This is a genomic window from Streptomyces sp. NPDC050564 (genome assembly GCF_044457265.1).
In the GTDB taxonomy this organism is placed as follows: Bacteria; Actinomycetota; Actinomycetes; order Streptomycetales; family Streptomycetaceae; genus Streptomyces.
In genome coordinates this window covers 111088-199822 of record NZ_JBITGS010000020.1, presented here as the reverse complement: position 1 = coordinate 199822, position 88735 = coordinate 111088, and the positions used below count along the sequence as shown (strand labels likewise).

Annotated in this window: 68 protein-coding genes, 1 tRNA gene and 11 pseudogenes (1 of these 80 cut by a window edge); 46 read left to right on the top strand and 34 right to left on the bottom strand. The window is 69.8% G+C overall.

Translation table 11 applies throughout. The features are described 5' to 3' along the window. Positions 1-396: 396 nt before the first annotated feature. Positions 397-552, bottom strand: a complete 156-nt coding sequence (locus ACIBK0_RS30145; protein ID WP_399086837.1) for a hypothetical protein — start codon at positions 550-552, stop codon at positions 397-399. Between the two features lie 59 nt (positions 553-611). Between ACIBK0_RS30145 and ACIBK0_RS30140 the strand changes: the two are divergent. The 4 genes and pseudogenes from ACIBK0_RS30140 to ACIBK0_RS30125 all read left to right on the top strand — a co-directional run. Then, positions 612-1028, top strand: a pseudogene (locus tag ACIBK0_RS30140) (CoA transferase); the annotation flags it as partial. Then, complete coding sequence (locus ACIBK0_RS30135; RefSeq protein ID WP_399086834.1) at positions 1015-1560, top strand: MaoC family dehydratase N-terminal domain-containing protein; 546 nt, start codon at positions 1015-1017, stop codon at positions 1558-1560. The pseudogene ACIBK0_RS30140 and the gene ACIBK0_RS30135, both read left to right, overlap by 14 nt. After that, positions 1560-2006 (top strand): MaoC/PaaZ C-terminal domain-containing protein, encoded by a 447-nt coding sequence (locus ACIBK0_RS30130; RefSeq protein ID WP_399086831.1) that lies wholly within the window; start codon positions 1560-1562, stop codon positions 2004-2006. Before ACIBK0_RS30135 ends, ACIBK0_RS30130 begins: the two co-directional genes overlap by 1 nt. After that, entirely contained in the window at positions 2003-3799 is a 1797-nt protein-coding gene (locus ACIBK0_RS30125) for an acyclic terpene utilization AtuA family protein (protein ID WP_399086828.1), read from the top strand. The genes ACIBK0_RS30130 and ACIBK0_RS30125 overlap by 4 nt, the downstream gene beginning before the upstream one ends. Positions 3800-3821: 22 nt before the next feature. Here ACIBK0_RS30125 and ACIBK0_RS30120 read toward each other — a convergent pair whose 3' ends face one another. The 4 genes and pseudogenes from ACIBK0_RS30120 to ACIBK0_RS30105 form a co-directional block, all read right to left on the bottom strand. Next, positions 3822-3971, bottom strand: a complete 150-nt coding sequence (locus tag ACIBK0_RS30120) for a hypothetical protein (RefSeq protein ID WP_399086825.1) — start codon at positions 3969-3971, stop codon at positions 3822-3824. A gap of 35 nt (positions 3972-4006) precedes the next feature. Further along, a pseudogene (locus ACIBK0_RS30115) lies at positions 4007-4367 on the bottom strand (hypothetical protein); the annotation flags it as partial. An 18-nt stretch (positions 4368-4385) separates the two neighbouring features. Further along, entirely contained in the window at positions 4386-6422 is a 2037-nt protein-coding gene (locus tag ACIBK0_RS30110) for a SpoIIE family protein phosphatase (protein WP_399086822.1), read from the bottom strand. A gap of 331 nt (positions 6423-6753) precedes the next feature. Then, on the bottom strand, positions 6754-7389 hold the full coding sequence (locus ACIBK0_RS30105) for a TetR/AcrR family transcriptional regulator (protein WP_399086819.1): 636 nt from the start codon (positions 7387-7389) through the stop codon (positions 6754-6756). Between the two features lie 137 nt (positions 7390-7526). On the opposite strand from ACIBK0_RS30105, the gene ACIBK0_RS30100 reads away from it, so the two are divergent. The 5 genes from ACIBK0_RS30100 (at position 7527) to ACIBK0_RS30080 (ending at position 14024) form a co-directional block, all read left to right on the top strand. Then, entirely contained in the window at positions 7527-8672 is a 1146-nt protein-coding gene (locus ACIBK0_RS30100; protein ID WP_399086816.1) for a VOC family protein, read from the top strand. Beyond that, positions 8669-9607, top strand: a complete 939-nt coding sequence (locus ACIBK0_RS30095; protein ID WP_399086813.1) for a fumarylacetoacetate hydrolase family protein — start codon at positions 8669-8671, stop codon at positions 9605-9607. Before ACIBK0_RS30100 ends, ACIBK0_RS30095 begins: the two co-directional genes overlap by 4 nt. Further along, the gene (locus ACIBK0_RS30090) at positions 9604-11244 is read left to right on the top strand and encodes a bifunctional 3-(3-hydroxy-phenyl)propionate/3-hydroxycinnamic acid hydroxylase (RefSeq protein WP_399086810.1); all 1641 of its coding nucleotides are present in this window, start codon (positions 9604-9606) and stop codon (positions 11242-11244) included. Before ACIBK0_RS30095 ends, ACIBK0_RS30090 begins: the two co-directional genes overlap by 4 nt. After that, positions 11241-13259: an acetoacetate--CoA ligase gene (locus ACIBK0_RS30085; RefSeq protein WP_399086807.1), complete on the top strand. Its 2019-nt coding sequence runs from the start codon at positions 11241-11243 to the stop codon at positions 13257-13259. The genes ACIBK0_RS30090 and ACIBK0_RS30085 overlap by 4 nt, the downstream gene beginning before the upstream one ends. Before the next feature lie 147 nt (positions 13260-13406). Further along, a complete protein-coding gene (locus ACIBK0_RS30080) occupies positions 13407-14024 on the top strand; it encodes a malonic semialdehyde reductase (RefSeq protein WP_399086804.1) in 618 nt (205 codons plus the stop codon). 201 nt (positions 14025-14225) lie between these two features. On the opposite strand, the pseudogene ACIBK0_RS30075 reads toward ACIBK0_RS30080, so the two are convergent. After that, a pseudogene (locus tag ACIBK0_RS30075) lies at positions 14226-15357 on the bottom strand (HoxN/HupN/NixA family nickel/cobalt transporter). A gap of 386 nt (positions 15358-15743) precedes the next feature. Further along, on the bottom strand, positions 15744-16208 hold the full coding sequence (locus tag ACIBK0_RS30070; RefSeq protein ID WP_399086802.1) for a hypothetical protein: 465 nt from the start codon (positions 16206-16208) through the stop codon (positions 15744-15746). A gap of 404 nt (positions 16209-16612) precedes the next feature. Here ACIBK0_RS30070 and ACIBK0_RS30065 point away from each other — a divergent pair, with 404 nt between their 5' ends. Beyond that, complete coding sequence (locus ACIBK0_RS30065) at positions 16613-17686, top strand: DUF4331 family protein (protein ID WP_399086798.1); 1074 nt, start codon at positions 16613-16615, stop codon at positions 17684-17686. Here ACIBK0_RS30065 and ACIBK0_RS30060 read toward each other — a convergent pair. Then, on the bottom strand, positions 17578-18771 hold the full coding sequence (locus tag ACIBK0_RS30060; RefSeq protein WP_399086795.1) for a hypothetical protein: 1194 nt from the start codon (positions 18769-18771) through the stop codon (positions 17578-17580). The two genes, ACIBK0_RS30065 and ACIBK0_RS30060, sit on opposite strands and share 109 nt — an antisense overlap. Before the next feature lie 199 nt (positions 18772-18970). Here ACIBK0_RS30060 and ACIBK0_RS30055 point away from each other — a divergent pair. From ACIBK0_RS30055 to ACIBK0_RS30035, 5 genes and pseudogenes are all read left to right on the top strand, one after another. Next, positions 18971-20011, top strand: a pseudogene (locus tag ACIBK0_RS30055) (zinc-binding dehydrogenase). A 94-nt stretch (positions 20012-20105) separates the two neighbouring features. Further along, complete coding sequence (gene ribA / locus ACIBK0_RS30050; protein WP_399086792.1) at positions 20106-20783, top strand: GTP cyclohydrolase II; 678 nt, start codon at positions 20106-20108, stop codon at positions 20781-20783. Positions 20784-21296: 513 nt separating this feature from the next. Continuing rightward, positions 21297-21572, top strand: coding sequence for a hypothetical protein (locus tag ACIBK0_RS30045; protein ID WP_399086786.1), 276 nt, complete (start codon positions 21297-21299; stop codon positions 21570-21572). Positions 21573-21727: 155 nt separating this feature from the next. After that, positions 21728-22150, top strand: a complete 423-nt coding sequence (locus ACIBK0_RS30040; protein ID WP_399086783.1) for an SsgA family sporulation/cell division regulator — start codon at positions 21728-21730, stop codon at positions 22148-22150. 112 nt (positions 22151-22262) lie between these two features. Next, the gene (locus tag ACIBK0_RS30035) at positions 22263-22955 is read left to right on the top strand and encodes a hypothetical protein (protein ID WP_399086780.1); all 693 of its coding nucleotides are present in this window, start codon (positions 22263-22265) and stop codon (positions 22953-22955) included. Between the two features lie 318 nt (positions 22956-23273). On the opposite strand, the pseudogene ACIBK0_RS30030 reads toward ACIBK0_RS30035, so the two are convergent. Further along, positions 23274-25491 (bottom strand): annotated as a pseudogene (locus ACIBK0_RS30030) (xanthine dehydrogenase family protein molybdopterin-binding subunit). Then, a pseudogene (locus tag ACIBK0_RS30025) lies at positions 25488-25619 on the bottom strand (xanthine dehydrogenase family protein subunit M); the annotation flags it as partial. The pseudogenes ACIBK0_RS30030 and ACIBK0_RS30025, both read right to left, overlap by 4 nt. 53 nt (positions 25620-25672) lie before the next feature. Between ACIBK0_RS30025 and ACIBK0_RS30020 the strand changes: the two are divergent. Together ACIBK0_RS30020 and ACIBK0_RS30015 are read left to right on the top strand one after the other, a co-directional pair. Continuing rightward, entirely contained in the window at positions 25673-25978 is a 306-nt protein-coding gene (locus ACIBK0_RS30020) for a nuclear transport factor 2 family protein (protein WP_399086777.1), read from the top strand. A 52-nt stretch (positions 25979-26030) separates the two neighbouring features. Then, on the top strand, positions 26031-26606 hold the full coding sequence (locus tag ACIBK0_RS30015; RefSeq protein WP_399086774.1) for an LUD domain-containing protein: 576 nt from the start codon (positions 26031-26033) through the stop codon (positions 26604-26606). A gap of 599 nt (positions 26607-27205) precedes the next feature. On the opposite strand, the gene ACIBK0_RS30010 is transcribed toward ACIBK0_RS30015, so the two are convergent. The 3 genes from ACIBK0_RS30010 to ACIBK0_RS30000 all read right to left on the bottom strand — a co-directional run bounded on the left by ACIBK0_RS30010 (position 27206) and on the right by ACIBK0_RS30000 (position 32018). Further along, the gene (locus tag ACIBK0_RS30010) at positions 27206-29434 is read right to left on the bottom strand and encodes an FUSC family protein (protein WP_399086771.1); all 2229 of its coding nucleotides are present in this window, start codon (positions 29432-29434) and stop codon (positions 27206-27208) included. Beyond that, on the bottom strand, positions 29431-30849 hold the full coding sequence (locus ACIBK0_RS30005; RefSeq protein ID WP_399086768.1) for an MFS transporter: 1419 nt from the start codon (positions 30847-30849) through the stop codon (positions 29431-29433). Before ACIBK0_RS30005 ends, ACIBK0_RS30010 begins: the two co-directional genes overlap by 4 nt. 278 nt (positions 30850-31127) lie before the next feature. Further along, complete coding sequence (locus ACIBK0_RS30000; RefSeq protein WP_399086765.1) at positions 31128-32018, bottom strand: hypothetical protein; 891 nt, start codon at positions 32016-32018, stop codon at positions 31128-31130. 2131 nt (positions 32019-34149) lie between these two features. Here ACIBK0_RS30000 and ACIBK0_RS29995 point away from each other — a divergent pair. From ACIBK0_RS29995 to ACIBK0_RS29985, 3 genes and pseudogenes are all read left to right on the top strand, one after another. Continuing rightward, positions 34150-35028 (top strand): annotated as a pseudogene (locus tag ACIBK0_RS29995) (RNA polymerase subunit sigma-70); the annotation flags it as partial. Between the two features lie 95 nt (positions 35029-35123). After that, complete coding sequence (locus ACIBK0_RS29990; RefSeq protein WP_399086762.1) at positions 35124-35891, top strand: SDR family NAD(P)-dependent oxidoreductase; 768 nt, start codon at positions 35124-35126, stop codon at positions 35889-35891. A gap of 302 nt (positions 35892-36193) precedes the next feature. After that, positions 36194-36901, top strand: coding sequence for a hypothetical protein (locus ACIBK0_RS29985; protein WP_399086759.1), 708 nt, complete (start codon positions 36194-36196; stop codon positions 36899-36901). On the opposite strand, the gene ACIBK0_RS29980 is transcribed toward ACIBK0_RS29985, so the two are convergent. After that, entirely contained in the window at positions 36867-37277 is a 411-nt protein-coding gene (locus ACIBK0_RS29980) for a Fur family transcriptional regulator (RefSeq protein ID WP_399086756.1), read from the bottom strand. The genes ACIBK0_RS29985 and ACIBK0_RS29980 overlap by 35 nt on opposite strands. Positions 37278-37621: 344 nt before the next feature. Here ACIBK0_RS29980 and katG point away from each other — a divergent pair, with 344 nt between their 5' ends. Continuing rightward, complete coding sequence (gene katG, locus ACIBK0_RS29975) at positions 37622-39838, top strand: catalase/peroxidase HPI (RefSeq protein ID WP_399086753.1); 2217 nt, start codon at positions 37622-37624, stop codon at positions 39836-39838. Between the two features lie 843 nt (positions 39839-40681). Here katG and ACIBK0_RS29970 read toward each other — a convergent pair. Together ACIBK0_RS29970 and ACIBK0_RS29965 are read right to left on the bottom strand one after the other, a co-directional pair. Then, a complete protein-coding gene (locus tag ACIBK0_RS29970; RefSeq protein WP_399086751.1) occupies positions 40682-42127 on the bottom strand; it encodes a glyceraldehyde-3-phosphate dehydrogenase in 1446 nt (481 codons plus the stop codon). Positions 42128-42271: 144 nt separating this feature from the next. Further along, positions 42272-43066 carry a hypothetical protein gene (locus ACIBK0_RS29965; protein ID WP_399086748.1) on the bottom strand — a complete coding sequence of 265 codons (795 nt, stop codon included), beginning with the start codon at positions 43064-43066 and terminating at the stop codon, positions 42272-42274. 448 nt (positions 43067-43514) lie between these two features. Between ACIBK0_RS29965 and ACIBK0_RS29960 the strand changes: the two genes are divergently transcribed. Then, positions 43515-44309 (top strand): RNA polymerase sigma factor SigF, encoded by a 795-nt coding sequence (locus ACIBK0_RS29960; RefSeq protein ID WP_399086745.1) that lies wholly within the window; start codon positions 43515-43517, stop codon positions 44307-44309. A 162-nt stretch (positions 44310-44471) separates the two neighbouring features. Here ACIBK0_RS29960 and ACIBK0_RS29955 read toward each other — a convergent pair whose 3' ends face one another. The 3 genes from ACIBK0_RS29955 to ACIBK0_RS29945 all read right to left on the bottom strand — a co-directional run bounded on the left by ACIBK0_RS29955 (position 44472) and on the right by ACIBK0_RS29945 (position 47015). Beyond that, a complete protein-coding gene (locus ACIBK0_RS29955) occupies positions 44472-44795 on the bottom strand; it encodes an ANTAR domain-containing protein (protein WP_399086742.1) in 324 nt (107 codons plus the stop codon). A 123-nt stretch (positions 44796-44918) separates the two neighbouring features. Beyond that, entirely contained in the window at positions 44919-46229 is a 1311-nt protein-coding gene (locus tag ACIBK0_RS29950) for an FtsX-like permease family protein (RefSeq protein ID WP_399086739.1), read from the bottom strand. Positions 46230-46232: 3 nt separating this feature from the next. Further along, positions 46233-47015 (bottom strand): ABC transporter ATP-binding protein, encoded by a 783-nt coding sequence (locus tag ACIBK0_RS29945; protein WP_399086736.1) that lies wholly within the window; start codon positions 47013-47015, stop codon positions 46233-46235. A 167-nt stretch (positions 47016-47182) separates the two neighbouring features. On the opposite strand from ACIBK0_RS29945, the gene ACIBK0_RS29940 reads away from it, so the two are divergent. The 3 genes from ACIBK0_RS29940 to ACIBK0_RS29930 are packed head-to-tail and all read left to right on the top strand — an operon-like array spanning position 47183 to position 49463. Beyond that, entirely contained in the window at positions 47183-47863 is a 681-nt protein-coding gene (locus tag ACIBK0_RS29940; RefSeq protein ID WP_399086733.1) for an ABC transporter permease, read from the top strand. Further along, a complete protein-coding gene (locus tag ACIBK0_RS29935) occupies positions 47860-48531 on the top strand; it encodes an ABC transporter permease (protein ID WP_399086730.1) in 672 nt (223 codons plus the stop codon). The genes ACIBK0_RS29940 and ACIBK0_RS29935 overlap by 4 nt, the downstream gene beginning before the upstream one ends. A gap of 23 nt (positions 48532-48554) precedes the next feature. Further along, positions 48555-49463: an ABC transporter substrate-binding protein gene (locus ACIBK0_RS29930; RefSeq protein ID WP_399086858.1), complete on the top strand. Its 909-nt coding sequence runs from the start codon at positions 48555-48557 to the stop codon at positions 49461-49463. 166 nt (positions 49464-49629) lie between these two features. Here the strand turns inward: ACIBK0_RS29930 and ACIBK0_RS29925 are convergent, their stop codons facing one another. Beyond that, complete coding sequence (locus ACIBK0_RS29925; protein ID WP_399086727.1) at positions 49630-50784, bottom strand: betaine/proline/choline family ABC transporter ATP-binding protein; 1155 nt, start codon at positions 50782-50784, stop codon at positions 49630-49632. 362 nt (positions 50785-51146) lie between these two features. Here ACIBK0_RS29925 and ACIBK0_RS29920 point away from each other — a divergent pair, with 362 nt between their 5' ends. Further along, entirely contained in the window at positions 51147-54212 is a 3066-nt protein-coding gene (locus tag ACIBK0_RS29920; protein ID WP_399086855.1) for a family 78 glycoside hydrolase catalytic domain, read from the top strand. Here ACIBK0_RS29920 and ACIBK0_RS29915 read toward each other — a convergent pair. The 6 genes from ACIBK0_RS29915 to rhaI form a co-directional block, all read right to left on the bottom strand. Then, a complete protein-coding gene (locus ACIBK0_RS29915) occupies positions 54185-54853 on the bottom strand; it encodes a lactate utilization protein C (protein ID WP_399086724.1) in 669 nt (222 codons plus the stop codon). The two genes, ACIBK0_RS29920 and ACIBK0_RS29915, sit on opposite strands and share 28 nt — an antisense overlap. Further along, entirely contained in the window at positions 54850-56331 is a 1482-nt protein-coding gene (locus ACIBK0_RS29910) for a LutB/LldF family L-lactate oxidation iron-sulfur protein (RefSeq protein ID WP_399086721.1), read from the bottom strand. The genes ACIBK0_RS29915 and ACIBK0_RS29910 overlap by 4 nt, the downstream gene beginning before the upstream one ends. Further along, on the bottom strand, positions 56328-57089 hold the full coding sequence (locus ACIBK0_RS29905) for a (Fe-S)-binding protein (protein ID WP_399086718.1): 762 nt from the start codon (positions 57087-57089) through the stop codon (positions 56328-56330). The genes ACIBK0_RS29910 and ACIBK0_RS29905 overlap by 4 nt, the downstream gene beginning before the upstream one ends. 114 nt (positions 57090-57203) lie before the next feature. Next, positions 57204-58640 (bottom strand): rhamnulokinase family protein, encoded by a 1437-nt coding sequence (locus ACIBK0_RS29900; RefSeq protein WP_399086852.1) that lies wholly within the window; start codon positions 58638-58640, stop codon positions 57204-57206. A 14-nt stretch (positions 58641-58654) separates the two neighbouring features. Then, positions 58655-60694, bottom strand: coding sequence for a bifunctional aldolase/short-chain dehydrogenase (locus ACIBK0_RS29895; RefSeq protein ID WP_399086715.1), 2040 nt, complete (start codon positions 60692-60694; stop codon positions 58655-58657). A 162-nt stretch (positions 60695-60856) separates the two neighbouring features. Then, positions 60857-62017, bottom strand: coding sequence for an L-rhamnose isomerase (gene rhaI, locus ACIBK0_RS29890; RefSeq protein ID WP_399086712.1), 1161 nt, complete (start codon positions 62015-62017; stop codon positions 60857-60859). Positions 62018-62289: 272 nt separating this feature from the next. On the opposite strand from rhaI, the gene ACIBK0_RS29885 reads away from it, so the two are divergent. From ACIBK0_RS29885 to sigJ, 10 genes are all read left to right on the top strand, one after another. Further along, on the top strand, positions 62290-63807 hold the full coding sequence (locus ACIBK0_RS29885; protein ID WP_399086709.1) for a sugar ABC transporter ATP-binding protein: 1518 nt from the start codon (positions 62290-62292) through the stop codon (positions 63805-63807). Positions 63808-63835: 28 nt separating this feature from the next. Next, positions 63836-64876 (top strand): ABC transporter permease, encoded by a 1041-nt coding sequence (locus ACIBK0_RS29880; RefSeq protein ID WP_399086706.1) that lies wholly within the window; start codon positions 63836-63838, stop codon positions 64874-64876. Further along, positions 64869-65861, top strand: a complete 993-nt coding sequence (locus tag ACIBK0_RS29875) for an ABC transporter permease (RefSeq protein ID WP_399086703.1) — start codon at positions 64869-64871, stop codon at positions 65859-65861. The genes ACIBK0_RS29880 and ACIBK0_RS29875 overlap by 8 nt, the downstream gene beginning before the upstream one ends. A gap of 59 nt (positions 65862-65920) precedes the next feature. Next, positions 65921-67003, top strand: coding sequence for a rhamnose ABC transporter substrate-binding protein (gene rhaS / locus ACIBK0_RS29870; protein ID WP_399086700.1), 1083 nt, complete (start codon positions 65921-65923; stop codon positions 67001-67003). Between the two features lie 47 nt (positions 67004-67050). Next, entirely contained in the window at positions 67051-67371 is a 321-nt protein-coding gene (locus ACIBK0_RS29865) for an L-rhamnose mutarotase (RefSeq protein WP_327433972.1), read from the top strand. A gap of 16 nt (positions 67372-67387) precedes the next feature. After that, positions 67388-68806, top strand: coding sequence for a BNR repeat-containing protein (locus ACIBK0_RS29860; RefSeq protein ID WP_399086696.1), 1419 nt, complete (start codon positions 67388-67390; stop codon positions 68804-68806). A gap of 76 nt (positions 68807-68882) precedes the next feature. Further along, positions 68883-69908, top strand: a complete 1026-nt coding sequence (locus ACIBK0_RS29855; protein WP_399086692.1) for a LacI family DNA-binding transcriptional regulator — start codon at positions 68883-68885, stop codon at positions 69906-69908. 170 nt (positions 69909-70078) lie between these two features. Next, positions 70079-71380: an alpha/beta fold hydrolase gene (locus ACIBK0_RS29850; protein WP_399086689.1), complete on the top strand. Its 1302-nt coding sequence runs from the start codon at positions 70079-70081 to the stop codon at positions 71378-71380. Between the two features lie 59 nt (positions 71381-71439). Further along, positions 71440-72273 carry an enoyl-CoA hydratase/isomerase family protein gene (locus ACIBK0_RS29845; RefSeq protein ID WP_399086686.1) on the top strand — a complete coding sequence of 278 codons (834 nt, stop codon included), beginning with the start codon at positions 71440-71442 and terminating at the stop codon, positions 72271-72273. 51 nt (positions 72274-72324) lie between these two features. Next, the gene (gene sigJ, locus ACIBK0_RS29840) at positions 72325-73215 is read left to right on the top strand and encodes an RNA polymerase sigma factor SigJ (RefSeq protein ID WP_399086683.1); all 891 of its coding nucleotides are present in this window, start codon (positions 72325-72327) and stop codon (positions 73213-73215) included. 3 nt (positions 73216-73218) lie between these two features. Here sigJ and ACIBK0_RS29835 read toward each other — a convergent pair whose 3' ends face one another. Next, positions 73219-74094, bottom strand: coding sequence for an SDR family oxidoreductase (locus ACIBK0_RS29835; RefSeq protein WP_399086680.1), 876 nt, complete (start codon positions 74092-74094; stop codon positions 73219-73221). Between the two features lie 264 nt (positions 74095-74358). Then, a tRNA-Asp gene (locus tag ACIBK0_RS29830) sits at positions 74359-74457 on the bottom strand. Between the two features lie 186 nt (positions 74458-74643). Here ACIBK0_RS29830 and ACIBK0_RS29825 point away from each other — a divergent pair. Next, positions 74644-75498 carry a pentapeptide repeat-containing protein gene (locus ACIBK0_RS29825; protein ID WP_399086678.1) on the top strand — a complete coding sequence of 285 codons (855 nt, stop codon included), beginning with the start codon at positions 74644-74646 and terminating at the stop codon, positions 75496-75498. On the opposite strand, the gene ACIBK0_RS29820 is transcribed toward ACIBK0_RS29825, so the two are convergent. Beyond that, positions 75460-76944, bottom strand: coding sequence for a cytochrome P450 (locus ACIBK0_RS29820; protein WP_399086675.1), 1485 nt, complete (start codon positions 76942-76944; stop codon positions 75460-75462). The two genes, ACIBK0_RS29825 and ACIBK0_RS29820, sit on opposite strands and share 39 nt — an antisense overlap. A gap of 108 nt (positions 76945-77052) precedes the next feature. Between ACIBK0_RS29820 and ACIBK0_RS29815 the strand changes: the two genes are divergently transcribed. Both ACIBK0_RS29815 and ACIBK0_RS29810 read left to right on the top strand, forming a co-directional pair. Next, complete coding sequence (locus ACIBK0_RS29815) at positions 77053-77661, top strand: TetR/AcrR family transcriptional regulator (protein ID WP_399086672.1); 609 nt, start codon at positions 77053-77055, stop codon at positions 77659-77661. 118 nt (positions 77662-77779) lie between these two features. After that, positions 77780-78505 (top strand): DUF2470 domain-containing protein, encoded by a 726-nt coding sequence (locus ACIBK0_RS29810; RefSeq protein ID WP_399086669.1) that lies wholly within the window; start codon positions 77780-77782, stop codon positions 78503-78505. On the opposite strand, the gene ACIBK0_RS29805 is transcribed toward ACIBK0_RS29810, so the two are convergent. The 3 genes from ACIBK0_RS29805 to ACIBK0_RS29795 form a co-directional block, all read right to left on the bottom strand. Beyond that, on the bottom strand, positions 78473-79705 hold the full coding sequence (locus tag ACIBK0_RS29805; RefSeq protein WP_399086666.1) for a lactonase family protein: 1233 nt from the start codon (positions 79703-79705) through the stop codon (positions 78473-78475). The genes ACIBK0_RS29810 and ACIBK0_RS29805 overlap by 33 nt on opposite strands. A 114-nt stretch (positions 79706-79819) precedes the next feature. Continuing rightward, positions 79820-80875, bottom strand: coding sequence for a hypothetical protein (locus tag ACIBK0_RS29800; protein ID WP_399086663.1), 1056 nt, complete (start codon positions 80873-80875; stop codon positions 79820-79822). A 92-nt stretch (positions 80876-80967) separates the two neighbouring features. Next, the gene (locus ACIBK0_RS29795; protein WP_399086661.1) at positions 80968-82242 is read right to left on the bottom strand and encodes an aromatic acid exporter family protein; all 1275 of its coding nucleotides are present in this window, start codon (positions 82240-82242) and stop codon (positions 80968-80970) included. A gap of 115 nt (positions 82243-82357) precedes the next feature. Here ACIBK0_RS29795 and ACIBK0_RS29790 point away from each other — a divergent pair, with 115 nt between their 5' ends. Next, positions 82358-82954: a TIGR03086 family metal-binding protein gene (locus ACIBK0_RS29790; RefSeq protein ID WP_399086658.1), complete on the top strand. Its 597-nt coding sequence runs from the start codon at positions 82358-82360 to the stop codon at positions 82952-82954. Positions 82955-83195: 241 nt separating this feature from the next. Continuing rightward, positions 83196-83586: pseudogene (locus ACIBK0_RS29785) on the top strand (maleylpyruvate isomerase N-terminal domain-containing protein); the annotation flags it as partial. A gap of 4 nt (positions 83587-83590) precedes the next feature. Here ACIBK0_RS29785 and ACIBK0_RS29780 read toward each other — a convergent pair. After that, positions 83591-83746: pseudogene (locus tag ACIBK0_RS29780) on the bottom strand (IS5/IS1182 family transposase); the annotation flags it as partial. A gap of 25 nt (positions 83747-83771) precedes the next feature. Here ACIBK0_RS29780 and tpg point away from each other — a divergent pair. Beyond that, positions 83772-84015, top strand: a pseudogene (gene tpg / locus ACIBK0_RS29775) (telomere-protecting terminal protein Tpg); the annotation flags it as partial. Between the two features lie 385 nt (positions 84016-84400). Next, the gene (locus ACIBK0_RS29770; RefSeq protein WP_399086656.1) at positions 84401-84655 is read left to right on the top strand and encodes a hypothetical protein; all 255 of its coding nucleotides are present in this window, start codon (positions 84401-84403) and stop codon (positions 84653-84655) included. A gap of 110 nt (positions 84656-84765) precedes the next feature. On the opposite strand, the pseudogene ACIBK0_RS29765 reads toward ACIBK0_RS29770, so the two are convergent. Continuing rightward, positions 84766-84882: pseudogene (locus tag ACIBK0_RS29765) on the bottom strand (DUF6233 domain-containing protein); the annotation flags it as partial. A gap of 433 nt (positions 84883-85315) precedes the next feature. On the opposite strand from ACIBK0_RS29765, the gene ACIBK0_RS29760 reads away from it, so the two are divergent. The 3 genes in view from ACIBK0_RS29760 to ACIBK0_RS29750 are tightly spaced (at most 4 nt apart) and all read left to right on the top strand, a layout consistent with a single transcriptional unit that may run on beyond the window. After that, positions 85316-86254 carry an ABC transporter ATP-binding protein gene (locus ACIBK0_RS29760; RefSeq protein ID WP_399086653.1) on the top strand — a complete coding sequence of 313 codons (939 nt, stop codon included), beginning with the start codon at positions 85316-85318 and terminating at the stop codon, positions 86252-86254. Next, complete coding sequence (locus ACIBK0_RS29755; RefSeq protein ID WP_399086650.1) at positions 86251-87606, top strand: ABC transporter permease; 1356 nt, start codon at positions 86251-86253, stop codon at positions 87604-87606. Before ACIBK0_RS29760 ends, ACIBK0_RS29755 begins: the two co-directional genes overlap by 4 nt. A 4-nt stretch (positions 87607-87610) precedes the next feature. Continuing rightward, positions 87611-88735 carry the 5' portion of an alkaline phosphatase family protein gene (locus ACIBK0_RS29750; protein ID WP_399086647.1) on the top strand. It continues 1632 nt past the right edge of the window, so only the first 1125 of its 2757 coding nucleotides appear in the window; the start codon lies at positions 87611-87613; the stop codon falls past the right edge of the window.

The window sequence follows — 88735 nt, the reverse complement described above, 5'->3', positions numbered from 1 at the left end:
CGGCCACATCGAGCGGGCCAACCGGCCCAGCCGGGACCATTTTTGCTGTCGTTGGTGCGGGCTCGCCGGCCCCGCTGACGTCGTCGCCGGGGTCAGCGTGCGCGACCGCGCACGCTCGGCGTGGGTGTTCGTCACCGCACCCGCACCCTCCCCCTAAACCAAAGGGGTTAAGGGTGGATGCGACCCGTGACCGTCCTGTCGTAGGGGACAGTCGGGAGCGCGACGAGGTGTGAACGACCGAGTACACAAGCTCGACCGTTCACGGCCGAGAAGGTGACAAGGGTCTTGGTGAGCCGTGTTGGCCGCGCGCATGAGGGTGCAGCGGGCGGCGGCGTTTGCCGCGATGGCTGGATATCACCGGCGGGCGACAGCCGGGTCGCCCGCCGACGCGGGGGATCAGGCGTGGTTGAGCCCGTACCGGGGGCCGAGAACGGCGACTGCCTTCTTGAGCTCCTCGCCGACGTCGTCGAGACGATCCGCTTCTGCGGGGTCGAGGGCCGCACTGATCGCCGCTATCGGCCTGCCGTCGGATGCCAACAGGGGCGTGGCCACGGCAAAGGCGTCCTTGAACGTGACTCCGCGGTTGAAGGCGAGTCGGCGTAGCGTCGCCGACGCTGCTCGACGACCCCAGGTTCCGCACGCAGAAGGACCGGGTCGCCCACATCGACGCGGTCGACGAGCAGGTCTCTTCCCTCACCAGGACGCGGACGCGGGCCGAGCTGGTGCGGGACCTGCAGGCCGCCGGTGTGCCCTGCGCGCCGGTCAAGTCGATCCGCGAGGTCGACTCCGACGAGCACCTGATCCAGCGCGGCATGATCCAGTACGTCGAGCACCCCGCCAGGGGCCGGGTGCCGGTTGCGGGATGCCCTCTGAGGCTCAGCGACTCGCCGGTGGGCCCGCTGCGGGCCGCCCCGCCGCTGGGCGAGTCGACGCGGGAGGTTCTCGCGGAGCTTGCCGGCCACGCGGATGCGGCCGGCGAAGCCGGCACCCAGATCAATGATGAGGATCCCAGGCATGTTCACACCTGAACCCGGTACTCCGCTGGCGGAGTACTACGACCAGACCCAGCCGCGGACCGGAGCCGTCCTCTCGCGCCGGAGCCTCGGCACGCTGGACGCAGTGAGCATCGGCCGCTACGCACTGACCATCGGCGCCGCGGACCCGGTCCACTACGACGCCGCGGTCGCACGTTCGGCCGGGTACGCGGATGTCGTGGCGCCACCGAACATGCTCGCCGCGATCGTGGAGTGGGGGATCGGCACCCCCGAGGCCCAGCTTCAGCCCGACGGAACCCCCCTCGGCGGTGACACACCCCTCGGTGACGGCGACCTCGGGCTGCGCGCCATGGGCGCCGGCGAAGAGATGGAGTTGGTCAACCCCGTGACCGCGGGCACGGAGGTCATGCTCGAAACCACCCTCGAGGCGGTCACTCCCAAGCAGACCCGCGGCGGCACCTGCGTGTTCGTCACCACCCTCCACACGTTCACGTCCGCCCAGGGTGCCGTCCTCAACCGCAACCGGCGCACCGTCGTACTGCGCAACCCCTTGCAGGAGTCGTAGTGTCCATCAACTACCAGGTCGGGGACACGCTCCCACGGCTCAAGCACACGGCTACGGCCTTTCAGCTGTTCCGCTACAGCGCGGTCACCTGGAACCCCCACCGCATCCACTTCGACGAGCCCTACGCACGCGAGGAGGGCCACGGCGGTCTCGTGGTGCACTCCCACCTGCGAGCGGCGCTTGCCCTGCGCTGTGTCACCGAGGCTCTCGGCCCCGACTGGCGCGTGACGAAGGTCGCCTACCGCCTGCGCAAGCCCGTCTGTGTGCCCGCCAACCTGGCCTATACCGCGCGGGTGACCCACATCGAGGGCGACCGCATGACCCTTGAGCTCGCCGAGGAACACCCCTCCGGCGAGGTGGGGTTCGAAGGGACGGTACTGGTCAGCAGGGCCGAGGGAGAGAACGTCGGCGGTCTTCGCTCCTCTGCACCGGAAGATTTGGCATGACGTCAGCATCAGAACGGGGTCGGCGCCCCCTCCGCGTCGGGAACTGCTCCGGCTTCTACGGCGACCGCGCCTCGGCCATGGCCGACATGGCCCGAGCGGGCGGCATCGACGTCCTCACCGGTGACTACCTCGCCGAGGTCACGATGCTGATCCTCGGGAAGGCGCGCGCCAAGGACAGCACGAAGGGCTTTGCGACCACCTTCCTGCAGCACCTCGACGTGGCGCTCGAGCACCTCGTCGACAACCGGATCAGGCTCGTCGTCAATGCCGGAGGACTCAACCCCGCCGGGCTGGCCGCCGCGACCCGCGAACTGATCGCACGCCAGGGTCACGACCTGCGGGTCTCCCATATCGAAGGCGACGACGTCTTCGGCAGCCTCGACGGTCTGCGGCAAGTGGGCCATTGCCTGCCGCACCTGACGAGTGGTCAGCCGCTGTCGGACTGGCCGCACCAGCCGCTGACGGCCAACGCCTACCTCGGCGGCTTCGGCATCGCGCGCGCCCTCCACGACGGCGCCGACATCGTCGTCACGGGCCGCGTCACCGACGCCTCCCGGGTCGTCGGTCCCGCCGCCTGGTGGTGGGGTTGGACGCCTGACGACCACGACGCCCTCGCCGGCGCGGTCGCCGCCGGACACGTCATCGAGTGCGGGCCTCAGGCGACCGGCGGCAACTTCTCCGGGTTCCGTTCCGTCCCCGACCTCGTGGAGCCGGGGTTCCCGATCGCCGAGATCGCCGCCGACGGCTCCTCGGTGATCACCAAGAACCCGGGCACCGGCGGCGTGGTCACCCAGGACACGGTCACCGCCCAACTGCTCTACGAGATCGGTGAACCCGCCTATCTCAACCCCGACGTGACCGCCCACCTGGACACCGCCACGCTGGCAGACGTCGGCGAGGACCGCGTCCGGATCAGCGGCGTGCGAGGCTCGGCGCCATCCAGGACGACCAAGGTCGCGATCACAGGGGTGGGAGGCTGGACGAACAGCGCGATCCTCGCGCTGACCGGCACGGACCTCGACGCGAAGGCCGCCCTCTTGGAGGGATTCGTCCACCGCTACGCCGAGGCCGCCCGCGGGCTCGACGCGGTCGCCGTCGAGCGCATCGGGCGGGCCCAGCCCGATCCTGACACACAGAACGCGGGAACCGAGCTGCTCAGGATCACTGTGCAGGGGACGCAGCAGGCCGCCGGGCGCGGCTTCTCGTCGCGCGTGGTCGAGCTGGCCCTGTCCAGCTATCCCGGGCTGTACTCCCTCGGCCCTCCGCAACCGGGGTCCGCGTTCGGTGTCTACTGGCCGGCACTGCTCGACCAGCGGATGCTCCAGCACACGGTCCACCACTACGACGGCACGACCGAGATCATCGTCCCCGGCAACCCGGACGGCGCCGGTGGCGAGGTGATGCCGCAGGCCGAGCAGGCGCTCGCGCCATCGGTGCCTGTGCCCCGGGCGGACGAACTCGTCGTCGCCCCACTCGGTGAGATCGTGCACGCCCGCTCCGGCGACAAGGGCGGCGACGCGAATCTCGGCGTCTGGGTACGCGACGGTGCGGCATGGGACTGGCTCAGGTCGACCCTCACCGTCGACGAACTGCGACGCCTTCTTCCCGAAACACGCGGACTGGAGATCTCGCGCCACGAACTCCCCAACCTGGGCGCGGTCAACTTCCTCGTCCGAGGACTGCTCGGGACCGGCGCCACCTCGACACTGCGGCTGGACTCGCAGGCCAAAGCACTCGGCGAATGGCTGCGCTCACGGAGCATCAAGGTGCCGCGATCTCTGGTGCGATCCTGACGACGCCGTGACCCGACAGACCTCACAGTTGGACGGGCAGGTGGCGCGGCCCGCGGAAGATGGGCGTTCTGCCGGTAGGGGGGTCAATCAGGCGTGCCGTGCCGAGGTGGGGGATCAGTGCGCCGAGCGCGGCGTAGGCGCCCAGCATGAGCCGGGTATCGGAGGCTCGCACGGTGACTGCTCCAGGGACGCCGCCGGGCCCGCCCGTCAGCCCAGCGCGTGGTCGAGGTTGAAGGCGGCGCTGATGAGGGGCGAGGTGGGTGAACGCTTGGATGAATTGCCCAGTTGCTCTCCGGTGTGGCTGATCTCCTCGGCGTACAGGCCGAAATGGTTGGCGTAGGTGAGCATCTTCTCGAAGGCAAGACGGGCTTCGTCCAACGCGTTGCCCGCCTGGCCGGCGCCGCGCCGATCATCGCCGTCGACCCGCTGCCCGACGCCCGGGAGCGTGCCCTCCGACGCGGGTGAGGGCTTCGACGTACCAGAAGGAGCAGATGGCGAAGGTGCCTTCGTTGGGTGCTGCATCGTCAGCCAGGCGAAGCCCCCGAGGAACCTCGCGATCGTCTCGGCGGGCCGGGCGAGATGGTGCTCATACGACCCCGGGAATACCCTCCACGTCCAGCGCTGCCGCGTCTGAGAAGAGCTCCGGCGCGGCCAGGGCGCACTCCGCCCAGACTGTCTTGCCACTTCGGGCATGGCGCGTTCCCCAGTGTTCGGAGAGTTGGGCGACGAGGAACAGACCTCGCCCGCCCTCGTCGAAGACACGGGCCCGGCGCAGGTGCGGAGTCGTGCTGCCGGCATCCGCGACCTCGCACATGAGGGTGCGATCGTGGATGAGACGCAGCTGGATGGGGGGCCGGCCGTAGCGGATGGCGTTGGTGACGAGTTCGCTGACGACCAGTTCGGTGGTGAAGTCGAGTTCCTCCAGTCCCCAGGTGGTCAGCTGCTCGGAGACGCTCGCTCTGGCCCGGGCGACCTCGGCCGGGTCGGCATCCACGTCCCAGGTGGCGACCTGACGGTCTCCGAGGGTGTGGGTGCGGGCCAGGAGGAGTGCCACGTCGTCGTGCGGTCGGTCTGCGGGCAACAGCGCTTCGAGGACGGTGTCGCAGGTCGCCTCCAGGGAGGCGGGGGAGTGCGCGAGGGCGTGGCACAGTCGGGTGAGGCCCGCCTCGACGTCGTGGTCGAGGGCCTCGATCAGGCCGTCGGGGTAGAGGGCGATGAGGCTGCCCTCGGGCAGGTCGATCTCCGCCGCCTCGAACGGCAGGCCGCCCAGGCCGAGTGGCGGGCCGGCGGGCAGCTCGAGGATGTCGGCGGTTCCGTCCCGGGTCATCACGACGGGCAGCACGTGGCCCGCGCGGGCGAGGGTGCAGCGGCCGGCGACGGGATCGTAGACGGCGTACAGGCAGGTGGCCCCGATGTCCCCCGCGGATTCGGTGTCCGTTTGGGCAGAGACTTCGGCGGCCAGGCGGATGACGACGTCGTCCAGGTGGGTGAGGAGTTCGTCGGGCGGCAGGTCGATGTCGGCGAGGGTGCGCACGGCGGTCCGCAGTCGGCCCATGGTGGCGGCGGCGTGGATGCCGTGGCCGACCACGTCGCCCACGACGAGGGCGACCCGGGCACCGGACAGCGGGATGACGTCGTACCAGTCGCCGCCCACGCCGAGTTGGGCGGCAGCAGGCAGGTAGCGGCAGGCGACCTCCACGGCGGACTGCGCGGGTGTACTGCGCGGGAGCAGACTGCGCTGGAGGGCGAGGGCGGTGGCACGTGCGTGCGTGTAGCGCGAGGCGTTGTCGATGGCCACCGCGGCCCTGGCCGCGATCTCCTGGGCGAGGAGCAGGTCCTCGTCCCCGTACGCGTCGAGCTTGTGGTGACGGAAGAACTGAGCGACACCCAGCGTGGTCCCACGGGCGCACAGCGGTACCAGCAGCATTGATGCGGACGGACCGAGGTGGTGCCGTGAGGGCCGGCCGGTGACCAGGGCGCGAGCCGGTGGTGATCCGTCCGGATACCTGTGGAGCTGCTGCGGCGGAACCGACGACTCCCCGGAGATCGCTTCCAGATAGGTCGTCTCGGGGTAACCGTCCATCACCGACCGCTGGGCGACCCGGCGGACCACGAGTGTGCCCTTCGCAGGAGGCTCTTCCCCGAAAGACGTGTCGAGGAGGTCGACGGTGACGGCGTCGGCGAAGTGGTCGGTGGCCAGGTCCGCCAACTCCTGGGCGGTGCGGGCGATGTCCAGGGTCGTCCCGACTCGTACGCTCGCCTCGTTCACCACCGACAGCCGCCACTGCACCCGGCGATCCCGCTCCTCTTGGAAGGCCAGGACGCCCGTCTCCGATATGCGGTCCATGTACTCGGTCGCCAGCGCGATCAGCTTGCGTGTCGCCGCGTTGATCGGCTCGGCATCGCTGCTGAGCCGGAGCAGTTCCTCGAGCAGCCGGTCGAGGACACGGCCCTGTGCGAGCCGGAAGGCGCGCAGCATCGCTGTGACCGGCTTCCCGCGCTGAGCCAGCCGACGCGCGCGCTCTGCGTCGGCGGCTGGCGGATCGATCCGCCTTGGCTCGATGCCGTGCTCGATGCCGAAAAGTAGTGCGACGACGTGCTCGGCGACATTCTCCCCCGTCATCTGTGCGATGTCTGGTTCGTCCCACAGGTCGGGGACCTCGCGCCGCAGGCATTCCTCTACGTCGTGGATCAGCTCGTCCGCTCGCGGGCTGAGTTCACGCGCAGCGCAAGAGGGAGACTGTCCGCGGTGAAGTCCACATTGACGACGTTACGCCGTCCTGGTGGACCGTGAAGCCTCAGCTGGCCGCATCTGGCTGCGCGGTGCCTGGGAGGAGCCCGGCCTCACGGCCTGGTCGTGGTCGAGGACGAGGGTCCGCGCGGCCACCGGCGGAGGGGGTGGCGCTCACGGCTTCCGGTGTCCACGGGGCCTGGCGCAGAGCCGGTGCTCCGGCTCAACCGAGGCCGGGCAGGGGGCGCCGGGTGACCTCATGGGCGTCGTCCGGCGGGACGCCCAGCATGCGCAGGACCATTTCGGCCAGGTCCGAGGCGGCCTCGTCCCCGTCGAGGTCGGGGCGGGCCAGCCGCAGCGCCACGAGGGACATCAGCGTGCCGCCCAAGGCGGACAGGGCGGTGGTCGCGTTGCGGGAGGTGAAGCGGCCCGAGGCGATGCCGTTCTCCAGGTCGCGCAGGGCTCGCGGGGCGAGTCCGCGCTCGGAGTGGATGTAGGCCAGACCGCGGTCACGCAGGATCCGCATGAGTTCAGGGTGCGAGTCGGCCATGCGGGCGGTGAGCCGGAAGCCCGCGGCGACGAGCTCGGCCGGGTCGTCGATTCCTTGTACGCGCTCGTCTATGACCTGCCCGAACTCGTCCAGGGCGTCTGTCACCGCGGCGTCGAACAGCTCCGTCTTGGACTCGAAGTGGTTGTAGAAGGAGCCGAAACCGACGTCCGCGCGCTCGGCGATCGCCTGGATGGTGGCGCTGGTGTCCCCGGTCTCCGCGAGGATCTGCCGGGCCGCACGGACGAGCGCCTGACGCGTCTCGGCACGGCGCCGTTCGAAGCGGTTCTTAGGCGGGGCTGACGTCGGCATACGGCGAGTGTAACAACCGCCGCGATGAGTCTGCCATTACTGATGAGATTATCAATTATTTGGGTCCACTCTATTGACGATGGGTAACGGCAAAGTTGATGATTTCCTCATTACAGCAGTGTTGCTTGGAGGACACCATGTCCCACACCCCCGTTAACAGGGCCGCTCCCCAGACGCCCCACCAAGACCTCCACAGTGAGCAGGGGGCCCTGCGCGGAGAGCACCCCGGACGTTCCCGGAATCCCGTGATCAAGGCGGCGGATCTGGCCTGGCTCGAGTTCGAGAAGCCGGACCTGGACCGGGCCGAGGTCTTCGCGCGTGACTTCGGGTTCGCGATCGCCGCCCGCACCGAGGGGGAGCTGTGGCTGCGCGGCACCTTCGCGGGCTCACCCTGCATGGTCATCCGGCGGGGGCGTGCGTCCCGGTTCATCGGGCCGGCGTTCCGCGCGACCGAGCGGGCCGACCTGGACCGGCTGGCCAGCGCCACCGGCAGTACCGTCCGGGACATCGGCGTACCGGGCGGCGGGCAGTCGGTCGCCCTGCTCGATCCCTCGGGCCTGCCGGTCCGGGTCGTGCACTGCGCCGAGCAGCTGCCCGCCCTGCCCGAGCAGGAGCCGCTGATCCTCAACTTCGGTACCGATCACCGTCGTACGAACGCCACCCAGCGTCCGCCCCGCGAGCCGTCCCGCATCCAGCGGCTGGGCCATGTGGTGCTGGAAACACGGGTGTTCGCCCGCACCCTGGACTGGTACCTGGACACCCTCGGGATGATCGTGTCCGACTTCCTGTTCCTGGACGGGCAGCGCGGGCGCGGGCCGACGATGGCGTTCATCCGGTGCGACCAGGGGAGCGTGGCCGTCGATCACCACACGCTGGCCCTGCACCTGGGGCCTGGCACCGGCTACGTCCACTCGGCCTACCAGGTCACCGACCTCGACACGATCGCCGCCGGTGGGGAGTACCTGGCCGAGCGGGGCTACAGGCGCAGCTGGGGCATCGGCCGGCACATCCAGGGCAGCCAGCTGTTCGACTACTGGCGCGACCCCGACCACTTCATGCTGGAGCACTTCGCCGACGGCGACCTCTTCTCCTGCGACCTGGACCCCGGCTGGGCCCCGATGTCGGCGAGCGGCCTGGCCCAGTGGGGCCCGCCGGTCACCCGCGACTTCCTGGGCGCCAGCCCGTCCCCCGCCAAGCTGCGCGAGGTCATGACGGCCCTGCGTGGCGACAACGAACTCGACCCCGCACGCCTGCTGGGCCTGATGAAAGCGATGAGCTCATGAGCACCAACGTTCTGCGCACCTCCGACGGCTGGTGGGTCGTCCGGGACGAGCGCGCCGTCCGCGTCGAGACCAAGGCCGTCACCACCGCCGAACTGCTGGCCGACCGGGAGGCTGTCCGCGAAGCCGCCGCCTCCGCCGAGAGCGGCACGCCCGTCGCCGACCTGGTGGCGCTGCCTCCGGTCACCACCCCGTGCCGGGTGGTCGCCCAGATGGTCAACTACCGCAGCCACGCCAAGGATTCGGGCTTCACCGGCGACATCCCGCCCACCTTCTTCCGCAAGGCGTCCGGCTCGGTCAGCGGCCCCCACGACCCGATCATCCGCCCCGCGCACGTGAAGTTCCTCGACTACGAGGTGGAACTCGGCCTCGTCATGGGCGCCACCCTGCCCGTGGGCACCGTCGTCGAGGAGCAGGACCTGCCGCGCTACGTCGCCGGCCTTGTCCTGACCAACGACGTCAGCGCCCGCGACGTCCAGCTGACCAAGACCCAGTTCTACGAGAGCAAGTCCTATCCGACCTTCACGCCGACGGGGCCGTACCTGGCCCTGCTGGAGCCCGAGGACTTCGCCCATCTGCTGAACCTGCGGCTGCGGCTGTCGGTCAACGGCGTGTCGCGCCAGGACCGCACCCTGGCCGACATGATCGTACGCCCCGCACAGGCGCTCACCCTGCTCGCCCGCTTCCAGACCCTGGACCCGGGCGACCTGCTGCTGACCGGCACTCCCGGCGGTACCGCCCTGAAGGCCCCGCCCAAGCCGGCCGAGAAGATCGCTGCGCTGCTGCCGCCCGCACTGAAGTGGAAGGCGTTCTTCAAGGGCCAGGCCAAGAACCCCCTCTACCTGCAGAACGGTGACCTCATCACCGCCACGATCGCCACCCCGGACGGGCGGATCGAACTCGGCGAGCAGCGGACCCCCGTTACGGACGCTCCATGAAGGCCGCATCCCAGAGGCCGGTGGTGATCATCGGAGCGGGACCCGTCGGGGTCACGGCCGCCCTGCTGCTCGCCCGGCACGGAGTGCGCAGCTTGCTCCTCGAACGCCACGGGGACATCTACCCCCTGCCGCGCGCGGTCGTCGTGGACGACGAGATCCGCCGGATCCTGCAGAGCGTCGGTGTCCACGAGGAGTTCGCCGCCATCGCCCGCCCGGCGCCCGGGCTGCGGCTGCTGGACGCCCGGCGCCGCGTGATCACCGAGTTCCCGCGGTCCCTGCACGGACACCACGGCTTCCCGCAGACCAGCATGTTCGACCAACCCGAGCTGGAACGCCTGCTGCGCGACGCCCTGAAGCGGCGCCCGGAATGCGAGCTGTGGAGCGGGGTGGAGGTGGTGTCCGTCACCCAGCCCGTCCCACGGGACACCGACGGACCGAATGATCCGACGGGTCCGGTCCGGGTCACCTTCCGGCGCGACGGCAACGACGAGGAGGAGCACCTGTGGGCCGATGCCGTCCTCGGCTGCGACGGTGCGGGCAGCCTCACCCGTGATGCCATCGGCGCCGTGTGGGAGGACCTGCACTTCGAGGAGAGCTGGCGGGTCATCGACGTGCGCACCAGCCGCCCGGTGCGTACCTGGGAAGGCGCCGAGCAGATCTGCTGCCCCACCCGGCCGGCCACCTTCATGCGCGTCGGCGAGGACCGCTACCGCTGGGAGTTCCGACTGGCCGACGACCAGAGTCTGGACGGCCCGGACGGATGGGAGCGACTGCGCGAGCTGGTCGCCCCCTGGGTGGACCTGCCGCCCGACGCCTCGCAGGGCGAGGACTTCGAGGTGATACGGCAGGCTCAGTACACCTTCCAGGCCCGTCTCGCCGACCGGTGGCGCAGGCGGCGTGTCTTCCTGCTGGGCGACGCCGCCCACCTCACCCCGCCCTTCGTCGGGCAGGGTCTATGCGCGGGCCTGCGCGACGCCCGCAACCTCACCTGGAAGCTCGCCCGCGTCCTCCAACAGGGCGCACACGACGGGCTGCTGGACACCTACGAACGCGAGCGCAAGCCGCACGCCCGTCATGTGATCCGCGTGGCGGTCGCCGTCGGCTGGGCCATGACCGGTGGACAGGACCGCGGTGCGGCGTTCCGCCGGGCCGTCGTGGGCACGGTCTGTCGCATCCCCGGCGTGACCGAGGCGGTGAGCCGTGACCTCAGCCCCGCCCTGACCGCCGGTCCACTCGTACGGCGCCGCCCCAGGCTGACCGGCCGCGTGCTGGCCGGCACCTTCTGCCCGCAGCCCTGGATACGACATGACGGCAGGCGAGTGCGCCTCGATGACGTCCTCGGGGACTCCTTCGCGGTTCTGACCGCTGTTCCGCCCACGGTGCAGATGGCGGCCGTGGCCGCGGCGCTGGGCGCCCCGACCATCCACGTCGACGACCTGGGCGACGACGGCACCCTGGCCGGCTGGCTGGCACGCGGCCGTGCCGACGCCGTCCTGCTGCGCCCCGACCGCGTCGTGATGGACATCGTCCCGTCCGGCACCGGTGACTTCACGGAGACCGTCGCCTGGGCCCCCCTGCTGCACACGGCCCGCCGCACCGCCGACGCCCGGCCCGTGACAAGGAGCACCACACCATGACCACCCCGCACCTGGCGCCGTATCCGGAACCCTTCTTCACTCCCGACCCGAAGTCGGCCGTGCGCAGCCGTATCGCGGACTTCGCCCGATGGGCGGCCCGGCACCGGGGCGCCGAAGGGATCCAGGACCCCACGGACTACCGGGCCCTGCATCATTGGTCCGTCACCGACCTCGAAGGGTTCTGGGCCGCGGTGTGGGAGTACTTCGACATCGCCGCGACGACTCCGTACGAGCGGGTGCTGGCCGAGGAGACCATGCCCGGCGCCCGCTGGTTCCCCGGCGCCACCCTCAACTACGCCCACCACGCGCTGCGCAACCTGCAGCCGGACGCTCCCGCGATCACCGCCCTGGACGAGACCGGAGCCGGCTACGAGATCACGGGCCGGGAGCTGCGCGCCCGGGTCGCCTCCGTCGCTGCCAGCCTGCGCGACCTGGGCGTCGGACAGGGCGACCGGGTGGTGGGCTATCTGCCCAACACCCCCCACGCCATCGTCGCCTTCCTCGCCACCGCAAGCCTGGGCGCGGTGTGGTCGGTGTGCGGCCAGGACTACGCACCCAAGGCCGCCGCCGACCGTTTTGCCCAGCTCGAACCCACGGTGCTCATCACCGCGGACGGCTACCTGTTCAACGGCACCACCCACGATCGCCGCGCCGCCTCGCTCGAACTCGCCGCCGCCCTGCCGACGCTGAAGGCCACGGTGCTCGTGGACCACGTGGGCCTTGCCTGGCCCGAGGGCGGGAACTCGGGGCTGACCGTGCCCTGGGAGGACGCGGCCACCCGCGCCGAGTACCTCACCATCGCCCCGGTGCCGTTCGACCACCCTCTGTGGGTCGTCTTCTCCTCCGGCACCACCGGCCTGCCCAAGGGCATCGTCCATGGGCACGGCGGGGTCCTGCTCGAACACCTCAAGATGCTCGGCCTGCACACCGATCTGGGCACCGGCGACCGCCTGCTGTGGTACACCACCACCCACTGGATGATGTGGAACCTGGTCGTCTCCACCCTGCTGACCGGTGCCACCACCTGCACCTACGACGGCAGCCCGGCACCGCAGGCGCGTCCGGATGTCCTGTGGGAGCTGGCGGCCCGTCACAGGGTCACCGTCTTCGGCACCAGCCCCCAGTACCTGCTGGCCATGGCCAAACTGGGCATCGAACCCTCCGCGCACGACCTGTCGGCCATCCGCGTCGTCGGCTGCACCGGCTCCGCTCTGCCCGCATCCGCCTACCCCTGGGTCCGCGACCACGTGGGCGCCGGCGTCCAGCTGGCCTCCACCAGCGGCGGCACGGACATCGTCTCCGGCTTCGCCGGCAGCGCCTCCACGACCCCCGTCTGGGCGGGGGAGCTGTCCGCCCCCAGCCTGGGCGTGGCGCTGGCCGCCTACGACGCGACGGGCACCCCTGTCCTCGATCAGGTCGGCGAACTGGTCGTCACTCGCCCCATGCCGTCCATGCCGCTGTACTTCTGGAACGACCCCGACGGCAGCCGCTACCGCGACGCCTACTTTGCCGCCTACCCCGGGGTGTGGCGGCACGGCGACTGGATCACGCTCACCTCGCACGGCTCGGTGATCGTCCACGGCCGCTCCGACGCCACCCTGAACCGCAACGGCGTGCGCCTGGGCAGTGCCGACATCCACGACGTCGTCGAACATCTCCCCGAGATCACCGAGGCCCTCGTCATCGGCGCGGAGGAACCTGACGGCGGCTACTGGATGCCGCTCTTCGTGGTCCTCGCCGACGGGGTCGGTCTGGACGACTCCCTGCGCGACCGGATCCGCGACGCGATCCGCGCCGGCGCCTCACCCCGTCACGTCCCCGACGAGATCATCGCTGTACCGGCTCTCCCGCACACGAAGACCGGCAAGAAGCTCGAGGTTCCCGTCAAGCGTCTGCTCCAGGGTGCCCCCGCCGAGCAGGTCCTGAACCCCGCGGCGGTCGACAACCCCGAACTGATCGCCTACTTCGCCCGGTTGGGCGCGGAGCGGAACAAGCGGTCAACTCACCACACATGAGTCGGCCAGGGGACCACAGGCCCACGTGACAGCACCAGGTCCTTGTGCCCCGCCCGGCTCCGCAAACCCCGTCCCCACGGGGTGGTGCCGGGGCGGTCAACCCGCCCCGGCACCACACACAACCGAAGTAAGAGAGAAATGATGAGCATGACCGACCGCGAACCGCAGGCCCTCGATGTCCTCGACGACGCCGGACGAAAGGTGCTGTTCACCGAGGCCCGCACCGCGAACACCTTCGCCGAGGTGGCCGTTGCCGACGACGAACTCGCCATGATCTGGGAACTCGCCCGCTGGTCGCCGAGCGCCGCCAACGGCCAGCCTCTGCGCGTGCTCTTCGTGCGCACCCGCGAGGGCAAGGAGCGACTGGTCCGGCATCTCGACGAGGGCAACAGGGCCAAGACGCTCAGTGCGCCGGCCGTGGCGATCCTGGCGTACGACGTCGACTTCCACGAGCAGATGCCGACAGTCTTCCCGGCTCGCGGCGACATGCTGCGAGCGGCGTTCGCCGACCAGATCGACGGGCGCGAGAGCCTTGCCGCCTACAACTCGGCACTGCAGACCGGGGTCTTCCTGCTCGCGGTCCGCGCGGCGGGGCTCGCGGCCGGTCCCATGGCGGGCTTCGACAAGGCCGGCGTGGACGGGGAGTTCTTCGCCGCTACCAGCTGGCGCTCGCATCTGGTGGTCAACATCGGTCACCCCGGTGCGGACCCGTGGTTCCCGCGGCTGCCTCGCGTGCCCGTCGAGGACGCCGTCGCCTGGGCCTGACGGCACTGCCGCCGCACGGCGGTGACAGGCCCCATGCCGTGGGCGCCGGTGCTCTTCCGAGTACCGGCGCCCATCCCTTCACCGAGGTGGCTGTGACGGATTTTCCGCAGAGGTGTCAGGACACGGGAACGGGACCAGGGCGCCGACGGGCCCCGTGACGACAACCGCGCCCTCCGGCCGGGCTCACGCTTCCCCCCGCTGTCAGTCGACCTGTTGCTCGGCGGGCCGCATCCCGGCGGTCCACTTCTCCTCGATACGGCCGAGCTTGCACACGGCCAGGGCAGCAGCCCATGTGGCGAAGAACAGGCCGACGATGACGAAGCCGACGGTGTTCAGGTCCAGGCCGCTGATCCAGTCCCAGAACGCGCCGTGCAGGCCGGCCTTGTCGACGAGCAGGCCCAGCAGCTCGGCAGTGCCGATGGGCGACGGCGACGGACAGGCCGGTGATGGTGAGGTTGTAGTAGACCTTCCGTACCGGCTTGGGAAAGGCCCAGGCGTAGGCGAAGTTCATGAAAGAACCGTCGATGGTGTCCAGCAGGCTCATGCCGGCCGCGAAAAGGACCGGCAGGCAGAGGATGGCGTACCAGGGCAGGCCGGAGGCGGCTCCGGAGCCGGCCAGCACCAGCAGGGCGACCTCGGTGGCGGTGTCGAAGCTGAGACCGAACAGCAGGCCGAGTGGATACATCTGCCACGGCTTGGTGATCGACTTCATCACACGTCCCAGCAGGCGGTTGATGAGGCCGCGGTTGTTGAGCTGCTGCTCCAGCGCGGCCTCGTCGAAGTGGCCGGACCGCATCTGCCGGAACACCTTCCCGATGCCGACAAGGATGACGATGTTGATGATGGCGATGAGGTAGAGGAACGTCCTGGAGACGGTCGTGCCGATCAGCTCGGTGACGTGGTGCAACTCGGAGTTGTCCTCGCGGACCGGTGTGGCAAGGGATTTGACGCCCAGGGAGAGCAGCAGGGCCAGCACGAACACGACGCTGGAGTGCCCCAAGAAGAACCAGAAGCCGACCGACAGGGGACGTCGGCCTTCGTCCATGAGCTTACGGGTGGTGTTGTCGATCGCGGCGATGTGGTCGGCGTCGAACGCGTGCCGTATGCCCAGGGTGTAGGCGCTCACCCCGATGCCGATCCCGAAGCCCTGGGTACCCAGGCTGTAGTGCTCGGGGGCCACGATCGCCACCAGCGTGAACCATCCGATGACATGGAGCGCGACGATGAAGGCGGCCATCCCGGCTGCGCGGCCCCACTCGGCGCGGCTCATCGAGCCGGAGATGCGTCGCCATCGGGAGCGGAGGCCGCCGGTGGCCGTGGGCGCGGCTGTCATGTGCGGTCTTCCCTCACTTCAAAGAACGTGATCAAGGTGAACGGATCTCGCCGCGCGGCAGCCGTTCTCACCTCGTTGCCGGCCGCGGCTCTCGTCGGTGCTGCTGCCCACTCCGACGAGCAGACCCGTGAGGCCCGCCCAGGGGGGCCTCACGGCCGAACGAAGCCGGCCCGGACGTTTCACGCGCTGTACGGTATCACCCGTTCCGTACGCTGTATGGAATGTCGGCGGAGGCAGGCAGGAGGGTGCCGCTCAGCCCCTCCTGCCTGCCTCCTGGGTGCGGTCAGGAGTCGCTGATCGCGAGATCAGCGTCCGCCTTCCCTGCCGCGGGCGGTTGTCACGGCGACGTGCACGGTCTGAGCCCACCCGTGCCGACGGCGCGTGTATTACCGGTTGTCGCCGCCTTGGTCATTGTCGGACCGGTTCGAGTCGCGGTCATACCGGTCCCAGTTGTGGTCGTACCGGTCCCAGTCGCGGTCGTACCGGTTCGAGTCGTGGTCGTGCCGGTCCCAGTCGTAGCGGTGGTTGCGGTCGTGCTTCCAGCAGCGGTCCTCGTCGTCCCAGTAGTAGTAGAAGTGGCCGCGGCGGTCGTACCGGTCGGAGGTGGTGTAGTGGTCGCCGTACTGTCGCCCGCGGTGTCCGTCCCAGCGGTAGCCCTCCTCGGAGTTGTGCCGGTAGGTGACACCGCGGTCACCGCGGTAGTCGTCGGCCCTGACGCTGACGGCCGGGCGCTGCACGTGCGCAGACTCGGGAACCGCGGCCGATGCGGTGCCCCCGGCGCCGAGAACGGCGCCACCCGCGACCGCGGCGGAGGCGGCAGCGAGAGAAATGCGCTTCGTGAGCTTCCTCATGGTTATCTCCTTCGTATTGGCGTCGTCCGCAAACCCAGCGATTGCTGTGCAGGTGATGCGGTGCGCCCCATCTATGTCGAAGCCGTATCGGCGAGTTCACCCCTCGTGAGGGCACAGCCGACGACCGTCAGTCGAAATGGAGGCCGTCGATCCGGCGGCTCTCCGCTGAGTTCCATACGCTGTATGGAAGTACAGTGATATCAGAGAATGTCCGAAAATGTCGAATGCAAGGGTCCGCAGCGCTGAGGTTCAGCTCACCAGTTCTGGTCGCGGCCTGGGTGCGCCGGCCTGCTGAGCAGCCAAGACGTGGCTTGCGGCGGACCGAGACTCCGCTGCGCAATTCCGGGGGGTGGGGTGAGCGGGCCGTGGGTGCGGGAAGATCGTCTGCGCGGCCGGGGAACCTGGTGCTCGTCCTCAACGTGCTCCCTGCCTCGGCCCCTACGGCCCTGTTCTCCGACGTGATCACCCACCGTTTCCGCGTCCGGCCGATCACGTCCGTGAGCGAGGGCGCCGCTGCGGCGTTCAATGTCGGCGAGGACGAGTACGTCTTCGACTTCACCTTCGACGCCCCCCAGAAGGTCGGCTGGACGGGCAACCTGGTGCAGGCGGGCACGTGGCAGGCGCCCGGCGGCCGGAAAGTCTCCTTCCAGGTCGGCAACGAGGTGCCCACCGAGGCCGAGGGACTGAAGATCTTCGCCGGGTCGCGGCTCGACCCGTTCTTCATCGACTTCGTGGGCGTGATCGCCACCGAGGCGACGGGGAAGCTGGCCTTCAGGTCTGATGCCAGCAACGTTCTGGAAGGCCTGAACGCGCTGAGCATCGTGCTCGAAATCGACGCCGCGGTGCTCGGCCCGTCCGCCGGCTCGCTGGTGGCGGTCGTCGGCGAGACCCTGACTTCCGGTGGTGGACGCCCGGTCCGGCTGGAGCGCATGGGCCGGCCGGAGATCAAGAACGTGGTCATGTCGCCCAGGAAGTTCGACACCGTCAACAGCGATCTGGAGATCCGCGACCTCTTCAACGAAGAGGACGCCTTCAGTGTGCGGCGCGACTATGCGAGCACCTACCGCGCACGGCTCAATGCCAACCTGGCCTTCTACGACGGCCTGGACGACAAGACCGCCTGGCCGCTGGACGAGCAGGGTGCTCACCCGCTGACCGAACTGCTGCTGGCGGACTTCCTCGTAGTCGACCTGTCCAAGCCCTTCTCAGAGGGCGGCTGTTTCGAGATCGAGACCGCCCTGCTCGCCGGCCGCCCGCACACGACCTGCGGTGGCCGGTCGCTCAACGACGACATCGTGGACACCCTCTACACGCTGCTGGTGGGCGGCATCGACGGCGAGCGCATCAGTGACGGCGTCGACCAGCCCACTCAGCTGGCCACCGACACCTTCCCCCACCTGAACGCTCCCAACCCGGCGCCGCCGGACCTGGGTGCCCGCCTGGCCGCACAGATGCCTCCCCGCGAGGAAGCGGCATGACCGGGGCGTCTCCCCAGGAGTGGGAGCCGGTCACGACGAACGGCACCATCGCCGTAACGAATCTGCACGGGCAGATCGACGGCCTGGCCGTACGGCTCAGCCGTGCGGGTACCGGGGGGACGCCGGGGGCTCCGTTGGCGGTGGCGCAAGGGGCGGCCCTGATCGACCTCCTCAACCTCCGAGGCCACATCCTGGGCCGCGTCGCCGACTACGAGCAGGCCGCGGACCTCGCTGAGCGGCTGGTGCACGGCGCACCCGAGGACGGCACGGCCCTGCTCGCCCGCGCCAGGACGCGGGCGACCCTGCACCGCTTCGCCGAGGCCGTTGCCGACCTCGGCGCGGCGGGCCGGAACGGCGGGGACGAGGCCACAGTGGACGCGGAACGAGCCGTCGTCCTGCAGGCCCTCGGCTGCCACGCGGATGCCATGGCCCTGATCCGCAAAGCGGCGCAGCGGCAGAGCGACTTCACGACGCTCGGCGCGCTCGCCGTACTCCAGGCCGAACGCGGGGAGGTCACCGAGGCGGAGCGGCTGTTCGGCGAGGCGCGGCGCCACTATCAGGGGACGTCGCCGTTTCCGCTCGCCCAGTTGGATTTCCGACGCGGTGTGATGTGGCACCGCGAGGGCGATCTCGATGCGGCCCGCTCGTGCTACGAGGCCGCCCGGCGCCGGGTGCCCGACTACACGCCGGCACTGGGCCACCTGGCCGAGGTCGAGCTGTTGCGCGAAGACCCTCAGGCCGCCGTCGCCCTCCTGCGTCCCCTCACCTGGGCCAGCGACGACCCCGAGTACGCCGGCCACCTCGCGGCCGCGTTGCACGCATGCGACAGGTTCCAGGAGGCGAACCAGTGGCGCGAGCGCGCGGCAGCCGGCTACGACGAACTCGTGCTGCGTCACCCGGAGGCTTACGCCGACCACGCGGCCGACTTCTGGCTCACCGTGGGGGCCGATGCCGAGCGGGGGCTCCAACTGGCGCTGCAGAACCTCGCATTCCGCCAGACATCCCGAGCCCATGCCCTGTTCCAGCGCGCTGTCCTCGCGCAGAACCGCGTTGCCCAGGCTGCCCCCATAGCCGTCGAGCGGCAATGCCGGCGATATGGGGCACCGACGGGGTCGGCCGGACGGATCGGCATGCCGTTCGGCCGACCCCGCACCAGCCCGGCAGGGCAAACGTGGCCCGGCCTCTCACTGGCTGATGCCCCCGTCCCGCCCCCAGCTCTCTGTGGTCCCACGGACCGCTACAGCCCTCCGAACCCGCAACCACTACTCGAGAAAGATCACAACGATGGACACCATGCTGGCAGGACGCGTCCACCTGGACACGAAGAAGTTCGTCATGGAGGAGATCCCCGTACCCGGGCCGGCCGAAGTACTGATCGAAGTGAAGGCGGCGGGCGTGTGCCTCTCCGACCTCCACCTCATCGACGGAAGCATCACGCCGCTGCACCTGAACTCCAACGTGCTCACCCTCGGGCACGAGCTCTCCGGTGTCATCCATTCCCTGGGACCCGGCCTCAAGCGGGACCTGGCCATCGGCACACGGGTCGCCCTGCAGGCGGGACGGCCCTGCGGTGAGTGCGCCCGCTGTGTCAGCGGCGGCACGTGCGTATCGTTCCGCGGCCGCGGCGTCGACTACGACGGTGGCTGGTCCCAGTACACGATCGCCCGTGAGGACACCGTCGTCCCCATCCCCGACACACTTCCCTTCGACCAGGCGGCGATCATCCCGGACGCCGTTTCCACCTCGTAGGCCGCCCTGGTCGAGACCGTGCAGGTGCGTTCCGCCCAGGCCGTGGGCATCTGGGGAGTCGGCGGGGTGGGCGCCCATGCCGTCCGGCTGGCCTGCATGATGGGTGCCACACCGATCATCGCCGTCGACCCGCTGCCCAATGCGCGTGCGCGAGCCCTCGCGTTCGGCGCCGATATCGCGCTCGACCCGTCCGACCCCGGTTTCGTCGAAGCCGTGCTGCGGGCCACCGACGGCCGGGGCCTGGACTACGCCTTCGACTTCGCGGGCGTTCCCCGGGTCCGGGAGCAGGCGTCGCCTCTCCTCGGTGACCACGGTGCGCTCGTCCTGGTGGGTATCACCACCGAGCCGTTGAAGATCTCGGAGAAGATGACCTTCAACCTGATGAACAAGAAGGTGTTCGGACACTACGGATCCTCGTTCGATCACGTCTACGAGCTGATCCGGTTGGCCGGCAGCGGCCGTCTCGACCTGGCCCCGTCCATCACCGACCACATCTCCCTGGCCGACGCCCCCGAAGCGATCCACCGCCTGGAGAACAAGATCGGCGATCCGATCCGCCTCATCCTCGTTCCCTGATGAGTCGACCGAGCGCGATGGGCCGCCCCGGCGACGGAGTCGGCCCATAGCGCGACCAACACCCGCAACCGCCGCCCCGGAGAAGCAGACCGACATGCGCGACTTACGCAACGCCACCGCATCCAGTGACAGCAGCAATCCGACAGACCTGTCGGCAGCCACGGTGCGCACCCGCGTGACGGTCCCGCTGCGCTTCGGCGACGGCGATACGGTGACCGCCGACCTCGCCACCTTCCGCCACCTCGCCGACGGGCAGGGACACGTGGCCGTCATCCTCGGCGAACCCGCCGCCGGCCGGCCCCCGCTGGTGCGCCTGCACTCCGAGTGTCTGACCGGCGACGTCTTCGGCTCGGCCCGCTGCGACTGCGGCCCCCAGCCGCGCGAGGCGGTCGAGCGCATCGCCGACCGCGGAGGCGTCCTGCTCTACCTCCGCCAGGAGGGACGCGGCATCGGCCTCTACAACAAGCTCGACGCCTACGCCCTCCAGGACCAGGGCCTCGACACCTACGAGGCCAACGCGGCCCTCGGCCTCCCCGAGGACGCCCGCGACTACACCGCCGCCGCGCAGATGCTCGCCGCCCTCGGTGTCTTCGAGCTGGACCTGCTGTCCAACAACCCGGACAAGGCGGCCCAGCTGCGCACCCTGGGCCTTACGGTGACCCAGCACGTTCCCACGGGCGTCTTCACCACGGCCCACAACGTCCGCTACCTCCGAACCAAGGTGGTCCGCACCCAGCACACACTGCCGCTGACGGAACTGACGGCGGGCTGACGGCCGATGCCCATCGGCTCATGGCCCAGCCCTGTCGTCGACGCGATGCCGCGCGTGACCAGGCGGATGTGCCGCGTCGCCGAGCAGGAAGACGCGTCCCCGGCGCCAGCGGCCGATGCGAACCCGGAAGCTGTAGGAGCAAGCGATCGCCAAGTTCTCGACCTGCCGGTGACCACGTGATGGGCCGGGTATTTCGTAACGGCCGCCCTCGGGTTCCGGCGCCGCGTCGCCGTTATCACGAGTGACAGGTGAGCCTCTCCCTTACGAAAGCACCCTTCGACTTTCCGTACAACGTATGGTATCACTGAGGAAGAGTTCCGTACGACGTATGGAACCTCGGGATATCAACGCATCGGCACCTCTCTCGCGTCCGGTGACGCAGTGCAGAGCCGGCCGACGCGCAGGAAGCAGCGCGGCACGCGCTGCTTCATTGGAACCCTGCCCCCGCCAATTGCATCAGTGACCTGATCGCCCGCTGCACTGGCGGAGCGCTCTGAGCCGAAGGAAAAACCTGTGAGTAACCTCGCGAAGCGCATGTCTGTCGCCATCGCCTCCCTGGCGGTGGCCGGCGGAGCCGTTCTTGGTGCCGGGAGTACTGCGTCGGCTGCGACGGCGACGCCCGAACGCGCCCAGCTTCCCGCCGTCAGCGTCGGGACCAACGACCACCGCTGGGGCGGCGGCGACCGTAACGACCGCTGGGGCGCCGACCACGAGCACGGCCGGCGTCACGGCGGGGACCGTGACGAGGAAAGCCGGTACAGCGACGACGCCTACGGCACCAGTCGCTGACACGAAGGTCGCCTTCGTCCGGCAACTGATGTTGGTGGCATCCCGCACTGGTCGTCCTAGTACCGCTTCCGCTTCTCTGTCCGGGCCTCGCTTGTTCCGACGACAGAACTTTCCGATGGCCCTTCCCGTATGACTCGGCACCAAGAGTGAGAGCAATGAAGTCGTTGAAAACCTTGATTCGGGGGCTATCTGTACAGCTGGTCGTCTCGCATGAGATGTCCTTTCCCATGAGCATGAGGCTGCAGTACGAGCCCGGCGATCCCTATGCTGTCCGCGCCGCATTCGGCGTTGTCGGCAGCGACGAGACGGTGGAATGGATCATTGGGCGAGATCTTATGGCCGATGGTCTGGAGGGCCCCGCCGGCGAGGGGGATATACGCGTATGGCCCGCCGAGGAGCAGGACGTCAGCGACTTGTACATCCTTCTCAATCCGCCAGATGGCACGGCCTTGTTCAAAGCCCCGGCGCGGGAAATCAAGAAGTTCCTGCAGGAAACGGAGGCTCTGGTGCCCAAGGGAGCCGAGCCCGGGCGCATCGACTTGCTCGCTCTGCTGGCGCACCTCATCGCCGAAGGATGAAGGAACCCAGCTACTCCGCACCGAGTGGGTGGGCCGCTCGAGGGCCCCGCGTCACCGAGTTCTGTTCGCGTGCGCACCCCGGGGCTGGCACACTAAATTTGTGCTTCCGTTGATGGCCGCTGCAGTTCAGGATGGGTTTCCATCGATTCCTGGCGCCGGCGTTGTGTCGGTCTGCGCGTTGCTCTTCACTGTCGCATCCTTCTGGTGGATCAATGCCAGGCAAGGGCACCTGAAGTCCTGGGAGCCTCATTCCTTTGCCGCGATTGCCCACTGCTCCATGGCTCGCCTGAGGCTTCCGCTCGTCCTTCACAACACCGGTGCCAAGCCGATAGTCGTGCAAGATCTCAGGTTGAGCTTCCCTGATGAGCCCGCCTCCCATCTGCCATTCCTGTGGATGTCTTCACCGTCCCGTCTCCAACCCGGGCCCGAGGACGAGCCGAAGTTGCCGGCCGGATTCGCCGTGGCCGGCAGAGAAGCGCAGCAACTCCTCATCGAGTTCGAGGCGCCGTTTTCCGGATTCGTTCCGGAGCCCCGTAATTACAAAGTCCAGCTCCAGGCGAGGGTCGGCCACCGCAAGGGGTGGCGCACCCTTCTGACGTTCACCTTGAGGGCCGCCAACATCATTGATCTCGACCGGTACGCCGTCTACAGCAACGCACCTCATGAACTGACGAGAGAGGAGAGGCAGAAGGCAGACGCCGCGCTCCTGGAGCTGCTGGATGAGCAAGAGAACCTCTCTGCTCCGGGCGAGAGGAAGCAGCGGGACTCTTCGAATGACGAGGGCGACACCGGCACGAATCGCTAGAGCGGGAAGACGGTCCCGGGCTTCGCCGTGGCGAGTGTGCCGACGCCCCGCCCGCTAGACCATGGTCCGGCCGTCACGGGAGCGTTCGGCGACCGCGGCGTGAGTGACCGCCCCAGGAGGCCCGCGCCCAGGAGCTCTGCCGCGGCCGCCCCGCTGCGACGGGGGTCCACCTTGGCCTGGCCCAGCCGACACCTGCTCCCGAGGGCGGGCCGCGCGGCACCAAGTGTGCAGCGTGTCCGCGATGTTCAGCATGGGCGGGATCTCCAGAAGGGACAGCCTGGGCAGCCGTGTGGTGTGCACCGCTGCCCGGGGCCCGGCTCAGAGTAGGGACTCGGCGGTGATGGGCAGGTCGCGCACCCCTCTGCCGGTCGCGTGGAAGACCGCGTTGGCGATGGCGGGTGCCACGCCGACCAGGACGACCTCGCCGAGGCCCTTGACGCCGAGCGGGTCGGCCTCGTCGTCCCGGCCGTCGACGTAGATCGCCTTCAGGTCGGGGACGTCGGCGTTGACCGGGATGAGGTAGTCGGCCAGGTTGGCGTTGACTATCCGGACGTCGCGATGGTCGGTGACCGTGTGTTCCAGCAGGGCCATGCCGATGCCGCCGGTCATGGCGCCGATGGCCTGGCTGTCCGCCAGCTTGGGGCTGATGATCCGGCCCGCGTCGACGACGCCGAGGATCCGCCGCACCCGGACCAGGCCCAGGCGGGCGTCCACGGCGACCTCGGCGAACACCGCGCCGTAGGCATACATCGAGGACGGGGACTGGCCAGGGGGTCCAGGAGCCCATCGCCTCCAGGTAATCCCGCTTGGTTGCGGGTCAGGAGCTGCCGGTACGTCTCCCCGCGCGCGGTGTTGTCCTTCACGTGCAGCCGGCCGCCCCGTACGACGATGTCCCCGGCGTCGACGCCGTACAGCGGCGAGTCCTCGTCCTCGACGGTGAGTTTGATCGCCTGCTGGCGCAGCTTGTCGCAGCCGTCCTGGACGGTGGAGCCGACGCTGGCCATGGTCAGGGAGCCGCCGTGGAGCGGGGCCGTGGGCATGTTCGTGTCGCCGAGCCGGAAGGTGACGCTGCGGACCGCGAGGCGCAGGGCGTCGGCGGCGACCTGGGTCATGGAGGTGTAGGTGCCGGGGCCCATATCGCTGGTCGAGGACTCGACCAGGGCGGTGCCGTCGGCGTCCAGCCGCACCGAGGCCTGGCCCGGGGCCCGCAGAGTGTCGTAGACGGCCGTCGCCATGCCGGTGCCGACCAGCCAGTCGCCGTCGCGGGTGGAGCGGGGCTTCGGGTTGCGGCGGCTCCAGCCGAACTCGCGGGCGCCGACCGTGTAGCACTCGCGCAGCCGCCGGGTGGAGAACGGCCGCCCGCTGGACTGGTCGTTCTCGGGTTCGTTGCGCAGCCGCAGCTCGATGGGGTCGATGCCGAGCTCGTGGGCGAGCTCGTCCATCGCGCTTTCGATGGGGAAGGCCGCGCTGGAATACCCCGGCCCGCGCATCGGGGTGGGGGTGTTCACGTCCAGCGGCACCGACCGGAGCGTCTGGGCGACGTTGGGGGTGGTGTAGAGCATCTGCCCCGGGGCGAGAACGCCGCGCTCCGCAAACGTCTCGTAGCGCGACGTCTCGGCGCGCAGGTCGTGGGTCATCCGCGCAGGTCGTGGGTCATCGCCGTCAGCCGTCCGCGCCGGTCACTGCCGAGGCGCACCTTGTACTCGTACGACGGCCGGTATCCCACCCCGAAGTAGTGCTGCCTGCGCGTCAGGACGAGCTTGACCGGACGGCCCGCCTCGCGGGCGGCGAGGGCCGCGATGGTGATGTGCGGCCAGGCCCTCGCGGCGTTGCCGAACGCGCCGGCGACGAACGGTGAGATGACGCGGATGTTCTCCGCCGGGATGCCGAAGTTGGCGGCGAGTTCGTCCCGCGGGCTCTGCACCCACTGGGTCTTGTCCCACAGCGTGAGCCGCTCGCCTTCCCAGCGGGCGACGGTGGCGTGGAGCTCCATCGCGTTGTGGTGATTGCGGGCCGGCCGGTACGCCATCTCCAGCCGTACGGCGGCGTTGCGCAGGGCCGCCTCCGCGTCGCCGCGGGCGTAGGTCACGGGGTCACCCGCCGCGGGGGCCTCGCTCAGGTCGATGGCGGGCCGTTCGGCGTCGTAGTCGATCTTCACCAGGCTCGCGGCGTGCTGGGCGGCCTCCAGGGTGGTGGCCACGACGACGGCGACAGGCTGGCCGTGGAAGCGGACCTGGTCGTCCTGGAAGACGCGCAGCCGCTCACCCGGAAGGTTGAGCGACCCGGCGTTCGGCCCGTAGGGCAGCTTCGGGGCGTTGCGGTGGTGGATCACCTTCAGGACGCCCGGCTGGGCCTCGGCGGCACGGGTGTCGATGCCGGTGATACGGCCCCGGCCGATGCTGCTGTCGACCACGACAGCGTGCACGACTGCCTTGGGTTCGTGATCGGCGGCATATTTCGCCTGACCAGTGACCTTCAGGCGCCCGTCCACCCGGGAGAGCGGTGCGCCGACGGCTGCCTGCGGCTGGGGGCTCATCGGCTTCCTCCTACGATGCGCAGCTGGCGTTCGACGGTGCGTTTGAGCAGCTCGACCCTGAACCGGTTGTGCTGAAGCGGGCGGGCGCCGGCCGTCGCGTGTTCTGCGGCCTCGGCCCAGAGCCGGCCGGGAGGAGATCCGTGCCGGGGGCGAACGGCTGCAGGCGCAGTGGGACTTCTTCGTGCAGAACACGCATCCGGGCATGATGCAGATCGACGGCGACACCGCGACCGGCCGCGCCCACATGCAGGAGATCGCGCGTACGCGGGACGGCCGCCAGGGACTCAACTACGCCATCTACCACGACCGCTACCGGCGTACCCCGGACGGCTGGAGGTTCACCGAGCGGGTCTACGAGGTCAGGTACCTCGACACCACCCCGCTGGCGGACTCGCCGCCGCGCGCGGAGGGTGCGCCTGACGACCCGCCGGCCGGGGACCTCCGCGCCCCGCGACCTGGCACACCCAACGCAGCCCAGGAGGCATGATGACCATCTCGGCTTCGGCGACACCGTTCACCGATCCGGCGCCCGGCACCGCTTGGAGCAGGCGGCCACCGCGCTGGCGGCACACAACTTCACCGTCGAGATCCTCGATGATGGCGCCGCCGCGCGTACCCGTGTCAAGGAACTGATACCGGAGAACGCCAGCGTGTTCACCGCGGCCAGCGAGACTCTCCGGCTGTCCGGCATCGACGACGACATCAACACCAGCGGCCGGTACCGGGCCGTCAAGCCCCGCGCGCTGGCCATGGACCGGGCCACCGAGGCCGACGACATCCGGCGGCTGGTCGCCGGCCCCGACGTCGTCGTGGGTAGCGTCGCTGCGCTCACCGAGACCGGCTCCCTCGTGGTCGCCTCGGCCGGCGGAAGCCAGTTGCCCGCGTACGCCGGCGGCGCCGGTCGCGCGATCTGGATCGTCGGGGCGCAGAAGGTGGTGCCCGACCTGAGCACCGCGCTGCGCCGCCTCGACGAACACGCCCTCCCGCTGGAATCCGGCCGCGCCCAGATGGCGTACGGGCAGCCCAGCGCCATCAACCAGCTCCTGGTCCTCAACGCGGAAACCCGTCTCGGCCAGGGCATCGTTCTGCTGCTCCGCGAGGCCATCGGGTTCTGAGCTTGACGTTTGACGTCGCGGGTCACTCGACCTGCCCGGGATCCGGGTGCATGCGACGCGGCCGTTCTCCACGCTTCGAGATGCTGAGTAACAAAGTGCGAGGAACGGCCGCCGCCTTCCGGAGACGCTCACCTGACGCAGGGTACGTACCGTCGAAGGCGGCCGCAGTCAGCTCCCACGACTTCGGGCGCCTCAGCTTCCAGCCGTGCAGTCGCCGGCGCCCGTCCTGTGCGGGTCGCAGTCGGGGCAGGCGAGGCTGTCGGCGGCATGCGGCCCCTGGGCGGACCCGGTGACGGTTGGAACGGCCGCGTCCTCGCATCACATACGTCTGCCGCGGTGTCCACTCCGTCGGTACTGCGGCGAACGTGGCCCCGTGGTCGAGGGCGTACAACAGCGCGGTGCCCCGCGGGCCGCGCGTCGCGGCCTCGAGCGGCGGTACGGCGATGAGCATGTAGCTCACCGGTTCGCGGCCCCTGACGATCACTTCGGCGAGCACGTCGATTGCCACCGCGATCAGCGGCAGCCACCACGCCCACCCCCGGCGCGGGGATGGGGGCCGCAGCTCGACACGAAGGCTTCCGCAGGACACGGCGCGCGCCCTAGCTTCCGTGCCCGCCGGGACCGGTTACGGAGCGGGCGGTGCCACCGCCCGAAGCGCCGCCCGTCGCCTCGGCCGCCGCGCGGCCGCCCGCGCCGGGCAGGCCGGCCTCGACGCGGGAGAGCTGGGCGGTCAGGCTGGCCAGCCACACCTCGAAGTCGACCAGCGTCGGCAGCGGCGGTGTGGGCGGCCGCGAGGGTTCTGGCCGCATTCCGTCCGGCGGCGGCCGCTCCCCGGTGCACAGGGCCGCGAGCCGATCGGTGGTTCCGGCCACCGCCCGGGCATCGGCCCGGGCCCGTTCCGCGGCGTCCGGAGACAGGGCACGCGTGGGCATGTCGAAGCGGGGCAGCCACTGGGCCCCGAGCAGGATCTGTCGGGCGGCGATGAGCAGGCCGTGCCAGTCGGCGCCGGTGGAGGCGCCAGTGGCCGGTTCACTGCGGAACTGGTCGTAGGCGGACTCGGCCAGGCGCAGCCGGTGCAGAGCGGGGAACGTCGGCGGGGCAGGTGCGGAGCCCGGCGGCACCGCCGTCAGCACCGCGGCGGTGCCCTTGATCAGCGGCCCGCACTCGCGCAGCAGCCCCGCCATGGTCCTGCGCACCTCCCGGCGGGCACCGGTCGGCCAGGCGAGCATCGCGCACAGCAGACCGATGGCGCTGCCGGTCACCACATCCACGATCCGCGCCTCGGCCAGCCGCCAGGTGGCCGGCGCGATCTGGGCGAACGCGGTGGCCACCACGAGCGTGAACAACCCTTGCGCCCAGGCGATGCCGAGCAGCGGCCCGAGCGCGAAGGCAACCAGCATGCCCGGTGCGAGGATCGCGGCGTAGGCGTCGGTGTGCTGTCCTACGCCGATGAGCAGGGCGCCCGCCGCGACGGCGCCCACGAGATTGCCGGCCACCGCTTGGCGAATGGCCGCCCAGGTCTCCCCGACGGTGGTCCTGCACAGCGTGAGCACCGCCAGCAACACCCAGAACCCGTGGGTGAGGTCGAGCGAACCGGCGACCAGCCGTGCCGCGCCGAGGGCCAGTGCGATCCGGACGGCGTTGTGGAACTGCACCGAGTGGAGCGTCATGTTGCCGACGATCCGGCGCAGCCACAGCTGGAACGTGCTCGCCTCCGTGTACCAGAACAGCTCGCGTGGCTCGATCGGCGGGGTGCGTCGCCCATCGAGGCCGACCCGTACGGAGATCTCCAGGATGCGCACCGATTCGGCGACGGCCAGCAGCGCGGCTTGGCGGCGCAGCACTGTCACCGACGCCGGTACCTCGCCGGCCGGCTCCGCCGCCTCCCGCACGCGCATTTCCTGGAAGGCGCCGATCGCCGCGTCCATGTGCTGCGGGCCCGTGGTGGCTCGGCCCGCCCGCAGGGCCGCGGCACTGTCGTCGCACAGGGACGTCACCTGCGGCAGCAGCCACTGGGATGCCGGGTCGGTAGCGGCGCCACCCCTTACGTCCGCCTGGCAGCCCTCCCGTATGTCGGCCCGGCCGCCGTTGCGGAGGAGGTCGCGCAGTTGTTCCGTCTCGGTCAGATGGGCCAGTTGCTCGAGCAGCCGGCGGGCCCCGGAACCCGCCTGGGAAAGACCGCGGGTCGCACGGCCAGGGCCCGCGGGGCGTTCCGCGGGCGGGATCTTGGACAGCCGCAGCTGCGCGCCCGCGGCGCGCAGGGCCTCGGGCGAGAGGCTGGTGCGGCCGGCGAGGGTGTCGCCCGCGGTCGCCACGGCCTGCGCGAGGCTCCAACGGTACGTCTCGCCCGCGGGCTGCGGCAGGAGGAACAGCTCGCACAGCGCCAGCAGCACCACGCCCACGGTGAGCCCGGCCAGCCGCGCCCCCAGGGTCTGCGGTGCGTAGGGCGGGAAGCAGGCCAGGATGTAGAAGAGCTGGAGTCCCGGCGCCGCCCCGGCCGGCCGAGGCCCCGCGATGGCCGCGAAGGCCAGGAGGAAGCCGACGACGAGCATCCCTAGCACTGCCGCCCAGGTCCGCACCGCCAGCACGGTCCCCAGTGCCACCAGCACCAGGCCCACCGGCAGCGCCTTCAGCATCATCGCGGCCCGTTGCCGCCCGGACCCCGGGATCGAGGACAGGAGCCCCAGAGCGATGGGCGAGAACAGCGCGTACAGCGCCAGCACGGGCTCGCCGAGCCCGTACAGGAAGGTGTAGAACCCCGCGGACGCCGCCAGTGTCACCCGCACCGAGCGGTGCAGGATCTCGGCCCGCTCGGCCCCACCCTTCACGGTGGGCCCCCGTCGTGAGTCGCGCGCGAGCCGAGCGGCGGGACCTGGCCCAGGACCACGAGCCGGTGTCGTACGGCCATGACGACGACGGAAGCCGCCAGGATCACTGCCCCGCCCGAGCGCAGGATCGCGTCGTACGCCGCCTCCGGCGTCCGTTCAGGCGTCATCGCCGTGATCGCGGCCGCGGCCGCCGCCAGCGCGACGCCGCCCAGCGTGACCAAGAACGTCAGCAGGACGCCCGACGCCTCGCCGGCCCGTTCGGGTGCCACGACCTGTTGTGTGGCGACGCTGGCAAAGGTCCAGCCCAGCCCCAGGCCCAGCCCGCACCAGGCGAACACCACAACGTACAGCCACCAGGCCGCCACGTGACTGAGCATGATCATGCCCGTGCCGGCGATGGACCCGGCGAGTGCCATCACCACCGTCGGCCGCATGTGCGTTGACAGTCTCGCGCCGAGCGGCCCGCTCAGGGCCACGAGCACGGCGGGCGCCAGGAACACCCCGCCCGCCTGAAGCGGTGACAGCCCCCGCACCTGCTGCAGATACAGCGTCGAGACGAAGACGGTGACGGCGTAGCCCATGTTGGTGATGGAGCCCGTGCCCGTCACCAGGACATAGGGGATGTTGCGAAAGAGCCGGGCATCGATGAGCGGATGCCGGGCCTTGCGCTCCCGCAGCACGAACAGCCCGCCCGCCACCACGGCGATGGCCAGCAGAGTGAGCGTGCGGGCATGGTCCCAGCCCCAGGCGCTGCCCCGCTCCACGGCCAGGGTGAGCGCCGCCAAGGTGCACACGAGGGTCAGACATCCGGCCAGATCGATTTGGCGGGGAGCCGAGGGATCCCGGGAGTCGGGGACGCACACGTACGCCACGGTCAGCGCCAGCACACTCAAAGGGGCAAGCAGCCAGAAGATCCAGCGCCAGCCGGGCCCTTCGGTGAATCCGCCGCCGACGAAGGGTCCGAGGGCGGTCCCCACGTTGGCGATCCCGAAGGCGGCCCCCAGAGCACGCGCCCGGGTCGTGTCCGGGAAGACGTTGGTGATCACGGACACCGAGACCGGGAAAACGAAGCCCGCACCGATGCCCTGCACGATCCGTGCCCCCACCAGCGGCCACAGCTCCGGCGCGAGTGCGCAGCCGACCGAGCCGGCCGCGAACAGCGATGTCCCGGCAAGCAGGGAGCGCCTACGTCCGAAGACGTCGCCCACCCTGCCGCCCACGATGAAACAGCAGCCGATGGCGAGCATGTACGCGGACAGCGTCCACTGGGCGGCCGAGGCGGTGACACCGAACTCCTCGGCGATCCCCGGGACGGCCAGGTTCAGCGCGAAGAAGTCGAGCTGGATGCAGAACAGGGCCAGGGCGACCGCGATGAAGGCCCCCGTCCGCGCGGCCCGCGAAGACTCAGCGCGCATGAGCACGTTCCTCTCGGGCCGACCTGGCCGAGGCGTCGTGGGGCTGTACACGCGCCCCGCCACCCCATTGTCGGCCGACCCCGTACACACCGCAGCCCGGCAACCCCGGAGGGCGGCGGCCTCCTTCCGGGGACGACGGCAGAAACCATGCGAGCACACGTACCCGAGCAATCGGGCGGGGCTTGGTTGAGTGGCTCGGAACTCGTACGGGCTCCGAACGTGTACTGGTTCCGAATGGCCCGGCAGTGGCCTTGGCTCCGCGGCGTGGGGATGTGGGGTCAGGAGTGCGGGGGTGGTGGCCTCCACGAGATGGGTGTGCGGATCGTCAGGCTCTCGATGCGTTCGGCTTTGACGTCGCAGAGTGTCGGAAGCAGCGTGAAGATGCCGGCCGCGAGCATGTTTTCGCCGTTTGAGAGGCAGGGGACCTGCTCGTGTGTGCGGGCTTTGAGGAGTACGCCCTCGATGATGGTGTCGAACAGCTTGGACATATCCAGCCAGCTGACACCGGGGCGGAGTTGGAGACCGTAAGCAGGGAAGACCGCCGCGTAGAGATCCGCCCACTCCTTCAAGGCGATAGTTTCGATGGTGTGAACGGCTTCTTGGATGCGAGGCTGACGCGGTAGTGCAGCCTGAATGAACGTCTGCAGGCCCACAGTCGGATTCTCGAGGGTTGACTGCAGTTCCGCCGCCGTTCCTTCCCTGATGAGCTCGCCCAGCGTCAGTGTGGGGGCTAGGGCGACCAGGGCGTGATGCACGTCCCGGACCCGGCGTAATACGACCCCGGGACGGAACAGGTACGCAATGAGGTCTTCGAGGAATGCCGCTTGGAAGCGCCAAGTGTCGAGCCACCGCTGCCGGTCCAGCTTCTCTGCCGCATCCGCATCGGGAATCATCCGGGACGCATGTCGCATCAAGTCCTCAGGCCCTAGATTCCTGAAGATTCTGAGTTCATCGCTCAGCGATGAGATCGAATGATTGGTGAGGTGGTGCTGGTAGAGAAGATGAAGGGCGAGATCACAAAATGCTTTCGTGCGCCAGTCCTTGGACCACTTCACCTGCGTGATCCGTCGGGTATGCACCTTGACTTTCGTCAATACCTCGGACAGGTCCTCGTCCGGATCACCTGCGAGCTGCTCGGTCCAGGCATCCCAGTCCCACGTTTCCTGCACGCGCTCACCCCGCTGCGTCGACCTAGCGCGAAACCCTCACCCAAGTCAATGGGCGTCGGCAGTAGCCAACCACTGCTGACGCCTTCCATGGTCGTAGATGCGAACCGCCGCCGGGAGCCATCCGAGAGATCCATCGCGATGTTCTGCCCGGCAACCCCAACCTGGATCCGCTCAATCCCAACCAGCCACCGGAGCGGAACCATGAACGCAGACCCGACCTGGCGTCACCACGCCAGCCGTGTCTTCACGATCGTCCGCACACCGCTCGCACACCTGGCCCACCTGGCCGGAACGGTCTGCAGCGCTCTGATGATGTGGAACCTTCTACTGTCCAACGCGCCTATGGCCTCGGCATGTTGGGCCGCATCCAGCGCCTGCTTTGCCGCTGCCAGGTCGCAGCGCACGGGGGCGCCTTCGTCTTGCGGCAGGGATGGCTGCACCCCACGGCAATGCCAACCACCGCAGCAACCCCCGGACGGAAGTTGAGCGATGGGCGGTAGGAGGCGAGAGCGCCGACGAAGACCGAGAGAGCCTACGAAGCGGAACCCACGCCCGACCCTCCGTGGACACAACGGAGCCCTCCCCCAACTGATCTGGCGATCAAGGGAAATGGGGCGCTACCGTAAAGCCGGGATGGTGAGGCGACGGCAACGGGGGCCGCTGAGGAACCCGCCAACCCAGCTGACTGCCCGGGGAGTTGCCCCGGGAGCCGAAGGCGCGGTTTTCGAGCGTCCCTTGGGGGGAGGGCGCCTCGGCGAAGATGAGTCCTGACGCTAGGTCTCAGCAGGCCATCGCAAGGTGGTCGAGCTGAGGCTGCCTGCCCCGCCGATGGTCGACCACCCTTACTGAAGGGTTCGACCAATGCGTTTCACCCCCTCAGCTACTCGGGCGCTGCTAGTGGTTCTGGCGTTCGTCTCATCAGTGCTCGCCGGTGTTGTGGCGGGCGTTCTCTCCTACGCGAACGGCGCCCTTGTGCCTGGTGCCGTGCTGTACGGCGGTGGAGCGCTCGTTGCCTGGATGACGTTGAGCCTCATGGTCATGGGTGCTCTTGGCTGGCTCGATGGCGGAGACTCCGGCACCTCGTCGGTCTCACGCCAGAACGTGGGTAGCTGAGGCGCGCAGATTGCGGCCGTTGCGCAGCGCGCCGCCACCAGAACAGGTGCGCAGGCTGAGCACGCCGACGGAGGTCAAGCGGTCGGCACCCTGGCGGAGTTCGTCCGAACGGATACCTCAAGGCCGGCGAACGGATCCATCCGTCGGGGCTGGTACAGATCGAGCCGGAACTCCGGCGGTGGAAGCCGTTCGCCAGGGGCGACGAGGTTGGCCTACATCCGCGCAACACGGCCGACCGCGGCTCCGTCTCCGTCGCCGATGGCGGCGACTGAGGGGACGGACCGCACCGTATGTGCCGCGGTCATCCGTGTGCTGATCCTGGGCGGCGCCGAGAGTATCCACGGCGAGGACGCCACACCTCACCGCGAAACCCGTGAGGCGGGGCGTGTGCGAGGAAGCGGTCGTCGATCGCTCGGCGGTATGTCTCGAGGCAGTAGGCCAGGTCCGTCATGCATTCAAGTCGAGTAGCGTGTGACGCATGACGGGGGAGTGTCTGGCCTGCGGACTCGCGTTGGAGGCAGTCAGCCGACCGGGGCGGGCGGCGTCGTACTGCTCTCAGGCCTGTCGGCAGCGCGCCTACCGAGAGCGGCAGCGGGCGGCGGGCGCGCCCGTCGCGGAGTTGCTCGCCGATATCAGGGACCGACTGCGGCGGCTGAGGCCGACTCCGCCACTTGCCTTCTACGCCGACGTCGAGGCCCTGTCCGCTCGGGTGGGGACGTTGCGGAGGTTGGCCCGTGAGGCGCGGGAAGATCCCGCAGCGTCGGCGTCAGCCGCCCAATCCGTCACGCCAGTTGTCACCGAGCCGGATAGCGTCACGCCGACGCGAGAAGATCCCGCAGCGTCGGCGTCAGCCGCCCAATCCGTCACGCAAGTCGTCACCGAGCCGGAAAGCGTCACGCCGAGTTGCGTGACGAATCTCGGTGACGACGCCTTCGCCGCCCTCACCGAGGAGCACCGGAGCGAGCTGCGGGTGCACTGCTACCGCCTGCTCGGCTCATACGACTAGGCCGAGGACCTCACGCAGGAGGCGTTCTTGAGGGCTTGGCGGGCGCGCGGGACGCTTGCCGGCGTCGACAACCCGCGGGCCTGGCTCTACAAGATCGCGACCAATGTATGTCTGGACTTCCTGCGCAAGCACCGCCGCCGCCCGATGGCGTACGAGCCGGTGGCGGGCGTGGACAGCGGTGACGGGCCACCGCCGCCGCGGATGCCCTGGCTGCAGCCGTTCCCCGACGACCAACTGCTCGAGCAGCCCGCTGTCCGGCAGGATCCCGACCAGCAGGCCGTGGCGAGCGAGACACTTGAACTGGTCTTCCTGACCGCGATCCAGCACCTGCCGCCCCGGCAGCGGGCGGCGGTGATCCTGCGCGACGTGGCCGGCTGGTCCGCCCGGGAAGCGGCCGATGTGCTGGGCGTGAGCGTGGCCTCGGCGAACAGCGCGGTGCAGCGTGGCAGGTCCGCGCTGCGAGGGGCACTGCCGCATCGGCGCGAGGACTGGGCGGCGAGGGAGCCGAGCGCAGAAGACCTGGGCCTGCTGCGGCGCTACATGGAGGCGGCCGCACGGGCCGACATCGATGCGATGGTCGAGCTCGTACGCGAGGACGCGGTGCTGACCATGCCGCCGAACCCGTTCTGGTTCACCACCCGCGACGCGTTGTTCGCCTTCGTGCGGGCGAACCTGGATCCCGCGTCGCCCACGTTCGCAGGGCACTGGAAACACCTGCCCGTGCGTGCCAACGGCCAGTTGGCGGTCGCCGGTTACCTCCAGCGGCCCGGCACCAGCGTCTTCCGTGCCCAAGTGCTCGACGTCATCCGCATCGAGGAGGGACGGATCGCCGAGATCATGTCCTTCGAGCCGCACCTGTTCGCTGCGTTCGGGCTGCCGATGACCCTGTGATCGGTGACCTCCCGACGATGAGTTTCTGCGGCAGCGACGTCATACGCAGTGTCGGGCGCACAGCGGCGCCCGCCAACTGCGAAGGGGCGAGAGCCATGCTGAACGACAAGGTCGCGGTCATCTACGGTGGAGCGGGTTCGCTGGGCGCGGGCATCGCGAAAGCGTATGCCCAAGCCGGGGCGCGGGTGTTCCTCGTCGGCCGCACGGAAGCCACCCTGAAGAACGTCGCCACCAAGATCGGCGCCGAATACGATGTGCTCGACGCCCGTGACGAGCAGGCCGTCGAGGCGCACGCTTCCTCAGTCGCCGAGCGGGCCGGTGGTATCGACGTCTCCTTCAACCTGGTGCCGCGCGGTGACCTCCAGGGCGTACCACTCACCGAGATGTCCGTCGAGGACTACACCCGTCCGGTCGTGCAGGGCCTCGCCTGCCAGTTCATCACCGCACGGGCCGCGGCCCGCCGCATGGTCGCGCAGGGCTCGGGCGTGATCCTCGCGCTCGACAGCGCATCGGCCAACGGCAGCCCGATGATGGGTGGCACCGGTGCGGCCGACGGGGCGATCGACGCGCTGGTCCGCCAACTCGCCCAGGAAACCGGGTCGGCCGGGGTGCGGGTATGCGGGATCTGGACCGCGGGCGTCGCCGACAGTCTGACGCCCCAAAAGCTCGTCGCCGCCGGCGGCCCGGTCATGGACGACGCATCCCTGCGGGGCGTCCTAAGCCACCTCGACAGCCTGCGTATGACGAAGCGCTCGCCGAGGATCGCAGACATCGCCGCACTGGCAACGTTCCTCGCCTCCGACGCTGGTGCCGCCATCACCGGCACCTGGGTCAACGCCACCGCGGGGATGTTCCCCAGCTGACACGACTGCCTGGCGACGGTGAGCTCGCGCCAACCCACACTTCGCTCGTTCAACAGCACCGACGTCCAAGACACACAGGCGAGTTGTGCGGACGCGCTCACGCAACGATGGCTTCCCCTTCCTCAGCCTTCGGGCCCCTCTGGGCGCGAAGCCGCGGCACCGCCGCCGAAGCCACTCGGGGACTGGCTGACACTGGTGAGGTCGCATGGTGAGGCGGCGCGTATTCGCGGCAGATGCCCGCAGCTCAAGGACGCCGAGTGAGCAGCGGGGGGCGGTCGATTGAGCTCTGAGATGATCGCGCGGTGAGTGATGCGAGGCTGCCGGCCGCGGAGGCCGTTGAGTCACATGTCCGGGCGTTCTTCGACGGGCATTGCGTGGAGGTCGTCGACTTCGACCTGGGGCCGGAACGGCGAGAGGTAGTAGTCGACGGCCTGTGCGTTCTCGTTGTGGGGCCTGGTCCCCGCAGCGACAGCTGGGCCTATGTGACCGCCGGGTGCTGGGCCGCGATGGAGAAGGACGGCCATGGACTCGAGTTCGTCATGACCGCCCACGTCCGCGACCAGCGGTTCGTCGAGCTCATGGCGATGATCGCCTACTACCACTGCGGGGGGCATCAGCTCGACCTCGAGCACAGCATGCCGATCGGCGAACCGTGGGTGCCGGGTTCGGCCTGCGACCACCTGCTGATCAGCCTGCCCTATCTCCACGGACCTGACCTTGAACACTGTCCGCTGCCCGGGGGATACGCCCGCATCCCGTGGACCCTGCCTGCTCGACCGGTTCCTCGGACTCCCGCACCGAGGATGTTCATGTACGGCGAACACAACAGCTCGCTGTCCTACCTCCCGGCGCTGGCCGAGGGCGATGGTGAACTCGTCGAGATGAGCCACTGCGCCCACTTCCCCACGGGCTCCAACGCCCCGGAGAGTGGGCGGCAAGGTCGAGCCGGTCAGTGGCTCTCGCCGCTGCGGATGCCTAGGCGCAGGACGGGCACAGGCCCCGATAGGTGACCTCGACCTCGGACACCGTGAAGCCGAAGCGTTCCTCCGCCGGTAGGTCGGCGAGTGGATTGCCGGCCGGATGGACATCGCGGATGGTGCCGCAGTGGGAGCACACCAGGTGCTGGTGCGGGTGGTGCGCGTTGGGGTCGTAGCGCTTGGCGCGGCCGTCGGTGGAGACCTCGGTGACCTCGCCGAGGGAGACCAGCTCGCCCAGGGCGTTGTAGACGGTTGCCCGGGAGATCTCGGGCAGCCGCAGTGCCGCACGGGCATGCACCTCGTCGGCCGTGAGATGCATATGGTCGCCGTCGAGGACCTCCGCAACGACACGCCGCTGGGAGGTCATCCGCCAGCCGCGCTCTCGCAGTCGCTCCAGCAGGTCACTCATATCTGTTCACCTATTCGGGCTCAGTTGGATACGCAAGATTTATCGGTGGACGTCCGGGTTCCGATTGGATGTGGGCTTGGCACGCTTCTTGACTTGGATTCTGTCCATCGTAGGATCGGTTCCGGCGATAGCCAAGGGACAAGAAGACTCCAGTACGGCGGGAGACAGAGTGAGGGACCACCTCGGCGTCGAGGCGATTGCCTCCGGGGTGCGCGATCACGCGCGCCACACCCCCGTTCACGTCGTGAGTGAGGCCCCTCCACGCACTCCGGGGCGTGCGCCCCGACTGTTCCACTGCCCGCAGTTCCTGAGCACCGAGATCCGCCCCGTCCGGAAGGATTCCCATGACTGAGAACCACGACGCGATCGTCACAGACCCCAAGCTGGAGGAGACGGGTGGCTGCCCGGTCGCGCACGGGCGCGCCGCGCACCCCACCCAGGGCGGCGGAAACCGCCAGTGGTGGCCGGAGCGGCTGAACCTGAAGATCCTTGCCAAGAACCCCGCCGTGGCCAACCCTCTCGGTGAGGAGTTCGACTATGCCGAGGCGTTCAAGGGCCTCGACCTCGCGGCCGTGAAACGGGACATCGGTGATGTCCTGACGGATTCGAAGGACTGGTGGCCGGCCGACTTCGGTCACTACGGCCCGTTCATGATCCGCATGGCCTGGCACAGCGCGGGCACCTACCGCATCAGCGACGGCCGTGGCGGCGCCGGTGCCGGTCAGCAGCGCTTCGCCCCGCTCAACAGCTGGCCGGACAACGGCAACCTCGACAAGGCCCGCCGTCTGCTGTGGCCGGTCAAGAAGAAGTACGGCAAGAGCCTGTCGTGGGCCGACCTCATGATTCTCGCCGGCAACGTCGCCCTGGAGTCGATGGGCTTCAAGACCTTCGGCTTCGGCGGTGGCCGTGAGGACGTCTGGGAGTCGGAGGAGGACGTCTACTGGGGTCCCGAGACCACCTGGCTCGACGACCAGCGCTACACCGGCGACCGTGAGCTGGAGAACCCGCTCGGCGCGGTCCAGATGGGCCTCATCTACGTCAACCCGGAGGGCCCGAACGGCAACCCGGACCCGATCGCCGCGGCCCGTGACATCCGCGAGACCTTCCGCCGCATGGCGATGAACGACGAGGAGACGGTCGCCCTGATCGCGGGCGGTCACACCTTCGGCAAGACCCACGGTGCGGGCCCGGCGGACCACGTCGGCGCCGACCCCGAGGCCGCCCCGATCGAGGCCCAGGGCCTCGGCTGGAAGAGCACGTACGGCACCGGCAAGGGCGGCGACGCGATCACCAGTGGCCTCGAGGTCACCTGGACGGCCACCCCGACCCAGTGGAGCAACGGGTTCTTCAAGAACCTCTTCGAGTACGAGTACGAGCTGTCGGCGAGCCCGGCCGGTGCCCACCAGTGGGTGGCGAAGAACGCCGAGGCGATCATCCCCGACGCGCACGACCCGTCGAAGAAGAAGCTCCCGACGATGCTCACCACGGACCTCTCGCTGAAGTTCGACCCGGTCTACGAGCAGATCTCGCGTCGCTTCTACGAGAACCCCGAGGAGTTCGCGGACGCCTTCGCCCGCGCCTGGTACAAGCTGACCCACCGTGACATGGGCCCGAAGTCGCTGTACCTCGGCGCTGAGGTCCCGGAGGAGACGCTGCTGTGGCAGGACCCGCTGCCGGAGGCCGAGGGTGAGCCCGTCGACGCCGCCGACGTCGCGGCCCTCAAGGTCAAGCTGCTCGACTCGGGCCTGACCGTCTCGCAGCTGGTGTCCACTGCGTGGGCCTCGGCCTCCACGTTCCGCACCAGCGACAAGCGCGGTGGTGCCAACGGCGCCCGCATCCGACTGCAGCCGCAGGCCGGGTGGGAGGTCAACGAGCCCGACGAGCTGGCGCAGGTGCTGCGTGTCCTCGAGGGCATCCAGGCGGAGTTCAACTCCGGCGCCAAGAAGGTCTCCCTCGCCGACCTGATCGTCCTCGGTGGTGCCGCCGCCGTGCAGAAGGCCGCCAAGGACGCCGGTTACGACGTCGAGGTGCCGTTCGCGCCGGGCCGTGTGGACGCCACGGAGGAGCACACCGACGCGGAGTCCTTCGCCGCGCTGGAGCCCACCGCCGACGGCTTCCGCAACTACCAGGGCAAGGGCAACCGCCTCCCGGCCGAGTACCTGCTGCTCGACAGGGCGAACCTGCTGAGCCTGAGCGCCCCCGAGCTGACCGTCCTGGTCGGTGGCCTGCGCGTCCTGGGTGCCAACCACCAGCAGACGTCGCTCGGTGTCCTCACCGGCACTCCGGGCAAGCTGACGAACGACTTCTTCGTCAACTTGCTCGACCTGGGCACGACGTGGAAGGCGACCTCGGAGGACCAGAACACTTTCGAGGGCCGCGACGACGCCACCGGCGAAGTCAAGTGGACCGGCACTCGTGCCGACCTCGTCTTCGGCTCGAACTCCGAGCTGCGCGCACTCGCGGAGGTCTACGCGAGCGACGACGCGAAGGAGAAGTTCGTGAAGGACTTCGTCGCTGCGTGGGACAAGGTCATGAACCTGGACCGGTTCGACCTCGTCTGATCACGACGTCCAGGCCGGCCCGCACGGGTCGGCCTGGACGCCCTCGGTCCGTGGGATCTCGACCTCGTCCGCCTTCGGCGCGACGTCGAGAGGATCGCGCGGGGTGGGGGAGGGGGCGCGTTCGGTTGTTTACGCGTCGTGCCGACGCGCTGACGCCCCTTCAACCGGCTTCCCACGGGCCAGTGTTCGTAAGCGTGCGCAATGGCGTCTCCCCATGCCGCACCGGGAGAGCGTGCCCGCCCCGTTTTCGTATCGGCGGCAGGACGAGCGACCGGCTTCCTCGCCGTGTGCCTCGCGGAGGGCACGGACCGTATGACGGACGCTGTGGCAGCCATGATCATGCGCCTGTGGTCAACCGCCGCATCCACGCCCGCCGTTGGGGGTGACAGCCGTGAAGGCTCCGCGGCTGTCGCCGACTTCGACTGCCCCGGCCTGTTCGCGGTCGGTCCGCGATGCGGCGTGAGCGGTGACCGGCTCCGCCCGTACGCCACCGTCGAGCACTTCAGCGACCGGGCCCTGCGCCTGGTCGTCTGCGGCGCGTGCGGCCGGCAGGACGCCTGCGATCCCTGGCTCCGGCGAACCGGAAGACCTCTCACTCCGGCGAACCGTAGCCCCCTGACTCCGGTGAACCGTAAGCCCCCTGACGACCCGAAAGCAGGCGATACGGGCCGGGGGCGTACGAACCGGCACCGTGCGACGGGTTCCGCCAGGCCGACGGGCTGGGCGTTCGGCGGGAGGGCAACCGGATGCCGATCGGGATCGGTCGCCCTCTCATCGCCCGCCTCGCACGCCCCGCCCGACCGGACACGGGACCGGTCGGTCCGCCGGGTTCAGACCGCCGGTTCAGACCGCCGGGCTCGGGTACGTCGGGTACTCCACCCCGGAGACGTGCTGGACGACGCGGATGACCTGGCAGGAGTAGCCGAACTCGTTGTCGTACCACAGGTACAGAATCGCGTTGTCCCCGTCGACCTTGGTGGCGCCGGCGTCGACGATCGAGGAGTGGCGCGAGCCGATGAAGTCGCTGGAGACCGCGTCGGGGGCGGTGGTGAAGTCGATCTGGCGCTTGAGCGGCGAGGTCAGCGACACGTCGCGGAGGTAGTCCAGGACCTCGTCGCGAGTGGTCTCGCGGCCGAGCCGCAGGCTGAGGATCGCGATCGAGACGTCCGGCACCGGGACGCGGATCGAGCTGCCGGTGATCGGTGCCTTGAGGTCCGGCAGCGCCTTGGCGACGGCGGAAGCGGCACCGGTCTCGGTGATGACCATGTTGAGCGGCGCCGAGCGGCCGCGGCGGTCGGCCTTGTGGTAATTGTCCAGCAGGTTCTGGTCGTTGGTGAACGAGTGGACGGTCTCCACGTGGCCACGCAGGACGCCGTACTCGTCCGCCATCGCCTTCAGCGGCGGGACGATCGCGTTGGTGGTGCAGGAGGCGCAGGAGAGGATCTGCTCGTCCGGCTTGATCGTGTCGTGGTTGACGCCGTGCACGATGTTCGGGACGTCACCCTTGCCCGGCGCGGTCAGGACGACCTTGTCGATGCCGGGACGCAGGTGCTGGGACAGGCCCTCGCGGTCGCGCCACTTGCCGGTGTTGTCGATGAGGATGGCGTTCTTGATGTCGTACGCCGTGTAGTCGACCTCCGACGGGTCGCCCGCGTAGATCACCTTGATCTCGTTGCCGTTGGCGATGATCGTGCTGTTCGCCTCGTCGACGGTGATCGTGCCCTGGAACTGGCCGTGGATCGAGTCGCGGCGCAGCAGTGAGGCGCGCTTGACGATGTCCTGCTCGCCCCCCTGGCGGACGACGATGGCGCGCAGCCGCAGGCCGTTGCCGGAGCCGGACTTCTCGATGAGCAGGCGGGCGACGAGACGACCGATGCGGCCGAACCCGTAGAGAACGACGTCGCGCGGCTCCCGGCACTCGATCTTGTTGGCGCCGGTGGCTCCGGCGACGGCCCCGGCGGTGAACTCCTCGACCGAGAGGCCGCGGTCGTCCGTCCGGTACGTCGCGGCGAGCATGCCGATGTCGATCTGGGAGGGGCCGAGATCGAGCGCGGTGAGAGCTTGCAGGAACGGCAGCGTCTCGGTGACCGAGAGCTCCTCACCGGCGATCTGCCGGGCGAATCGGTGCGTCTTGAGGATGCTGACCACCGACTTGTTCACCAGGGAGCGGCTGTGAAGCAGGATCGTGACGTCCCGTTCCCGGTGCAGCTTCCCGATGAGGGGGATCATCGACTCCGCGATCTCCTCGCGGTTCTTCCAGTTGGTGAACGAGTCGTCGTTGACAGTCACAAGTTTATCTTTCGAGCTAGGCGGTGCTCATATGCTAAACGGTCGCCGTTTTGATCTTGCATGGGGTGTCGTGATCGGGTCGCATGGCCTCGCCGGCTGGTCTGCGGGTCCGCACCGACCGTCCGTGCCGAAGTGAGCGTGCACCTACTGCGGGACGTCCTGGACATCGCCGCGTGACACGGCCAGATAACCGACGAACCCGACGATGGCGACGGTCCAGGAGAGGGTGACGGGCCCCAGTCCCAGGGCGAGGCCGCCGCGGGAGTGGCCGAGCGCCATCCAGTCGGCGACCGAGGCGCCGAGCGGGCGGGTGATGACATACGCGGACCAGAAGGCGGCGACCGCGTTGAGGGCGCGCCGGCGGTGCAGGACGGCCGGGACGGCGATGGCGACGGCGTACAGGACGGCCGAGCCCAGGTAGCCGAGGCCGATCGTGGCCGAGAGGTCCCCGGCGGCGGTGCCGAGCGCAAAGGTGGCCAGCACGGTGGCCCAGTAGAAGATCTCGCGGCGGCGGGTGCGGATGCTGTGGATGGACAGCGTCCGTTCGCTCGCGTACCAGACGGCGAACACGGCGGCGAGCGCGACCATGAAGAGCGGGGTCGAGATCGTGTACGGGACACCGAGACCCACGTGCAGGACGTCGGCGGCCATCGTGCCGAACACGCTGACCATGACGATCGCCGTCCAGTAGATCCAGGCGACGTAGCGGCGGACGGTGAGTTGGAGCGCCAGTGAGGCCGCGAGGGCCAGCCCGCCGAGACCGACGGCGGGGATGGGCCCGAGCCGCTGGGCCAGGAAATCGGAGGCCGTCTCACCCATGCCGGTGGTCAGCACCTTGATCACCCAGAAATAGACGGTGGCTTCCGGAACCTTGCTCGCCAGGGCAATTGCGGAGAGGCCGGTGACGCGGCGGTGACGGGTGAGGTGCTCTGTGCTCATGCCCCGCACGATGACATGACGAACTGGCATTGCCACAGGGGTCTTTGCCATCGCTTGGGGGCCTCTGGTGCAGGAGTTGCCAAGGGCGGCGGCAGGCCTGAACGCAACCTGAACACCTGAACGGATTGCCTGGTCAACGGCATGATCCCGGTGATACGAAGAGCGGTTGCCCTGCGGTCGGCACCATCATTCGATTGAGGGTGTCTTTCCTGATTCGAGTGCCAAAAGGAAATCCGTCACACTCCAGGACCGGTCGATTGCCGGGTGTCACATAATTCACGAATTTGTTTGCGTGCGTTGAATCGGGGAATTTGAATTCTAGTGCTTCGGACAGCAGGCACCTCCGTGGGAGTCGGTATGCCGGCTGCGGGTGTCTCGGAGCGGTCCGTGTGCGCGCACTCCCATGGTGACTGTCCACTCAACACCCCAAGAGGGAGTTGTGAGCACCATGCCCGCCACGGTCAGAACGAAGCAACATCCCCACGACGACGCCCCGGACACCGCGGCCGCCTTCGTCCGATTCCACGATCTGCCCGACGGACCCGAGCGGCAGACGCTGCGCGACGAGATCGTCCGCTCCTGGCTCCCCATGGCGGAACGCATCGCGGGCCGGTACCGCGGCAGGGGCGAATCCATCGAGGACCTGAACCAGGTGGCGGCCCTCGGCCTGGTCAAGGCCGTCGACCGGTACGACCCGGCCCTGGGCAACGCGTTCGAGAGCTACGCGATCCCGACGATCACGGGCGAGATCAAGCGTCACTTCCGTGACCACATGTGGATCCTGCACGTGCCGCGCCGCGTCCAGGACCTGCGCACCCGGGTGCGCGCCGCGCTGAAGGAACTGTCCCAGACGATCCAGGGCCGACAGCCCACCGTCGCCGAGATCGCCGAGTGCGCGAACCTCGGCGAGGACGACGTACGCATCGCCTTGGAAGCCTTGGACAGCTTCGCCGCCCTCTCGCTGGACGCCGAGCTGCCGGGCAGCGAGGACGGATATGCCCTGGCGGACGCTCTCGGCGAGCTCGACGTCGGCTTCGACCTGGTCGTCGACCGCGAGGCCGTGAAGCCCGCGCTGAGCGCGCTGCCCGAGCGCGAGCGCACCATCCTCTACCTGCGCTTCTTCGGCGGCATGACACAGAGCCTCATCGCTGAGGAGCTCGGCATCTCGCAGATGCACGTGTCCCGTCTGATCAGCAACTGCTGCGCCACGCTGCGCGAGCAGGTGCTCGCCGATGCGGCATGACTCCCGGAGCGGACGGCTACGGCTACCTGGCCGCCCGGTCGAGTCTCCTCGTGCCGGGCGGCCAGGCGGCGAGCTCACTGCCGAACCCTCCCGGGAATGGTTGGCCAGGTTCTCGCCTTTCTTCGGACTACCGGGGCGGACCCGATCCAAACACGTTTCGGGTCACGGAGTGGACGGAGGATCCGGGATCTGGGCGGGCCCGTATTTGTCGAGCGTATCCTCGAGGACCGCGCAGATATCGGGCGACAGATCTCCTTTCTGGCCCCAGACAATGATCATCTCCGCGATGGTGCGCAGCTTGATGTTCGTGTGCTGGGACACCTCCCGCAGAACGGCCCACCCTTGATCGGGTGTCACCCGCCCGAGGGCGACCATCATGCCGATCGCCTGGTCCACGACGGCGTGCGAAGTGACGGCTTCCTTCAACTGGTCTATTTCTTCCCGCAGCTCGACGATCCGGTCCGGTTCGTTGGCGTCGTGGTTCATCGTCCCCTCCGGGATCGGGCCGCGTCCTTCGAGTACATCGTCGCCACTCGACGGGGAGCGTGCCAACGCGTGGCGGAGGGGCACCCGCTCGGGCGGGCGCCCCTCCCCGGATCGAGCATCCGGTCACGCGGCGAGTGTCACCGCCGCCACCGCGGGCGTGCGCAGGGCGCGCCGGGCCGTGATCAGGCTGGTCCCCAGCGTCACCGCCGCCGCCACCGCGACGATGGCGATCCAGATGCCCAGGCCCTGGCCCGGCCATGTCGCGTCCGTACGGACCACGGTGAACGGGAGGATTCCCGCGAGCCCGGCCAGGGTGCCGAAGAAGACCCCTGTCACCGTCAGGATCACGCCTTCGGCGCCGATCATGGAGAGCACCTGGCCCGGTGTCGCACCGGCCAGCCGCTGCTGCCCGAACTCCCGGCCGCGGTAAGTCGTCGCCGCGTACAGGGAGTTGATCAGCATGATGCAGGAGAAGACCACGATGACGCCGACGACCACGAGGTTGAGGGTCTCCAGGTTCTTGGCGTCGACGGACTTCGGCACGCCCGAGGCATCGATCGCGTCGTTCTCCACCGCCTGCATGTACAGCGTCGCCGTCGCCATGCAGGTGAACAGGATCAGCGGCATCAGGACACCGGACAGTTCGTCGGCGCGCCGGCGCATGTTCCGTACGGCCAGATAGCCGCTCGGCCCCGACAGCGGGAGCCGGTCGAGCAGCCCCTTCAGCAGCCGCGGGGACAGTAGCGCGAAGCCCACCGAAAGCAGGATCGCGCCGTACGCGGGAGGCGCCATCAGGGCGGCGTCCCGCGCGGAGAAGGCGAACGTGGAGCAGACGGCCGCGACGCCCACGGCCAGGGCCGCGTACGCGAGGAACTTCCGTGCGCCGCCCCGGGGCCGACGACTCCGCGTCGCCCGCCGCACCGCCAGGAACGCCGCGCCCGCCGCGGCGAGCACTGTGATGTCGATGCCCGACAGGAGGGCGATGGGGCCGAAGGAGTAGTCCACGGACCGCCGCACCTGGCCGCTGTCCTGGAAGACGTCCAGCAGGGCCCGCCCGCCGAGCATCGCCGGACCGATCGCCAGCACCGCGCCCACCAGCGCGATCGCCACGGATTCGCCGACGACCATGCGCTTGATCTGCGCAGGAGTCGCCCCCGAGCAGCGCAACAGCTCGATCTCCGCACTCCGTTGACGGACATTCACCGTCAGCGTCGAGGCGACCGCGAAGAACACCAGCAGGGTGCCGTAACCGCCGACGACGCCCGCCGCGGTGGACAGCGACTCCGCACTCACCGAGTCGACGCCCGGCTGCCCGGCCGTGTCGTGCATCGAGTTGAACATCATGATGATCGCCGCGCCGAGGAACGCGGACAGCAGGGTCGCCGCGAAGCGCCCGGGGCGCTTGCGAATCGAGCGCAGGGCGAGAGCAAACATGACTCACGCCCCCATCAATGCGTCGTCGCCCAGGTGCGCCAGGCGCTCGGCCACGGCGTCCACCGTCGGCGCGTGCAACTCGCCCGCCAGCCGTCCGTCCGCGAGGAACACGACGGAGTCGGCGTACGAGGCGGCGACCGGGTCGTGCGTCACCATGACCACGGTCCTGCCGTGCACCCGTACCGCCTCCTGGAGCAGACGCAGCACATCCCGCGCACTGCGTGTGTCCAGCGCGCCGGTCGGCTCGTCCGCGAAGATCACCCGAGGCTCGGTGACCAGCGCACGGGCGATCGCCACGCGCTGCCGCTGTCCTCCGGAGAGCTGGTCGGGCAGATGGCCGAGCCGGTCGCCGAGACCGACGGCCGTCAGGATCTCCCCGGCTCGCGCACGGTCGACGCGCCGACGGGCGAGCCTGAGCGGCAGGACCGTGTTCTGGGCGACGGTCAGTGTCGGCAGCAGGTTGTACTGCTGGAACACGAAGCCGATCCGACTGCGCCGGAACTTCGTCAGCTCGGCCTCGCCACCGCCCGTCATCTCCGCGCCGTCCACCATCACGATGCCGCTGTCCGGCCGGTCCAGTCCCGCCGCGCACTGCAGCAGCGTGGACTTGCCGGACCCGGAGGGCCCCATCACCGCGGTGAACGTGCCCCGCGCCAGGCTGAGGGTCACCCCGTCCAGGGCGGTCACGGCACTCTCCTCGACCCCGAACGTCTTGCTCACCTTGACCAGCCGCAGAGCCTCCGGGGCGGGTCCCGATTCGTGCGTACGTCGCGCTCGGCGAAACATCGTCATCACTCTCCGTCCGGCACGCCCTGTGCCATGCCAACGAAGCTACGGAGACAGAGGCGGGACCACATGGGGCACAGAACCCGTATTCCGGGGTGTACTCAGCACCACCCCGTACGGGTCACCAGAACGCGCCGACCCCTGCCCGCCCCCGATGGAATGGACGCGTGACCGCGCCCCCGGACGACTGCCTCGCGCGCAACGAATGGATCTGCGGTGAGTATCTGAGCACCCGCCGCCAGATCCTCCTCGACGCGGTGGTCCAACACCTCGAGCTGACCGCGGTCTCCGTGCTCATCGGGCTCGTCCTCGCGGTGCCGCTCGCGGTACTCGCCCGCCGCTGGGGCTGGGCCGCGGGACCCGTCCTCGGCGTCACCACGATCCTGTACACCATCCCGTCGCTGGCGATGTTCTCGCTGCTCCTGCCCCTCTACGGACTGTCGGCCGCGCTGGTTGTCGCGGGCCTCGTCCTCTACTCGCTGACCCTCCTGGTACGGAACATCCTCGCGGGCCTGCGCGCCGTCCCCGAGGAGACCCGGCAGGCCGCGCGCGGTATGGGATACGGGCCCATCCGCCTCTTGCTCACCGTGGAACTGCCGCTCGCCGTGCCGGCTGCCATGGCCGGGCTGCGGATCGCCACCGTCTCGGCCGTGTCGCTGGTCACGGTCGGCGCGATCGTCGGCTTCGGAGGGCTCGGCAACCTCATCTACGCGGGCATGAACACCTACTTCAAGGCCCAGGTCCTCACCGCGTCCGTGCTGTGCGTCGTCATCGCCGTCGCCGCCGACGTCCTCCTGCTGGGTGTGCAGCGGCTCATCACCCCCTGGACCAGAGCGGCCCGCGGATGAACACCCTGACCGAGGCCTGGGACTGGCTCACCGACTCCGCGCACTGGTCGGGTGACGACGGCATCTGGCACCGCCTCGCCCAGCATCTCGTGCTGACCGTGGTCTGCCTGGTCATCAGCTGTCTGATCGCGCTGCCCGTCGCGCTTGTCCTGGGCCACCTCGGCAAGGGCGGCGCGCTGGCGGTCAACATCTCCAACGTCGGCCGGGCGGTACCCACCTTCGCCGTGCTGGTGCTTCTGCTGCTCACCCCGATCGGGAAGTGGGGCGAGGGACCGACCGTCGTCGCGCTCGTCCTGTTCGCCGTGCCGCCCCTGCTCACCAACGCCTACGTCGGGATGCGCGAGGTCGACCGCGATGTGGTGCGGGCGGCGCGCGGGATGGGGATGACCGGGCGACAGATGTTGTTTCACGCTGAATTGCCCCTTTCGCTCCCGATGGTCCTGAACGGGGTGCGGATCGCCGCCGTACAGCTCGTGGCGACCGCCACCATCGCCGCGCTCGCCGGCGGCGGAGGGCTCGGCCGGATCATCACGGCGGGCTTCAATCTGGCAAGTACGCCGCAGGTCGTCGCCGGTGCCGTCCTGGTCGCCGTGTTCGCGCTGATCGTCGAGGGGATCTTCGAGTTCGCCGAGCGGCTGGCGCCGCACTGGGCGAGGGGCTCGCGGTGAGGCGACGCATCACACTGGTGTCCTTGGTCCTCGTGAGCGCTTGCACCACCGGCCCCTCCCTGGAGACCCGGGGCGCGGTCACCGCGTCGCCCGGCGACAGCAAGCACCTGACCATCGGTTCGGCCGGCTTCACCGAGAGCGACCTGCTCGCCCAGATGTACGCGCTGCTGCTGAACCAGGCCGGCTACAAGACGTCCCTGCTCACCGTCGCCAACCGCGAACTGTACGAACCGGCCCTGGAATCCGGCCAGATCGATGTCGTCCCCGAGTACGCGGCCACCTTCGCGGACTGGCTGAACGCCAAGACCGACGGCCCCGACGCACCCCCCGCCGGCTCACCCGACCTGGACGCGACGATGGCCGCGCTGCGCAAGCTGGCCACGCCTCGCGGCCTCACCGTCCTCGCCCCCGGCAGTGCCGTCGACCAGAACGCCTTCGCCGTGACCGAGGCGTACGCGCGCCGGTATCACCTCAAGACGCTCAGCGACCTCGGCAGGTCCGGTCTGAAGGTGCGGCTCGCGGCGGGCGACGAATGTGTGCAACGGCCGTACTGCGAACCCGGGTTGAAGAAGACGTACGGCATCGACATCACCGCCGTCGACCCGAAGGGCGTCGGCACCACCCAGGCGAAGCGGGCCGTGCAGAACGGCCAGGACCAGATGGTGCTGACCACCACGACGGACGCGACGCTGGACGACTTCGGGCTCGTCCTGCTCGCCGACGACCGGCATCTGCAGAACGCCGACTACATCGTGCCGGTCGTCAACCGCTCCCGCGCCGGCAGCGAGGGCGTCACCAAGGCGCTCGGCAAGCTCAACGACGTACTCACGACCGCCGACTTGGCGTCCATGAACCAACAGGTGGACAGCTGGCGACGGCTGCCGGAGGACGTGGCCCGGACCTATCTGAAGGACAAGGGCCTGCTGAAGTGAGGTCCTGGGGTGTGTCAGTGGTGCTCTGTATGCCGGGTGGGAGGTGAAAGTCCACGCGCCGAGAGGCCCTGCTGTTCTGCAGGACAGAACGCGGGATGGCTGCTTCAACTGCCGAGCATGTCCTCGACCGCTCGAACCGGTCGGAGCGCACCACCCGGTCCACGGTTCAGGCGTCCGCCACCGAGTCGAAGTCCACCTGACCGCGCGACACGCCGAGGGCGTCCGCGTCCACCGACCGCCGCAACGCCTCGTGCAACTTCGCCGGGGTCAGGACGCCGAGGAAACGCGCCCCCTCCAGCACGGCGACCCAGCCCGCGTCGTGCTGGAGCAGCACACCGAAGGCCTGCTTCAGCGGGGCGCCCACCGGAACCCAGGAGTTCATGCGGTGGGCGAGGTCGCCGACCGTACCGCCCGCCGCGAGGTCGTCGACGCCGACCCACCCGTGCAGATCGCCGTCGGCATCGAGCACGACGGCCCAGCGGGCGCCCTCGGCGTCCAGCCGGGCGGTGGCCTGCGCGGCGGGCTCGTCCAGGCGCGCGATCGGCGGCTGCTCCAGATCGTCGACCTCGATCGCGGTGACCGACAGCCGCTTCAGACCGCGGTCCGCGCCCACGAACTCGGCGACATACGGCGTGGCGGGCGTGCCGAGGACCGCCCCGGGCGTGTCGAACTGCTCGATGCGCCCCTGCCCGTACACGGCGATCCGGTCGCCGAGCCGCACCGCCTCCTCGATGTCATGGGTGACCAGCAGCACCGTCTTGCGCACGGCCTCCTGCATCCGCAGGAACTCGTCCTGCAACTGCTCCCGCACCACCGGGTCGACGGCCCCGAACGGCTCGTCCATCAGCAGTACGGGCGGGTCGGCGGCCAGTGCTCGCGCCACGCCGACGCGCTGGCGCTGACCGCCCGACAGCTGCTGCGGATAGCGCGATCCGTACGTCTTCGGGTCCAGGCCCACCAGATCGAGCAGTTCGGCGGCGCGCGCCCGTGCCTTCGCCTTCTTCCAGCCGACGAGCGTCGGTACGGTCGCCGTGTTGTCGAGCACCGTCCGGTGCGGGAACAGCCCGACCTGCTGGATGACGTATCCGATGCGCCGTCGCAGCAGCACGGGGTCGATCGTGGCGATGTCGTCGCCGTCCACGAAGATCCGGCCCGCGGTCGGCTCGATCAGCCGGTTCACCATCATCATGGTCGTCGTCTTGCCGCAGCCCGACGGGCCGACGAGCGTGACGAGTTCGCCCTCGGCGACCTCGAAGGAGAGGCCGTCCACGGCGGTGGTGCCGTCCGGGTAGCGCTTGGTGACCTGCTCGAACCGGATCATCCCCTCACGCTAGCCGGGCCGCCCGATACCCGCTCACCGGCTGCGTCCCCCTGTGTATGAACCGCCGATTCCGGTTTTGAAAAGTTTCAATTCGGCTTGAGCGATGCATGGGTCTCGATCACCTTACGGCAGCGCTTGGCGGTCAGTTCTGTTGAATTCTGTCTGATAGTCGCGTCGTTGGAGTGGTGGACATGCGCCTCAGCCGCCACTACCTTCGCAGCCAATCGAAGTGAAACGTTACAACTTGCTTCCTCCGAAGCCGAAGGGATGACGGCGTGAACGAGGCGACACACAACGAAGGAACGGGCAACGTCCGGCGCAGAACGGTGCTCACCACCGCGCTGGGTGCCGGAGTCGTGGCGATGGCCGGAGGGGTCGGCACGGGAGGTACGGCATGGGCCGCGCCGGCCTCCGACCGGACCTCCCTGTCGGGGCTGACGGTGGAACACCGCAAGAACCCACTCGGCGTGGACACCGACGAGCCACGCTTCGGCTGGCGCATGGCGTCCCGGGCCCGCGGCCGGCGCCAGACGGCGTATCAGATCCTGGTGGCCACTTCGCCCGAGCGCCTGACCCGGGCCCGCGCGGATGTGTGGAACAGCGGCCGTGTCGAGTCGGCGGACTCGGTGGCGGTGCGCTACGACGGCATACGGCTGCGCGACTCGACGCGCTACTTCTGGACCGTGACCGCGTGGGACGAGGACGGCCGCGCCGTCACCGGCGCGCCGCCCGCCCACTTCGAGACCGGTCTGCGCAGCACCGACGGCGTGTCGGGCTGGGACGGCGCGACCTGGATCAGCATGGCGGGCAAGGCCCCGAACAGCGCGGGGGCGCCGCTGCTCCGGCGGCAGACCGTGCTCGAGGGGCGGGTCCGCGAGGCCCGGCTCTACATATCGGCCCTGGGCGTGTACGACGCCTACGTCAACGGCCACCGTGTCTCGGTGCCGCAGGGCGAGCGCAGTACGTATGAGCTGCTCACCCCGGGCTGGAGCAACTACGACACCACCGTCAACTACATGACGTACGACGTCACGGAGCTGGTCGCGCGGGAGCGGCGGGTGACGCTCGCGGCGGTGCTCGGCAACGGCTGGTACAACTCCCGGATCAGCGAGGCGGCGACGGGCATCCCGGGACTGGACGACAGCAAGTACTACGCGAAGGACGGCAATCCCCTCGCTCTGAAGGCCAAGCTGCTGATCCGGTACGCCGACGGGACCTCCCAGTCCCTGGTCACCGAACCCGGTGCCGCGTGGCGGGCCACGGACACCGGCCCCTACCGCGAGGACGACATCTACGACGGGCAGACCTACGACGCCCGCAGGGAACTGCCCGGCTGGTCGGCGAGCGGCTTCGACGACTCCGGCTGGGCGGAGGTCACGGAAAGCGGCTTCAGCGCCAAGTTCCCCGACGCGAGGCTCATCGCCTACCCCGGTGAGACCGCCCGGCTGATGGAGCAGTGGGACCGCCGTCCCGAGGTCGTCACCGTCTACAACCAGGTCGCCGGCCAGTCCACCAGCCCGAACGGCAAGGGCCACATCGTCGCCGATCCCGGCAGGTCGGTCACCGACCCGAAGAAGGCGGCGAAGGCGGCCGTGACCCTGCGCACCGGGGACACCGCGGTCTTCGACCTGGGGCAGAACATGGTCGGTGTCCCCCGCTACACCCTGAAGGGCCCCGCCGGAGCCGAAGTCGTGTTCCGCTTCGGTGAGATGCTCAACGACGACAGCGAGGGCGCTGACGGGCCGAAGGGTTCGGTCTACCTGGCCAACCTGCGCACCGCCAAGGCGACCAGCACCTACACCCTCAAGGGAGCGGAGCACGGCGAGACGCACCAGGACTCGCTGACCTTCTACGGCTTCCGCTACGTCCAGGTGACGATAGCCACGCCCGACACCACCGTCTCGGTCTCCGGCGTCACCGGGAAGGTCGCCACGTCCGCGATCCGCGACATCGGCACCGTCACGACCGACAACGCGCTTGTCGACCAGCTGTTCAGCAACGTCCGTTGGGGCCAGCGCGGCAACTACCTGTGGGTGCCCACCGACTGCCCGCAGCGCGACGAGCGCCAGGGCTGGACCGGCGACACCCAGGTGTTCTGCAACACCGGCCTCTACAACGGCGACGCGGTCAACTTCCTCAGCCACTTCCAGGACACGCTGATCGAGTCGCAGAAGACGTACGGCGTCGACGGCGCCCAGTTCACCTGCATCGCGCCCGGTTCCCGGTTCGCCTTCCCGGCCCCGGAGAGCGGCTGGTCCGACGTGGGCGTCATCCTGCCGTGGACCATCTGGCAGATGTCCGGCGACACCAGTGTCATCGACCGCAGCTGGGCGGCCATGGCCAAGTACATCGACTGGATCCACGGCAAGTCGGGCGACTCGTACGCGGGTCAGGGCTCGGTGTTCGGCGACTGGCTGGCCTTCCAGAACACCAGCTCCCAGCTGATGAGCGATGTCTACTACGGTCACTCGACCCGCCTCATGGCGGACATGGCGCGCGCCACCCGCCGCGACACCGAAGCCCGCGCGTACGACGAGCTGTTCGCGAACATCAAGCGCAAGTTCGTCGCGAAGTACCTCGGCACCGACTCCTCGGGCAACCTCGTTCTGCGCTCCAGCCTCGGCAAGGCGTCGGAGATGGGCGGCGCCGCCCCCACCGAGGACAACTCCCAGACCGCACTGCTGTGGGCCCTGAAACTCGGCCTGTACGACACGCAGGTACAACGTCGCGAACTCCTGAGGCTGCTCGCGGAGAACATCGGGAACGACGCGGCCTACAAGAGCGCCCACCCGAACAGCGCCCGGGTGCAGTACGCGCAGAACACGCTGTCCGTGGGCTTCCTCGGGGTGAACGTCCTCGCCCCGGTCCTCACCGACGAAGGCCGCGACGACCTGGCGTACAAGCTGCTCCATCAGGACGAGTTGCCCTCATGGCTGTTCTCGGTGCAGAACGGTGCCACCACCGTCTGGGAGCGCTGGAACTCGTACTCGAAGGCGGACGGCTTCGGCCCGGTCGAGATGAATTCCTTCAACCATTACGCCTACGGCGCCGTCGTCGAATGGTTGTACGAGGGTGTGGCCGGGATCTCCAAGGACCCGGCCCGCCCAGGGTTCAAGCACTTCTTCCTCCAGCCGCACATCGACCCCACCGGGAAGATCACGCGAGTGTCGGGCTCGCACGAATCGCCGTACGGCGAGATCGTCAGCGCGTGGGAGGTTTCACAGAGCCGGACCCTGACCTACCGGGCGGTGGTTCCCGCGAACAGCACCGCGACCCTGCGGATTCCCACCGCCGACCCATCCACCGTCCGGGACGGGAGAACACCTCTGGCCCAGGTGCCCGGCGTCGAGTACCTGGGCTTCGAGAACGGAGTCGCCTCCTACCGGCTCCCGTCCGGTCCCTACGAGGTGGCCTCGGCTCTCGGCTGATCGCTCACCAGCACCACCTCCAGGGTGCGCGGACCGTGCACCCCCTCGACCCGGTCCAGCTCGATGTCACTGGTTGCCGACGGCCCGGAGATCCAGGTCAGCGGTCGGGTCGGGTCGAGGTGCTCCAGGGCCTGGGGCACGGAGGAGACCACCTGGTCGGGGACGCGGACGACACAGATGTGGTGGTCGGGGACGAGGGTGATGCGGCGGCGGCCCTGGTCGGGGCCGCCGCCCAGGACGATGGTGCCGGTCTCGGCGATGGCCACGGTGCAGGCGGTGACGACGCTGTCGACGCGGTCCAGTTCGGCCGGGGTGCTCTGGGCTCGGTCGTGTACGCGCGTCGCATCCACGGCCTTGAGCCAGTGCGGCGGCAGCTCCGGCGGGACGAGGACTGTGCGCGTGCCCCGCTCGGCGAGCAGCCGCATGAGCAAGTCGGACAGCTCGTCGTCGGTGGTGCGATGCACGATCGCCCGATAGTCCGCCAGGTTCTCGGCGAGCAGATCCACCGTCTCCGCGACACTCCGCGCACCGTGCTCGCGCAGATAACTGCGGTCAATGGCCTGCTCGTACGGCGTGTCGTCCTGTCGTACGTCCGCGATCGCGCGCCGCACCCGGCCCAGGATCAGATCCCTGCTGCTCACTTCGAGTTCGCCTTCTTTCCGCCCTGCGCACGCTGCCACCAGTCGCGGAACGGCTCCGCGGGCACCGCCGGCAGATCACGGCTCGCACTCCACGCCCGGCCTGGGCCCGGCAGCGTCCGCGGATGGAAGCGGCGCGTCCGTGACGCGAGCCGCTGGCCGGTCAGCAGCGCGCCGGGATGGCTGAACGCCCAGCGGGCCGCGCGCATCGCCGCCCGCTCGGCGGCATGCCCCTTCGCGGGCTTGAGGACGACCTTGTTGCCGTCCCGCGTCGTCTGTCCGCCCTCGGCAATCCGTTCCCGCAAGTGGACGAGGACTTCCGGGATGTCGATCGCGACCGGGCAGACCTCGTAGCAGGCGCCGCAGAGCGAGGAGGCGTACGGGAGGGAGGCGTCGATCTCGCTCTGTGTGCCCCGGAGTTGGGGGCTGAGGATGGCGCCGATCGGGCCCGGGTAGACCGAGCCGTACGCGTGGCCGCCCGCCCGCTCGTACACCGGGCAGACATTGAGACACGCCGAGCAGCGGATGCAGCGCAGCGCCTGGCGGCCGACCTCGTCGGCGAGCGCGTCGGTGCGGCCGTTGTCGAGGAGGACCAGGTGGAAGGTCCGGGGTCCGTCCTCGTCCGTGGTGCCGGTCCAGGTCGAGGTGTACGGGTTCATGCGCTCGGCCGTCGAGGAGCGCGGGAGGGTCTGGAGGAAGACCTCCAGGTCCTGCCAGGTCGGCACGATCTTCTCGATGCCGACGACCGAGATCAGGGTCTCGGGGAGCGTCAGGCACATCCGGCCGTTGCCCTCCGACTCGACGACGACCAGGGTGCCGGTCTCGGCGACCATGAAGTTGGCGCCGGAGATGCCGACCTTGGCCCGCAGGAACTTCTCCCGCAGGTGGAGCCGGGCGGCCTCGGCAAGCTCGGCGGGCGTGTCGGTCAGACCCGCGGGGGCCGGGCGGCCCCACTCGCCCATCTCCCGGGCGAAGATGTCCCGGATCTCGCCGCGGTTGCGGTGGATCGCCGGGACGAGGATGTGGGACGGCCGGTCCTTGCCCAACTGGACGATGAGTTCGGCGAGATCGGTCTCGTAGGCGTGGATGCCCTCTTCGAGAAGGGCCTCGTTGAGACCGATCTCCTGTGTCGCCATCGACTTGACCTTGACGACCTCCGTCTCGCCCGTCGCCTTCACGAGGTCGGCGACGATCCGGTTGGCCTCGTCGGCGTCGGCGGCCCAGTGCACGGTGCCGCCGGCCGCGGTGACGGACTCCTCCAACTGGACCAGGTAGCGCTCGAGATGACGGAGGGTGTGGTCCTTGATCTGCTTGCCCGCCTCGCGCAGCGCGGCCCAGTCGGAGACCTCCGCGACCGCCTTGGCGCGCTTGCTGCGGATCGTGTGGGTGGCGTGACGCAGATTGCCGCGCAGGGTGGCGTTGTGCACCGCTTCGTGCGCGGCTTCGGGGAAGGCCGGCATCCCGACGAAGGTCCCGCTCATACCAAGGGCTCCTCTTCCGTTTCCGTGCTCGCCAGGATCTCCGCGATGTGGACGGGCCGCATGCCCGTGTTGAGGCGGCTCATCGTGCCGCCGATATGCATCAGACAGGAGTTGTCGGCCGCGCACAGCACATCGGCGCCCGTCGACTCGGCGTTGCGCACCTTGTCGGCGCCCATCGCCGCGGAGACATCGGAGTTCTTGACGGCGAAGGTGCCGCCGAAGCCGCAGCACTCGTCGGCGCCGGGCAATTCGCGCAGCTCAAGTCCCTTGACGGCCTGGAGCAGTCGGCGCGGTCGGTCGCCCAGGCCGAGGCTGCGCAGCCCGTGACAGGTGGGGTGGTAGGTCACCGTGTGCGGGTAGTACGCGCCGACATCGGTCACGCCGAGCACGTCCACCAGGAACTCGGTGAGCTCGTACGTCTTCGGCACGACCGGAGCCAGCGTCGTGGCCAGCGTGTCGCCGCGACCCTCGGCGCGCGCCCGCTCACCCATGCGCGGATACAGCTCCCGCACCATGGCCCCGCACGATCCGGACGGTGTCACGATCGCCTCGTACTCCCCGAATACATCGGAGAAATGCCGGGCGAGCGGCTCGGCCTCATGGCGGTACCCGGTGTTGTAGTGCGCCTGCCCGCAACACGTCTGTGCCATCGGAAAATCGACGTCCACGCCCAGCCTGGTCAGCAGTTTCACCACGGCGCGGCCGGTGTCCGGATACAGCGTGTCGTTGACACAGGTCAGGAACAGGGCGACACGCATCGCAGCTCCTTGTTCTCGATCATCGGATGAGTGCAGGGTACGCGGCGGGCGCGTGCCAGGGGAGTCCCCGCTCACGGACGGGTGAGTCGGTCGCGCGCCACCAGGGCTCCCCGCTCACGGAGGGGCGAGCCGGTCCCCGGCGGCGCGCCACGCCGCCGTGTCACCTCGGGGCTCGTATCGCTTCAACGGCTGAGTATGAGCGAGGAGTCGCCGCATCGACGTACGGTCGCCCACCAGGCCGTGCGCCCGGGCCTGGACGAGGACGTTGCCGAGCGCGGCCGCCTCCGCGGGGCCCGCCACGACCGGCAGGCCGCAGGCGTCGGCGGTGAGCTGGCACAGCAGGGCGTTGCGGGCGCCGCCGCCGACTATGTGCACGACGTCGACCGGGTGGTCGGCGAGGGACTGGGCCGACCCGATCGCGCGGCGATGGGCGAGCGCGAGGGAGTCGAGAATGCAGCGCGTCACCTCGGCGGGCGACTCGGGCACCGGCTGCCCCGACTCCCGGCAGGCGTCGGCGATCCGGGCGGGCATCCGGCCCGGCGCCAGGAACCCTGCGTCGCCGGCGTCCACGACGGACCGCAGCGGCGTCACCTCGGCGGCGGCCGACAGCAGATCCCCCAGGTCGGGATCCCCCCATGCGCGTACGCACTCCTGGAGCAGCCACAGCCCCATGATGTTGCGCAGATAGCGGACGGTGCCGTCGAGGCCCAGCTCATTGGTGAAGTTGGCCGCCCGGCTCGCCTCGGTGAGCACCGGCGCGTCCAGCTCCAGGCCCGCCAAGGACCAGGTGCCGGTGCAGATGTACGCGAACCGCTCCCCGGTGGCGGGCACGGCTGCCACCGCCGAGGCGGTGTCGTGCGAACCGACCGTGGTCACCGGGACCGGGCCGGACAGCCCGGTCTCCGCCAGTACATGCGGCCTGAGCAGCCCCGCCGGGTCGCCGGGGCGGCGCAGCGGCGCGAAGAGCTTCAGGTCGATGCCGAGCCGCTCGGCGATGTCGTACGACCAGTTGCCTGTACGCGGGTCGATCAACTGGGTGGTCGAGGCGTTGGTGAGCTCGGTGCCCTCCTCGCCCGTGAGCCAGTACGTCAGCAGATCGGGGACGAGCAACAGGCGTTCGGCGGAGGCGAGTTGCGGCGTCGACCGTGCCGCCGTCAGCTGGTACAGCGTGTTGAAGGGCGCGTACTGGAGTCCGGTCGCCGCGTACAGTTCGGCGGCGGGCACGGTCGCCCACACCTTCTCGGCGACACCCTCCGTCCGCGCGTCGCGGTAGTGCACCGGGTTGCCGAGCAGCGCCCGGTCCGCGTCCAGCAGGCCGTAGTCCACGGCCCAGCTGTCGATGCCTACCGAGTCGACCTGCCCGGCCGCCCGCAGACCGTCGAGGACACCGGCGTACAGGGAAAGAATGTCCCAGCGCAGTCCCTCGGGGATCCGGACCGGCCGGTTCGGGAAGCGGAGTGCCTCGGTGAGTTCCAGGGTGTCGGGACCGACACGGCCGACCATGACGCGTCCGCTGGACGCGCCGAGGTCGACCGCGGCGTACGACTTCACAGCGGTCACCCGCGTCACCGAAGGAACGCGGCGGCGACGCCGGCGTCGACCGGGACGTGCAGCCCCGTGGTGTGCGTCAAGTTCCCGCCCGTCAGGGCGAACACCGCGTTCGCGACGTGCTCCGGCAGTACCTCACGCTTCAGGATCGTCCGCTGGGCGTAGAACTCGCCCAGCTTCTCCTCCTCGATGCCGTACGTCGCCGCCCGCTGCGCTCCCCAGCCGCCCGCGAAGATCCCCGAGCCGCGGACCACCCCGTCGGGGTTGACGCCGTTGACCCGGATCCCGTGCTCACCCAACTCGGCGGCGAGCAGGCGCACTTGGTGGGCCTGGTCGGCCTTGGTGGCGGAGTAGGCGATGTTGTTCGGGCCGGCGAAGACCGCGTTCTTGGACGCGATGTAGACGACGTCGCCGCCCAGCTCCTGGGCGATCATCACCCGGGCCGCCTCGCGCGAGACGAGGAAGGAACCGCGGGCCATGATGTCGTGCTGGAGGTCCCAGTCGCGGACCGAGGTCTCCAGCAGGGGCTTGGAGATGGAAATGCCGGCGTTGTTGACCACCAGGTCGACTCCGCCGAAGGCGAGTACCGCCGCCTTGAACGCCTCGGCGATCTGCTCTTCGGACGTCACATCGACGGTGACGGCCACGGCCTTGTCGGGACCGCCCAGCGCCGAGGCGACGTCGGCCGCGTTCTCCGCGTTGAGGTCCGCGACCACCACGCACGCACCCTCGGCCACCAGCCGCTCGGCGATCGCCTTGCCGATGCCGCTGCCCGCGCCCGTCACCAGCGCCACCCGCGTTGCGAGCGGCTTGGGCCTCGGCATCCGCTGGAGCTTGGCCTCCTCGAGAGCCCAGTACTCGATGCGGAACTTCTCCGACTCCTCGATCGGCGCGTACGTCGAGACGGCCTCGGCACCGCGCATCACGTTGATCGCGTTGACGTAGAACTCGCCCGCCACGCGTGCGGTCTGCTTGTCCTTGCCGAAGGAGAACATGCCGATACCCGGCACGAGCACGATCGCCGGGTCCGCGCCGCGCATCGCGGGGGAGTCGGGCAGGGCATGGCGCTGGTAGTAGGCGGCGTACTCCTCGCGGTACGCGGCGTGCAGCTCCTTCAGCCGGGTGATCGCCTCGTCCAGGCCGGTGGTCGGCGCCAGGTCCAGCACGAGCGGCCTGACCTTCGTCCGCAGGAAGTGGTCCGGGCAAGAGGTGCCGAGCGCCGCGAGACGCGGGTGCTCGGCGCGGGCGAGGAAGTCCAGGACGACATCGGAGTCGGTGAAGTGTCCGACCTGCGGGCGGTCCTGGGAGGCGATGGCCCGGATGTACGGCGCCAGCGCCGCGGCCCGCTCCCGGCGGTCCGTCTCGGACAGTGCTTCGTACCCCTCGACGACCGGCCCGAACGGCTCCGCCTTCCCGCGCTCGGCCAGGAAGGTCTCGGCGGTGCGGATGATGTGCAGCGAGTTGCGCTCGCACTCCTCGGCCGTGGCACCCCACGCGGTGATGCCGTGCCCGCCGAGGACACAGCCGATGGCCTGCGGGTTGGCCTCCTTGACCGCCGCGATGTCCAGACCGAGCTGGAAACCGGGCCGGCGCCAGGGCACCCACACCACGCTGTCCCCGAAGCACTCGGCGGTCAGCTTCTCCCCGTCGGCCGCGCAGGCGAGCGCGATCCCGGAGTCGGGGTGGAGATGGTCGACGTGCGGCGCGTCCACCAGTGCGTGCATCGCCGTGTCGATGGACGGCGCCGCGCCGCCCTTGCCGTGCAGGCAGTAGTCGAACGCGGCGACCATCTCGTCCTCGCGCTCGACGCCCGGGTAGACCTCCCTCAGCGCCAGCAGCCGGTCCAGCCGCAGCACGGCCAGTCCCGACTCGGTGAGCGTGCCGAGGTCGCCGCCCGACCCCTTGACCCACATCAGCTCGACATCACCGCCGGTCACGGGATCGGTGTCGGTGCCCTTCGCGGAGGCGTTGCCGCCCGCGTAGTTGGTGTTGCGGGGATCGGCGCCGAGCCGGTGCGACCGGGCGAGGAGGGCGGCGGCTTCGGGATGGGGTGTCATGGTCCTGGTCCTTTAGAAGAGTGTGTACGTGTAAGGGGGGCTCATGGGAGCGCCCCTCAGGGGCGCGGGGCCGTGACCTGTGCGGCTCCGCCGCGTGGGCGCGGCCGGCCCACTAGGCCCGCAGCCTGCGACCGGCCGCATCGGGCAGACGAGACCCGGCGGTCACGCCCCCCAACCCGCCTGCTGCCCACCCACCCGCTCGGAGGCGATCTTGTCCGCGTAGCCGGACCGGTGGTACGCGGCGACCGGATCGGTGTCCAGCCCGAGCTCGGAGCGCACCTCCGCCAGCAACGGCCGCACGTCCGTGTTGTAGGCATCCATGACCACGGCGTTCGCGGCCAGCACATCCCCGCTCCGCTGGGCCTCGGCGAGCGCGGCGCGATCGACGAGGAGAGCCTTGGCCGTGGCCTCCTGGACGTTCATGACCGAACGAATGATCGCCGGGATCTTCGCCTCGATGTTGTGGCACTGGTCGAGCATGAACGCCACGCCCGGCGTGAAGCCGCCGCCCCGGATCACCTCGTACATGATCCGGAACAGCTGGAAGGGGTCGGCGGCGCCGACCATCAGGTCGTCGTCGGCGTAGAAGCGGGAGTTGAAGTCGAAGCCCCCGAGCTTCCGCTCGCGCAGCAGCGTGGCGACGATGAACTCGATGTTGGTGCCGGGGGCGTGGTGCCCGGTGTCGACGACGACCTGGGCCTTGGGGCCGAGCTTGAGGCAGTGCGCGTACGCCGTGCCCCAGTCGGGGACGTCCGTCGTGTAGAAGGCGGGCTCGAAGAACTTGTACTCCAGGAGCATCCGCTGGTCGTCACCGAGCCGCTCGTACACGAGCGCCAGCCCCTCGGCGAGCCGGTCCTGGCGCTCACGGATGTCGTCCTGGCCGGGATAGTTCGTGCCGTCCGCGAACCACAGCTTCAGGTCCTTGGATCCTGTCGCGTCCATGATGTCGACGCACTCGAACAGGTGATCAAGAGCCTTGCGGCGCACCGTCGCGTCCGGATGGCAGATGGAGCCCAGCTTGTAGTCGTCGTCCTGGAAGGTGTTGGAGTTGATCGTGCCCAGCTTCAGGCCGCGCTCCTGCGCGTGCTTCGCGAGCGCCGCGTAGTCGTCGACCTTGTCCCAGGGGATGTGCAGCGCGACGGTCGGCGCGGCACCCGTGTACGCGTTCACCTGCGCGGCGTCGTCGAGCTTCTCCTGAGGCGTGCGCGGCACTCCAGGCTGAGCGAACACCTTGAATCGGGTCCCCGAATTCCCGTACGCCCATGACGGCGTCTCGACGGCCTGGGTCTTGAGCGCGGTCTTCACCGCGGCGAGCTCGGTCACTTCGGGGCTCCTACGACTTCGGTTCTGAAAAGGACTTCTTGAAGAGTTCAGTCTGAAACGATTCAGCAGGCCGAAGCTATGAGCCGCCCGTAGGACTGTCAAGCCCTCAGGCAAAGACCGCTCTCCGTGACTCGGTTGTGACCTTTGGCTATAGAAAATTTCGACCCGAACCCATTGACGTGACCTGGGCTGCATGCCTAACGTCCCGGCAACCTAGTTGAAACCTTTCACGACGTCGTGAGGCCTTCAGCCCGCGTCGTTGAGGAGCTCCCATGACCCACCCGTCCGATACGGGTCCGGCCCCCGTGCTGGCGCTCAAGGACATCTCGAAGTCCTTCGGCGCCGTACGTGCCTTGCGGGACGTGTCCCTGGAACTGTTTCCCGGCGAAGTGCACGCACTCGCCGGAGAGAACGGCGCGGGCAAGTCGACCCTCATCAAGACGCTCGCCGGCGTGCACCGACCGGACGCCGGTCAGGTGCTGCTGGATGGCGAACCCACCGTCTTCCACGGTCCCGCCGACGCCCGCGACGCGGGCATCGCGGTGATCTACCAGGAGCCCACGCTCTTCCCCGACCTGTCGATCGCCGAGAACATCTTCATGGGCCGCCAGCCCCGGCGGGCCCTCGGCCGCATCGACCACAAGGCCACCCACGCCGCGACCGCCGCCCTCATGAAGCGCCTCGGAGTCGAACTCGACCCCGACCGTCCGGCGCGCGGCCTGTCCATCGCCGACCAGCAGATCGTCGAGATCGCCAAGGCGCTCTCCTTCGACGCCCGCGTCCTGATCATGGACGAGCCGACCGCCGCCCTCACCGGCAGCGAGGTGGCCCGCCTCTTCGGCGTCGTCCGCACCCTGCGCGAGCAGGGCTCGGCGGTGCTGTTCATCTCGCACCGCCTGGAGGAGATCTTCCGGATCTGCCAGCGGGTCACGACGCTGCGCGACGGTGCCTGGATCGCCAGCGAACCGCTGGACGGCATGACCGAGGACGACCTCGTACGCCGGATGGTCGGCCGCGACCTCGACGAGCTCTACCCCAAGCAGGAGGTCGAGGCGGGCTCGGTCGCCCTGAGCGTGCGCCGCCTGACCCGCGAGGGCGTCTTCACGGACGTCTCCTTCGACGTCCGGCGCGGCGAGATCGTCGGTCTCGCCGGGCTGGTGGGCGCCGGTCGCACGGAGGTCGCCCGGGCCCTCTTCGGCGTCGACCGCTGGGACGCCGGTGAGGTCGAGGTCGACGGCAGGACGCTGACCAACGGCGCGCCCTCGACGGCCATGGCCGCGGGTCTCGCCCTCGTCCCGGAGGACCGGCGCGCCCAGGGCCTCGTGATGGACATGTCCATCGAGCGCAACATCGGCCTGACCGGGCTGCGTACGACGGTCAAGGCAGGCCTGATGGACCGCGGCGCCGAACGCAGCCGCTCCCTCGACTGGGCGGTCAAGCTCCAGGTGAAGTACGCCCGGATCGCCGACACCGTCTCCACGCTCTCCGGCGGCAACCAGCAGAAGGTCGTCCTCGCCAAGTGGCTCGCCACCGGCCCCAAGGTACTCATCGTCGACGAGCCGACCCGCGGTATCGACGTCGGTACGAAGGCCGAGGTGCACCGGCTGCTCAGCGAGCTGGCCGCCGACGGGGTGGCCGTCCTGATGATCTCCTCCGATCTGCCCGAGATCCTCGGCATGGCGGACCGCGTGCTCGTCATGCACGAGGGGCGGCTCACCGCCGAGATCCCACGCTCCGAAGCGACCGAGGAAACCGTGATGGCCGCAGCCACCGGGAGGTCCGCCGCATGACCACCACGATCATTGAGAGGGCCGCCGCATGACGGTGACCGCACCCAACCCCGCCCCCGCCGCCGAGGTGCCCAAGTCGAGCGGCACCCGGCTGGTGGACCGCGTCTTCAAGATGCGCGAACTCGCCATCCTCGTCGTCTTCCTGGTGATGATCGCCATCACCCAGATGGGCAACAGCCAGTTCCTGTCCGAACAGGGCATCAAGGACCTGCTGCTGAACGCGACCATCCTGGTGCTGGTCGCCACCGGTCAGTCGCTGGTCGTGATCACCCGGAACGTCGATCTGTCGGTCGGCTCGACGCTCGGCATCAGCGCCTTCGCCGCCGGCACCTATCTGCAGGGCGGCGGAAACCCCGTCGTCGCCATCTTCCTCGCGGTGCTGCTCGGCATCGGCTGCGGACTGGTGAACGGGCTCCTCGTCAGCCTCGGTCAGGTACCCGCGCTCGTCGTCACCCTCGGCACGCTCTACATCATCCGCGGCATCGACTCCATCTGGGTCGGCTCCCGGCAGATCACCGCGGCCGACCTCCCGGGCAGCTTCGTCGACTTCGGCTCCGGCGGCATCTCGGCCGTCCCGTACCTCGCGCTGATCGCGCTGGCGGTGCTGCTGGTCACCGCGTACTACCTCAAGCACTTCGGCAGCGGCCGCGAGCTGTACGCGCTCGGCTCCAACCCGGAGGCCGCGCGGCTCGCCGGCATCCCCGTCCGCAAGCGGATCCTCACCGCGTACGTGGTCTGCGGGGGCCTCGCCGGGCTCGCGGGCGCCATGTATCTCGCCCGTTTCGGCAACGTCGACTCCGGCACCGGCAACGGCTATGAACTGACCGTCGTCAGTGCGGTCGTGGTCGGCGGTGTCGTCTTCACCGGCGGCTCCGGCAGCGTCTACGGCGCCGCGCTCGGCGCGCTGCTGCTCACCTCCATCAACAGCGTGCTGCCCGCCCTCGGCGTCAGCTCCGTCTGGGTGCTCGCCATCAACGGCATCCTGCTCATCCTCGCCATCGCGGTCGACCGGGTCGTCGCGCTGCGCGTGGCCTCCGCACTGAAGAAGAGGAACGCCCGCCATGGCTGACTCGCCCCTCGCGCGCGCCGTCCGCTGGGACACGGTCGTCGGCGCCCTCCTCATCGTCCTGCTGCTGTTCTCCTTCGGCTTCGTGGACGGCTTCGGCAACGCGCTCAACCTCTCGTTCCTGATCGGCAACACGCTGCCGATCGCGCTGATCGCCCTGCCGATGACGCTGCTCGTGGTGGCCGGCGAGATCGACCTCTCGGTCGCGTCCACCGCCGGACTGTCCGGTTCGGTGATGGGCGCCCTGTGGAACCAGGGCATGTCGATCGAGACGATCATTCCGCTGTGCCTGCTCCTGGGCGTGGTGTGCGGGCTGGTCAACGGCCTGCTCGTGACCCGGCTGGGGCTGCCGTCCCTCGCCGTCACCATCGGCACGCTCGCCGCCTACCGGGGCATCGCGCAGATCGTGCTCGGCTCGGACGCGGTGACCGACTTCCCCACCCAGTACCAGGACTTCGCGGCCGGACGCATCGGGAACACCTTCCTCCCGCAGGCCTTCCTGCCCTTCCTGGTACTGCTCGCCATCGCGGTGGTCGTCCTGCACGCCACCCCGTTCGGGCGCTCGGCCTTCGCGATCGGCGCGAACGAGGAAGCCGCGCGATTCGCCGGCATCCGCGTCAAGCGGCAGAAGCTGTTCCTGTTCGTCGCCACCGGCTTCATGGCCTCCCTGACCGGCGTGTTCTGGGCGCTGCACTACGCCAGCGCCCGCTACGACAACGCCACCGGCCTCGAACTCTCCGTCGTCGCGGCCGTGCTGCTCGGCGGCATCGACTTCGACGGCGGCAAGGGCACGCTCGGCGGCGCGATCGCGGGAGTGTTCCTGCTCGGCGCGCTGCAGAACGTGATGAGCCTGCTGAACGTCTCCGCGCAGTCGCAGATCGTCGTCACCGGCGTGCTGCTCGTCGTCTCCGTGCTCGGCCCCCGGGTCGCGCGGCAGATCTCCGTAGCGAGGGCGGGCCGCAGAGCCGCCTCGACTCCGGCGTCGTGACTCCCACCCTTGCCCGCCCCGCAACTTCCTCCGCTCACCCTCGTAAAGGACGTTCCGCCATGCGCAAGTCATCGATCCGCCGTACCTGCGCGGCGCTCGCCGCCGTCACCTCGCTCGCCCTGGCCGTCACCGCATGCGGCGGCACCACCAAGAACGACGTCAAGGACTCGGGCGGGTCCAACGCCGCCGCCGGCAAGGCCGACCCCAACGCCGCCACCAAGAAGGGCCTGACCGTCGGCTTCCTGCCCAAGCAGGTCAACAACCCGTACTTCACCTCCGCCGACAAGGGCGGCGAGAAGGCCCTGACGGAGCTGGGGTCCAAGTACAAGGAGGTCGGCCCGAGCAGTGCCACCGACACCTCCGGCCAGGTGAGCTACGTCAACACGCTCACCCAGCAGCAGGTCGACGCGATGGCGGTCTCCGCACAGGACCCGGGTGCCCTGTGCACCGCGCTCAAGCAGGCCATGACCAACAAGATCAAGGTCGTCACCTACGACTCCGACACCAAGACCGACTGCCGCAACGCCTTCGTCTCGCAGGCCAGCGCCGAAGACCTGGGCCGCACCGAGGTGCAGCTGCTCGCCGAACAGATCGGCTACAAGGGTGAGATCGCGATCCTGTCCGCCGCGCAGACCGCGACGAACCAGAACACCTGGATCGACTTCATGAAGGACGAGCTGAAGGACCCCAAGTACAAGAACATCAAGCTGGTCAAGGTCGCGTACGGCAACGACGACGCCCAGCAGTCCTTCCAGCAGACCCAGGGCCTGCTCCAGGAGCACCCGAACCTCAAGGGGATCATCTCTCCGACCACCGTCGGCATCAAGGCGGCCGCCCAGTATCTGTCCGGCTCGAAGTACAAGGGCAAGGTCAAGCTGACCGGCCTCGGCACCCCCAACGACATGCGCAAGTACGTCAAGAACGGCACCGTCGAGGGCTTCGAGCTCTGGGACCCGGCGAAGCTCGGTGAGCTGGCCGCGCGTACCGCCGTGGCGCTGTCCTCCGGGCAGATCACCGGCAAGGAGGGCGAGACCTTCAAGGCCGGTGACATGGGCTCCTTCACCATCGGCAAGGACGGCGTGATCAACCTGGGCAAGCCGACCGTCTTCAACGCGAAGAACATCGACCAGTTCAACTTCTGACGGTTAGACCACTGGCAGTTCGACTTCCAGACCCCGGAGGGTCTTTGATGCAGCGGGTGTGCTTTCTGCTGAAGGTCCGTGCGGATCGCCTCGACGAGTACCGCGAGCGGCACGCCGCCGTGTGGCCCGAGATGCTGCAAGCGCTCTCGGCCACCGGCTGGCACAACTACTCGCTGTTCCTGCGCGAGGACGGCCTGCTGGTCGGCTACTTGGAGACCGAGGACTTCGCGGCCGCACAGGCCGGCATGGAGGCAACCGACATCAATGCCCGTTGGCAGGCGGAGATGGCGCCGTTCTTCGAGTCACTGGACGGCGCCAGACCCGACGAGGCCATGAAGCCCCTCACCGAAGTCTTCCACCTCGCCTGACCAGGAGTTCCGCACGATGAGACGACGCACACTGCTCACGACGGCACTGCTGGGCGCGGTGGCCGGCCCCGGTCTGGGAGCCGGTACGGCGCGGGCGGCCGGCCCCGGCCCGTCCGTCATATTGACCGGCACCACTCAACTCGACGCCCAGGCCCTGTTCTTCGTGTCCTACGACGGCCTGGTCAACAACAACTCGTTCCAGAAGAACGGGCTGTTGACCTACAAGGGCTACCAGTACGCGGCCTGGTACACCACGGACCGCAGCGCCGTCGTCGCCCGCCGTGCGCTCGGCGCGTCCAACTGGTCCACGGTCACCCTCGCCCACCAGCTCAAGAGCTCCGACTCGCACAACGTGATCTCCATGGGCGTATCGAGGACCGACGGCCGCCTGCACCTCAACATGGACTCGCACAGCGACGGCTTCTTCTACGTGAAGTCGGTGGCCGGGCTGCTCGACAACGCCCCGGCGTGGACGTCGGCGGTCTTCGGCGCCGTACAGACCACCCTCGACGGGCTCTCGCTCACGACGCAGTTCACCTACCCGCAGTTCGTCTCGACCCCGGAAGGCAGGCTCCAGCTCAGCTATCGCGTCGGCATCTCCGGAAACGGCCGCAACGCCCTGGCGGAGTACGACGGTTCGTCCTGGACCGCGCTCGGCGAGTGGTCCAGCTCCACCGGGACGTACACCAGCTCGCACGGCTCCAGCACCGCCCGCAACATGTATCTGCACGGCATCGACTACGACATCAACGGCCGACTGCACTCCTTCTTCACCTGGCGTGAGCAGAATGGCGCCGTGATGTGCAACAGCGGCGGCATCACCAATCACGACACGGGCTACGTCTACTCCACCGACCGGGGCCGCACCTGGCGCAACGACGCGGGCAGCCTGGTCGGCACCACCGGAAGCTCGGACACGGTCGCCGTCACCGACGCGGGACTCGTCGTCGACTCCCTCAACCCCGACCACTCCCTCATGAACCAGGAGAGCCAGACCACCGACTCCGCCGGCCTGCCGCACGCGATCATCAGCTACGTGCCCGGCCGCTTCGGCCAGTGCACCACCAACTACGTCACCGACCGGACGACCAACGGCCGCGCCTTCCACGTCCGCAAGAACTCCTCGGGCACCTGGACCAAGACGGAGATCCCGGTCGCCCTGAACTCCAGCCAGCGCACCAAGCTGGTCCTCGACACGTACGACAACGCCTACGCGATCATGCCGTTCGGCCGGATCGCCGGCGCCTCGAAGTCCGCCGGGTACACCGACTGGACGCTGCTGTACGACGGCAGCGCTCTGAACGCCTTCGGCGAGGTCGTGATCGATGAGACCCGGGTCTCGCAGGATGGAATTCTCTCGTTCATGTACCAGGAGAAGTCCAGCGGTACGACGCCCTCGCCGCTCCATGTCGTCGACTTCCGGCTGCCCGCATGACCATAGGCTTCGCCCCTGGCGCGGGTAATGTGATGGCCTGCCCGCCGCTTCTCGTTCCCCTGGAGGTTCCCGCCTGATGGCCCAGTCGGTGGGTATCAAGGACGTCGCCCGTGCCGCCGGAGTCTCCGTCGGCACGGTGTCGAACGTGATCAACCGCCCCGACACAGTCGCCTCCGAGACCCGGGCCCGCGTGCTGTCCGCGATCGACCGGCTCGGCTATGTGCGCAGCGAGTCGGCGCGTCAGCTGCGGGCGGGGCGCAGCCGGATCATGGGCCTGCTCGTCCTCGACATGGGCAACCCGTTCTTCGTGGACGTGGCGCGTGGCGCCGAGCGCGCCGCGCGGGACGCCGGGCTCGGTGTGATGGTCTGCAACAGCGCACAGAGTTCGAGCGAGGAGGCCGACTATCTGTCGCTCTTCGCCGAGCAGCGAGTGCGCGGGGTGCTGCTGACGCCCACCGACGCGAGCGGGCGCAACATCGAGGCGTTCCGCCGCAACGGCATTCCCTTCGTGCTGGTCGACCGGGTAGCCGAGGGCACCACCGAGTGTTCGGTCTCGGTCGACGACGTGGCGGGCGGCGCGCTGGCCGTACGGCACCTCGTGGACGCCGGTCACCGTTCCATCGCCTACGTCAGCGGGCCACCCGGGCTGAACCAGGTCAGGGACCGCCGCACGGGCGCCCTGAACGCCCTGGCCGAGGCGGGGCTCGGCCCGGACAGCCTGCGCGAGCTGCCCACCGAGCGTCTCGACGTGGCCGCGGGGCGCGACGCCGGGGCCCGGCTCCTGGGTCTTGCCGAGCGCCCGACCGCCGTCTTCTGTGCCAACGACCTGCTCGCGCTCGGCGTCCTGCAGGCCATGTACGCGGCGGGGGTCGTCGTACCCGACGACCTCGCGATCGTCGGCTACGACGACATCGAGTTCGCGGCCGCCGCGGCCGTCCCGCTCACCTCCGTGCGTCAGCCCGCCGTGACCATGGGCGCCCTCGCCGCCGAACTGCTCCTGGAGGAGATCGGGACGGAGACCACGCCCGCTCCGCACGAACACCAGCGGGTCGTGCTCCAGCCGGAACTGGTGGTGCGCCGCTCCAGTCTGTCGGCGCGCTGAGCGGCTGTTCGGTTCCTCTCGACAGGGCGGGCTGAGCGGCTGTTCAGTTCCTGCCGACGGGGCGGGCTGAGCCGTTGTTCAGTAGATTTTCTTGATCCCGGGCGCCGCAGCCTGCGGAACATGTGCTCAACTGGGACGCAGCCTGGAATCCGTTCGTCTCGGGAGCCCTGTTGACCGTCAGCTACCACCAGCCCGGTGTCGTCCTCACCGACCACCGCTTCACCGTGCCCCTCGACCACGACGACCCGGCGGGGGAGAGCATCGAGCTCTTCGCCCGCGAAGTCGTCGCGAGCGACAAGGCACAGCAGGACCTCCCCTGGCTGGTCTACCTCCAAGGCGGCCCCGGCTTCGGCGCCAACCGCTTCGTCGGCAAGCAGGCCTGGCTCGGCCGCGCGCTGACGGAGTTCCGGGTGCTGCTCCTCGACCAGCGCGGCACCGGCCACTCCACGCCCGCCAACCGGCAGACCCTTCCGCTGCGCGGCGGCCCGCGCGAACAGGCCGACTACCTCGCGCACTTCCGCGCCGACTCCATCGTCCGCGACTGCGAGGCCATCCGGCCCCGGCTCACCGGCGGCGACCCCTGGACCGTACTCGGCCAGAGCTTCGGCGGCTTCTGTGCGGTGCACTACCTGTCCACCGCGCCGCAGGGGCTGCGCGCCGCCGTCATCACCGGCGGCCTGCCCGCGCTCGACGGGCACGCCGACGACGTCTACCGGGCGGCGTATCCCCGCATCGAGCGCAAGGTCGCCGCGCACTACGCGCGCTATCCGCAGGACGTCGAGCGGGCCCGCCAGATCGCGGAGTACCTCCTGCAGCACGAGCCGGTCCTCAATAGCGGCTATCGCCTGACCGTCGAGGCCTTCCAGTCGCTCGGCATCGTCCTCGGCGGCAGCGAGGGCAGCCACCGGCTGCACTACCTCCTGGAGGAGGCCTTCGTCCGCACCCCGCAGGGTCCGGCCCTCTCCGATGCCTTCCAGGAGGACGTCCAGGGCCTCCTCTCGTACGCGGGCCACCCCCTGTACGCGCTCGTCCACGAGGCCTGCTATGCCCAGGGCGACCGTCCCACCGCCTGGTCCGCCGAACGGGTGCGCGCCGAGTTCCCGCAGTTCGACGCGGCCAAGGCCCTCACGGACGACGGACCGCTGCTGTTCACCGGCGAGTCCGTGCACCCCTGGACGTTCGAGACCGACCCGGCGCTGCGCCCCCTGCGCGAGACAGCCGAGGAACTGGCCGCCCGGTCCGACTGGCGGCCGCTGTACGACCCCGCCCGCCTCGCCGCCAACGAGGTGCCGGTCGCCGCGGCGGTCTACCACGACGACATGTACGTCGACGCCGAGCACTCCCTGCGCACCGCGCGCGCCATCCGGGGGCTGCGAACCTGGGTGACGGACGAGTTCGAGCACGACGGTGTACGGGCCGGGGGGCCGCGTGTACTGGACCGGTTGCTGGCGTTGACGCGCGACGAGGTCTGAGATCTCCGAGCCCCCACTAGAATCCTGACGGGCCGTCAGGATTCTGGAGGGGTGTGCGGATGATCGACACCACGGGGACGGACATACCGGAGGGTGAGGAGCGGTTGCGCCTCGACGTCGAGGACGGCATCGGTGTCCTCACCCTCTGCCGCCCGGCCAAACTCAACGCGTGGAGCTGGGAGTCCACGCGTCAACTCGGCCTGATCGCCGACCGGATCCGCTTCGACGAGTCGATCCGGGTGGTCCTGCTGCGGGCCGAGGGACGGGCCTTCTGTGCGGGGATCGACGTCACGGCGCCGGGCGGCGCGATCACCGGCCGCTCCGGTGCGGAGCGCGCCCGCAACTACTACCAGGGCATCCGGTGGGCGCACGAACGGTTCGCGGCCTTCGCGCGGTTGCCGCAGCCGGTCGTGGCGGCCGTGCGGGGCTACTGCCTCGGCTTCGGGTTCGAGCTCGCGCTGATGGCGGACGTCCGGATCGCGGCCGACGACGCGGTGTTCGCGCTGCCGGAGGCCCAGTTGGGGGTCGCGGTCGATGCCGGCGGTGATCTGCGGATCGCGCGCGAGGCGGGTGCGGGGTGGGCGAAGCTGCTCGCGCTGACGGGGCGCCGGTTGGACGCCGTCACGGCCGAGCGCCTTCGTCTCGTGCAACTCCTGGTCGCATCCGATGAGTTGGACAAATCGGCCCGTGCGGTCGCCGCGGAGATCGCGGCCAACGCGCCCCTCGCCGTGCAGGGCATCAAACACGACATCGACGCCTACGCGGATGCCGGGCTCGCCGCGGCCCTGGACCGCACGGCCATGTCGGCGGCGCTCACCCTGACCTCGGACGACTCGCGCGAGGGATACGGGGCGAAAGGCGCCCGCCGCATGCCTCGCTTCCAGGGGAAGTGACCGGCATGTTTTGATCGGTCACTGTTCTGCACGACGGAGGATGGGGGACCGATGCACGACAGTGAACTCCTCGCGGACCGGTTCGAAACGCACCGCGGCCAGTTGAGAGCGGTGGCCTACCGGATGCTCGGTTCGCTCAGCGAGGCGGACGACGCCGTCCAGGAGGCCTGGCTGAAGCTCAGCCGCACCGACGCCGACGAGGTCAGGAACCTCGGGGGCTGGCTGACCACCGTGGTCGGCCGGGTGTGCCTGGACATGCTGCGCTCGCGCACGTCACGCCGCGAGGAGCCCATGGACGCCTTCGTCCCGGACCCGGTCGTCAGTCCCCTGGCGCGGACCGACCCCGAGCAGGAGGTGCTGCTGGCCGATTCGGTCGGGCTCGCCCTCCTCGTGGTCCTGGAGACTCTGGAGCCCGCCGAGCGGCTCGCGTTCGTACTGCACGACATGTTCGCGGTGCCCTTCCACGACATCGCGCCCGTCGTCGGCCGTTCCTCCGCCGCGACCCGCCAGCTCGCCAGCCGGGCCCGCCGCCGGGTGCAGGGAGCCGCTCCGGAGCCCGAGCGCGACGTCACCCGGCAGAAGCAGGTCCTCGACGCCTTCCTCGCGGCCTCGCGCGGCGGGGACTTCGAGGCCCTCGTCTCCGTCCTCGACCCCGACGTCGTGCTGCGCGCCGACTCCGGCCCGCTCGTGGGCGGAGCGGCCGCCTCCAAGGTGGTCCGTGGCGCGGCGGCCGTCGCTCGACAGGCGCTCACCTTCGCGCGGTTCGCGGCGTCCTCGCGGCTCGTGCTGGTCAACGGCGAGGTGGGCGTCGTCGCCACCATCGACGGACGGCCGATGTCGGTCATGGGTGTCACCGTCGCCGACGGGAAGATCGTCGCCCTGCACATCCTGGCCGACCCGGAGCGGCTCGCGCGGCTCGACCTCGGGGAGCTGGGCGACTGACCCTCAGCCGGTGAAGGGCCCTCGCGCGAGCTGGTCCCGCACCGGTAGAACCGGCGGGCTGACGACCCCCCTGCGCTGCCAGTTCGCACCGTCCACCACCAGGGTGTGGCCGGTGATGAATCGGGCGTAGGGGGACGCCAGGAACGTGGCGGCCCAGCCGAGTTCACGCGGCGCGCCGACCCGGAGGGCGGGCTGGCGCGCGTCGTGTGCGTCGGCCCGGTCCAGGTGGCCGCGGATGTCGTCGGTCATGTTCTCGTGCGGTACCAGCCCGGGCACCAGTCCATTGACCTGGATGCCGTACGGCCCCCACTCCACGGCCAGCGTCCGGACGAGGTTCTCCACCCCCGCCTTGGCCGCCGCGCTGTGCGCGAAGCCGGGGCCGCCCGTCCAGGCGTACGACGCACCGACGTCGATGATCGAAGCGGGCGTGCCCGCGGCGAGATGCCGTCGGCCGAACTCGCGGGTCATCAGGAACGTCCCGGTGAGCGTGATGTCGACGACCGCCCGCCAGGCGTTCGGGGACATGTCCTCGGCGGGGACGGGGAAGTTCGCGGCCGCGTTGTTGACCAGTACGTCGGGCAGTGCGCACCCGTCGAACACCTCGGCGATCCGCTCCGGGTCGCGCACGTCGCACACGGCAGTGGTCACCCGCGTGCCGAGCTTGGCCAACTCCTCCTGTGCGGAGGCGAGATGCTCCTGGCGACGACTGACGATCACCAGATCGGCCCCCAGCCGGGCGAACTCCGCCGAGATCGCCTTGCCGAGTCCGGTGCCGCCGCCGGTGATCAGCACGAGCGAGCCGTCGTACGTCCCGGCCGGGAGCGCGCTCGCGCCCAGCGGCGGAGGGACGGGGAGTCCGGGGAGCGTTGTGTCGTCCATGGCGGCCTCGATACCCGGTGTGCCTCCAAACCTCCAGAGGCAGCGCGGGAGTCAACGGCACAAGGCATCGTCCAGTGCCGGCGGCTCCAGTGGCCGCCGGTCGGGCCGCACGGCGTGCTCGGGTGCGGCGGGGTGAGCCGGGCGGTAAGACGGACGAAGCCGCCCACCTGGATCCCCCGTGGTGAGCGGCTCGCGACCGGGTGTTCAGAGATCGGGATCGGCGGCGGCAACGTAAGCGTCCTGGGCCACTGGACGACACCGGCCTGGGCCGGCGGCGGGATTCGAACCCGCGTTGCTCTCTTGACAGGAGAAGTAGCCGCAACCTGCGCACCTGAACAGGGTTCACCGTAGCGGCGGCAGCCCTGCGGGGCATCCGATTTTTGCCGAGGTGGTGACGCCCCGCTCGGTGCACAGCCGTCCCGCCGTGCCATCCTCTGGATCGCTCCTTCCAGCGGATGCCGGAGAGGGCAAGGATCACCCCGGACAATGGTAGGGACCAATGCGTCGGCCCAGTTCAGGCCGCCCCTACCGGCTCAGTACGCTGGGGTCATGCAAGAAGACAGCGGAACAGTCCAGGGTCGGCTCCTCGATCTGCGGGCCGACTGCGGATCGTGCTTCGGGCTGTGCTGCGTCGCTCTGCCCTTCGCACGCTCGGCGGACTTCGCCATCGACAAGGACGCCGGGAAGCCCTGCCCGAACCTGGAGACCGACTTCCGGTGCGGCATCCACACGCGGCTGCGGCAGAAGGGCTTCACGGGCTGCACGGTGTACGACTGCTTCGGCGCCGGACAGAAGGTCTCCCAGGTCACCTTCGGAGGTGCGGACTGGCGCTCGGGCTCGCGGGAGCACGCCCGGCAGATGTTCGACGTGTTTGCGGTCGTACGCCAGCTCCATGAACTGCTCTGGTACCTGAACGAGGCGCTGACGCTTCCCGCCGCCCGCCCGGTGCACGCCGATGTCCGCCGCGCCCTCGACACGACGGAGCGGCTCACCCGCCAAACCCCCGAAGAGCTCGCGGAGTTGGACGTGGCCGCGCACCGGCAGGAGGTCAATGTGCTGCTGCTGCGGACCAGTGAACTCGTGCGCGCGGGAGCCGGCCGCGGAAAGAAGGGCCGACCCAAGGACCGTCGCGGCGCCGACCTCATGGGTGCCCGTCTCAAGGGCGCCGACCTGCGCGGCGCCGACCTGCGCGGCGCCTACCTCATCGCCGCCGATCTGACCGGCGCCGATCTGCGCGGCGCGGACCTGATCGGCGCCGACCTGCGCGACACCGACCTCACGGACGCCGATCTGACCGGTGCCTTCTTCCTGACCCAGCCCCAGCTGAACGCGGCCCGGGGGAGCGCCGGCACCAGGCTGCCGGAGTCAGTCACCCGTCCGGGCCACTGGGCGGGGCCGCACTGAGTCCGGGGCCGGCGCGCGGCGTTCGAGGTGCAGGCGCAGCCCCTCCGGCATCAGCGTCAGCCGCTCGGTCACCCGCAGCCGGTAGTCCGGGTCGGCCCGCAGCTCATAGCGGCGCAGCAGCAGCCCGAGGACCAGCGTCGCCTCGTGCAGCGCGAACTGGCGCCCGATGCAGGCCCGCGCCCCGGTACCGAACGGCTTGAAGGTGTGCGCGGGCCGGGCCCGCACCGCCTTCGCGTCGAAGCGGTCCGGGTCGAACTCCTCGGCATCGGCGCCCCACACCTGCGGATCCCGGTGCAGCATCGCCGCCAGGACCAGCGCCCAGGCGCCCTGGCGCATGGGGTGGACGCCGCCCAGCACGGTGTCCTGCCGGGCCTCGCGAGCGAAGCCCGGAGCGGTCGGCCACAGCCGCAGCGACTCGTCGAGGACCCGGCGGACATAGCGCAGCTTGGCGACCTGGTCGTAGCCGGGCCGGTCCGTGTCGCCCCAGACGCGCTCGACCTCGTCCCGGGCGCGCTCGGCGACGTGCGGGTGCCGGGAGAGGTAGTGCAGGGCGAAGGAGAGCGCCCCGGACGTCGTCTCGTGGCCGGCGATCAGGAAGGTGATGACCTGGCGGCGGATGTTCTCCGGCGCCAGTCGTTCCCCGGTGTCCGGGTGGGCGGTCTCCAGCATCCGGTCGAGCAAGTCCCCGTCCCCGCTTGAGGATTGGCGGGACCGCACCACCGCGTCGACCGTGCGATTGAGATACGCCATGTCCGACTCGTTGCGGCGGGCGGCGCCGCGCATGAGCAGCGGAGCGAGCGGCGCGGGCACGGCATTGAGGCGCTGCGCGTACGTCAGGGTGCCCACCATCGCGTTCACGAAGGGATGCGGCTGGGAGCGCTCGAAGGAACCGAAGTCATGGCCGAAGCCGGTCCGGGCGATCGTCTCCAGCGTCAGCTTCGTCATGTCGCCGGCCACGTCCACGCTGCGTCCCGCCGCCTGCTCCCGGTCCCAGCGGTCCGTCAGCCGCTCGGTCACGTCCAGCATCATCGGGTGGTAGCCCTCCATGGCCTCACGGCTGAAGCCGGGGGCCAGGACGTCGTGCGCCAACTGCCAGTTGGGCTCGTGGTTGTACGCCGTGAACAGGCCGTCCCCGGCCACCGGCCGGAGATTGGCGACCCCCAGACCCACATGCTTCGCGAACCGCGCCTCGTCCGCCAGCTCGGCCGCGAGATCCGCGCCCCAGGCGAAGACGATCTCCTTGCCGAAGACCTTGCGCCGGAAGATCGGCCCGAGCGCGCGGCCGAAGCGCATCGAGTCCTGGACCGGCGAACGGACATTGACGCCGAGCACATCGCCGATCAGCGGGACACGACGCGGTGGATGCGGAATGCGGTGCAGCTCCGGCCAGCCCAGCTCCGCGCTGCGGAAGCCCTTGGGCAGTGCGGCCACTGTCGTCTCCGCCATGACGCCATCTCCTTCGTGCCTGGGGCAGGTCGAATCTGTTGTACGCGGGTTCAATAACGCTTTTCAGTCTCGTCCCGTTGTTGAACCCACGTCAAGTAGAGTGCGGGCATGGCCGGGAAACAGGGGGAGCGCCCGCGTCGGCGGCTCAGCACCGAGGAGCGCCGGGAGCAGTTGCTGTCGGTCGGGGCCTGCCTGTTCTCGGAGAGCCCGTACGACGACGTGTGGATCGAGCAGGTCGCCGAGATCGCCGGAGTCTCGCGCGGGCTGCTCTATCACTACTTTCCGACGAAACGGGACTTCTTCGCGGCCGTCGTCGAGCGCGAGAGCAGGAGGATGCTGCGGATGACCGCGGCCGTGCCCGGAATTCCGGTCCGTGAGCAGCTCGGCGCGGGCCTCGACACCTTCCTCGGATACGTCGAGGAGCACGCGCACGGCTTCCGCGCCTTCCATCGCGCCGACGCGGCGGGCGACCAGGCCGTGCGCAAGGTCTATCGGCAGGCCCTGGCCGCCCAGGAGCGGCAGATACTCGAGGCGCTCGCCGCGGACCCCGAGCTCGGCTGGGCGCCGGAGGACCGCCCCGAACTCCGGATCGCCGTCCGGGGATGGCTGGCCTTCACCACGGCCGTGTGCCTGGAGTGGCTCAGAGGGGCGGAGCTGACCCGGGAGCAGGTGCGCGATCTGTGCGCGCGGGCGCTGCTGGGCGCGATCACGCCCTGAGCCGGCTCCCGTTCGACGGGACGCAGGCTGAACAGGGCACTCACAGGGTGGCGAGGCGTGGTTGGCGTGCACCAGGATCTTCGATAGGTTAGGCAAGCCTTACCTAAGGAGGAATCTGATGGGTGACCGTCACACCTGGACGGCCGCGCCGGCCGCGGCGGAACGTGCCCGCTCGGTACTCGCCACGGCATGGTCCTGCGCGGTGACCGCGGACGGCGGCCGGGAGGAGTTCGTCGGCGCGCACACCGTCGTCGCGGACGGCCGGGTGCTCCTGCATCTGCCGGAGGACAGCGTGCTGCTCACAGTGGCGATCTGCGCGCCGCGCGGCGAGCCCTCCGCCGTCCTCGAGTTCGCCGATGTCGCGCCCGTTCCGCTGCGCGACCGGATCCGCGCCCGGCTGTGGCTCGCCGGCTGGTTCACCCCCGAGGACGGACACCTGGCGTTCCGGCCGACGCGCGCGGTGCTGCGCCAACCGTCCGGGACGGTCGTACTCGACCTCGACGAGTTCGCCGACGCCCGGCCCGACCCGCTCGCGACGGCCGAGGCCACACTGCTGACCCACCTCGCCGACGCCCACCCGGACGCGGTCGAGCGGCTCACCCGCCTCGTCGAACCGGACAGCCTGCACGGCGCGGTGCGCGTCCAGCCCCTCGCCGTCGACCGCCACGGCCTCACCCTGCGCATCGAGCGGGCGCGTGGCAACGGCGACGTGCGCCTGCCCTTCCACGCACCCGCCGACGATGTCGCCGAGCTCACGGAGCGCATGCACGTCCTGCTCGCGCAGGCCGCAGTTGCCACCTGCCCCCGCGCCCTACAGCGGCAGCGCACAGACGGCGACGGGTGAGGCGAACGGCGCGCCCGCGAGTCGGAGTCCGCCGCTCTTGTCGTCCACATGGAAGACGCTGACCGTGCTCGACTTCTGGTTGGCGGCGAACAGCAGCCGCCCGTCCGGCGAGAACGCGATGTGGCGCGGGAAGTCGCCGCTCACCGGCACGGTGTCCAGGAGCCTCAGACGGGCGCCGTCCGCCTCGACCGCGTAGCGCGTGAGGCTGTTGTGGCCGCGGTTGGCGAGGTAGGCGTACGCCCCGTTCGACGTCACCAGGATCTGTGCGGGGTAGCTCGTGCCCGCACCGGTGCCCGTGGACTGCGCCTCGCCCGGAGTGAGGCGCCCGGTCGCCGGGTCGTAGGCGCAGACCGCCATGGTGTTGTCGACCTCGTTGGCGAGGTAGGCGTAGCGGCCGCCGGGGTGGAACGTGAGATGGCGCGGGCCCGCGCCCGGCCGCGTATGCGCCTGGGAGACCTCGGTGAGCGTGCCCTTGGACTGGTCGAGGCGGTACGTGTAGACGGTGTCGGTGCCCAGGTCGACGGCGAGTACATGGCCGCCGTCGGGGCTGGTGATGAACTGGTGGGCGTGCGGGCCGTCCTGGCCGGGGCCGGGCGGCGGACTGGCGTGCGTGACCAGATCGGTGCGCTCGCCGAGCGCGCCCGAGGCGTCGATGGGGTGCACGGCGACACTGCCCGAGCCGTAGTTCGCGCTCAGCAGCCAGCGCCCGCTCGGATGCACGGACAGATGGCAGGGCGCCGCGCCACCGGTTCCACGGGTGCCGAGCACCTTGTTCTTCGGAAGCCGGACGGCCGTCACCCCGCCCTCCTCCCGTTCATTGACGGCGTACAGCGTGCGGCCGTCCGGATGCAGCGCGAGATACGACGGGTCGCCGACGCCCGTGACCGTGCCGGCGGCGGCGATCCGGCCCGTCGTGGGGTCGTAGGTGGCGCGGCCGATGCCGGTGCCGCCGCCGTCGACCGAGGTGTACGTGCCGAGGTACAGCGGGCGGGGTCCGGAGCGGTGGGCAAGGGACGGGGAGGGGCTTGCTGTCGGTGCCGGGGGCGCTGTCGGTGTCGCGGACGCGGCCGCGGGGTCCGCCCGGGGCGTGGCCGGTGCCGGCACCGTCGTCACCGCGACGGCTCCCGCCAGTGCCCCGACGAAGCGGCGCCTGGTCCAGCCGCCGCCCGAGCCTCGCGCCGGTTCGGCACCACTGCTCATGCCTGCACCTCGGGTGTCGGTTGCCTCAGCTGTGACAGCCACCTTGGCCTGCGACACCCGCAGAGTGCAAGAACGGCAACAGTCGTTGCGTATGGCGCAACGACTGGGCGTCGATTACCAGTCACCGTCCTCGACCGGCTTGCCCGGTGCGTCTTTGAGCGGCTTCACCTGGTGGGGCGATGGCTGCTGCCAGGGCTCGTGGTCGTCGCCGAGCCAGTCGCCGACCGGCTGCACCGAGCCCAGCGTGTCCGTCGGGGCCAGGTCGGTGGCGTCCTGGTCGTAGTAGTCGAACCAGGGGAGCCCGGCCCGGGTGTAGGCCGCGCGGTCCACCGGGGAGGGCGGGGCTGCCTCACCGGTGATACGGCGCCACTCCGGGGGCGTCACGAGATGGACGAACACGCGCCCGGCCGGCTCCTTGGCCCAGGCCCGCAGCGGCCGGTCGTCCCGGTAGATCTCCTGGCGCATCGAACCGCCGACGCCGAGGCCCATCGCCGGGGCGCTCCGGCGGGGCGCGCTCGGAGCGCCCGCGGGGGCCGGAGCGGCACCCGGCGCGGGCGGAGCGGCTGCCATGGGGAACGCGGCGCCGTAGCCCCCCACGGGCATGCGCGTCAGCTCCTCCGCCCTGCGGCGCTCCGCCTCACGCCACGCGGCCAGTTCCCCATCGTTGAGCGGGAAGGACTGCAGCTGTACGCCGCCCCACACTTCCTCACCGGTGACCTGGCCCTCCACGGTGGCACCCAGCCCCAGGGGCACCGCCACGAACTGGCGGACGGTTCCCTTCCCGGAGTTGATGCCGTCCAGCCACGGCTGGCGCGGCAGCACCACATAGTTCTGCGGGTCCCGGCTGAGCCGGGAACTCCACTTCTTGCCCGACACCGCGCACACCTTGCCCACGCCGACCTGCAGGGCGGCCGGCTCCGACGTCCCGGCGAAACTCAGCCACATGGCCTCGCGCAGATACACCGGCAGCATCACCCCACCACGTGCCCGCCATTCGGCGGGCACCGTGTCCGTGTAGTCCTCGACGCGCCGGATCGGGAAGTCGCCCAGTCCCGGAGGCAGCGCGTGCGTGCCGGTCTCGGGCAGCCGCAGGGTCCGCTTGAACCGCACCTGCACCCCGCCCGGCAGCCACAGCGTGTCTCCGTCGATCCGTACGGTGCCCTCGGTCATCCGCCCGCCCCCTCGTCGTATCGCTGTCTCGACGCCGCAGCCATGCCCCGACGTCGGACCACTCCTTCGGACTACTTCCTTGTACCGCTTCCTCACGTAGAACGACGAGGAGCGGCAGGGCGGTTCCGATCGCGGCGCAGCCGATCCGGGAGGCGCAGGTACTGGCGCAGGTACTGACGCACACGGGTGAGACGCGGTCGGCGCTCGCGCTCTTCGCGGGTGGCGCGGTCCAGCTCCTCCAGGAGCCGGCGGGTGCGGTGCTCGGTGTCGAGCTCGTCGATGATGCGGTTGACCTCCGTCAGGACGGCGCCGTGCAGCTGCCACTGACGGGCGTCCCGCTGGATGTCTTCGAGGAAGAGCTGGGCCAGCTTGTCCCGGGTGGCGGCCGCCGTGGTGAGTTCCGCGCTGAGCCGTGCCTCGGCCGACGCGGCGCTCTGGCTCACGTCGGTGGTCACCAGGACGGCGAAGCTGACGATGGCGTCTGCGACCTCGGACAGCAGCTGCTCCAGGGTGGCCCCGGCCTGCGGTTCGAACAGCCGCTGGGGTTCACGTTCCTTGGCGAGATCGGTGAGGCTGCGTGCGAGAACCCGCAGGACCACCGTGCAGATCTCCAGCGTGTCGAGGCCGGTGCGCAGCACGACCCGGTACAGCAGACCCTCGCGCACGCGTGGGTTGAGTTTGAGGCTGTCCTCGGCCTGCCGCAGCGCCGCGTCCACCGCGACGATGTCGTGGTCGAGCCGGCGCGCCTCGTGCAGCCGCTCGGCCGCCAGCTGGAAGGGGGTGCGGCCCGCGGCCTCCTCACCGATCCTCAGCATCAACTGCCGCGTCCGGCGCGCCAGATCCTCGATGGACTGACCGGCTTCGCTCACCCACACCGGAGGCGGGAAGACGAGGTTGGCGCCGAGCCCCACGACGGCCCCGATCAGCGTTTCCACCACCCGCGCCCAAGCCGTGTCGCCGACTCTGGTGACGCCGAGGACCAGCATGGCGCTGATCGCCACTTCGGGCACGAACTCGTCGACCCGTACGAAATGCCCGACCACCAGCGAGGCCAGGATGATCAGGGCCAGGCTCCACCAGGTCAGCCCCACGAGGATGCTGAAACCGATGGCGATGACGACGCCGGCCACCACGGAGTTCACACGCCGGATGCCGGTGGTGATCGTCGAGTAGAGCGTCACCTGCACCACCAGCAGCGCGGTGAGGGGCGCGGTGAGCGGCGCGGGCTCGGGGCTGAGGTGCAGAGCGACGACGTACGCGATCGTCGCGGCGGCCGTCGACCTGATGGTCTGGACGACCACCGGCTCGCGGTGTCGCTTCACGAGCTGGGCGACCGATGTCGCCCATTCCTCACGTACCTCTCGCATCCTTGGGCTTTTCCCGTTCCACAGCTGTACCGAACGTATTTATTGAGGACCGTATCTGTCCGCAAGCCCCCCTAGATTGTCCTTATCAGCCGACAGGCGCCAGGAGGGGACGAGGATGGACAACGTCGAGGGCATCGCATTGCTGACGCGGGCGCACACCTACCTGCGCGAGGTGGTCGCGGCCGTGCCGGGGGAGGCGTGGGGTTCGCCGACGCCGTGCAGTGAGTGGACGGTACGCCAGGTGCTCAACCATGCGCGACTCGATCAGCAGGCGTACGGCGCCGCGATCACCGGCGTCGGCCGGCCCGACTCGGACCCCTTCCAGCCGGCCGACCTGCTGGACGCCGACGTACAGGCCGCGCTCGACAAGGTGCTGCGGGACGTCGAGGACACCTACGCGGGCCTGCCCGCCGACGCCGGGGAGGTGGCGACCCCGCTGGGGCCGCTGCCGCTGCGGCTCGCCGCCGCGGCGGGCGCCATGGACGCGGCCGTGCACGCTTGGGACATCGCCGTCGCGACGGGCCAGGACGCGTCGCTGGACGAGGAGTTGGCCGAGGGCATCTGGGCAGCCGCCGAGCGGCTCGTCGATCATCTGCGGAACTCGTACGGGGTGTTCGCCGCCGCGCGCGAGGCGCCCGAGGGCTGCAGCCGGGCCGAGGCGCTGCTCGCCTTCCTCGGCCGGGACCCGCGCTGGACGCCTGCCGCGCCCTGAAGCCATCCCTGAGAGGCGGGGGAAATCACAGCTCCCGGCGCGAGGCTTTCCACCTTCGACGGAAGGCCTGCCGGATGGTCCGAGGGAGCCCCGCACGAGAGCCTTGGATCATGAAACGGCACCGGTCCGGATACGCCTTGGTCCTGCCGATCTGCCTCGGTACGCCCCTGGTCGGCGCTTCCTCGGCGTCGGCTGTGAAATTCGCTGTCCGGATGTCGGAGCACGGTGATAGACAACCGGAGTGGAAAAGACTCTGGAGTTCCCCGATCTGCTGCGGCTGATCGGGGAACGATCGACCGCCTTCCGTGCCGCGGTCGCCTCCGCGCCCAGCCTCGACGTGCAGGTGCCGACCTGCCCCGAGTGGACGCTGTTCGACCTGGTGCCAGCACCTGGGCGAGGGGCGCCGCGCCTGGGCCGCCACCATCGCCGCAGGGCCTGACGTCACGGCCAAGTCCGCACCGCAGGGCCACCCGGCCGCACCTCGGGAGCGCGAGGCCCTGCTGGCCTGGTGGGCCGCATCGACGCAGCAGCTGCTGGACGCACTGCGGGAGGCCGGCCCGGATCGCGGTTGCCGGGCGTGGTGGGGTAAGTCGCAGTCGCCGCGGACCCAAGCGAGTTCGAGCAGGCGTCGCCGAGATGGAGATCGGCGCGTCGCCCGTAGCGGATGCGGAGTCGTTGGAACTGGTGCAGCCAGGCGAAGGCGCGCTCGACCACTCAGCGGACCGTGCCGAGCCCGGAGCCGTGAGTGACGCCGCGTCGGGCGATCACCGGTCTGATGCCGCGCTTCCCCAGCAGGATGCGGCCGGATCGATGCGAAGTCCGCGCCCGCCGGCAGCCTCTGGTACGCAAGCGGCGCCGCCGGCAGGCCGCCACCAGCACCGGCATCACGGTGGAGACCCGCGCCCGGCTCGGTTACACCGCGCCCATCGACAGCCGACGACGGACGGATGCGCCGGCTGACCGTTCGCCTTCCCCCGCAGTACGCGAGTCGACTCTTCGAGGCGCAGCAACAAGGCGGCGGTGACCGGCAGTTGCGGGACATCGTCGCTGATGGGCTGCGAGCTCCCACGTAGCGCAGCCCACAGCCGAGGCCGATCAGGAACAGCGTCCAGGCCAGGCCAGTCGTCGTCTTGCGGCGGGCCGCTCCCGGCGGTCATCGGGTTTCGCCGAGTAGCTGTCATGGGCGTGCTCAACCGGCCTGGACCGTACGGACTTGACCAGTCGAGCGACAGCTCTCTCCACGCACGCCGCATCGCGTCTTGGGCCGGCCGTCCGGCCCGGTCATCAGCAGACGCCGCCATTCGGACCACCGGCTGGCCCCTTCCAGTGATTGCCGCACGACGCGCGAGCGGGGCACAGGTCGCAGGGGGTAGGGCGTCCCCGCAACAGATGCCCGGACTCGTGAGGAGATCAGCCGTGTACGCAGCCGTCAGACGATACGAAGGGGTGACCGATCCGGCTGAGGCCGGGCGCCGGGTGAACGAGGGATTCGTGCCGCTCATCCGTCAGATCCCCGGTCTCCTGGCCTACTACTGGGTCGACGCCGGGAACGGAGTCATGCTCTCGACCAGCGTCTTCGAAAGCGAGGCGGGGGCCGAGGAATCAATCAAGAAGGCGGCGGTTTTCGTGCGGGACAATCTCGTTTCGCTGCTCCCCAACCCTCCCCAGGTCATGTCCGGCCAGGTCGTGGCTTCCGCATAGCGAAGCAGCTCAGGCCACCGAGCAGATGCTGCATGTCGCCGACGGCACGCGGACGGCGTGCCCGGCGAGCGGTGGCGTGCCTCCTCCAAATACCCGCGCGCTCTGTCCGGACGGCACTGTGAGCACGCGTCCGCCCCTTCGGCGAGTGCCCGGAGTGCCTGGTCCCGCTCGACTCCTTTGACGTACTCGCCTGCCATGTGGCATCCCCCGACGTGGACGTACGCGGCGGGGGAGTGTCCGTCGAGTCAGCGCTCGATGAGCCAGTCGGGCTCCGGCGGCCAGGCGTCGATGTCGCGCTGCCGTTCTTGCCGGCGGCGTTCTTCGTCCGCGGTCCACCACCGGGTGCGTTCGAGGTCGCCTTGCTGTGCAAGTGCTGGAGCCAGGAAGGCGCCGAACCGGCCGCGTTCGACGCTGTTGCGGCGCCCGCACCGGGCGCCGCAGGCGTGCTTCGCGCCGGTAGCGCGTCAAATCGCGGGCCACGGTGCTTCGTACGGACTCGGTGCCTCCCAGGGTTGCCCAAGTCTGGCTGGATGCCGATGGTTTTGTGCCCGCGGACTTGCCGACGCCTTGACGATCCGTTCCATGCGCGTTCAACCAGCCGTCTGTGCCTGCGTTGTGTGTCGTCCCTAAGGTCCCTGAGAGTTTCGAAAGAAGGGGCTCATGGACACACTCCTCGCAGTCCAGGCTCGCGGGATCACCAAGCGTTTCGGCGACGTCGTCGCACTCGACGGCGTCGATCTGGATGTGGCGCAGGGGCAGATCCACGGCTTGGTCGGACCGAATGGCGCCGGCAAGACGACATTGCTCGGTCTCCTGCTGGGCCTGGCCGTCGCCGACAGCGGCCGCCTCGAGATCCTGGGTACGCCGGTCAGGCGGGCGCTCGCCGCTCCCGACGGTGTCACCGGCTTCGTGGACGGCCCCGGCCTCTACCCCTCACTCACCGCCAGGCAGAACCTTGCCGCGCTGGCCGCTCTCCGCGGCGACGACGCGCGCACAGCGGGGGTCGACGACGTGCTCGACCAGGTCGGGCTCACCGATGTCGCCGACGACCAGGCCCGCGGCTTCTCCCTCGGCATGCGTCAACGGCTCGGGCTCGCCGCCGCCTTGCTCACCAAGCCCCGGCTGCTCGTGCTCGACGAACCTTCCAACGGCCTCGACCCGGCGGGCAAAAGACACGTACACGGTGTCCTCACCCGGCTCGCGGCGGACGGCACCAGTGTCGTGCTCTCCAGTCACCGCATGGACGACCTCCAGGCACTGTGCGCCGAGGTCACCATCGTTGCCACCGGACGGGTCGTCTTCTCCGGCCCGCTGAGCAAATTGGCCGCCGAGAACGGTGAACTCGACTACCGGCTGTTCACCTCCGACCCGGCGGCCGCCCGCCGGGTCGCTGCCGACACGGCCGGGATCCGGGTCGTCGACGACGCCGGGGCACGGCACGACGCCGAGGTGCTCGTCGTGCGCGCGCTGGTGCCCGCCCTCGACGAACTGGTGGTGCGGCTCGTGCACGCGGGCATCGCGTTGCGCGAGCTCGCCCCCGTGGTGTCCCCACTCGAAGCCGCGTTCCTCTCCCTCACCGAGCAGGAGGCCGGCCGATGACCGCGACCGTCGCTGACGACAACGTTGCCGTTACCCGCCGCGTCTCGGTTCCGCGCGGCTACCGCTTCGAGCTGGTCAAGCTGATCTCGCAATGGCGGATCCGCTTGCTGGTCCTCGCCTGCTGGATCGCCCCGGCGCTCTTCGTCGCCGCGGTGAGCCGGCAGAGCACGCTCCCCGTCGATACCCTCTTCGGCCGCTGGATGCACGCCACGGGGTGGGCCGGACCGCTGGTGATGCTCGGATTCGCGGGCACCTGGGCGCTCCCGCTGCTGACCTCGGTGGTCGCCGGCGACGTGTTCGCCTCCGAGGACCGGCTCGGCACCTGGCGCCACCTGCTCGTGGCGGTCCGGTCGCCTCGACGGATCTTCGCAGCGAAGGCGCTGGCGAGCCTCACCGTCATCCTGCTGCTCGTGGTCGGCCTGGCCTGTTCCAGCACGGCCGGCGGGGTCGTGGCGGTCGGCAACCAGCCGCTTGTAGGCCTCGATGGCCACCTGCTGACCTCGGCGGCCGCGGCCGGTGAGGTCCTGCTCGCCTGGGTCTGCGTACTCGCCCCGACCCTGGCCCTCGCCGCGATCGGACTGCTCGGGTCCGTCACGCTGGGGCGGTCCCCGATGGGACTGCTGCTGCCGATGCTCGTCGCGCTCGCGATGCAGCTCGCCCAGATGATGCCGCTGCCCGTCGCCGTACGCCTCGCCCTGCCCAACTACGCCTTCATCGCCTGGAGCGGTCTGTTCACCAGCCCGGCACAGCTCGGCCCGCTCCTGATCGGCATCGTCGTCGGCCTGCTGTGGGCCGTGACCGCGACAGTGCTGGCCTACGCGCTTTTCGTGCGGCGCGACTTCACCAACCTGACCTACGACGGCTCGGGGCGCCGCGCGGTGACGGCCGGAGCCCTGCCGCTCCTCGGGCTGGTCGCCGTGACGGTCGCGGTCGTCGCCGCGGCGACCGGGGCCACGGGCTCCGGGATAGAGCAGGACAAGGTGCAGCGCTCGGTGGCCACGGCATTCGCCCACCTCTATCGCCTGCAGACCGAGCAGCTCAACCGCCCCGACGTCACAGAAGCGCAGCTGAAGGCCACGGCGACGTGCGACAAGGGCAGCGTCAAGGTCGCCGCCGAGGGCCCGGGCAACGACTGGCGCTGCGTCATCTCCTGGCATCTGCCCGACGTCGAGGCCGTAGGAACGGCCATTTACCAGCTCGACGTCACCCCAGACGGTCGATTCATGGCCGATGGCGACGGACCGAAGGAAGTGAACGGCTACTTCCTGGTGCGCACCCCGACGGGGGACGCACCGAACCCGCTGTGGCAGTTCGACGGCAACGTCGACCTGCTCGCCACCCCGAAGGGATAACTCAATGCAGGTAACCCGCCGCCGCCGGCGTGTTGAGAAGGGCCGTTTCGGCCTTCTAGGTAGACGCATCGGTGGCCGGATACCGCTGATGACGGCAGGCATCACCGCACTTGCCCTCGTCGCCGCCGGTGCCGCCTTTGCCCAGACGCACCAGTTCGGCACCGACCAGGTCGGCCAGATCACCGATCAGGGTCAAGTCGTCTCCAGCGACCAGTACATCGCCCCGTACGGCGACCGCCTCGTCGTCAACAATGGCAAGATCATGTCCTCCTCGGTCAGCCCGGACGGCACGCACCTCGCGGCCTCGATCACCGACGGCGGGGCGGCGCTGTCCGTCGTGGACCTGAAGAGCTGGAAGGTGCAGCAGCTCGTCAGCAACTCCGCGTCGTCGACCCCGCGCATCAGCAACAACAGCGTGGGCCAGGAAGGCCCCACGTACTCGCCCGACGGTTCGCAGCTGTGGCTCGGCCAGACCGACGGCTACACCAGGTTCACCGTGAACCCGGACGGCAGCGTCGCCAACCCGACGACCGTCACCATCCCTGCGGACGGCGCCAAGCACGCGCTGGTCGGCGAGGCGGTGTTCTCGCCCGACGGCTCCACCGTGTACTCCGCGGTCAACGGCCAGAACCGGGTGGTCGCCATCGACGCGGCGACCGGGGCCATCAAGCAGAGCTGGGCCGTGGGCAACGCCCCGCGCGACATGACCGTGGTCGGCACCAAGCTCTACGTCAGCAACGAGGGCGGGCGCCCGGCGAAGGCCGGCGACACCACCATCAACTCGTACGGCACCCAGGTGCCGGCCGACCCGAAGACCGCTGCCACCACCACCGGCACGGTCAGCGTCATCGACCTGGCGGACCCGGCCGCTGCCGTCTCGAGCATCGACGTCGGTCTGCACCCGACCGCCCTGTACGCCAAGAACGGGGCGCTGTTCGTCACCAACACCGCCACCAACGACGTGTCGGTCATCAACACCTCCACCGACAAGGTCGTGCAGACCATCGCCACCCAGCCGTGGCCGGAGGCGTCGGTGGGCTACGAGCCCGACGCGGTGACCCTCACCGACGACGGGCACCTGCTGGTGACGCTCGGTCGCGCCAACGCGGTCGCCGTCTACCGGTACAAG

Bases quoted from the DNA above. Each gene is read 5' to 3' on its own strand.
- ACIBK0_RS30005 (WP_399086768.1), bottom strand. From the start codon at position 30,849: ATGCGCGCTGAGTCTTCGCGGGCCGCGCGGACGGGGGCCTTCATCGCG.
- ACIBK0_RS29810 (WP_399086669.1), top strand. From the start codon at position 77,780: ATGGGTGACCGTCACACCTGGACGGCCGCGCCGGCCGCGGCGGAACGT.
- ACIBK0_RS29945 (WP_399086736.1), bottom strand. From the start codon at position 47,015: ATGTTTCGCCGAGCGCGACGTACGCACGAATCGGGACCCGCCCCGGAG.
- ACIBK0_RS29990 (WP_399086762.1), top strand. From the start codon at position 35,124: ATGCTGAACGACAAGGTCGCGGTCATCTACGGTGGAGCGGGTTCGCTG.
- katG (WP_399086753.1), top strand. From the start codon at position 37,622: ATGACTGAGAACCACGACGCGATCGTCACAGACCCCAAGCTGGAGGAG.
- ACIBK0_RS30095 (WP_399086813.1), top strand. From the start codon at position 8,669: ATGAGCACCAACGTTCTGCGCACCTCCGACGGCTGGTGGGTCGTCCGG.
- ACIBK0_RS30135 (WP_399086834.1), top strand. From the start codon at position 1,015: ATGTTCACACCTGAACCCGGTACTCCGCTGGCGGAGTACTACGACCAG.
- ACIBK0_RS30105 (WP_399086819.1), bottom strand. From the start codon at position 7,389: ATGCCGACGTCAGCCCCGCCTAAGAACCGCTTCGAACGGCGCCGTGCC.
- ACIBK0_RS30110 (WP_399086822.1), bottom strand. From the start codon at position 6,422: ATGACGGGGGAGAATGTCGCCGAGCACGTCGTCGCACTACTTTTCGGC.
- ACIBK0_RS29820 (WP_399086675.1), bottom strand. From the start codon at position 76,944: ATGGCGGAGACGACAGTGGCCGCACTGCCCAAGGGCTTCCGCAGCGCG.
- ACIBK0_RS29905 (WP_399086718.1), bottom strand. From the start codon at position 57,089: ATGCGTGTCGCCCTGTTCCTGACCTGTGTCAACGACACGCTGTATCCG.
- ACIBK0_RS29980 (WP_399086756.1), bottom strand. From the start codon at position 37,277: ATGAGTGACCTGCTGGAGCGACTGCGAGAGCGCGGCTGGCGGATGACC.
- ACIBK0_RS29865 (WP_327433972.1), top strand. From the start codon at position 67,051: ATGCAGCGGGTGTGCTTTCTGCTGAAGGTCCGTGCGGATCGCCTCGAC.
- ACIBK0_RS30035 (WP_399086780.1), top strand. From the start codon at position 22,263: ATGGCCGCTGCAGTTCAGGATGGGTTTCCATCGATTCCTGGCGCCGGC.
- ACIBK0_RS29825 (WP_399086678.1), top strand. From the start codon at position 74,644: ATGCAAGAAGACAGCGGAACAGTCCAGGGTCGGCTCCTCGATCTGCGG.
- ACIBK0_RS29835 (WP_399086680.1), bottom strand. From the start codon at position 74,094: ATGGACGACACAACGCTCCCCGGACTCCCCGTCCCTCCGCCGCTGGGC.
- ACIBK0_RS29805 (WP_399086666.1), bottom strand. From the start codon at position 79,705: ATGAGCAGTGGTGCCGAACCGGCGCGAGGCTCGGGCGGCGGCTGGACC.
- ACIBK0_RS29845 (WP_399086686.1), top strand. From the start codon at position 71,440: ATGATCGACACCACGGGGACGGACATACCGGAGGGTGAGGAGCGGTTG.
- ACIBK0_RS29950 (WP_399086739.1), bottom strand. From the start codon at position 46,229: ATGTTTGCTCTCGCCCTGCGCTCGATTCGCAAGCGCCCCGGGCGCTTC.
- ribA (WP_399086792.1), top strand. From the start codon at position 20,106: ATGCGCGACTTACGCAACGCCACCGCATCCAGTGACAGCAGCAATCCG.
- ACIBK0_RS30100 (WP_399086816.1), top strand. From the start codon at position 7,527: ATGTCCCACACCCCCGTTAACAGGGCCGCTCCCCAGACGCCCCACCAA.
- ACIBK0_RS29920 (WP_399086855.1), top strand. From the start codon at position 51,147: ATGGCCGGAGGGGTCGGCACGGGAGGTACGGCATGGGCCGCGCCGGCC.
- ACIBK0_RS29925 (WP_399086727.1), bottom strand. From the start codon at position 50,784: ATGATCCGGTTCGAGCAGGTCACCAAGCGCTACCCGGACGGCACCACC.
- ACIBK0_RS29755 (WP_399086650.1), top strand. From the start codon at position 86,251: ATGACCGCGACCGTCGCTGACGACAACGTTGCCGTTACCCGCCGCGTC.
- ACIBK0_RS29885 (WP_399086709.1), top strand. From the start codon at position 62,290: ATGACCCACCCGTCCGATACGGGTCCGGCCCCCGTGCTGGCGCTCAAG.
- ACIBK0_RS30090 (WP_399086810.1), top strand. From the start codon at position 9,604: ATGAAGGCCGCATCCCAGAGGCCGGTGGTGATCATCGGAGCGGGACCC.
- ACIBK0_RS29815 (WP_399086672.1), top strand. From the start codon at position 77,053: ATGGCCGGGAAACAGGGGGAGCGCCCGCGTCGGCGGCTCAGCACCGAG.
- ACIBK0_RS29960 (WP_399086745.1), top strand. From the start codon at position 43,515: ATGCCCGCCACGGTCAGAACGAAGCAACATCCCCACGACGACGCCCCG.
- ACIBK0_RS30125 (WP_399086828.1), top strand. From the start codon at position 2,003: ATGACGTCAGCATCAGAACGGGGTCGGCGCCCCCTCCGCGTCGGGAAC.
- ACIBK0_RS29760 (WP_399086653.1), top strand. From the start codon at position 85,316: ATGGACACACTCCTCGCAGTCCAGGCTCGCGGGATCACCAAGCGTTTC.
- ACIBK0_RS29935 (WP_399086730.1), top strand. From the start codon at position 47,860: ATGAACACCCTGACCGAGGCCTGGGACTGGCTCACCGACTCCGCGCAC.
- ACIBK0_RS29965 (WP_399086748.1), bottom strand. From the start codon at position 43,066: ATGAGCACAGAGCACCTCACCCGTCACCGCCGCGTCACCGGCCTCTCC.
- ACIBK0_RS29800 (WP_399086663.1), bottom strand. From the start codon at position 80,875: ATGACCGAGGGCACCGTACGGATCGACGGAGACACGCTGTGGCTGCCG.
- ACIBK0_RS29875 (WP_399086703.1), top strand. From the start codon at position 64,869: ATGGCTGACTCGCCCCTCGCGCGCGCCGTCCGCTGGGACACGGTCGTC.
- ACIBK0_RS29860 (WP_399086696.1), top strand. From the start codon at position 67,388: ATGAGACGACGCACACTGCTCACGACGGCACTGCTGGGCGCGGTGGCC.
- ACIBK0_RS30040 (WP_399086783.1), top strand. From the start codon at position 21,728: ATGAAGTCGTTGAAAACCTTGATTCGGGGGCTATCTGTACAGCTGGTC.
- ACIBK0_RS29910 (WP_399086721.1), bottom strand. From the start codon at position 56,331: ATGAGCGGGACCTTCGTCGGGATGCCGGCCTTCCCCGAAGCCGCGCAC.
- ACIBK0_RS29855 (WP_399086692.1), top strand. From the start codon at position 68,883: ATGGCCCAGTCGGTGGGTATCAAGGACGTCGCCCGTGCCGCCGGAGTC.
- ACIBK0_RS29880 (WP_399086706.1), top strand. From the start codon at position 63,836: ATGACGGTGACCGCACCCAACCCCGCCCCCGCCGCCGAGGTGCCCAAG.
- sigJ (WP_399086683.1), top strand. From the start codon at position 72,325: ATGCACGACAGTGAACTCCTCGCGGACCGGTTCGAAACGCACCGCGGC.
- ACIBK0_RS30085 (WP_399086807.1), top strand. From the start codon at position 11,241: ATGACCACCCCGCACCTGGCGCCGTATCCGGAACCCTTCTTCACTCCC.
- ACIBK0_RS30080 (WP_399086804.1), top strand. From the start codon at position 13,407: ATGACCGACCGCGAACCGCAGGCCCTCGATGTCCTCGACGACGCCGGA.
- ACIBK0_RS30070 (WP_399086802.1), bottom strand. From the start codon at position 16,208: ATGAGGAAGCTCACGAAGCGCATTTCTCTCGCTGCCGCCTCCGCCGCG.
- rhaS (WP_399086700.1), top strand. From the start codon at position 65,921: ATGCGCAAGTCATCGATCCGCCGTACCTGCGCGGCGCTCGCCGCCGTC.
- ACIBK0_RS29790 (WP_399086658.1), top strand. From the start codon at position 82,358: ATGGACAACGTCGAGGGCATCGCATTGCTGACGCGGGCGCACACCTAC.
- ACIBK0_RS29955 (WP_399086742.1), bottom strand. From the start codon at position 44,795: ATGAACCACGACGCCAACGAACCGGACCGGATCGTCGAGCTGCGGGAA.
- ACIBK0_RS29895 (WP_399086715.1), bottom strand. From the start codon at position 60,694: ATGACACCCCATCCCGAAGCCGCCGCCCTCCTCGCCCGGTCGCACCGG.
- ACIBK0_RS29795 (WP_399086661.1), bottom strand. From the start codon at position 82,242: ATGCGAGAGGTACGTGAGGAATGGGCGACATCGGTCGCCCAGCTCGTG.